This window comes from Polyangium spumosum (assembly GCF_009649845.1).
Lineage (GTDB): Bacteria > Myxococcota_A > Polyangia > Polyangiales > Polyangiaceae > Polyangium > Polyangium spumosum.
Map to the genome: position 1 here is coordinate 157,543 of NZ_WJIE01000011.1, position 115,343 is coordinate 272,885.

The window sequence follows — 115,343 nt, forward strand, 5'->3', positions numbered from 1 at the left end:
TCTGTGCACATTCCGGAGGCGCAGTCCGTGGCGTTTTCGCAATAACCGTCATTCTGTTTGCAACGCTTAGTTCCCATCGCGTCAGCAAGGCACTGGCCGCTCAGACACTCTGCCCCGTTACTGCAAGTGGCGCCGTTTCGCTTGTTGTCTGTGGAGCTTTGACTAACACAGGCCTGCATGTTATTGCACGCTCTGCCGGAGGTGCATGTGCCAACGTCACCAGCTGGTACATTCATGCAGGTCCCCAGATTGTTTTTGTAGTTACATTTTTTGCAGGGACCAATACAATCGACGTCACAGCAAATCATGTCCTTGCATTCATTGCTTTTGCAGTCTTCGTCGTTTCCGTTGGCGCAGGGCTGGCCAGTACAAAGTAAACAAGGCTTGGAGCCAGATGTAGCATAGCTACAATTGAGTCCGTCTTCATCTGGGTCCTGCACCATGTTGGAGCAGGAAGCGCACGTGGGTGTATTTAAGCTCAACAAACAGCGGCGATCGTCTGGCTCGGTCCCCTCCGGACAATCGGTATCCGTGAGGCACTGGACGCACTCCTCCCCCTTACATACCCCACCATTACACGGTTTCCCGTCACCGAGAGTATCCGAGGATACCTGTCCGCCCATGCATACTGAAATACGGCAATCGTCAGGCACTCCATCATCCAGTTGCATGCCTTCATTTTGAGGCACTGGGGTACACGTCCCAGTACCCATGTCGCATGTCGGCTTATTGCAATCGGTTGTTGGGCACGGGAACTCTGAGCCACAACGACAACTCTGCGGATCCGTCATGCAATCGAGCACACACTTGCCCGCGTCGCACTTTCCACTGTTCGGTCCCGCCTGACAGGCCGTGCCGTCGGGAAGCGGCGGAAACATGAGGTTCCCGTTTTCACATAGGATACTCGTACACGGATTGCTGTCGTCCTTTGACTGATCGCAGACTCCGTTCTGCGCATTAATATCATCGATGCTTGTGCCGCAGCCGGCAGCTTGAAAAAAGAGACCCACCACCAGCGACGTCGCCCCTGACAACGTCAACACCCAATACTTACGCTGCGACATGTTCGACCTCCAACCGGGCCCACGCTAAAAGCTACCGAACGCAACCAACCCCGAGAGCGTGGGCACCACCATGACCGTGGGCGCCTTATTTTCGTCTGCCTTCAAGCTCTTCGGCGTCGTCAGCGCAATCGCGATCGCCCCGGCAGCGCCAACACCAGCCAAGGCATAACCCACGATTCCAAAGCGCATCAAGCTATCCCGCTCATCGATGAGTTTGTTGAGCTTCACGCACCGCGGATCATTCTCAACCCCAAGCGGACAAATCGGGTTCGCCGTCGACGTGCGCACCTGCCAGTACAGCACCTCGTCGTCGACCTCCTGATTCTTGCCCTCCGCCGCAACCGTGAACCCAATCCCCACCCCGAGCCCCAACACCCCGAGCCCAATGCTCGTGTACATCAGCGGCTTCCGCCACCCCTGCTCCGTCGGCGGCGGGACGATCGGCGGCCCGATCGGACCAGGACCGCCGGTCTCTCCCGCAGCGGCCAGCTTGAAATCAATCGGCAACTGCGCACCCGCAGCCACAGCCGTGAGCCTCGACGCCGGCACATGCCCCGGCGCTTTGGCTTCAATCGTGTAATTTCCTGGATCCACGTAAATAGGACTTGCGAGCGGGGCCTTGCCCACGCTGCGTCCATCAACGAAAACCTCGGCCCCCGGCACGTCAACGGTCACCCGCAACGTGCCAATCTTCGCCAGGGCCTTCTTCTGCAAATCCTCAATTGCCGCACGCTCTGCGGGCGTGGCTGTCTTGTCTTCTCGAAAGAAGTAGTCGAAGTGCTCCGCGGCCTCGCGTGGCTTGCCTACCTCGAGTTCCGCGTTCCCCAGGTTTGCAGCAATTTGCGGCCGCGCATCAAGCTTGAACGCCTCCTCGAAGAGCGCTCGAGCCTTTTCATATTGACCCTTATCCGCCCAAAAAGCGCCGTCAACATAGAGCTTTTGGACACGCGTAGCGACATCACTCGCAGCCGGCTGCGGAGTTGCTCCGGCCTTCGCTCCCTGCCCGAGCACCGGCGCACTCACGAGCACCCCCGACGCCATAAGCCCCAGCGTGAGCGCGCTTCCCCGCATCCAAGCCCCAAGCTGCCTCGACCCTGCCTTCAACGTTGCCTCCGAGGGTGACCTTACCCGCGATCGGCATCCTGTCTCAAGCGGAGAGCGACGCGAGCATGGTGTTGCGGTTCAGCGTGCCCGCTTTTTCTGGCTGCACGGAATGAGCTTACCCCCGTCCTTGCACAGCGGGATCACCCCGGGCAGCTTGGCCGTGGTGGTAGGTTGCGCCTGCGGCACGGGCACTGACCCTGGCGCGACGACCGGCTTCACGCTCGGTTCAGGTGCTGGCGATGATAGGGGGGTTGGAGCTGACGAAGGCGTTGACAACGGGGTCGGTGTTGGCATCGGGGCCACGGCGCTCGGTGTGGGCAGAGCCGCGCTTGCAGTTGGAGCCGTCGTCGCCTCCGCAGCAGCTCTGCCAGTTCCCCCTTCCTGTTGCGACACGAGCAGCACCACGACCACGACAACCGCAGACAGGACGCCAGCTCCCATCATCGCGAAGAACAGCTTCGAGCTACGCTTGCGCCGTTGATCTGCCCGCAAAGGACCTTGCGCAGGCGCCGACGCCGCTGAGGATGGGCTCGTCGACATCGATGTGATCGCCGACGTCGTCGCCGCACGCTCCGCGCGCATCACGACCTCTGGGTCGAGCGCTTGCGTGCCGCCGTGCACCGCGTCTGACGGCGCCGCCGCTTCGAGGCTCGCCGAGGACTGACGGCTCGTGCGCCACTGCTCCATCTCCTTCTTCCAGGCTGGCGCAGGTGATGCAACAGGCTGATCGGCAGACATGACCTGCGTCCCTGTCGCAGACTGCTCCTGCTTCGCAGACGCACCCTTCTGCGCGCTCATCTCGGCGAGCACTCGCCCTTGCATGGGCAACGTCGCAGCCTCGTCGCCGTCCATCGTCTGCGGCGTCGAAGGCATCGGAGGCCGCGCAGCCGACACCGGAGCGACATCAGGACCCGGCCATGTCGGCGTACGTTGCCGTCCGGGCGATGAAGGCGTCGTGACGCTCACCGGCATGCGCATGCTGCGGCTTGTCTCCGCGACCGACTTCAGCGCGAGCGCGAGCTCCGATGCGTTCGCGTATCGGCTGTCGCGCTCAGGGTTCATGCAGCGCGCGACGATCTCGTCGAGCTCCGGAGGCACACTGCGCACCTTCGTGGAAGGCGGCGGCACCTTGTTCACCTTCGTGAGCACGATCTGCCGGATCACTTCATCGACGTTGCCCACGAACGGGCGCACGCCTGCGAGCATCTCGTAGAGCACGACGCCGAGCGACCAGATGTCCGTGCGACCATCGAGATCCTTGCGCATGGCCACCTGCTCCGGGCTCATGTACGCGGGTGATCCCACCGCCACGTTGGTCACTGTCGCAGGCCCATCTGCTCCACCTTCCAGGTTCTTGCTCACACCGAAGTCCAGCACCTTCACAAGGAACCGGTCCTCCGGCATCCCCTCTTCACGATGGAGGAAGATGTTCGCGGGCTTCAGATCGCGATGGATGATCTTCGCCGCATGCGCCACGGCGAGCGCGCCCGCGATCTCGGCACCGATGCGCGCGGCCATCGCCGGCTCGATGCGTCGCGTGTCCTTGAGCATCTCGTCGAGCGGCTTGCCGCGCAGGAGCTCGAGCACAAGGAACGGGTCGCCCTCCGACGTCGTACCTACATCGTAGATCTGAACGATGTTCCGGTGAGACAACTTACCGCAAGCCTTTGCTTCGCGGATGAGCCGCTGGCGGAGCTCCGGCGTGCGTTGCTCTGGAGCCGACGGGATGATGAGCTTGAGCGCGACCTTGCCGCCAGTGGCTTGGTTCTCCCCTGCCCAAACCTCGCCCATGGCCCCTGCACCGATCCTCTGGACCAGTCGGTACCTGCCCCCAAGGATGTCCCCGGATTTCATGAACTCACATCTTCCCATGCGCGTGCATACCGACACAAGGAAGTTGTTCGTGAACGTCCTCGGCTGACGAACTTTATCCTGCGATACCAGACACGATCCGGATCCTGAATTGTTGTCATTGGGGCCACGGGTGTGCCGGCGGCTCTGGAGGAACGCGATCAAATCGTCTGTTACCCTCTCTCGCGCCCGGCCTTGTTCAGGTCATGGGAAGATCTTCGAAGCCGACCGACTACCCGCCCGAGCTGGTCGCCGAGATCCTTGACCTCCGCCCAGAGGTCACGCGCCTCGCAGGCGATGGTCTGGCGTACACACGGGATACCGTGGACGACAGGGTGCAGCGCGTGTTCGTGAACGTGCTGCGCAACCTCTGGAGGTACACGCCGCACCCTGACGGCGCCAAGCCGTGGCTCACCGTCATCACGCGCAACGTCGTCCGCGAGGCGCACCGCGCCACGCGGCGCTACGACGCGGTGTTCGAGCCGGACGAAGGACACGCCGAGACGGCGGTGGCCCCGGGGGATTCGCCGGAACGGACGGCGGAGTTGCGAGAGGCCATCGAGCTGGTGATGGAAGTCTTGCAAGACATGCCGCGCTCGCAGGTCGAGGTGCTCTACCTTGTAGGCGTTGAGAAGCGGTCGCACGAGGAGGCCGGGGCGGTGCTCGGCATCTCGGAGGACGCCGCGAAGATGACGCTGTCCCGCGCGCGGAAGTACCTGCGTTTGCGGCTGGGCAACGACCCCTTCGTCATCGTTCCGCCTGTGCCGCTCGCGGTGCTCGAACGCCGGGCGCTCCTGCGAAGGTTGTTCGACTACGTGTATCCGCTCGGGCACGTGTGGGCCGCGCTCATGGCCCTCGTGTTCTACCCGTTCATGTCGCGCGAACCGGCACCCACGCCGGCCGAGCTGCACGCCGTCGCCACAGGCTCGGCGCGCGTCGTCGCTGCGGCGGCGGCGGACGTCGTTCGCGTCGCGACCCCGAGCTCGTCGCCTGGGGACAGCGCCCCCGTGGCCGCTCCCGTCGTCACCTCTCCACTGCCGCACGTGATGCCAGCTCCACCCAGCAGCCATGCGCAGCCGATGGCGCCGCGAGGAACCACCGCGACGAACCCCGAGCCCTTCGACCTTCCCCGACGGAAGGGCTTGGATTTCCGCCCGCGGTGGTGAGGTTCGTCCCGTACACCCCTCTCGCGTTCCACCGACCGCCGCGGTATCGTGTGCCGCGCATGCGATCCCTAGGTGTCGCGCTCGTCGTCCTTCTCGGCCTAACGACCACCGCGCTCGCCGACGAACCGCGCGAGGCATCACCCGTGCCGCCGGACGCGCTCGAAGACGCGGCGAAGAAGGCACGCTTCACCTCGTACGTGATCGACGGGGATCGTGCGCGCGCTGCGGGACGAGCGACGGCCGCGGCGCGCGCGTACTCCGCCGCGCTCGACGTCCGCCACGATCCGCTGATCGCCGGCCGCCTCGGTGTGATCCTCGTGCAGCTCGGGAAGCCCGTAGATGCCGCGGATCTGCTGCTTGACGCGATCCAACGCGCGACGAACGCGACGAAGGAGGAACGTCAGGGCTTCTTGAAGGCGTACGACGCGGCGCGCGCGGAGATGACGTGGGTCGATGTCACGATCTCGCACGCGGGGACCAAGCTCACGCTCGACGGGGAGCCGAGGAACCGCGAGGGGTTCTCGGCCTTGTCCATGTTCGTCGCGCCCGGCGAGCACGAGCTGCGGGCGCGTCTCGATGGCTACGAGGACGCCGTGGAGACGTTCACGGCGCGGAAGGGGCAGGAGATGCGCGTCACGTTGACGTTGCGCGCGTTGCCTGAACCGCTCCCGCCTCCGTTGAAGCTGCGGCGCGAGAGACCGCGGAAGCCCGACTTGTCGTCGCTCGACGAGCCGCCGGAGGAGGAACCGCCGCGGGAGCCGATCATCGGGGGCGTGATCGGGGAGCAGAAGAGGTCCGGGGTGCGCGGGTCGGTGAGTGGCGGACCGATCGTCGTGTTCGGTGTCGCTTCATGGTCGCCTGCGGTGGGCGCGATGATCGCCGGAAGTTTGAGGCCAAACGACTACGTGTCCCTCGGGCTCGAGGCCCGCGCTGCGTGGCTCACGTCGGGCGTGGAGGGGCGGCCGATCAACGCGATGACGGCGGGGGGGCTTGCGAGCGTGTGCGGGCACTGGCGCTGGCTGTTCGGTTGTGCCCTCGGCCACCTGGGGGTGATCAACATCGAGGGGTCCGAAGGGAGCTACATGCGCGAGTCCTACGCCAACCTGCTGCCGGGATTAGGCGCGCGGTTCGGGGCGCGATTGGAGCTGACGCGTTCTTTCTCGATGCAGGCGGGGGTAGACATCGTGGGGCTTACGCGCGGGCTAAAAATTGTCGCAGGGCAAACGGTTCTTGTCGAGCAGCCTCCGGTGTTGGCAGGCGCTCATTTGGTCGGCGGGTGGGAGTTTTAAAGTATGCGATTGCTGGTCTGGTCCGCCTTTGTCTTTGCTGGCACTGTCCTCGCAACGGGCGCTTGCACGGCCCCACCATACGTCAACGTGCTCGATTGCGACCCAAACGCGCTGTTCCCTACTCCCGAGTGTGTCGACGCCGGCACGGATGCCGACGCCGGGACTGATGCGGAAGCAGGCCCCATCGAACCCGACGCGGGACAGTCCGCATGCACGGGGCGCTGCGTTCCCGTGCCGAGCGGCAACGCGGGCTACTGGACGGAACTCGCGGTCTCGTTGTTCGTCGCGGCGCCGGGCGCCCTTCCGACCGCGTGCCCCCCGGGCACTTCCAGCGAGAAGTTCCGCCTCTTCGCCGACCTCGACGCGCCAGCCGCGGAGTGCGAGCCGTGCGAATGCGGGGCGTCGGGCGCGTGTACCGGATTGCCCGAGAAGATGGAGATCCGCGCCGGTGCGTGCGGAGAAAGCGGAGTCGCCTCCCTCCCTTTTGAGGAACCGGCCGGTTGGGATGGCTCGTGCACGAGCAACAACGCCCTTCCGGCCGGTGCGCAGTGCGGGGGCGAGCCGTGTGCCCAATCCGTGTGGGTGTCCCCGCTCCCGGGGCCGACGAGCGAGTCATGCACTCCCAAGAGCGAGACGCCCGCGTTCACGAAGAAAACGGAGTGGAAACTCGCCGGCCTCGCATGCATGTCCAACACAAATGACGATGCGTGCTATTCGGACGGGGGGACCGAGTATTGTGTGAGCGATCCCGGACCGGGGTGGCTCCAGTGCGTCGTGCGTGAAGGCGTGGACGTACCCTGTCCAGGGAATTACATTTACGCTCGTTACGAAATGTTCCCGGACGACGCGGTCGTCGATGATCGCGGCTGCGCGACATGTGAATGCGGCCAGCCCTCGGGAGGCGGATGCACGGCCTCCCTGCGTCTCTACGAGGGGCCGGCATGCTCCTCGCAGTCCGAGCAGAGCGGCCTCCAGTTCCCCCACGACCAGTGCGTAAACATACTCCCCGTAGGCCACGCCATCGCCGGCAAGGCGATCACAGACCTCGCCTACGTGCCCGGGAGCTGCGAGGCCAGCGGCGGCGCGCCCACGGGCAGCGCCGTGCGTGACGTGACGAGGGCGGTCACGTTCTGTTGCCTGCATCCCTTCTACCTGATCAAGTAGAGAGACCGAACCGGGCCCGACCCCCCGCCGAAAAAATCGGCACCGCCCTCGTTACCCCGCTTCGAGCCCCAGCATTGTTTGTGTCTGAGGGGCGAACCGTTCGTCCTTCCCAGTGGGTCCGCGTGTAAGCCGGCCGCCCTTCCCCGGGGCTGTCCGGAGCATTGCGGCCCCACTGGGGAGGGCGAAAGGGCTCGCCGCTCCGTTGGTCGCTCGCCGCTCGAAGTCGGGGCGCTGTCATTCAGCGCAAGGCGTATGCATGGCTCCGTTGCTCATTTCCGGTCACCCGGTGTGGCGCGTGGCAGCGTCTCGGCTTCGAGCGGCGAAGACTGACGAACGCCGAACAAGGAAACGACTCGCAGGAGGGGGTGGTGGGGAGTGGTTCTCTGGGCGAGCATTTCTCCTTTATCGCCCCCTCCTGGGGGGCGTTTCCTATCGCTTGGGAGGCCCAATGGATAGCTTGCGGGATATCGACGACGACGCAGCAACCACGGTCATGGACCGCCCAGCGCTTCCGCCGCAGAGTGGAACCCGCGTTAGCGCGGCTCATTCGGAGCCGCCGCGGGACACCATTGCGGACACGCCCTCCCTTTGGAGCCGCGCCCGTGCTATCGCGGGCGTGGTGTGGCGCGACTTGCGCGAGCGAGTCCGTCGAGCGCGTCTTTCGGATCGCCTCCCACCGATTCCGCCGCCGCGGTCCGCGAGGGCAACGCAGGTCTCGGCGGGCGCCGTTGGTCACGACGAGCGCGGGGAGTTGCTGTTGCTTGAAATCCTGCGCGCGGCCCTGGCGTATCAACACGCCGCTGTCTACGTCGCAAACTACGCCGTGGCACTCCGCAAGCAGGGACGCGAAGCGCACGCCGAAGGGGTCGTCCATTACGCGCTGTCGCGCATGCGGCCGGATGCCGACGGATTCGTCTCCTTTGCACGGCTTCGTGACATTCTGTGCGACATCTCGACTTCCGGGACACTTGTGCCAGCGCTGCTTCGCCTGGAGAACGCGGGCGTCGTCAGCATCGAGAGAACCCAGGAAGCACCTTCGCTACCCAATCGTGTCCAGCTCCGGATCCCACTGTGAGGAGGAAAGCCAACATGCCAACCACCCCGCCGACCATGGAGACCGAGCTTGTCATCGCAAGCGACGGCGCGATTTACGTTCGATTCGAGGACGAACCCCCCGCGGGCCGGCGCGTGTTCACCGGCTACGCGCTGACCGCCGAGGAACGCGCGAAGCATGGGACGCACGGCCTGCTCCGCTGGGCCTGTCTCCAACTCCTCGCGCTCGGGAGCGACGGATGCGTGTACATCGAGGAGGGGGTGATCGAGCCCGAAGGGCGGAAGGAGTTCAGGGGTTACGCCCTAACCCCGCAGGAAGCCGAACGCGTGGCCCAAGAGATCCACCGGACGGCGTTCAACGTGACCATAGCGATGCGGCTCAAGTGAACGCCAACCCCGACCCCGAGAAGGACGCGGCGGCAGCGGCGGTGATCAGCATCGTCGGCATGGGTGCAATTCTCGCCGCCGTTCTCCTCGCGCTGTTCACCAAGGGCGGGCCACAACCGTACGTCTGCATCCTGATCGCCCTTCTCTTCACACCATTAGCGCTGCGCCTGATCGATCATGACTCCGAGTGACCTGCGAGCAGCTATGGCTGCCCATTTCGACCGGCATCTGGGAAGAGGCCAGCTCGTGTTAGGGGACATGCGCGGCATGCTCGTCCCGAGGCACGTCTACGGCGCTCCGCCATGCGAGGGACGTCCGCATTGGGTTCTGCATACCTTGGGCGCATGCCTCTTGGTCCTGGCGGGGCGCAGGGGAGAGGAGCGACGCTTCGAATTCGTGATGTCACTGCCTGCGGATTGGATTCCGAGCGAAAGATGGCCGGCCTACATGCTCCGGCGGGCATCGAGCGCGATCCTCGCCGTGGGCTCTGCGCCGGACGAGGGCGGCGTGGTCTTCAACTCGGCAGAGGTCGACCATGGTTCGCCGCATGTGTTCGCGCTTCTCGTCGCGCCTTCGCGCCAGCTCGGAGAGCGTGCGCATGTCCGCACACGGTCGCGCAGCTCGGTCGAGGTCTATGCGATGTATCCGCTCACCTTCGACCAGTGGCAGCTCCATCAGGGAGGGCACCTCGACATCGCCACGGTCCCAGAGATCATCGAGCACTGGCGAGAAATGCTTAGGTAGAGAGGGATGGACCGCGACGCCGCAAAATGGAAGTCTCGGGCGATGTAACTATCGCGGCGCTGCGGTCCAAGTAGGCGCCAAATGTCCATCGACGTGACGTTGGCGGAGTGCGATCCGCCCCGGCTCGTTTTACATCGCTACCGCGATCGATTCATGGTCGAGGTTTACGTCTCCACTCGATTCGGTCCGCTGATCTTCGTATTCTTCGCTCGGTCGACCGGAAAGCGCGTCCGTATCCGCGATCTGTTCGTGGACTGCTATAAGGGCACCCGTTGGTTGGGTAGGGCGCAGGTCATTGATGAGAAAACGCGGGACGAAGTGTGTTGGCAGCATGTTCTTTTCTTGCCTCTCGTGCGCCACGCAGTCGAGTGGGCGACACGGCGAAACCTGAGTCCGCGATGCTGGTGCCCGCTCGGACACCCGGAGAAGTGCTGGGGAATAAATCACGGCCCGCAGCCGGAGCTTCCCGATCTTCCGGAGCTGCGGCGCCGAGTCAAATCAACATGCAGGCGGCGGCATCGCGGTTGGTGTGTCGGCGCCCTTGGGCAACGTTCGCATATTATCAGGACGCGAGGGCCGCTGTTGGAGGGGTCCTGTGAGGGGCCCGCGTGAAGCGGGTGACGGCCTAACGCTCGGGATCCAATTCGGCGACCCCGACGCGCCCCGGAGGAGAAGGCCGAGCCGCGCCCGGTCGACACGGCCAAGCGTGGAAAATCCGTTTGGCCGACCCGACCTCCGGCCTCAACGACGACTTGTCTGGATCGGCCTGACATCGAGCTTGGCGAGGGTTGACCTCTGCGCTCTGGCCAGTCCACCTGCCCACGCCGCCGTGACCTCCGCGGGGGCTCCGCCCGCGCCGCGCGGCATCCGAGAGAAGAAGCCCAACATCTACGCCTACGTGATTGCGGCTGCCTAACTCCCCACTTTCCCGACGATTCAACGTGCGTCAGGGTCGCTCCTGTGCTAGCGGGGACCCATGAGTGCCGTATGACGGACCTGCATCGATAGACGCTCATATCCACCAGCTTGCGAACGAGCTGACACCTGGCGACCATGAATGAGGATGACTTTCCCGAGAGGGTCAAGCTCGAACTCGCCCGCCGAGTAGCATACCTGTGCTCCAATCCAGGTTGTAGCGCGCCCACCTCCGGCCCCCATACCGACCCAACTAAATCCGTGAGGATTGGGGAAGCCGCGCATATATGCGGCAAGGAAAGAGACGCCAAACGATACGATCCTGCCATGGCCAGCGAGGAGCGCAGGGCTATCGACAATGGCATCTGGCTTTGCCGGAATTGCCACAAGCAGATTGATACCGATGAGCAACGATTTACGGTCGAACTGCTGAGGCTTTGGAAATTAAGGGCCGAACTAGCCGCCTCCGACCAGCTCGGCAAACCCAAAGAATCGCAAGAGCGGCGTTCGAGCGAACATCGCGGTCCACTGGTAGCTTCATACAATCAACGCGGCGGGCAGACGGCATTACAAATTGTCAACAACGCACCACCGGCTCGGACGTTGGGCGGTCGCACAATGCCAGCGTCTTACGTAAGTCTCATTCGATTGAAACGGGTCGATCCGCCGCGTGTCGCGGTATGCTCGGATCATCCGGAAACACTCCAGTTCGGCTGGGACATCACCGAAGCGCTTCTACAACTTGGATTGTTGGATCGAAAACGCGGCCTCGATCGACTGATCAACAGCGGCATTAGGCGACTCACTGTAGAGTCGATGGCCTCGGACACGGATGAACCGTTGTGGTACTTTGCTGAATGGCTACGCGGCGAAGATTTCGAGCTTGATTACGTGAACAGGCGCAACAGGAACCAGATAATCATCCCCCAGCAATAGGTGATGGCGGACCTCCTTTCCGAGGCGTGACTACCGGGGTTTGCTACGTTGGGGGCTCGTGCGTCGTGCGTCCTTCGAGTTCCTTCCGAAGCTTCCGGCGCTCGCCCTTCGGCAGCTTCCGGGCAAGGTCGGCGATACGATCCAGCTCATCGTCTGCCGGGAAGGTGATCACACAAAACGGGGACACGCCGAGCGCGGCTGCGATGCGTTCGACGGTCTCGATGGTGATCGCCGCGAGACCTTGCTCGATGCTCGACAGGTGGCCTTTTGACATGGCGCCAGCTTCGGCGAGATCCTGCAAGGACATGCCACGCTCGGTCCGCAGTTCGCGGATACGAGCGCCAACTTTCAGGCAGAGCGGCTTGGGTTCGGTTCGTCTCGGCACGGTTCCTCCGTAAGTCCTCGCTCAGCACCGTCCGGCGGCCATCGCCCTCGTGCCAGGCGCCGCACACGCCCGCCCCTGACGCGACATCCCCGCCTGCGAGCGTTCGCCGCCCCTCGCTCGACGAGTTCGTCAGACCCGCACAATCAGCGGGCACACGTCCGCCTTCTTCGCGCCGATGCTCAGCGCGGACGATCCATCCATGCGCCCGTCAGCTTGCGCCCGACGGCGACGCCGCGACCTCGTGCGGCAGCGGAATCCGCTCCCCACGCAGAGCTGCGACCGTCGCCGTCCGCAGATACGCCTTCGGATCGATCCCGCAGAGCTTCGCGCTCTCGATGAAGGAATAGAAGAGCGCCGCGACCTCGGTTCCTCGCCGCGAGCGCGACCCGTAGTGGTTCTTTCGCCCGACCACGACGCCGCGCTCCGCTCTCTCGGTATGGTTGTTGTCGAGCGTGATCCGCGGATCCGAAAGGAATCGCGTCAGCCCGCTCCAGATACCCACCATGTACTGGATCGCCCCATCCAGCCGGCTCTTGGGCACCACGTTCGTCGTCTCCGCGAAGGCTCGAATGCGCTCCACGAGCACCTTCGATTCCGCCTGCCGCAGCGCGAGACGCTCTTCATCTCCGTCGGGAGCCGGCTTGCACTTCGCTTCCACCGCGTAGAGGCCACGAATCAGATCGAGCACCACCTTCGCCTCCGCGGGAAACGACACCTCGGCCTCGATGAATTCCCTCCGCACATGCGCCCAGCAGTGCGCGAGCGTGAAGCCTTCCGTCTTCGCCAGCGATTTGTACACGGCATAGGCGTCGCACATGACGACGCCCTTGTACCCGCCGAGCATCTTCCTGGCCTCCTCGGTCGAGCGGCCATCGAGGATTCGATAGGCGACCGCGTTCGTCGAAACCATCGACCAAGCATACCATCGCGACGGCTCGCTCTTGCCGAGCAGCGGCCATCGCGTCTCGTCGACCCCGAGGACGCCCTGCGCGAGCTGGTATTGCACCAGCGCCTCGTGTCCAGGGGCGAGCAGCCTCGCCAGGCGCTCGATCTGATCCCAGAGCGTCTGCGACTCCACGACCAGCCCCTCGCGTCGCATCTTCCGCACCTGGCGCTCCAGCGGAGCGTGGTCGTGGTACTTCTCGCTCGCGACCTCGATGGCGAAATCAATCGAGTAGCGCGCCCCCTCGAAGAGCTTCAAGGGCCCCGGCGCCGTCTCGACGCAGCCGCCGCACCGGCAACGATACTTTTGCCGCTTGTGCAGCTTCAGCACGAAGCGGCGCGGCACGACATCGACCTCTTCCGATTGCTCGAATTGCCCCTCCCAGACGTCGAGCATCTCGCCACACGCGCTGCACACCCGATCGGCCTCGTCGAGGACGTGGGGGACCTCCTCGATCGGCAACGACGGCTGCGCTTTGGGACCGTGCCCTTTCTGCGGGGGCTTCGGCGGCGTGGGCGGCGCGGGCGGCGCGCTCTCCTCGTCACTCGCGCGCCGCTCCGATTTCTCGCCAAAGAGCATGCGGTTCTTCGAGGCGATCTGCCGCTCGAGCTCGGCGATGCGCAGCTTGAGCTGCTCGGGGTCGCCGCCCTTCAACGTGAGCAGCTCTCGCGTCAGCTCGATGATCTTCTTCGCGAGCTTCTGGTTCTCGCGTTCGAGCAGCAGCGCCGCCTGGCGGAGGATCTCGGGGTCGTTCTCGGTCTCGAAATTCATCGGGCGTTCCTGCCCGTATAATGTCGTCAGACCCCTCGAATGTACCGACGGTCCGAAAAAAACGTCACTTAGCCCCAGCGCAGCACCCGATTGGTGGGCGCATATGCGGGAGGCGAGAGCGGCATGCGCGCGATCAGATCGCTGCCTTCGAGCAGGAGCGCGAGCTCGCTCGTGGTGAGCACGAGCGGGCCGTCCCCGGCCCGCGTCCACGGCGCGGCGAAGTACCCTTTCGCGAGGCGCTTCGCGAAAAGACAGAGCCCCGTGCCATCCCAGTACAGGACCTTGGCCCGCTGCCGCGTGCGGCTCACGAAGACGAAGAGGTCACCCGACATCACGTCGCGTCGTAGGCCCTGGATGACGAGCGCGGTGAGCGTGTCGAAGGACTTGCGCATGTCGACCGGAGCCCGGTAGGCATAGACCGTGATCTGCCGCGTCGAGCCAATCACGACAGCCTCCGCAGAAGCTCGACGAGCGAATCGAGATCGAGCCCCTCGATTCGAACTCCCGAGCGATGTTCGACGACGAAAGGCCCGGGGGGGCGGATGGCCGGAGCGTCGAGGATCTCGACGGGAGCAAAGTCCGCGGTCGAGAGCTCGTGGCCTTGGTTCCTCGTCGCCCAGGCATACACGGTCCGCCATGGAATGCCGAGCTCGGCGCCGATCTCCGCTATCGTGATACCGGCGTCGCGGCGCGATCGAAAATAGGTAACCGCGAGCCGACGTACGTGCTCCGGGTACGCCCTGCCTCGTCCTCGGTCCTCGAGATGCTCGAGCTCGGCGCGAATGGCCGCCGCTTGCTGATGATGCCGCATCGGGTCCTCCTTCGGGACCCCAAGCGTTGGGGAAGGAGGCCGGCGATGTCACGACGGGGGTGGGCGAGGAGATACGTTCCTCCCTACTCGCGCATGAGGGTGTCCGAGATCCCTACCACAGCTCCCTCGCTAAGACAAACCCCGCGGACAGACGATCCCGCGAGCCCCCCCAGATGCGAGGGGGTCGCGGGAGGATGGATCATCGTCGCTTCATGGCCCGGAGAAGCTTGGCGACGGCCATGTGCGCCGCTCGCGCGGCGGCCATGTCGTCACCGGTGTCCGGCATCATCGCGAGGAGCCTGCCGGCAGCCTCATGCGCGACCATCGTGGCGTCGAGGTCGCCTGCCGCCGCCGCCGTGACCTCCCCTTGCACGAGCACAGCCAGAAGGGCCCGGCGGGGTCGGCTCCGGCCGCCTGCCGCCGCCGCCGCCGTAACCTCCCCTTGCACGAGCACAGCCAGAAGGGCCCGGCGTGGGTCGGCTCCGGCGGGGCCCCAAAGGGCGGCTCCACGCCCCGGCGATGGGCCTCCGGCGGGGGGGGACCGTAGGGACCCCTACGCACGCCAAACGGGCCATGTTGCATGGCCTGTTACTCGCGTTGCTCCCCGAGACCCCTCTGCCCTCTTGATCCAGCGTTCGGCAGAGTGTAGGAGAGTCTTCTCCAACACATGAAGCAGTTCGTTTCGGCATTCAAGCAGGCGGCGAATAAATGTCGGACCTCGGCGCAAGGGATACTCGATGCGCTAGAGGATGGTGATCTAGACCTCGTGGTAGAGGCGGAAGAAGCGGCGCTAAAGGTACATAGGCAGCTAACCAGCTCGGTCCTGCAACAGCTTGACGGTTGGTTGGATGCGCAGCCACCCAATGCGCAAACTCGCGATCGCCGGAATCTTATTGAGGCCGAGCTGAACTTTAGTCAAGAATTGCCGCGTTCGCGGTCACATAAGAAACAGCTCGTCAACCTTGAGAACTACTTAAGGGATATGGCGGAGCGGTTCCTGCGAGTCGCCGGACACTTTCACTACATGTCGGCACACATCCGTGCGACAACATCCGGAAGTGAGACGGCGCAACCTAACGCGCGCGAAATTCATAACTATCATGGTCCGGTTGTGACCAACTCAAGCGTAGGCGGTATGGCAGTCGGTGGCCAGAAGGCCGAAGCGAAAGGGAAGACCACCACCGTTCGTCCACGGAAAAGGTAAAAAGAGATGTCCCGCAACAAGAAGCCTCAAGGCGGCCCGTCAACTACTGTCGCAGCAGTTGTTACCGGGGGGCGCTCGTCGACGGCTAAAGCTAAGGGAACCACAACATCTGCTAGCGGGCGTGCTGCCAAAGTCAGGGAGAGTTTAGACCCGAGTAAGACGTTAATGTCGATCAAACCGCTGCGGGACCTTTCCCAGCGCGCTCGCGTACAGCTGAAGGGGCTACTCCTGCTTTCAGAGCCGCACTGGCCCAGAGCTGCTGGCATCGGATTAAACCAAGAGTTTATCAGCGGGAGACCTGCTCCAATATTCGACGCTGTGAACCCCCTCCTTCAGGAGAGCGTCGGGTTGGACCTTCAGCAAGTAGGGTGCTTCTCGACCGCGGACGCGTGCTTAAAGCTTCCTGCGAATGACTTGGTTGACTTTTTATATGCCGCGCAGGCGTATCTCGTCCGCGAAGCTAACCGGACTTCCGGACGCACTGTCCCTATAGCGCCGGTCGAATTTGGACGCCGCGCACTCGAAATACTTACGTCCACCGATTCCAGCGATACTATAGACGCAGGCAAGGATATGAATCACGTTCTCGCTTTTATCAGTCACTCATCCAGGGACAAGGAACTTGCCAAGGCACTGGTAGATTGCCTTGAAGCCTGCATCCAGTTCATAGGAGCGGAAAGCGCGATTCGCTGCACCTCTGTGGAGGGGCACCAACTCGACCCAGGTGATCACGCAGGGGAAGTTCTTCGCCAAAACCTGGAGCAGTGTAAGGTTGTGCTTGGGCTCCTCACGAAGGAGGGTCTAAAATCAAGCTTTGTCACTATGGAGCTTGGAGCCGCATGGGCCCTTAAAAAAAGAACATGCGCACTGCTGACACGCGACGTGGCCTTTAGTCGCATTCCTGGGCCTTTGAGGGAGCGACACGCCATCAAAGTGGAGTCTGCCGAGCAAATGACGCAGCTGATGGAGTCGATCGCCAAAGAGACAGGCTTGCAAATGAGGTCTGCAACCAAGGTCGCGGCCGAAGTGAACCAGTTCGTGGCCAAGGCAGCTCGGCTAGCCGGCAAGCCGACAGGCTAGAAGGCCGCGCCCGCGGTGTCGGGCTGGGGCCCCTCGCTCCAGAGGGACCCCCGCCAGGACAGGGACGACCTACCGCCGCTTCATGGCACGGAGTAGCTTGCCGACGGCATCGTGCGCGGCTCGCGCGGCGGCCGTGCTCTCATCCGCGTCCGACAGCAGTGCCAGAAGCCTTTCTGCCGCGTCGTGAGCCACCGCCGAGGCTTCAAAATCGCCCCAAGCCGCCGCCGTGACCTCTCCCTGGACGAGGACGGCGAGAAGGGTACTGCGTGGGTCCGCTCCAGGGATGCCCCAAAGGGCGGCCACGGGGTCCGAAGTGGCACCAACGCTCGCCAGCGGCGCCGATCCGTCGTCAGCAGGACGAGGATCCAGCGGGTTACGCCGGGTCAGGGGTGCTAGAACTGTTCTCGGGGAAAACCGCGATCCGGCCGAACCCCAGCCCCGACGACCCCCGGACCTTCGCGGCCTACCTCCACGCGCTGCGCTGGGGGTGCGTGACCTCCACCGATCCCACGCTTTTCCAGGCGCCGCTTCGCGCGGGCATCGTCCCGAAGAGCTACCAGCTCGAGCCGCTGCGCAAGGCCCTCGCGCTCCCGCGGGTGAACCTGTTCATCGCGGATGACGTCGGCCTCGGCAAGACCATCGAGGCGGGCCTCGTGCTTCAGGAGCTCTTGCTCCGCCAGCGTGTCCACCGCGTCGTCATCGCGGCGCCCGCATCGGTCGTCCTGCAGTGGCGTGACGAGCTCGGCCAGCGCTTCGGGCTCGCGTTTGCCGTCCTCGACAAGGCGTACGTGAACGCCCGGCGCCGCGAGCGTGGCTTCGGCGTGAACCCGTGGACCACGCACCGGCATTTCCTGATCAGCCACAATCTCCTGCGTGACGAGGACTATCTCATCGGGCTTCGCGACTGGCTCGGCGACTTCTGCCCGGGCAGCCTCTTCATCCTCGACGAGGCGCACGTCGCGGCGCCCGCGTCCGAGAGCAAGTATGCGATCGACTCGCAGACGACGCGCGCGGTCCGCGACATCGCCCGGCGCTTCGAGCATCGCCTGTTTCTCTCGGCCACGCCGCACAATGGGCACTCGAACTCGTTCTCGGCGCTCCTCGAGATCCTCGACCCGCAGCGCTTCACGCGTGGCGTGCCCCCGAAAAACGCGAATGCGCTCAAGCCCGTGATGGTGCGGCGGCTCAAGGGGGAGTTGCGCAAGCACATCGGCTCGCAGATCCCCGAGCGTGAGGTGCGTCAGATCGATCTCGGTAATCTCCCGCCGGATACGCCCGAGATCCTCCTGTCCGAGAAGCTCGCCGAGTACACCGAGATCCTCGAACGACGTCTCGCCGCGGCGAGCAACCGGGCGAAGGCCGCCGGCAAGCTCGTCACCATTGCCCTCCAGAAGCGGCTCTTGTCGTCCGTCGAGGCGTTCGCCCGGACGCTCTCCGTGCACCGGAAGAGCGCGGCCAAGTCCCTCCTCGCCAGCGCGGCGAAGGCTCCGGCTGCCGTGCAAACGTCCCTCTTCGAGAGCGACGAGGACCTCACGGACGAGGTGATCGCCGAGCTCGAAGACGTCGCCGTGGCCCGGGCGACGCAGGAAGGGGCCGCGGCTTCCGATGATGCGCGCGCTCAGGTCTTGCTCGACGAGATGTCGGAGATCGCCGAGCGCGCGCGGGGGCTCTCGGATGCGAAGATTCGCTGGCTCGTCGGCTGGATTCGCGAGAATCAATGCCCCAAGGTCAAGGGGAAGGCCACCTGGCTCCCGCGTCGCATGCTCATCTTCACCGAGTATGTCGACACGAAGAATTACCTCGTCCGCGAGCTCGAAGCGGCGATCGCCGGGACCGACCTCGCCGAGGAGCGGATCTTGACGCTCCACGGTGGAATGGACGAGGAGGCGCGCGAGCGGGTAAAGCAGGCGTTCAACGATGCCTCGCATCCGGTGCGGATCCTGATCGGCACCGACGCCGCGCGCGAAGGCGTGAACCTCCAGGCGCAATGTGCGGACCTGTTCCATTTCGATTTGCCGTGGAACCCGGGCCGGATGGAGCAGCGCAACGGCCGCATCGACCGCATGCTCCAGCCGGAGAAGGTCGTGCGGTGCCATTACTTCGTTTACCCGCAGCGGCCCGAGGACGCCGTGCTCGCGGCGCTCGTCAAGAAGACGGAGCGCATTCGCAAGCAGCTCGGGTCTCTCGCCGACGTCGTCGAGCGTCGCCTGGAAAACAGCCTGAAGGACGGGATCAGGCGCTCGCGGGCCTTGGAGCTCGCGAAGACGATCACCGAGGTCGTCCCCGAGGAGGGGCGTGATCCCGTCGTCGAGGAGGAGCTCGAGCAGGCCCGCGACAAGGAGATCGTCGCGCAACTCGAAGAGCTACAGAAGCTCGATCAGAAGGCCACGGAGCACCTCGATCTGAAGCCCGAACGGCTGCGGGACGTGGTGAACGTGGGCTTGCGCCTCGCGAGCTTGCCGCCGCTCACCGAGAGGAAGGCGGCCACCGGCAGCTACGACGTGCCGCCGCTCGACAAGCTCGCCGGTACGGATGCGACGTGGCGGGACATCATGGATACCCTTCGGGCGCCGCGCACGCGCAAGCTGCCCGAGTGGGAGTGGCGGGCGAAGAATCCCCCGCGGCCCGTGAGCTTCGAGCCTTCCACGACGCTCGCGTCCGAGACCGTGCAACTCCACCTCCAGCACAAGCTCACGCAGCGCGTCCTCGCCCAGTTCCGGGCGCAGGCGTTCGGGGAGGATCGGCTCTCGCGCGTGACCGTAGCCGTCGATGCGACGCACCGGCGCAATCGCGTGCTCGCGCTCGGGCGGCTCTCGCTGTATGGCGTGGGCGCGTCGCGCCTCCACGAGGAGATCCTGGTCGTCGCGGCGTACTGGTCGGAGGGGGACGATCCTTCCCGGCTCAAGGCATTCGAGACGGCCGAGGCCGAGGAGCGCGCGCTCGAGTCGCTGTTCGGTGTCCTCGGAAAGGAAAATCAGCTTAAGGTCGCGGACCACGTCGTCGAGAAGCTCATGCAATCGGCGCCGAAGGACGAGGATGCCCTCTGGGAGACGCTGAAATCGAAGGCTCTGCGGCGTATCTTCTGGGCCGAGGAGAAGCTGCGCGTGCGGGGGCGCGCCGAGGCCGCGGAGATGGAGCGGATCCTGCTCGCGCAGAAGACCCTGATCGGCAAGGAGCTCGTGGACCGGAAGCAGCTCACGCTGCCGTGGGCGACGGACGAGGAAGAGCAGAAGCACCAGTTCGAGGCGGATACGCGCCACATGGAGAAGCGCGCCGCGGAGCTCGACAAGGAGCTCGAGCGGGAGCCGCAGCGGATTCGGGAGCAGTACGAGGTGAGGCACCACCGGCTGGAGCGGGTGGGGCTCGTGTATCTGTGGCCGGCGACGTCGTGAATCGGGGACTCGAAGCGTGATGGACACCAACGAACGCCTCCACACCGAATGGCTCGGCATGGCGCAGCCCGAGGGGCTCGTCGTCACCACCGCCGCCCTCAAGGCCGCCGAGGCGAACATCACCTGGCCGGTGATCGAGCTCCAGGCCACGCTGCGCGAGCTCGCCGGGGAACGGAAGCACATCGCCGATCTGCGCGGCTTCCTCCGCGACATCCTCGACTGGGGAGGCGAGCAGCTCGTCTCCGGCGCCGAGCTCCCGCACTCCCTCCGCGTGCATCTCGACGGCGGCGAGTGGCTCGTCCCGACGTTCGCGCTCCGCTCGATCGACGAGCCGGAGACGTTCGTCCTCCTCGTCGAGGAGACGCACCGGAAGGAGCTCGACGCCGCCTCGGACGACAAGCGCTGGAGCGCCACGCCCCACCAGCGCTTCGAGCGGCTCCTGCGCGAGACGGGGGTGCCCATGGGGCTCCTCTCGAATGGGCGCGATTTCCGGCTCGTGTACGCGCCCAAGGGAGAGAGCGCCGGGTGGGTGACGTTCCGGCTCGCCGAGATGCTCAGCGTGGACGGGCGTCCGCTGCTCGGCGCGATGCACATGCTCCTCAACGAGCGGCGTATCCTCTCGCTGGAGGACAAGAAGCGCCTCGGCGCGCTGCTCGCCGCGAGCCGCGAGTACCAGAACACCGTCTCGAACAAGCTCCGCGAGCAGATCCTCGCCGCCTTGCGCGAGCTGCTCGGCGGGTTCGAGCGGGCGGATCGGATCGCCGAGGGCGCCATTCTCGGGGACGTGCGGCGCGACCATCGGCAGGAGATTTACACGGGCCTCGTCACCGTGCTCATGCGTATGGTGTTCGTCCTGTACGCCGAGGAGCGGGGCCTACTCCCGATGGAGTCGGACCTCTACGCGAGCGGCTACTCGCTCTCGCGCCTGCATGCGCTGCTCACGGAGGATCGCAATCGGTACGGCGACACGATCGACGATCGTTATGGCGCGTGGGGCCGGGTGATCACGCTGTTCCGGCTCCTGCACGACGGCGTGCGCGCAGCCGATGGCCTCTCCCTTCCGCCGCGGAAGGGCTCGTTCTTCGATCCGGACGCGTTCCCTTTCCTCGAAGGCCGCCCGCGGGGCGCGGTGCGGCAGGCGGGGGAGATCCTCGACTTGCCGCGCGTCAGTGACGGCGTGGTCCATCGCGTGCTCGATCGGCTGCTCGTGCTCGATGGCGAGCGGCTCCAGTACAAGGGGCTCGACGTCGAGCAGATCGGGAGCGTGTACGAAGGGCTGATGGGCTTCGAGATCGAGGTGGCGGAGGGGGATTCGCTTTGCCTGATGCCCGAGCACGTGGTGGTGGATCTCGAATCACTCGTGCGGCTCTCGGGCGCGGAGCGGGTGAAGGAGATCAAGGCGCGGGCGAACCTCGATTTGAAGGACAAGGCCGGGGCCGAGGTGAAAAACGCCAGCAGCGTGGAGGCGCTCGCGGCGGCGCTCGGGAAGAGGGTTTCGCCGAGGCAACCGGGGATCCTGGCGAAGGGGTCTTTGTATTTGCAGCCCGGGGAGGAGCGGCGGCGGACGGGGTCGCATTACACGCCGCGGTCGCTCACGTTGCCGATCGTGGAGACGACGCTGCGGCCGGTGCTGGAGCGGCTCGGGAAGGAGGTGCGGCCGGAGGGGATCCTCGACCTGAAGATCTGCGATCCTGCGATGGGGTCGGGAGCGTTTTTGGTGGAGGCGTGCCGGCAGCTCGCGGACAAGCTGGTGGACGCGTGGCGGCGGACGGGGACGATGCCGGAGCTGCCGCGGGACGAGGATCCGGTGCTGCATGCACGGCGGTTGATCGCGCAGAAGTGCATTTACGGGGTGGACAAGAACCCGCTCGCGGTGGACCTGGCGCGGCTGTCGATGTGGCTCGTGACGTTTGCGAAGGAGCATCCGTTCACGTTTGTGGATCATTCGCTGCGGCATGGGGATTCGCTGGTCGGGCTTTCGAAGGAGCAGATCGCGAGCCTTTCGCTTGATGTCTCGAAGGGGAAGCAGATCGAGACGGTGCGGGCGGTCGTCTCCGAGAAGGTGAAGGAGGCGGAGGCGCTGCGGGCGCGGATTCATGCGATGGGGGATCCGCCGGAGAACGACGAGCTGCGGGAGCTGTGGGAGGCGGCGAACGAGGCGCTCGGGACGGTGCGGATGCTGGGGGATCTGGTCGTCGCGGCGTACTTCGCGGAGGGTTCGGACAAGGCGCGGAAGAAGGCGATCGAGGACGTCGGGGTGAAGGTCGGGGTGTGGCTCGCGACGGGGCAGTTCGACGCGGAGCTACGGGGGATGGTGGCGGGGCTGCGGGAGGGGGAGCGGGCGGTGCCGGCTTTCCATTGGGAGATCGAGTTTCCGGAGGTGTTTGGGCGGGGGAATCCGGGGTTCGATTGTTTCGTGGGGAATCCGCCGTTCGCCGGTAAGAATACGATTGGCGCATCGAGCGGCGCCATGTACATCGAGTGGCTGGTACTCAGCGCCGCCGGGTCGAATGGCAAGAGTGATTTGGTCGGCTACTTTTTCCGACGCGCCTTCGAGCTGACACGTGATCGAGGGACCATGGGTATGATTGCCACGAACACGCTGTCGCAGGGAGATACGCGGGCGAGTTCGCTCACGCCGATCCTGCTGAATGGTGGATCGATCTACGCTGCGAGGCGACGCGTGACATGGCCACACGCTGCCGCGGTGATCGTCAGCATCGTGCACATCATCAAACGGGCCGTCCCTGTCGACTGCAATCTCGACGGCAAGGTCGTCGGGCGAATATCTGCATTCTTGTTCGACGGGCAGAACGACACGGACCCGGCCCGTCTCGTGATCAACGAGAACAAGAGCTTTCAAGGTAGCAACATCAGCGGTAAAGGGTTCACGTTCGACGACCAAACGGACGGCGCCTCACCGGTTGCGCGGATGAGAGAAGTCATCGCGGCGAACCCCGCGAGCCAGGATCGAATCTTCCCGTACATCGGGGGCGAGGAGCTGAACTCGAGCCCGGCCCAAAGCCCTCATCGTTGGGTCATCCGGTTTGGTCGACTCGGCGAGGAAGAGTGTCGAGACAAATGGCCGGGGCTAATGGCGATTGTCGAGGCTCTGGTAAAGCCCGTCCGCGAAGCAGGACCTCGGAATCCGCAGGCAGACTACTTGCGTGCTCGGTGGTGGCATTGGCACACGGAGCGTCCCAGCCTCTACGAGGCGATGGAGTCACGAAAGTTGGTGCTCGCCAACTCCCAGGTCAGTGCACACTTAGCCTTTGCTGCTCAGCCGACAGATCGGGTCTTCGGCCACACCTTAAACATATTCGTACTGCCGATTGAACGTGGCTTTGCGATTCTGCAATCACGGGTCCATGAGTGCTGGGCGCGGTTCTTCGGCTCGTCGATGAAGGACGACCTTCGCTACACCCCCTCCGACTGCTTCGAAACCTTCCCCTTCCCGCCGAACTACGAACAAAATCCCACCCTCGAATCCATCGGCCGCGAATACTACGGCTTCCGCGCCGCCCTCATGATCGAGAACAACGAGGGCCTCACCAAGACCTACAACCGCTTCCACAACCCCGACGAGCGCTCACCCCAAATCAAAAAACTCCGCGACCTCCACGCCCAGATGGACCGCGCCGTCCTCGACGCCTACGGTTGGACCGACATCCAGCCCGTCTACGACTTCCGGCCCCAGCTCGACGAGTCCATCCGGTTCACCTGGGGCGAGGACACGCGCGACGAGGTCCTCGCGCGGCTGCTCGAGCTCAATCGCGTGATCGCCGCGAAGGAGGCCGAGGAGGCGAAACAGGCCGAGGCGAAGAAGCCCACCAAGAAGGGCGGCGGAGGGAAGAAGCGGGGGAAGAAGGACGAGGCGACGCTGGAGTTGCCCATGGGGAAGGGCGGGGAGAAGGCGTAAATCGCTCCAAAGAGAGGTCCGGACGTCCCGAGTCGCCTCCGCACCCGCGCCAAAGAGAGGTCGGGACGCCCGGAGATGTCTTCGCACCTGCGCCAAGGAGAGGTCGGGACGTCCCGAGGTGGCTTCGCACCTGCGCCAAGGAGAGCTCGGGACGTCCGGAGGTGGCTTCGCACCTGCGCCAAGCGATGGTCGAGACGTCGGGAGGTGGCTTCGCACCTGCGCCAAAGCCAGGTCGGGACGTCCGGAGGTGGCTTCGCACCTGCGCCATGCTCGTCTCGGGACGCCCGGAGGTGGCTTCGCACCTGCGCCAAAGCCAGGTCGGGACGTCCGGAGGTGGCTTCGCACCTGCGCCATGCTCGTCTCGGGACGCCCGGAGGTGGCTTCGCACCTGCGCCAAAGCCAGGTCGGGACGTCCGGACCTGGCTTTGGCGCGTTTTCTGTGAGAGGTCGCACCGGTTTGCTCGTCCGAGGGACGTCTACGGGCGTGCCCTCAGGGCCGCGGTGACAGGAGTTCGCCGGTCCAGGTTTTTGGCGTACTAGTTTGGATCATGTACCCTCGGTGGCCGAGGTGACATGATGACGCCTACACGGTTCTTGGGGTCCGTGCTCGCGCTCCTCGTCTGCGCGGCGCCACGGGTGGTCTTCGCACAGGATGTCGCCATGGCCGAAGCGCTCTTCAATCGCGGCGTGGAGCACATGCAGCGGGGGCGGTTCGCCGCGGGATGTCCAGCGATCGCGGAGAGCATGAAGCTCGACCCACTGCCAGGGACACAGCACACCCTCGCCGATTGCCTGGCGAGCGCCGGGAAGCTCGTCGGGGCCGTGGAGGCATACGATGAGTTCCTGAAAATGGTCGAGGCGCTGCCCACGTGGAAGCGCGGGAGGTACCTCGAGCGCGTCGAAAAGGCCACGCAGAAGAAGGAGGAGCTGGCTCCCGTGATCCCACGGCTCACGTTGCGGTTTCCGGGAGGCGGGGCGCGAGGCGTCCGGGTCTTTCTGGATGACACCGAGGTGTTCGAGGGGTCGCGTGGTGTCGCGCGGCTTGTGGATCCGGGTGAACACATCGTGGTGATGGTCGCGCCGGGGCAGCCACGCGTGGAGCGCCAGGTCACGCTGGCCAAGGGGGAGGCGAAGACGGTGGATCTCGATGCGTCGAACGTGCCCGTGGAGACCACGCGTGAGCCGTTTTCCAGGTGGTACACGCGCAAGCCCATCGCGTGGGTCGGCTCGGGCGTCACCGTCGTCGGCCTCGGCCTCGGCCTGGGGTTCACCCTCGGCGCGAGCGCCGCGATCGACAGGGCCAACGCGCGCGCGGACGCGATCCGCGACCAAGCCGCGGCCGATCCCATCACGAACTACGGCAACAACAAACCCTGCGGCTCGCCCGACACGAGCGGCTCCGATCTGCCGGGCTACGAGGCTGCGTGCGACGTGCTCCGCAAGGACATTGCCGACTACAACACGAACGCCACCGCCGCCACCGTCGGTTGGGTGGTCTTCGGCGTCGGCGCGATCGGCACCGGCCTCTTTACGCTCTTCGATTGGTACCTGCCGAAGAAGACCTCGACCACGGCGACGAACGGCCCGAAGGTCCTCGCCATCACGCCAAGCTTCTCCTCGACGTACCAGGGCGTCGGCGTCGTCGGCACGTTCTGATCTCGCGCCTTGATGGGTAACGAGGATTCACGCCGCCGGAAGCAGTTCCATCCTTCGCCGCTCTCGGTGTAACCTCCCGGACGATGGCCACCCCCGCCACCGTCCGCGCCGATCTCGTCTACACCCTCCGCGACGATCTCCTCGGCCCCGACCCCGACGACCCTCGCGACGCCGCGCACGCCACCGAGACCCTCACCTCCTCGCCCGCGCACTGGTACCTGACGGGTTTCCTCGCGCCCACGGGTCAGAAGGCCGAGGAGAAGGAGGACGAGGAGGCCGGGGATGACCTCTCCTCGGCGCTCGACGACGCGTCCGAAGGCGAGGCCGATGCGCCCGCCGCGCGTCGCCCCGTGTTCCCGTCGAGCATGGGCCTCAGCGTCCTCGTGCGCGCGGCGAGCAAGCGCCTCACGGTGCGCGTCACCTTCGGCACCTACGCTCCCGCCTCTCCGCCCCCTTCTCCACGAAGTGGAGAGGGGTTGGGGGTGAGGCCCGACAGTGACATCCCCCCCGCCGAAGACGCCCGCTCCCGCCACCACTGGGTCCGCACGCCCTACGAGCACACCGTCACGATTCCGCTCGACGACAAACCGCGGTTCGACGTGCTGCTCGAAGGATCGGGCGGCGTGGTGTTGCGTGTCGTGCTCCGGCCCGTCCCGGAGACGGAGCTCGCGTTCGTCGAGAAAGGGACGCGGTATGCGACCATCTTCCTCGTCAACCAGCGCGACCCCATCCCGCGCCCGGAGGAGGACCGAGGGTTCATCTTTCAGACCCGATTCACGGTTTCCTGCACCGAGGATTTCGTCCCGCGGCCGAACCTGCGCGGGGCGAGCCCGGACGCCGACATCGACGAGAAGGTCGGCGACCTGCTCTATCGCGATTGTTTCGAGTATGCGGTGGGCCACGGCGTCTCCACGGTCGCCAAGGTGCAGGGGCAGGGCAGGGACCCGTTTTGCAATGAGGTCTCCACGACGTGGCTGCCCACGGCCGAGATCGAGAAGGTCGAGCCGTCGGAGGTCAAAGGTGTCACCCTCGAAATGCGCGAGCTCGCCAAGATCGAGGACGCCGAGACGCTGAAGGACAAGGTCGGGAAGCTCGTGACCGCCTACGGCGAATGGATCGAGGCGCAGGCGGACACGGACCTGGACGGGCACGCGACGCGGATGGATACGGCGGCGGGATTGCTCGACGCCGCACGCCGCGCGAAGGCGCGAATCGAGCGAGGCATTCGTATCCTCGGGGAGAGCCCTGCCGCGCTCGAGGCGTTCCGCGTCGCGAACGACGTGATGGCCGATGCGCAGACCCAGCGGGAGAAACGAAAGGATCCGGCGAGCGTCGCGTCGGGCAAATTCGTCCCGAAGTGGCGTCCGTTCCAGCTCGCGTTTTTGCTGATGAACGTCGCCGCGCAGGTGGAGCCGACGAGCGACGAGCGCGACTGGGTGGACCTCATCTTCTTCCCGACGGGCGGCGGTAAAACCGAGGCGTACCTCGGCCTCGCGGCCTTCACGCTCGTCTTGCGCAGGCTCACGCACCCGGGGATCGGCTCGGCGGGCGTGACGGTGCTCATGCGGTACACGCTCCGCCTGCTCACGCTCGACCAGCTCGAGCGCGCGGCGGCGCTGATCTGCGCACTCGAACTGCGCCGGCGGAAGGATCCGCAGAAGCTCGGGCCGCAGCGGTTCTCCATTGGCCTCTGGGTCGGCAAGAGCGCGACGCCGAACCGCTTCGGGACGGATCAGGATCACGACGAGTCGACAGCGCTGAACCGGGTGAAGAAGTTCCGGGAGGACCCGAAGAAGAACCCTTCGCCCATCCCGCTCGACCGGTGCCCCTGGTGCGGAGAATCGTTCCATCAGGACACGTTCGAGCTGAAGCCCGATTTCAAGGCGCCGGACCGGCTGCGGGTGGTCTGCACGGGGAAATGCGAGTTCCGCTGGCAGAAGGACCACCCCGAGGGGATCCCGATCCTCGCGGTGGACGACGAGATCTATCGCGAGTTGCCCTGTTTCCTGATCGCCACCGTCGACAAGTTCGCCGGGCTGCCGTGGGTTGGCAAGACGGGGCTCCTGCTGGGCAAGAACGTCACCCACCACAACCAGCTCGGCTTTTACGGCCCGGCGGAGATGCCCCCGACCGCGCGCCCCTTGCCCGAGCCGCTCTTGCCGCCGGACCTCATCATCCAGGACGAGCTGCACCTCATCTCGGGCCCGCTCGGGACGATGGTCGGGCTTTACGAGACGGCGATCGACCATTTGACGACGCGGCAGATTGGCGAGAAGCGGGTGCGGCCGAAGATCGTCGCGTCCACGGCGACGGTGCGGCGGGCGCAGGCGCAGATTCGAGCGCTCTTTGGTCGATCGGAGGTCGAGGTCTTCCCGCCGCCAGGTCCGAATCGAAGGACCTCGTTTTTCGCCGAGACGGTGCCGACCACGAAGGCGAATGCGCGCCAGTACGTGGGCCTCTCGGCCCCGGGCCGCAGCCAGAAGGTGCTGCTCATGCGGACGTACATCGCGCTGCTTTCTGCCGCGCAGCGCACGTTCCTCGAGGACCCGAAGGCCGCGGACCCGTACATGACGCTCGTCGGGTACTTCAATAGCTTGCGCGAGCTCGGGGGCTCGCAGCGCATCGTGGAGGAGGAGGTCCGCGCGAGGCTCATGCGCGCGAGCCTGCGTCATCGCGCGGGAGAGACGAGCGCGCATTTCGTCGATCGGAAGATCGCATTCGAGTGCGTAGAATTGACGAGCCGGCGAACGACGGACGAGGTGAAGGAGGCCAAGGAGCGGCTGGAGCAGGTCCACTTCGAGAAATCGAAGAAGCACGCGCCGGTCGACGTTGCGCTCGCGTCGAACATGATCTCCGTCGGCGTCGACATCCAGCGATTGGGTCTCATGGTCGTCTGTGGTCAACCCAAGACGACGGCGGAATACATCCAGGCCACGAGCCGCGTCGGCCGTGACGCGAAGAGGCCCGGGCTCGTGGTGACCCTGCTCAACGCGCACAAGCCACGCGACCGCTCGCATTTCGAGCACTTCGCCGCGTACCATCAATCCTTCTACCGTGGCGTAGAGGCCACGAGCATCACGCCCTTCTCGCCTCGCGCAGTGGACCGCGGCATCGCCGGTCTCGTCGTGGCGCTGGCCCGGCTCGGCGATCCGCGCCTCACGGCACCCGACGCCGCGGAAAAAGTTGGCGACGTCAAGACCGAGCTCGGGTTCATCGGTGACGTGATCGCGAACCGCGCCGAGGCCCACCGGAAGGGGCAAACGGGGGACGACCCGATCGATGACGTGAAGGCCGTGCTGCGGGCGAGGATCGACGCGTTGCTCGATAGCTGGACCCGCGTCGTGAAGGATGATCCCACGAAGGACGGGCTCGCTTATCAGAAATACGAAGAGCAATCCTCGAAGAGGCCGCTGCTCCGGATGCCTCTCGATGAGGACCTCGCGAAGTGCAAAGACCACGAGAAGGTCTTCGTGGCGAACCGCTCCATGCGTGACGTCGAGGGCACGACGGACGTGTACGTCGCAGACCTGCGGGCGAGCCAGAACGCTTTGGCGAGGGCCGAATCATGAGCAAGGATCTCTGGAAGGTCGGGGTGAAGTGGCGAGAGAAGCGGCCCGAGGGCACGATCCGCCATAGCCAGATCATCACGACGTACGGCCCGGGGGCGCTGGTCGATTTCGTCGACGACGCGGCGATCGTCGCGGGGCTCTCGTGGTGGGCGAAGGGCGAGCAGATCACGGAGGATCGGCTGCTCGCGATGCTGTCGAAGGAGCCCGATTTCCGGAACGTGAAGCTCCACGCGCCCCCAGCATCCGGGCGGGAGCTCGAGTCGCCCGATCGAAAGTGGATCAAGGCATTCCGGTTCCCGGAGTGGTTCATTTGCCAGAACGAGCATTGCTGGGAGGACGGCGGGCTCGCGCCACGCAAGGATGGCGCGAAGCCGAGGCGGCTTCTGCGGATCAACCAGCTCGACGGGACGGGGCACAAGTGCAAGGGAGGGAAGGGGAAGGCGAGCAAGGTGCAGCCGGTGCGCTTCACGCGTGCGTGCCCCGCCGGGCACCTCGACGACATCGCGTGGATCGATCTCGCCCATCTCCGCCGCAAGGAGGCCGACCCGTGCCGCCGCCCGATTCTGTGGATCGACGAGGCCGCGGCGAGCGGCGACCTGGACGACGTGCGGCTTTCGTGCACCGGATGCGGCGCGACGATTCGCATGAGTTACGCCACGCGGCGCATGGTGGAGGACCATCCTCCGCTCGGCTATTGCGACGGAAGGCGGCCCTGGCTTGGGACCGACGAGAAGGTCGAATGCAAAGCACCGATGCGCTTCTTGCTGCGCTCGGCGTCCCATGCGTATTTCTCGGTGCCGGCGAGCGTCATTCACATCCCGGACCGCGACGCCGCCATGCGCGAGAAGGTGACGAGCGTCCACGATACCATCAAGGGCGCGGACGACGCCGACGATGTGCGGTTCTTCCGCAAGAAGGTCGAGGCCGTGCGCGTCGCGCTCGAAGGGATGTCCGATGACGCCGTATTCGCGGAGATCCTCCGTCGGCGCGAGGGGCAAACGGTCGCGCGGAAGAAGATCAAGCAAGCGGAGCTCGAGGTCCTGCTCGCCGGGGACGAGTCCCAGAACAACGAGCGTTTCGCCCTGAAGAACGTGCCCCTGCCGAAGCACCGGAAGGGCATCCTGTCGCGGATCGGCAAGGTGGTGCTGCTTCCCCGCCTGACCGAGGTTCGCGCGCTCTGCGGCTTCACGCGGTTCGAGCAACGAACGACGGACATCGACGGCGAGCTCGACATCGGGGCCGAGGTGGCCCGGCTCGACGAGCCGGTGACATGGCTCCCCGCCGTGGAGAACCCGGGCGAAGGTTTTTTCTTTTCGCTGGACGAATCCGCCCTTCTCGCTTGGCTTCGCGACAAACCTGGCGTGGAAGCGCGCGACCGGCTCATCAAGGCCGGTTTCAAAGCATGGCAGGAGCAGCGCGACGACCGGAAGAAGGCGAAGGACGACTTCGCGAACGTGCGTTACGTCCTCCTGCACTCGCTGGCGCACTTGCTGATCACCGCCGTGTCCCTGGAGTGTGGTTACTCGGCGAGCTCGATCCGGGAGCGCATCTATGCGGGTGCCGGGGGCTCGGGCATTCTTCTCTACACGGCGTCGCCCGGGGCCGAGGGCTCGCTCGGTGGACTCGTGGAGGTGGGGCGGCACCTCGAGCGGTATCTCGCACAGGCCCTCGACCTGGGCCGGCTTTGCTCGAACGATCCCGTATGTGCAGCGCATCTACCCGACCACGAGGTCGGTGGCGGAGACCGTTACCTCGAAGGGGCGTCGTGCCACGGATGCTTGCTCATCTCGGAGCCTTCGTGCGAGCGAATGAACCTGTACCTCGACCGCACCTTGGTCGTCGGGACCGTCGAATCCTCGGACGCTGCGTTCTTCGAGGGCGTGTGAAGTTCGACGCGTGGCTCGACGAGGCGACCGCGTCGGACCTCGCGGCGCTTTCGCAATGCCTCGTGGACGGCCGTATCCCGTTCCCGCCGCGCCGGAGCTCGGTCCAGCTCGCGGGCTTCGGCGAGAGCGCGGTGGCCTTCCTGGAAGGGCTCCAGGGCACCGACCCGAAGGTCATCGCCTGGATGCTCGAGCGCCTTGCCGAGGAGCGGAGGCACGCCGATGATCGTTACGCGAGCATGGTGCGGCTCGTGTGGAGCGGCGCGAGCGAGCGGACGCAGGGCTTCCGGGATACCCGCGAGGTGCTCGACGGCCTCTTCGCGAAGGCGGAGCGGCAGGTGCTCATCTCGACGTATGTGATCCACAACGGCCGAAGCGTATTCGCGCCGCTGGCGAGGCGTATCCGGGAGCGTCCGGGGATCGAGGTCGAGCTGTACGTGAACCTGCCGTCGAGAACGGGCCTTCCCGCCGATGAGCGGGCCGATGTCGCGGCATACCGGGAGACATTCGCACGGGAGCACTGGCCCGAGGATTTGCTCTTGCCGGCTATGTATTACGATCCCGAGAGCCGGAAGCTCGACGCTTCACGCGCGAGCCTGCACGCGAAGTGCGTGGTCGTCGACGCGCGCTGGGCGTTCGTGACGTCGGCGAATTTCACGGAGGCGGCGCAGGAGCGAAACATCGAGGCGGGCGTATTGCTGGATCACCCGAGGGTGGCCGAAGCGCTGGCGGGGAGGTTCCGGGCGTTGCGGGAGGCGGGGAGGCTGCGGGTCTTGGGGTGAGGCTACCGCGGCGAGGCCAAATGTGAAGCCATTTGTCCGTTGAGTTCGCGCGGATCGACGACCGTCTCCGCTCCTTTTTTTGCCCTACGGTACGGTAGGCGCATACGGTACCGCCAAGGCCACAGCAGGGCCTTATCATGTCGATTCCGTCACAAACGGACGCGGGGGAGGTTTTCGGAGTGAAGCCTTGGATCCGAAGGCGGGCGAAGCAGCGCAAGGATGGTCGCTTGGTCTACGTGACGACGGTCGTCTTCGATGCACATGCATTCGACGAGCTGTGCGATCACGTGGAGGAAGAAGGCCAGCGGAGCGCGCTGCTGAACGAAGCATTGCGGCACGTGCTGGATACGCCGGGATGGATCCCGTTGACGCTGGCGAGGTTGTTCCCGGAGACGTACGACGCGCATCCACCTCCACGCTCGAACTCGCGGGGAGTTCCGTCGTCGCGCTCTCCGGCGTCGCGACCGGCGCCTTCCTCGCGAGCACCACGGGCTCGAGGGAGGGGCTCTCACGGCGCTTCCTCGACTCGTCACCCGCCATCGTATCCGAGCCGCTCCGAGGCTCCGCGCCAAGCTCGTTCGGAAACGACCCGGCCGCGAGCGTAACGCCCGCAGGTTCGCCCTGCGCATTGACTTGAGCGGGCTTCGCCGAGGGGACCGGAGCAGGCGCGGCCGGTGCCTCGTCTTTTTCGGGAAGGCTCACGGCGTCCAGCACCGCATTTGCGAGCGCCCGCAACACGGCCGATTTGCCGTACTGCCAGCGAACCAAGAGCAGCCATCCTTCGTCGCCGAGCGGATCGTTCCCGTCGAACGGCACACGCACGCGACACGCGCGCATGAACCAATCCGCAAGCTGACGAAGCCGCGGATCCTCGAGCGCCGCCTGCGCCGCGGCATACCACCTCGGATGTGCGAGGCTCCGCTGGATCCGCGCCCCCACGTTGCCCCGCCGGATGGCCCCGGGCAGCTCCCGGATTCCGAACATCACGAGCTTCAACGCAACCGCGAGCTCGATCAACGGCTGTGAAGTCTCGCAGAGCGCGATGAGCGCGATCACGGTGGGCGTGTCTGTCGATGCGTCGTGAAGGGGACTCGTGACCATGCGGTTGCTCCGTGAGGCCACGATACCTGTACGCGCGATGCTGGAGTCAACGAAAAACACGCTTGCCATGCACGGTAATGCGTCCGCATAGAATGCGTAATACGGGACGGGTGTCACAGTCCGTCTGCACTGCACGGTTCTCTTGTCCAAGCCCGAGACAAACCACAAAAAGCCATGCGCGGTATCGAACTTCCGGGAGTACCCCTCTTGTTTCCCCGCGTCGAGATCCGAAAGAGCCAAGCGACGAAGTGGGTTTTTGCTCCGATCGGCTCACGACCCATCCAGCCAGCGATGTTTCACGGTGGCCACCCCAACATTCGAGCCCAGCGCAAGGACCGTGCCCTCCTCAGACAAACCGCGAAATCGACGCGTTTGATCCATGCTGCCGGCCCTCGTCCCCTTGTTTCGCCGTGTCACCGATCCATGTGTTCCATCGAAACGATCCACTTTTCGCTCATCGAGGGCCATGCCTTCCGGCTCAAAAATGTTTCACGGGCGTTCCAGTAACAGGCTTCACGTATGCGCCATGCCCCGGTGCACTCGCCTACGGAATCGACGCTCCCAGAGAAACTCAGCAAAGCCCATCAAAAGCCATGGTTCTCCATGGCCGAGCCATGCCCCGAGCCATGGCTCAGCCATACCCCCGATCATGGCTCTGCCGCAGACCTCCCCGACCGCTCGTCGAGCACGCCAACCCGCGACGCCATATTCCGTATTACGCAACATGCATTCCGTAATGTGTATAGAACTGCCCCGCGCTTTTCGATTTCGCTTGGCCCGGACCTGAAAACAACGACAAGACTGCACTCGTGCCGCGGCGCTCTCTGCGGCAGGAGGGGCAGATTCATGTCCATCGATTCCAGCAACTCGAGCGGCTGCATCAGCGAGCACACGCAGCCCACAGACGACAGCCCAGTCGAGGCCGCCGGTCTTCCTGCCATGCTGACCGTCAACGAGCTCGCCACGCTGCTCCGGCTCGACCGCAAGACCGTCTACGGCGAGATCGCCGCTGGCAGGATCCCCGGCATCCGGCGCTTCGGCGCCCGCCGCCCGGTCTATCGAGCCCACCGCGACACCGTGCTAACTTGGCTCGCAGGTCAGTACCAGCAGGCGCGTCCATCGAGGAGAACACGATGAGCGTGCGAAAACGGAAAGACGGACGATGGCAGGTAAGCTTCTACTACATGCGCGGCGGCGAGCGCGTGCGACACCGCGAGGCCGCCATGGGCGCGAAGAGTCGCTCCGAGGCCCTCGCCTACGAGCGGCGGAGGCGAACAGAGCTCGAGGCGGGAGCGGCGCTCCTGGCTCAGGCGAGCGCGCCTCTCTTCAGTGACTTCGCGCAGGAGTTTCTGGACGTGTACGCCGCAGCGAACAACAAACCCAGCGAGATCGAATCGAAACGGATGATCCTCGACCGGCACCTCAAGCCGTTCTTTGGTCACCTCCGGCTCGATCGCATCGATACACAGCACATCGATGCATTCAAAGCAAAACAGCGCAAGGCCGAGCTCGCGCACAAGACGATCAACAATCAGCTCACGGTGCTGGGCAAGCTGTTCAATGTGGCGAAGGAATGGCGCAAGGTCGCCGCCGTTCCTCGCATTGGCTTTCTCCCCACGGCGGAGCCGGAATTCGATTTCCTCGACTTCGAGGAGGCCACGCGCCTCGTCGAGGGCGCGGAGTCGGATTTCCACCCGATGATTCTGCTCGGCCTCCGGACCGGGCTGCGTCAGGGAGAGCTGCTCGAGCTCCGGTGGACCGACGTGGATCTCGTGAAGGGCCTGCTTCGGGTGAAGCGATCGATCTGGAAAGGAAAGATTTCGACCCCGAAGGGCGGCAAGGGCCGCGACGTGCCGCTCTCCGACGAGGCGCGCACGGCGCTCCGGTCGCTTTCTTCACGTTTCGCTGGAGGGCTCGTCTTTCCCGGGAAGGGTGGGCGCCACCTGACCAAGGGGGAGTGCAAGCACCCCCTCTGGCGGGCGTGCCGGCGCGCAGGGCTCCGGCTGATCGGCTGGCACGTGCTCAGGCACACGTTCGCCAGCCACCTCGTCATGCGGGGCGTGCCGCTCAAGGCCATCCAGGAGCTGCTCGGTCACACGACGATCGACATGACCATGCGTTACGCCCACCTCTCGCCGGAGGTCGGACGGGACGCCGTGCTCCTGCTCGACGGCCCGGTCCGAGATGATCGGTCTGGGCACGATTTGGGCACGATCGGGGTGAAAACAGCGAAGTAACGCGGCAAATTTGAGTGGAGGCGCCGGGAATCGAACCCGGGTCCGCAAGGCCTACAGTTCACCTTCGTTCACGTGCGTAGTCGCCGTATCCCCTGCGACTGGGTCCGCGGATTCGGCCGCGACCTATCCCTCGCTAATCTCGACCACGCTATCGAGGGCGCCCTCGCGTGATCCAGCCCTCGTGGTTGACACCCTTCGGATACCAGGACGATCTCTCCGTTGGGCGGCTATCGTCGGTTTTTAGGCCGCGAGAGCGTATGCGTTGTCGTTCGCACGTATAACGTCCCGCTTGATAGGCGGTGCAGGAGCCGCCAGCACGCAGATGAACCTTCGGTCCCCACGTCGAAGCCGATCGCCCCCTCGTGGTGACCTCGAACCTCGAAAGGTCCGAGCCCCGGAAGCATAAGGCACCGGGGTGCGGCGTCAACCTCCCCCTTCGACGATCGAGGCCACGATGGCGAGCCTACCTCCCGAGCCGTGTCCCCGAAGCCCCGCCTGGCGCGCGGCTCCCGTCGGATGGCGCCTGGGGCCTTCGTCGTTGGTCGTCAATCCTTCCGCGTTGGGGGCGCGCCCCTCGACGACCTTTCGGGCCTCGACTACACGGTGAGGGGGCCCGGAGCGGCGCCGGACGGGCGTCCTCGGCCGGGTGAACCAGTGAGGTCGACATGGCGAGGATGGTGCAGTGCGTGAAGCTCGGGCAGGAGGCGGAGGGGCTGGACAAGCCGCCTTTCAAGGGGCCCCTGGGTCAGCGCGTGTTCGAGAACGTCTCCAAGCAGGCGTGGAGGATGTGGCTCGAGCACTCGAAGATGCTCATCAACGAGTTTCGCCTCGACCTCATGAGCGAGCACGGTCAGCGCATCTGGATGACCGAGTGCGAGAAGTACTTCTTCGGTGAGGGCGCCGCGCTCCCGCCCGACTTCAAGCCCGAAGAGAGCAAGTAGCCGGGCGGGCGAGGGCGCGGTTCACTGGAGCTTCCAGACCGCGCCCGTCGTGACCGTCTCCGTCTCCACGAGGTAGAGCGTCTTCGTCACTCGGTCGAACGTCATCCCGTAGTCCGACGTGTCGCCGAGCGTCGCGATGTTGGCGACCTGCACGGGCGCCGGCCCCGCGGGGTCCACGATCGCGTGGATGTCTCCACCGTACTCGCGCACGTACAGGTGTTGCGGGGCCACGAGGTCGTCGAGCGCCAGGGCGTTGCGGATCGTGCTCGCGTCGAGCGTGGCGATCTTCATCGCCGTGGTCGTGATCGCCGCGCGCGGGATGCGGTAGAGGCCTTCGTTCGACGTGCCCGTCTCTTGCCCGACGACGTAGAAGAACTGCGCGTCGGCCGCGAAGCCCACCACGTAGTCCACGCTCGTGTTCGTGCCGAGGTGCACCGGCACGCCGGGCGCCGTCGGCGCGAACGTGTAGAAGTCGACCTTGCCCGAGACGTTCCGCGTGGCCGTGACGAGGTTCGTCCCGTCGAACGTGATCGTGTACGAGGAAGAGCTCGCGGGGTAGGACGGCGTCAGATCCCAGGCCGTCGGGCCCCACGTCGTGCCGTTCAGGATGCGGAAGATGCGGCTCACGTTCGTCGTCGCGGTGCTGTCGACGCTGAAGAGCTGGTTGCTCGCGAACGTGAGGTCGTAGCCGAGGTGCGTGGTCGTGATGCCGTCGGCTGTGCCTCGCTCGATGGCTTGCGCGCCGCCCGTGATCGGGAACTGGAAGACCTTGCTCCCGTTGCCGAGGAAGATCTCCGTGCCGCTCACGGCCATGCCGTACATCGACGAGGCCGTCGTGGGGAACGTGACGCCGAGGGGCACGAGCGTGCTCACGCCGGTGTAGGCGACGTCGGTGATCGCGAGGGACGTGATCGTCCCGCCGATCGGGACCGCGGCGTAGAGCTTCGTGCCCGGCGCGAACACGCCGCCGAGGCCCGGGGCCGCGCTGGCCGTGCCGCAGAAGAGCGGCTGGTTGCCCTCGTCGAAGAGCGCGAGCGTGCCCGCGGGCGCCGCTTGCACGGCCACGGCGCCGTTCTGCACGGTGTACACGTACCAGTGCACGTTCACCCCGTCGGGGAAGCAGCTCGGCGCGTCGAGCCGCCTCATGGACGTCGGGCTCAGCGGGACCGAGCCTGCCGGGATCGGCTCCGCGGTCCCCCAGCTCTCGCCGGGGCCGGGGTTGATCTCGCGGATCTTCACGCTCGCGCCCTTGAACTCCTGGCTCGTGGCCTCGGTGCTCACCCAGACGTAGAGCGGGCCCTGCGGCGCGGGGAGCGTGAGGTCGTGCGTGTCGGCGTTGGCGCGGCAGTTGTACGAGATTTTCGCCGGCGACTCGGGATCACACGCGTTCAGGACCTCGACGTTGAGCGCGCTCTGCGCGGGGGACGGGTCGAGGTTCTGCACCTCGACCTGGAGGATGCTCGTGGGCGAGGCCTTGTCGTACTCGATGACCGCGTCCACGCCGTGGATGTCGCCGTAGGTCGTGTGGTTGTCGCAGGAGATCGAGCCGGGCTCGCCCCACGTCGCGGCCATGTCGAACGAGTTGATCGAGTCCGGCAGCGTCCACGTGTGACCGTCGTCGGGCTGCACGGGGGGCGTGTAGTTCCAGCTCGACGTCGTGTACGGCGCGAAGCAGCCCTCGCCCTCGGCCATCCCGGGATCGATCTCCTCGATCGTCGCCAGGACGGGCGGGAAGGGCGTGCCGGTCGCGTTCCTCGCGATCCAGACGAAGTACGTGCCGGCCGGGACGTCGACGTTCGCGCCCCACGTCTGCTTGTACCAGAGGCATTTCTCCGACACGGCCAGCGTGGGGTCGCAGGTGCCGCTCATGATCTCCACGTTGAGCAGCGAGCTCGCCGTGGTGTTCGGCGTGCGCGCCTCGACGCGCAGGAGCTTGCCGCCGTTCGCGAGATCCGGAGACGTCTTCTCGTATTTGATGACGACGTCGGGGCCGCTGCCGTTCGGGTCGCAGGCGAACGCGCCGTTGATCGCCGTGACGCTGCCTTCGGCGATGTTCCATCGGTAGCCGTTGCCGGTGACGAGCGCGTTTTGCACCGTGAGCGGCTCGGCGCAGGTGTCGCCGGACGCCGCCTGGCAGTTGGGCAAGCAGCCGTCGTCGGTCGCCGGATTGCCGCCGTCGTCGCACTCCTCGGCGCCCGCGGCGATGCCGTCGCCGCAGGTCGTCATGCACGCGCTCGGCGCGCCGCTGCAGCTCCAGCCGGTCTCGATCGCGCAGGTCACGCCGCAGCCGTCGTTCCCCGTCGTGTTGCCGTCGTCGCAGCTCTCCGTGCCGATCATCTGCCCGTCGCCGCAGAGGCCGTCGCATACGCTCGGCGCCTCGCCGCAGGCCCAGCCGGGCTCGACGGCGCACGCGTTGCAGCCGTCGTTCGGCGTGTCGTTCGCGTCGTCGCAGCCCTCGGTCCCCGCGGGGATGCCGTCGCCGCAGCTCGTCACGCACGCGCTCGGCGCGCCGCTGCAGCTCCAGCCGCTCATGACGGCGCAGGCTTCGCAGCCGTCGTTCGGCGCGTCGTTCGCGTCGTCGCAGGCCTCGGCGCCGGCGAGGATGCCGTCGCCGCACGTCGGCAAGCAGGCGCTCGGCGCGCCGCTGCAGGCCCACCCGATCTCGACGGCGCACGTGCTGTCGCAGCCGTCGTTCGGGGCCATGTTGGTGTCGTCGCAGGCCTCGGCGCCGGCGAGGATGCCGTCGCCGCACATCGTCAGGCAGGCGCTCGGCGCGCCGTCACAGAGCCATCCAGGCTCGACGCCACACGCGTCGCTGCAGCCGTCGTTCGCCGCCGTGTTGCCGTCGTCGCAGGCCTCTGCGCCCACCACGAGTCCGTCGCCGCAGAGCGCGCTGCACGCGCTCGGCGCGCCGTCGCAGCCCCATCCGGCTTCGACGTCGCACTGCTCGTCGCACCCGTCGCCCGCCGCGACGTTGCCGTCGTCGCAGACCTCTGCGCCTTCGATCGCGCCATCTCCGCAGAGCACGCCGGCGCCGCCGCCCGCGCCGCCTGCGCCGCCTGCGCCGCCTGCTCCTCCCGCTCCGCCTGCGCCGCCGGCTCCTCCCGCGCCGCCGGAACCTCCTGCGCCGCCGATGCCACCTGCGCCGCCGGCTCCACCTTCACCACCCGCGCCGCCCGCGCCGCCGATCCCGCCCGAGCCCCCTGCGCCACCCGAGCCACCGATCCCGCCCGCGCCGCCTGCGCCGCCGATGCCGCCTGTGCCTCCGGAGCCACCTTCACCGCCGGCTCCACCGGCCCCGCCGCCGCCGCCGCTGCTGCTGCTGCTGCTCGTGGTCGTGCCCGGGGGCCTGGGATTTTCTTCTTCGCACGCGACGAGAAAGGCCGTCGCCGCGAGCGTCACCATCGACATCCAGCGCGTTCGTTTCATCAGACAAACCCTTGCACCTGTGGCCGGTACGCCCGGCAGCCCACTATCGGACAAACCGCTACACGCGCGAACAAATTCGTGACGCGGGAGGTGACGGGAGGGTGTACCGAGAGCGTGACGGGGATGCGCGTTACTTGGGGAAGCCGAACGCGCGGATCATGTCGGCCCCTGCCGCGTGGCAGTCGGTGCAGATCGACGGCGCCCCCGAGTAGAGCGACTCACCGTCGGGATCCCACTCCGCGTAGAACCATGCGCCGCCGCGCTTCTCCATCGCGGCCACGATGTGCGGGCTCCCGTCGTCGTCGAAGCCGTCCTTCACGACGATCGAGCCCTCCGGCCACGCCGTGATGGCCGGCCCGTCGAGCGCGCCCGCGACCACGTCGTTCACGAAAATCTCCACCTGGTCGCCGTGCGGCGCGCTCGACGCCTTGCGGCTCTCGTAGCCGGGCGCGCGCTCCCACGCGCGGTACTTCGCGTCCTGGATCCGCGTCCAGAGCTCGTCTGCGCCGGCCGGATCGTCGTCCTGACGGCAGCCCGGCGCCGCGGCGGCGAAGAGCGCCATCGCCGCGATCCACAACAGTCTCTCGAGCCTCGTTTGCATGAAGACCTCCTCTTCTCCCCTCACGGAAGCGCCTGCGGAGGTGGCAACGCGCCTCCGCGCCGCACGAACGCGACGATCGCCTTCCCCAGCGCCTTCTGCGCCTTCTCGCACTTCGTGTTCGTCTGGCCCCGCGACACGCCCTTGCACTCCTTCTTTTGCTCGGCGGCGCGCGTCGCGATCTTCTCGTCTTTCAAGAGCGCTTGCTGCACGTCGTCGTCGAGCTTGCGCCACGGGATCGCGGCGTGCAGCGGCTCGGGGGGCACGCGCATCCGGAGCTCCTCGGCCTGCAGCGAGGCGCAGCTCCCGTTCCAGCGCAGCACGTCGTAGCTGCCGGTCGCGCCGCTCACGACCATGCCGCCGGTGTTCGGCGTTCGCTTCACGAGGATGAGCACCTCCTCGTCGAACTCGAGCTTGTTGCTCGACGACGGCCCGCCGGAGGCGTCCCACGCCTCGGTCGCGCGGGCCAGATAGCCGCGCACCCACGGCGTCCCCTTCGCGAACATGGCGAGCGAGAGCTCGGGCTTCCCCGCGGCGCAGAGCTTCTCCACGAACACCTTCGGCGGCACGCAGATGCCCTCGCCTTCGTTCGAGCACGCCGTGGGGAACACGACGGGCTCCTCCTTCGGCTCCTCGAGGCCATCACCGATGTCGACTTTGGGCGGAGGTCTCGTCTCTTGCGCCGCGTCCTTCGGCGGCTCCGCGGAGCCGCCGCAGCCGGAGAGCGCGATCGTGATCGCGGCGGCGACGAGGACGGATCGTCGAGAGGGATCGTGAGAGGCCACGTTCATACGCTCCCGAAGTTATCCGAACGTCCGGCGCGTCGGGGACCGAACTCGGATCGTCCCGGCGGGTGGGAAGCCGTGTTTCCAGGGCCGTGCATTCTTGACGCGACGCGGGCCTCGTTCGACGCTTCACGTGCCTTCTCACGCTTTGGAGGGATGGAAATGCGCTTGCTCGACCGGACGTTCGCCGCGCACGTGTGGCCAGGGTGCTCGCTCGTTTTGATGGGCCTCGCCGCTGCGTGTGGTTCGGCCGGAGAGACCACGTCGAGCGGCTCGCCGGGCGGCGGCGGCGGAAACGGCGGCGTGCTCACGGGCGTCGGCGTCGGCGGCGAGGGAGGCGCGTCGACCGCGTCGTCGTCGACGGCGTCGAGCGGCGAGGGCGGATCCGGCGGCGTCGTGGTGAAGCTCGGCCCGCCTTATCCGATCGTGCTCTCGCACGGGTTCTTCGGGTTCGAAGATTTCGCCGGGGCGGGGTTTCTGACCTACTTCTTCGAGGTCAAAGATCACCTCGCGTCGCAGGGCGAGATGCTCGTGTTCACGCCGGCGGTCGATCCGTTCAACTCGTCGGATTTCCGCGGCGCGCAGCTCGTCGAGCACATCGAGCAGATCCTCGCCATCACCGGGCACGAGAAGGTAAACATCATCGGCCACTCGCAGGGCGGGCTCGACGCGCGCGTCGCGGCGAACCTGCGGCCCGACCTCGTGGCCAGCGTGGTCACGGTGGCGACGCCGCACGGCGGATCACGCATCGCGGACATCGCGCTCGAGCTCGTGAACGAGCCTTCGGCGCAGGACGTGGTGAGCGACCTGCTCGAGCTCATCGGCGCGCCGCTCTACGACGAGTTCGGCGAGCAGACCGACGTGTGGAAGCCCCTCGAGCTCTTCAGCCAGCCCGGGATCGCGGCCTTCAACAAGGCGCATCCGGACGAGCCGGGCGTGTTTTATGCATCGATCGCCGGGCGCACGGACCTGCACATCGGCGGCGATCCCTGCGACGCCGACGTCTCGCTCCCGTTCATCGCCGAGTGGCAAGGCAAGGTCGACACGGTGGATCCGCTGCTCTCGCTTTTCGAGACGGTCCTCGACGGCGGGTTTGGCGATCCGTACCCGAACGACGGCCTCGTGCGCGTCGTCGATTCGAAGCGCGGCGAGTTCTGGGGCTGCTTGCCCGTCGATCACCTCGACGAGGTGGGCCAGCTCTTCGGAGACTCGGCCGGCCTCGGCAACGGCTGGAAGTACAAGGTCTTCTACGCCGACGTCGTGGCCGAGCTACGCAAGCGCGGATTCTGAGCGCGCAACGCGCGGAGCACGATCCGAACAAGGTAGCAGTTTTCCAGCGGCCGGCGCCGTCGATATGCGCCGCGTTCGAAGAACGACGGGGACGAAGCGGCGAAGGGTTGACGCTTCGTGGCCACGAGCCCCCGCGGATTTCCCGCATTCTTCGCTTCTTTGGGGCGAACTTGTGTTCGGGTGCGGTCTCCTACACGAGCGCGCCGCGGCGTGGATGCTTTTCGTGGACCGTTGCCGGCAGCAGTCGTCTTCCGATTGCGGTTCGTGTATATCCTGAGCGTCTGCGCGTGCTTCGTCGGCACCGTCGGAGGCGAGTTTGGAAGAGGGTCATCAAGGTTCGGAGATCGAGCGGCTGAAGGCCGAAATGTCGGCCCTTCGGCAGAAGCTCGAGGAGCGTGAGCGCTCCGAAGCCGCCCTGCGCGCGGAGAACGAGACCTTGCGCGCGATCCTCGATCAGCTCCCGGCGGCGGTCTACGCCACGGATACGACGGGCAAGCTCGTCTATAGCAACGCCGAGGCGAGCCGCATCGGCGGGGCGCCGGGGGAGGCGCCCGTCGAAGACTGGGCCTCGGCGTACGGTTTTTTCCTTCCCGACAAGGTCACGCCTCATCCGGTGGAGGGGCTGCCGCTCGTGCGCGCGCTCCGAGGGGAGGTCGTGCGTACGGCGGAGCTCTTCCTCCGGACCAACAACCGGCCCGACGGCGCGTGGATCGAGGCGCACGCCGCGCCGCTGCGTGACACCTCCGGCGAGCAGAAGGGCGCGGTCTCGGTGTTCATCAACAGCGAGGCGCGCAAGAGCTTCGAGGAAGAGGTCGAGCTGCGGAACAAGGAGCTCGTCGCGAGCGAGTCGGAGAAGTCCGAGCTCATCGCGCGGCTGCGCATGGCCGTGCAGGAGCTCTCGACGCCGATCCTGACGCTCTGGGAGGACGTGCTCGCGTTGCCCGTGATCGGCGTGGTCGACTCGCGGCGGAGCGCGGAGATGATGGAGCGGCTGCTCGACGAGATCGTGCGCAGCCAGTCGCGCTTCGTCATCATCGATCTGACGGGGGTCGAGGTCATCGACACCTCGACCGCCGATCACTTCATGAAGCTGGTCAAGGCCGTCGGGCTGATCGGCGCGCGTTGCGTGCTGACCGGTATCCGGCCCGCGGTCGCGCAAACGCTGGTCGATCTCGACGTCAACTTCGGCCAGCTCGAAACACTGCGAAATTTGAAGCACGGGCTTCGCTACTGTCTGCGTTGGCTCGATGCCGAAGATACCGGGCAAAACACGGTGAGCGAGGGCGAGGCCAGGAGGGCCCGATGGTCATGATGATGGAAACGCAGCGGATCCCGATCGTACGCCTGTCTGGAAAGCTGATCGTATCGATCCAGACCGCGCTTTCGGACACCGTGGTGGATCGGCTGCAGCAGGACGTCGCGGCCGCTTGCGAGCGTGGAGACGCGCGCGGGCTCGTCGTGGACGTCTCCGGTGTCGACGTGCTCGACAGCTACATCACGCGCAGCCTGCGTGACCTCGCGGTCATGGCGCGGCTCATGGGCGTGGAGACCGTGGTCTGCGGGCTCCGGCCGGCCGTGGCGATGACGCTCGTCGAGATGGGCATGGAGCTGCCCGGCGTGCGCACCGCGCTGAACCTCGATCGCGCGCTCGCGCTGCTCGACTCACTCCAGCCCGAGGGGCTGCCGAACGACCTCGCCGGCGAAGGGGACGAGTGGGAGGGCGAGGCGTGACCCACGTCTTCCGGACGACGGGGCGGAGGAGGAGGCGCGATCGATGAACGAGATTGCGGGGGAAATCCTCGCCATCTTGCGGCGGTACCTCTCGGAGCCGACGAGCCGCTCGCTTCTCACCTCCGCCGCGAGACGAGCGAGCGTGAGGCTCGAGGTGCTGTCGCGCTCCGAGATCCCGCAGCTCGTCCAGCAGCTCGGTCCGGGCCTGAACATCTTCTTGCAGGAGCCGGAGAAGCTCCAGAACTGCAAGAGCCTGCTCGCGCTCGTGGCCGTGGAGAACGCTCCGTCCGTCCACCACTATTCGGAGCCGCAGCCGCCGCAGGCCGAGTCGCGCCCCGATGGCATCAGCGTCCCCATCCGCGCCGAGCACGACGTCGTTCGTGCACGCACGCTCGGCAAGGACATGGCCAAGCAGCTCGGCTTCTCCGAGGTCGTCCAGACGAAGGTCGCGACCGCGGTCTCCGAGCTCGCGCGCAACATCTTCCAGTACGCAGGGACGGGCGAGATCCGGATCCGGCGGATCGAAGGCAAGAGGCGCGGCATCGAGGTCGTGGCCCGTGATCAAGGGCCCGGCATCTCCGATCCGGCGCTGATCCTGAGCGGCGCCTACCGCTCGAAGTGGGGCATGGGCGCGGGCCTGCGCGGCACCAAGCGGCTCGTCGACGAGTTCGAACTCGACACGCACCCAGGCCTCGGCACCACCGTCCGCATCCGAAAGTACGCCGAGTAGCCCGTGGACGTAGGCACGGCAGAGCGCCCCGCAGATGGGGAAACCGTCTGCGGCGACGCGCACCTCGTTCTGGAGCGCAAGCCCCGCACGCTCATCGTCGTCGCCGACGGACTCGGCCACGGCCCCCACGCGGCCCTCGCCGCCTCGACGCTCTGCAGGTTCGTCGAGGAGCACGCCGACGAGCCGCTCGAGATGCTCCTTCGCGGCGCCGACAGGGCCGTGGCCAGCACGCGCGGCGCCGCCGTGATGCTCGCCCGCGTCGACGCAGAGGCGGCGACCCTCGACGTCGCCGGCGTGGGCAACGTCGCGCTTCGTTCGTGGAGCAAGGAAAAGATCCAGCCCCTGCCCGCGCGCGGCGTGCTCGGACGCGGCATCCGCCACGTGCGGATCTTCCGCTACGGCCTCGCGCACGGCGACATGTTCGCGCTCTACACGGACGGCATCTCCGGCAGCTTCGACATCGATCAGGTCAAGCACCAGAGCGCCACGGCGATCGCACGCTCGGTCCTCGAGGGCTTCCGGAAATCCTACGACGACGCGACGTGCGTGGTCGTGCGTTACCTGGACCGCTGATGTCGAAGCTGCCCCCGCCCGTGCCCGAGCCGCTCTCGTTCGACATCGGCAACGAGCACGACCGGTTCTGGTGCGCCGCGGAGGGACGACGTTACGCCGCCGTGATCGGCTTCGACGCCAAGGCCCAGGGCGAGGTCGCGATCGTCATCGCCGAGCTCGTCTCGAACGTCGCCAAGTTCGCCGGCCGGGGCACCTTCAAGCTCTCGACCGTGTACGAGCCGCGCCCCGGCATCCGCATCGTCGTCGAGGACGCGGGCCCCGGCATCGAGGACCCGGAGCGCGTGTTCCAGGACGGCTTCTCCGAGGGGAAAAGGCTCGAGCCGGGCACGCAGAGGCGCAGCGGGCAAGGGCTCGGCGTCGGGCTCGGCGCCGTGGCGCGCATGATGAGCCACGTCGAGATGGAGAACGTGCCCGGCCGTGGCTTGCGGGTCGTCTGCATCAAGTGGCTCGATCTGCCGCGCGGAGGATCCGGCGCGTACTCGGCCTCGGGGCCGGGCAGCGTGCGCAACGGCTAACGCGGCGCCTCGCGCCCGGCGCCCCGCGCGAGGAAGGCCTCGTAGCCCTCCATCAACGCGAGGTAGATCCAGCCGCCGAGCACCTCGGCGCCGGCGCTCGAAGGGTGCGCGAGGTCGGCCCCGCCGAGGCCACGCTGCACCCACACGCCCATCGAGCCGAGGCCTCCCATCGCGCTCAGCGTGTCCCAGTACCCGCAGCCGACCTCCGCCGCGACCTTGCGCTGGATCGCCGCGAGCTTCGGCACGACGGGGCGGCTCGTGTAGCCCGAGCCCTTCTTGTCCGCGCGATCCATCGGCCCGACGAGCAGGCACGAGCTCTCGGGCAACGCCGCGCGCACCTGCACGAGCACCGCCTTCATCGTGGACTCGTACTGATCGAGCGGGAAGAGCTCGCCGTCCTCGCTCTCGTTCATGCCGTACTGGAAGACGGTGAGCGCAGGATCACGCATCGCGAGCTGCTCGGCGAAATGCGCGTCGTCGCTCTTGTCGAGGAAGCGGATGCGGCAGCCCTGGATGCCGATCGCGTCGAGCACGGCGCCGGGCACGTCGCGCTCCATGACCACGCCGAACGCGCGCACGCCCGGCCCCTCGGCGCGCACCTCGAGCTCGTGCGGGCCGTCGGGGACCTCGTAGACGCGCTGCCGCGCCGCGGAGACATCCCCGCGTGTGTCGATCGAATCGCGGGGCGCGCCGTCGATGCTGATGGTCATCGGACCGCCGCCTTCATGCTCGAGGTACGTCACGGCGAAGCGCGAGACGGCGCGGCCGAAGGTGCCCGTCTTCGTCGTCGAGAAGCGCGAGAAGGCGCCCTTGCCTTGCGCGCGGAACGAGACGCCGCCGAGCCCGTAGAAGCCGTCCTTCGCGAAGGGGCCGACGACGCGGCTCACCTGCCAGCCCGGGGCCGCGAAGCGCACGACGTCGTTGTGGAAGTAGCCAGGCCAGGCGTTCGCCATGAGCATGAAGCCATGGCCCGCGTCGCCGAAGCGGCGCTGGAGCTTGCGGCGCAAGGTCGCCGTGACGAAGTCGCTCGCCACGATCGAGTCGCCGAAGTAGGTGACACGCGCGATCGACTTGGGCTCCTTGCGTTCGACGGCGGCGAGGCGCGCGTAAAACGCGTCGAGCGCGTGGCCCGTGGGATCCTCGATCGATCGCGGGGGTTTGCCCGTCTCGGTGGTGCTCGCCGCGGGCACGATCTCGGCTGCCGCGGGCGGGAGCGCGACCTCCTCGGGCAGGCGGAGCTCGGCCTGCTCCGTCGTCTCCATGGCGAGCGCCGTCTCGCCGACGGAGGCTGCGGGCTGCGGCGCGGGCGACACCGCGACGAGGCCCTCTCCCTCGGGCAGCGGCGTGAGCAAGCGCAGGCGCGCGAGCGACGGGATGGCGTAAGGCGCCGCGACGAGCGCGACGAGCGTCATCAGCGCGATCGCGGCCTGCGAGTGCAGCCCGTTGATCCTGGGCGTCTCCGCTTCGTCGACAGCGTCCGCGGGCCGTGCCGTCGCCTCTGCGGGCGAAGGCGAGATGCGCGGAGCTTCCGCGGCCTGCGGCGCGGCCTCGGGCGCTTCGTTTTTCGGGGGAGAGAGCTTTGCTCGCGGGCGCGGGGAGGCGGGCGCGCGACGCCGACGACGACCGGACATCGGCGCGCGCTCAGCCGCCCTGCTTTTGCTTGAGCATCGCGATCGCGCGGTCTTTGCAGGCGGTGTCGCGCTGGTGCCGGCAGATCGCGATGAGCATCTTGATGTCCGCTTCGCTCGCCTTGCCGGACCAGACCCTCGGCTCGAGGCCCTTGCGGATCGCGTTCTCGTCGAACTGTCCGGGCGGAGGAGGCGCCGTGGGCGTCGACGTCGGCTCCGCGGTCTTCACCGGCGCGGTGGCGCCGCCGTTCGTGCCGCCCGCGTTCGTGCTCGTGCTGCCGGCGTTCCCGCCGCCCGGGTTTGGCGGGACGTACGAGCCTCCGCCTTGCTGCGGCGGGGGCGTCGTCGGCTCGGGCCCGGCGAGGGCATGGAGCTGGTCGGCGGCCTTCTTGCGCTGGTCTGCGCTCACGCTCGGCGTCGAGGCGATCTGCTGCAGGATGCGCTTCTTCTCGGCGACGTCCTGGAGCTGATCGGCCTTGCTGAACATCCAGTCGGCCCACTTGGACTCGATGTCCTTGAAGGGCTGGCTCTCGCGGACGGGGGAGTTGTCGTTGATCGCCTGGAGCTTCGTGTGCGCGCGATCGAAGTCCTTCGCTTCGACGAGCTCCGTGGCTTCCTTCAGGACCTGCGCCTCGAAGGCGCTCATCTCCGGTTCCTCGACCGTGTTCGTCGTGGCGGTCGTGGTCGTGCGGGTCATCCCGAAGATCACGCCGATCACGACGAGGCCGACGACCGCGCCGATGCCGATGAGCTTTCCGAGGCTCGGGCCGCGCGGCGGGGCCACGGGCGTGCCCACGCTCGTCGCGACGTTGTCGAACGAGCCCATCGGCCGCATGGCCTGGCCGTCGACGCCGAGGCCCATGCCCGCGCGGAAGATCTTGCCCGCGCCGACGAAGCGCAGCCGCACGTCGCCGAGCTCGAGCGCGTCACCGGCCTCGAGGATGCCGCGCTTGAGCTCCACGCCGTTGATGCGGATGCCGTTCGCGCTGCCCTTGTCGATGATCTCGTAGCGGCCGTTGCCGAGCGCGATGAGCTCGGCGTGCAGGCGGCTGACGGAGCTGTGGTTGATCGAGATCGTCGCCTCTTCGGCGCGACCGATCGTGAAGTGCTCGCGATCGAGCGGATACTCGGCGCCTGGGTTCGGCCCGACGACCACCACGAGCCGGTTCGGCCGCTGATGGACCGGCACCTGCGCGAGCGCGCCTTGTTGCGCGTTCGGGTCCTGTGCAGGCACCACCTTCGACTCGTCGACCAGCTCGATCCGGTAGTCACCGAGCTGGATGACGTCGCCGCCGTTGATCGCCTGTTCCCCGACGACACGGACGCCGTTGACGAAGGTGCCGTTGTAGCTCGATGCGTCGGAGATCGACCATCCCTGGCCGCTCCGCTTGAGCTGCGCGTGTTTACGCGAGACGTTGCGGTCGGTCAGGCGAATCGAGTTACCTTCGCCGCGTCCGAGCCCGTACTCGTCGTGGGCGAGAGGGAGTACGGTCTGTTTCCCCTCGTCGTCCTCGATCGTTAGCTTCCACATAGACGGGTTGCCGCGAGGCGTGGCTCGACGGATAGAGGTACTTTACCGATGGATCCCCGCCGAACGCAATGCTCGTTTGTGTACGGGGGCGAGGGGCTCCGATGCGAGGTGCGCGACGAGACCGGTGTGTCTTCGGGCCTCGTCGCGCGCACGGTCAAGATTTCGCTTTGACCGAGCGGAACGGGTGCAGGAACGACGCGAGCGAGCTCGGGTTGCGGGTCTGCAGCCAGAGGCGGCCCTGACCCTGGAAGTTGCACACGAGGCCCTCGCCGCCGAGGAAGAGGCTCTTCAGCCCGCCGACCTTGCTGATGTTGTACTGGAGGCCCTGCGTGAACGCGACCATGTGCGTGTTGTCGCAGATGTAGCCGTGGTACTGCTGGCCGATGTCGAGCGTGTGCGCGCCGCCGTAGCAGTTGAACCAGAGGTAGCCCTGGCCGTACGCGCGGATGAGGAAGAGGCCGCCCGAGAAGAAGCCCTTCGCGCCCTGCCACTTCGTGTCGAGCGTGACGCCGGGCGTGGAGGCGAGGTAAGCGCCGGACTGCAGGAAGAGCTCCATCCCAGGCTGCATCGTGATGCACACGATCGCGCCCTCGGGCGCGGGCGCGAACCACATGCTCTGCCCCGGCGCCGTCGCCGTGAACGTGTTCTGGAAGAGGCTCTCGCCGCCGAGGAGCTTGCGCTTCAAGGCGCCGCCGATGCCGCCCTGCAAGCTCGTCTTCATCTCGATGCCCGTGTCGCGCGCGACCATCGCGCCGCTCTCGGTGATGATCTGCTCGCCGGGTTGGTCGAAGAAGACCTGGACCAGGCCGAAGTCGGGGTTGTGACGGATCTCGTGTCGCACGGTTAGGACCTCTTCACTGCTGGCGCGGTGGCAAGAGAGCGCCGATCGTCGAGCCGTACTCGGCGGCGTTGCGGGACTGCAGGTACACCGTGCCCTGCCCCTCGAAGTGGCAAACGAGGCCCTCGCCCGAGAGGAACGAGGCGATCCAGCCGGATCCGCTCTTGCCGACCTTGTACTGGAGCGTGGACTCCCACGCCGCGAGGTGGCCGGTGTCGATCACCATGCTGCCGTCGACCTGCACCTGCTCGAGCGCGCCGAACGTGCCGATGACGACCTGCCCCATCCCCGACGTCTCGAGCAGGAAGAGCCCCGCGCCGGAGAACATGCCCTTGAAGCCGCCGGTCTTCGTCTTCACGTCGACCGAGGGGCTCGAGGCCACGTAGGCGCTGTTCTGGATGCACCACTGCTTGTGGCCAGCCTCGAGCACCGCCATGTCCCCGCAGAGCGGCGTGGCGAAGAGGACCTCGCCCTGACCACCCTGCGCGGTGAAGGTGTTGCGGAAGAACGACTCGCCGCCGAAGAGCCGCTTCAGGCCCTTCATCAGGCCGCCAGACTGCGTCTGCATCTGGACGTTGGTCGACATGCCGACCATCGCCCCGCTCTCGGCGACCACGGACTCGCCGTTCTGCAACCAGCACTGCGCGAGCGCTTGGGACGGGCGGTAAAGAAGGTTCACTTGCATCGCTGTTCGTCCTTATCTCCGGAAGCCCCCCGCCTCAGGGCGGCAGCATCGGCGTGAGCCAGTCGACGAGAGAGCTCGTGTTGCGCGACTGGATGAGGATCTTGCCCTGGCCCTGGAACTCGCAAACGATGCCCTCGCCCGAGGCCATGAAGCCGAGGAGGCCGCCGCCGCCGCTCCGGATCTTGAAGTCGAGCGACGAGTCGAAGCCCACGATGTGGCCGTTGTCGACGATGTAGCTGCCGTTGCACTGGATCTCGTCGATCGCGCCGTAGCTCGTGACGAAGATCTGCCCGTTGCCGGAGGCCTCGACGAAGAAGGCGCCCTCCTTCGCGAGCAGCGCGCGGAGGCCACCCCAGCGCATCTTGAGGTCGATGTCGCCCGAGCTCGCGAGGAACGCGCCCGCGCTGAAGATCATGGAGTTGCCCGCGAGCTGGATCGGCTTGATGCCGCCCGAGAGCGAAGGCGCGAGCCACACCCAGCCGCCTTGCGGGCTGGAGAAGTGGTTCACGAAGAACGTTTCACCACCAACGATCTTGCGGATGATCGCGATGAAGAACGCCTTCATTTTGCCGAAAAATCCGGCGTTTTTTCCCGCGTTGAGCTTGACCTCCATCGTGAGGCTGCTCGAGCGGGCGACCATGGACCCTGCCTCCGCGATGATGGTCTCGCCTGGCGCGAGGCTCACCTGGAGCATCGAGAACGTCGGCTCGTACTTGACGATGTGTTGCATCCGAATCCTTCCCCTTCGTTCGGGAGGAGGCCTTTCGGCCGGGACGGCGTGCGTATCGACGCGCTCCCCCCACGGGCGGCCGAGAGGCGGGCAGGGTATAACGGAGACATGTCGGGAGCGGAAGCGGGAAGTAAGCAAAGTGCGTCCAGTACGGGATTCGGGCACAGCCCGCGTCGCTTGGCTGCCGAGCTCGGGCTCCTGCTGCTCGCGATCGTCCTGCTGATCTTCGGCGCGCGGAGCTGCGCGGGATGCGCGGCCACGGCCATCGTCGCGGCGATCCCGCCCGACGCCGACGCAGCGATCGGCAAGAGCGCCGGCGAGGCGATGCGCGCGCAGCACGGCCTCTCCGGCGCGCCGACCGAGGAGCAGAAGGCGCGCGTGGATCGCATCTTCGAGGAGCTCCGATCGGGCCTGACAGACGAGGAAAAAGCGATCCTCGTGGCGCCACGCGTGACGGTCGTGAAGGACGATCAGGTCAACGCGTTCGCGCTGCCCGGCGGCGAGGTCTTCGTGCTGACGGGGCTGCTCGATCGCGCGAAGGACGACGACGATCAGGTGCGCGGCGTGCTCGCGCACGAGATCGGGCACGCGGTGAAGAGGCACGGCGTGCGCTCGCTCGTCCGCAACGCGGTCTTCGGGCTGACGATCGCGTTCGTCGTGGGCGACCTGAACGACGTCACGGCGACGGTGATCGCAGGCGCCTCGCAGCTCGACACGCTGAGCTACAGCCGCTCGATGGAGGAGGAGGCCGACGCGTTCGGGGTGGATCTGCTCGGGCGCCGCAAGTACAGCCCCGAAGGGCTCGCGCGTTTCCTGGAGAGCCTCGAGTCCGCGCCCGTGCCGGAGCTGCTCTCGACGCACCCGGACAGCGACGCGCGCGCGAAGGCGATCCGCGAGCGGATGCAGTCCGGGAAGTAGATCGTCAGGTCCTCAGGTTGCGCGACGCCGAGCTCACGGCGGGCACGAGCGTGTCGCCCTCGACGCGGCCGAACACGTCGAGCACGGTGCGGCCCTCTGCGTCGCGGCCAGGGCGCTCGCGGGTGTAACGCGAAGGCGCCGCCGCGAGGACGACGCCGAGCTCGGTGGCGACGTCGATGAGCGGACCGGTGAGCTCGTCGTCGATGGCGCGGCCGCGCGCCTCGTGCGAGCTGCCCGGCGGGACGTGGACCGCGATCGAGCCGACGACGCGCGCCCCCTTCGCGACGATCGCGTGCTCCTTGCCGGTCCGCTCGAAGAGCTCGAGCGCCGCCTCCGCGTCCTTCAGCGCCTCACGCGCGCCCGTGAGCGTGGCCTTGCGGCGACGGAGCTCGGATTTGCGATCGGGCGAGTCGTCTCCGAGCGCTGCGATCTTCTCGGCGAGCTCGTCGTGCTTGGCCTTCGATCGCTCGACCTCGGCTTCTGCGGCCTTCCGGGCGGCCTCGAGCCTCTCTCGAACCTCACTGCTCATGATCCGAACGTTGACGTTCGTCCCGCCCCACCGTCAACGGGGGAAGCGCGGGACCTCTACTTCGTCCGCGCGAACAGGATGCTCCCGAGCAGGAGCACGCCCGCGCCGGCGGCGCCGTAGAGGCAGTAGCGGGCGAGGTGCGCTTGCCCGGCGAGGTGGAGCTGCAAGGCCGCGAAGCCCGAGGCGATGCCGAGCGCCGCGTAGATGAGCTGCCGGATCCCGGTGTAGACGAGCCGGGCCGCGCTCGGCAGGCCCTTCACGCGGAGCTCGAACTCGCCGCGGTTCGCGCGGTTCAGGTACTTGCGCAGGTCCTCGGGGATCGTGATGGCCTTGAGGGCCATGTCCTTCGCGGCCTCGACCGCGATCTGCGCCCAGTCGCGGTTGCCGAGCACGAAGTCCTGCAGGTACGGCCGGATGACCTCCATCGGCGAGAGCTCGGGATCGAGCTGCGTGCAGAGGCCCGTGAGCAGGAGGATCGTGCGCTCGAGCAGGACCCAGTCGCGCGGGATGTGGAAGGCGCCCGAGAGCTCCTTCAGCCCGATGTTCATCTTGCGCAGATCGACGAGGCTCTCGATGCCCTTCTGCGGATCGAGCTTGATGTCCTTCAGGTTGAAGGTCTCGATCTTCACCTCGTCCTGGAAGCGCTGGTGGAAGAACTCGATGACCTTCTCGCTCACGTCGGGCGCGTCCGCGCGCGAGAGGAAGCCCATCTTGCGCATGGCCTTGATGAGCTGATCGGTGTCCCTGCGGATCACGCCCTCCAAGAACTCGGGGATGCCCTCGCGCATCTGCGGCGAGAGCTCCGCGACGGCGCCGAAATCGAGCAGGATGAGCGCGCCGTCGTCGCCGACGAGCATGTTCCCGGGGTGCGGATCGGCGTGGTAGACGCCGTCGATGAAGATCTGCTGGCAGAAGACCCGGACGACCTTGCGGGCGAGCGCCTTGCGATCGACGCCGCGCGCGTCGAGGGCGGCGATGTCGCCGATCTTCACGCCGGGCACGAAGTCCGTCGTCAGCACGCGGCTCGTGCAGTAGCCCTCGACGGGGCGCGGGAAGCGCACCGTGGGATCGCGGAGGAAGTTGTCGGCGATGCGCGTGATGTTCCGCGCCTCGCTCTGGAAATCGAGCTCCTCCAGGATCATCGAGCGGACCTGGTGGTAGTAGGCGTCCAGGCCCTGCACGGGGACGAAGATGCTGACGATCTGCATGATGCGGCGGATCGTCGTGAGATCGAGCCGCACGATCTCGTCGATGTTCTGGTGCTGGACCTTGACCGCGACGTGCGCGCCGTCCTTGAGCCAAGCCTCGTGCACCTGGCCGAGCGACGCGCTCGCGATCGGCTCCTCGCAGATGCGCTCGAAGACGTCGCCGACGGGCTTGCCGAGCTCGCGCTCGATGCGCTCGGCGATCTCCCGATAAGGCCGCGGCGGGACCTGATCCTGCAGCGCCTCGAGGCCCGAGCGGAACTGCGCGGGCAGGAAGTTCGCCATGATGCTGAGGAGCTGCCCGACCTTGATGAAGAGGCCCTGGAGCTCGACGATCGTGGAGAGCACGCGGCGCGCGTTGCGCCCGTGCACGTCGGCCATGCGCGCGTCGAGCCACGCCTGTCCGAAGAAGCGCCCGAGGAAGAAGAACCCGAGGTAGCTGCCGAGGACGACGAAGGTCGTGTAGTAGGCGCGGATGAAGCGGTAGCTCTGCCGGCCCTTGGGGCGGAACCCGCGCGGAGCCGTGCGCTTCGTGCTCGCCTTCGAAGGCGCCTTCGCCGCGGGCGGGACGAGGCTCGCGCGACGTGGATCTTCCGGCAGGGATGGGGCGCCTGACGACACGCGGCGAGCTTATCCCGCGCGCATGGCCTCCACCATGGCGTCGTAGGCGGCCGGCCGGGCGCGCCGGATGGCGAGCGAGGTGCGCGTCGGGTGGACCCGGTTCGTGAGCAGAACGCCGACGAAACCCGCGTCCGGATCCATCCAGACGCTCGTGCCCGTGAAGCCGAGGTGGCCGAAGGTGCGCGGCCCGAGGCGCGCGCCGGAGCTCGGATCGTCGCCGCTGCGCTGATCGAAGCCCGCGAGCAGCGATCCGCCCGGACGAGGACGGACGAGCGGCGCGACGTCCTCGGGGCCGAGGAAATCGTCCCGCTCCCCCGCGAGCGCCTCGAGCACGGCGACGCCGAGCCGCACGACCGAACGCGCATCACCGAAGAGCCCCGCGTGCCCCGCGGACGCGCGTCCCACGAGCGCCCAGGCGTTCTCGTCGTGCACCACGCCGCGCACGAGCCCGTCGCGGAACGGCACGATCTCGGTCGGCGCGACGCGCGTGTCGAAAGACGCATCCATCGCGTGCAGTCGACGCGCCGATCCGATCCCGAGCTCCAGAGGTCCCGTGACCTCCCGCGTCACGAGCGCGTCGAGCTCGACCCCGCTCCGCCGCGCGAGCGCCGCGCCGAGCAGCACGTATCCGAGGTCACTGTAGACGGGTGGAAACCCTTCGGGCGGCGGATCGCCGGCGCAGCCTTCGCGTCGCATGTCGGCGGCCATGGCGAGCGCGGCCTCGACGTCGACGGGCTCGCCGCGCACGAGCGGCGCGTAGAGGGGGCCGTGCGCGTCGAGGCCTGCGCGGTGGGCCGAGAGCAGGTCGAGCGAGACGCGCGCCGAGCGCGTGTTTGCGAGGGCGGGCACGAGATCGGCGAGCGGCTCCGAGCGAGCGAGCGAGCCTCGGCGGGCGAGCCGCGCCATCACGAGCGCGGTGACGGGCTTCGTGAGCGAGGCCAGATCGAAGGGGGTTTCGACGTCCGCGAGTGGCGCGTCTTGCTCGAACGAGAGCGTGCCCGCCGCGCCTCTGCCGTACACCCAGCCCGAGCTCGTCCGCCTCGCGGCGGCCACGACGGCGCAAGGCGCGGCGCGGTGATCTTCCACGACGAGGCGCGCTGCGGCCGTGAGGTCGATGTCGGGGGCGGGGTTCTTCACGGTGTGAAGGATATCTCGTGGTGCGAGCAATCTTGCGGTCTCTTTGACCCCGAGCGCGCTCGCCCCTTATCCTGGTAGGCCGGGAGTCGAGCAAAAACCATGGCCGAGTTTGCGTGGGAGGCACGTGCCCGGACCGGAGAGGTCCGCAAGGGCGTGATGGATGCGGAGAGCGAGGCCGCCGTACAGAACCGCCTCCGCGGTCTGCAGCTCAACCCGACGAAGATCACGCCGAAGAGGAAGGGCCTCGATCTCAAGAACGTCACGCTCGGCTCGGGCGTCAGCTCGCAGGATCTCGTCAAGTTCACGCGTCAGTTCGCGACGATGATCGACGCTGGCCTCCCGCTCGTGCAGTGCCTCGACATCCTCGCGAACCAGGAGCCGAACCCGCGCTTCCAGGTCGCGCTTCGCGACATCAAGAACAGCGTCGAGCAAGGCGCGACGTTCAGCGACTCGCTCCGGAGGCACCCGAAGATCTTCGATGAGCTCTTCGTGAATCTCGTCCAGGCCGGCGAGGTCGGCGGCATCCTCGACACGATCATGAACCGCCTCGCGGGCTACATCGAGAAGCGCGCGAAGCTCGCGCGTCAGGTGCGCGGCGCGATGGCGTACCCGATCGCCGTCATCATCATCATGATCGTCGTCATCGTCGTGCTGATGACCTTCGTGATCCCGGCCTTCGAGGGCATGTTCGCCGAGTTCGGCGCGAAGGACGCGCTGCCCGGGTTGACGAAGGCGGTCATCGCCACCTCGCGCGCCTTCGTCAGCGCGTTGCCCTTCACGATCGTCGGCTCCATCGGCCTCGTGTTCGGGTCGATCCAGCTCTACAAGAACCCGAAGGGCAAACGCATGGTGCACAAGCTCATGCTGAAGCTGCCGATCTTCGGGCCCGTGATGCAGAAGATCGCGGTCGCGCGGTTCACGCGGACGCTCGGCACCTTGCTCGGCTCGGGTGTGCCGATCCTCGACGCGCTCGACATCGTGGCGAGGACGGCGGGCAACGTGATCATCGAGGAGGGGCTCGTCTACGCGCGGGCCAGGATCTCCGAGGGCAAGAACATGGCCGAGCCGCTCGAGGAGATCAAAGTCTTCCCCGGCATGGTCGTGCAGATGGTGGCCGTCGGCGAGCAGACCGGCGCGCTCGACACCATGCTGAACAAGATCGCCGACTTCTACGAGGAGGAGGTCGACGTCGCGGTCTCGGCGTTGACCTCGCTCCTCGAGCCTTTGCTCATGGTGGTCGTCGGCGCGGTCGTCGGGGTGGTGCTCATCTCGATGTACCTCCCGATCTTCAGCCTGGCAGGCAACATCAAGGGCGAGTGATGAGGCTCGGCCTCCGCGACGGCGCCGAGACCTCGTTCGCGGTCCGCTTCGCGTGGCTGACAGGGCTGCGCCTGATCGTCTTGACGATCGTGCTGATCGTGATGATCACGATCTACCTCGGCGGGCTCGGGACACGCGCGGACTCGAGCCGGATCGCGATGCTCACGTTCGCGGTCGCGTTCGCGCTCACGGGCGTCTACGCCGCGGTGCTCCGGCTCGGCAAGGGGCTGCCCTTGCTCGCGTACGGGCAGATGTTCGTCGACCAGATCGCGTGGTCGATGATCGTCTACGTCTCCGGCGGCGCGACGAGCGGCGCGACCTCGCTCTACGGCTTCACGTGCCTCTGCGGGGCGATCCTGCTCGGCCTGCGCGGCGCGCTGCTCGGGCTCATCGCGGGGGCCTCGTCGTACGCGCTTTTGTGCATGCTGCTCGTGCAGGACTACCTGCAGCCGCCGGCGGATCAGCCGCTCGAAGCGTACGCGACCGAGTGGTCGGAGGTGGCGTTCCCGCTCGTGCTCAACCTCCTGGCGATGAGCGTGGTCGCGCTGCTCGGCAGTTATCTGGCCGAGCGGCTCCGCGTCACGGACGGCAGGCTCGTCGTCGCGACGGCGCGCGCCGAGCAAGCCGAGCGCCTCGCTGCGCTGGGCCGGCTCGCGGCCGGGCTCGCGCACGAGATCCGAAACCCGCTCGGCTCGATCGTGGCCTCCATCGAGCTCTTGCGCACGGGTAGCTCCCTGGGCCCCGAGGACGACGCGCTCTGCGCGATCATCGAGCGGGAGACGACGCGCCTCAACGAGCTCGTGACCGACATGCTCGACGTCTCGCGGCCGCGCGCGCCTTCGAAGGCGCCGATGGACCTCGCCAGGACCGCGCGCGACGTGGTGATGCTGGCCGGGACGTCGGGCCGCGGCCGCGACGTGCCGCTGCGCTTCGTGGGCCCCGACGCGCTCGTAATCGTGGCCGACACGGCGCAGATGCGGCAGGTCGTGTGGAACCTCCTGCGCAACGCGATCCAGGCGAGCTCCGCCGGGGCGGAGGTGATCGTGCGGGTGACGGCGGAGGCGAGCGGCGCGGTCTCGCTCGCGGTGGAGGATCACGGCGCGGGGATCCCGCCGGAGGCGCGTGATCGGCTCTTCGACGTGTTCTTCACCACGCGATCTCAAGGCATGGGCATCGGCCTCGCGGTGGTGAAGCGGATCCTCGACGATCACGGCTTCACGATCGAGGTGGAGAGCGAGCCGGGCAGAGGCACGACGTTCCGCGTGCGGATCCCGGCTTCGACCGAGCTCGCGCTCGCGCCGGGCTGAGCGATCAGGGCTCCTCGAAGGGCGCGGCCGGGGGATCGATCTGGAGCGAGGCGTCCGGGAGCAGGACGATCGACGCGGCGTCGATGAGCAGGATCGGGTCGTGCGGCCCGGCGTCGTGTGGCTCGGAGGTCCCTGGGGCGCGGGGCTCGGGGGGCGAAAATCCGCGCGACGCGAGCCATCCGAGGGCGAAGAAGCCGAGCGCGCCGGCGAGCCCCGCAGCGAGGAGGATCGGGCGCCGCTTCATGGCCCGATGGTGCTCCGCGAGCGACGGAGGCGCCATGCGTGTCGTGGTCGCCCGTTCACAGGGGTTCTCGTCGGGTCCTGGAAATGCGCTAGATCGGGGGCGTGGCACGGAAGGTGAATAAACGCGGAGCAAGGACGTCTGCCTGCAGTTCCGCGGCGCCCAGGCGGCGAAGAGCGGTGAAGGCAGGAGGAGCTGGATCGTGAAACGAACGAACTTTGTCGGAGCGCTGGTCTTGTCGTTCGCCGTGTCGATTGCGAGCCTCGCGCACGCCGGACCGGCGACGGACGTGGTGAAGGCCAAGCAGACGGCCTTGTTCGATCTCCTGAAGAAGCCCGGGAACGACGCGAAGGTCAGCGCGATGTTCGACGAGCTTCTCGACTACCAGGCGCTCGCGGAGGCCTCGCTCGGGTCGGAGTGGGCGGCCCGGACTGACGCCGAGAAGGCCGAGTTCAGCGCTCTCTTGAAGCAGCTCGTCCGCAAGTCGTACGAGCGAAACCTCAAGAAGACGATCGATTTCAACATCGAGTACATGGCCGAGGCGAAGAAGGGCGACGCGATCGTGGTGAAGACGCGCGCCGTCTCGAAGAAGGACGCGCGCAGCGAGCCGGTCGAGATCGCGTACGTGATGGCCGAGAAGAACGGCGCCTGGCGGGTGAAGGACATCATCACGGACGACGTGAGCCTGGTGTCGAGCTACCGCTCCCAGTTCACCAAGATCGTCAAGAAAGACGGCTTCCCGACGCTCATCAAGAAGATGAAGGACAAGATCGCGAAGGGCGACGTCTGAAGCCGCTCTTCGAGGGAGCGCGCGGCCCTCGGGCAGACCTGCCCGGGGGCCGTTTGCCTTTCGAGGGCCCTTTCCCTCGGAAATTCGTGGTGCGGCGCGCCTCTTTGGTAGGCTAGGGCGCGTGGCTTTTGGTGTCGGGCCGGGTGGGCGGGTGCGCCCCTTCGGACGCGCTGAGCCGCTCCGCGTGCCGACCACGACGAGGAGCAGCAGCGCGGAGGCGAAGCCTCGCCCGACGGACCGGCCGATCCTCTTGCTCTCGGTGCAGCGCGGGACGCTCTCGATCGAGCTCGACGCGCCGTTCGCGGTAGGGCCGATCGTCGTCGACGAGCTCGCGATCGCCCTGCCGAGCGTGCGTTTTCCGGTGGACCTCACGGGCGGCGTGACGCGTTTCCGGCACCGGCGCGGCGTGCTCGGGCGGCTCGTGGTGTCGGCGAGGACCGAAGATCTCGCCGCCTTCGTCGCGCCGCGCCTGCGAGGCGTGCTCGGGGAAGGGGCGCCCGAGATCGGGATCGTGACGACGGACGTGGGGCTACGCGTGGGCATGCGGCTCGGGCGCGCGGCGCTCGCGTTCGACGTGGTGATCGCGCCGAACGAGCGGGACGTGCGGCTCGTACCCGAGCGCGCGCGCGGCGTGGGCCTCGGCGCGCCGCCGCACGTGCTCGCGCTGCGCGCGCTCGCCGAGGTTTGTCGGCCCTTCGGGCGCCTCGCCGGCAGCGCGGTGATCCTGCCCGACGCGGCAACTTCGCTCGTGCGGCACGTGATGCCGGCGGCCGGGGCGCGCGCGCCTTCGGTGCACGGAGTTCGCTGGGAAGCGCCGGCCGTGCAGGAGGGGAGTTTGTCCCTGCACGCCGATGCGACCGCGGCGCCGCCGGCGCTCGCGCCCGCGGCGATCCGCGCGATCGAGCAGGCCGACCTCGCGGCCGACGCGGACACGATCGCGGCCTCCGGTGACCTCGAAGAGGCGCGCAGGTGTTATCTGCTCGCGCTGGAGCGCGCGCCGCGGCACCCCGAGATCTCGTCGCGGATCGCGTGGATCGACGTCGCCGAGGGAGAGCGCGCCGAGGCCGCGCTCTCGACGCTGGTGGACGCGATCCCGGCGATCGACGCTGGGTTGCTCGGCGGCGCGCTGCTCGCCGCGATCGGCGACGACGGCGGGGCGATCGCGGCCTACTCGCGCGCGGCACACGCGGAGGCGTTCGGGCCGCTCGCGGCGCTCGTCTGGCTCGAGGTCGCGCGGATCACGTCCGAGCACGGACAGCGGCTCGACGCGCTGGATCAAGCCGTCGCGCGCTCCCCGATGCTGGAAGATGCGCGCTGGGCGCGGCTCGAAGCGCGGCTCGACGTGGGCGACGCGCAGGGCGCGACGGCCGACGCCGAGCACCTCGAGGCCGCCGCGCGCGGGCCCGAGGCGCGCCATCACGTCTGGAGCCGCGCGGCCGAAGCGTTCCTGTCGCGCAACTACGTCGCCGAGGCGCGCGTGCTCTTCGAGCGGGCGCTCCGGTACGCGCCCGACAGCCCCGAGGCGGCGCTTGGTCTCGCGCTGTCGCTGCGCGCCGCAGGGGAGGGCCGACGTGCCCTCGATCTGCTCGCGCGCGCCGCGTCGCTGGCCTCGCGCGCCGGGCGCACCTTGCCCTCGGTCGAGATCGAGCTCGCGCGCGCGCTCGTCGAGCATGCCTCGGATCGTCCGGCCGCGATCGCGCGGGTCCGCGCGATCCCGCCGGGGCTCGCGCAGACCGCGGAGGCGCGCGCGCTCGAAGGCCGCTGGCGCGCCGAGCTCGGGGACCTCGCGGGCGCCTCGCTCGCCCTCGCGCGCCTGCGCGACGCGGCCGAGGTGGTCTCTCCGGACGATCCCGATCGCGCCGCGGCCGTGGCGGCGATGCTCGTCGAGGCCGCCGACATCGAAGAGAACGCCCGCGGGGATCTACGCGCCGCCCAGCGTCACCTCGGCGTCGCGCTCCGGCTGCGCCCGCGGGATCGCCAGATCGGAGCCACCTTCCGCCGCATCTCGACCGAGCTCGGCCGTGTGGCGCCTGCGCCGCCGCCCGCGCCCGTACCCATCGAGCACGCCGCGCCGTCCGAGCGTGCGCCCTCGGCGACGCCTCCTGCGCCCTCGGTCGAGCCTGCTCGGTCGATCGAGGAAGCGCACACCAGCGAGGACGAGGGCGAGAGCGACGAGCTCCTCGTCGAGCGCCTCACCGACAAGCTCCGCGCGAACCCTCACGATCACGAGGTCGCGCTCCGCCTCGCCGACGCGCTCGCTCGGCTGGGCCGGGATCTCGAGCTCTTCGCGCTCCTCTCGGCGCGCATCGAGGAGGGCGGCGACGAGGTCCGGCGTGAGCTCTGGCCGCGGCGACGCGTGGTGCTCGAGCGCCTCGCGGAGACGGCGCGGGCCGAGGGCAGGCCCTCGGAGGCAGAGCTCTACGAGATGATGGCGGCGAGCGAAGAGGAGTAGCCTCGCCGCGTGTTTGCCCCTCTCCGTCGGCTCGTGCTAGCCGTCGGCACGAGCGCGCTCGCGCGCTCCTTCCTCCTCGAGGTACCTCGTGCAAGGCAGTGAGTCTCCCGGAAGGCGGCGCCCGATCATCGTCCAGAAGTACGGCGGCTCCTCGGTGGCCGACGTCGAGAAGCTCGGGCGCGTGGCCGATCGTGTCGTCGCCGCGAAGCGCGCGGGCAACGACGTCGTCGTCGTCGTGAGCGCGATGGGCAAGACGACCGACGGGCTGCTCTCGCTCGCGCGTCAGGTCGCGGGCCAGGCCGGGGGCGCCGCCGATCCGCCGCGGCGTGAGCTCGACATGCTCCTCTCGACCGGCGAGCGCGTCTCGATGGCCCTGCTCTCGATCGCGATCCAGGCGCGCGGCGAGGCGGCGATCTCCTTCACCGGCTCGCAGTCCGGCATCCTCACGAACGACCGGCACTTCGACGCGCGGATCATCGAGGTCCGGCCGCACCGCATCGAGGACGAGCTCGCGCGCGGGCAGATCGTGATCATCGCGGGCTACCAGGGCATGAGCTACCGGCGCGAGATCACGACCCTCGGCCGCGGCGGCTCCGACACCACCGCGGTCGCGCTCGCCGCCGCGCTCGAGGCCGAGCGGTGTGAGATCTACAGCGACGTCGACGGCGTGTACTCGGCCGATCCGCGCGTCGTGCCCGACGCCAAGCACCTGCCCGAGCTCGACCACGCCGTGCTGCAGGAGATGGCCGAGTGCGGCGCGAAGGTCGTCTGCGCGCAGGCCGTCGAGTGGGCGCGGCGCGCGAACATCGCGATCTACGCGCGCTCGACGTTCGACGCGGACGACGAAGGCGCGAAGCAGACCGTGGTGCGCAAGTTCGGCCCGCGCGAGGATCTCCGCGCGCGCGCCGTCGTCGGCGAGGGCAACGTCGCGCTCGGGAGCCTGCCCGACGTGGCGAGGCTCGACGAGCTCTTGCGTGTCGCCGGCGAGGCGAAGGTGCCCCTCAAGGATCTCTCGGTGAACGAGCGCGGCGCGAGCTTCGTGATCTCGCTGCTCAACGTCCCCGATTGGCGCGGCGCCAAGCAGAGGCTCGAGAGCGCGCTGCCGTCGCTCGAGCTCGCCCCGGACGTCGCCGTCGTCAGCGTCGTCGGCGATGGTCTGGCCGCGACGACCGAGCCCCTCGCGCGTCTCCTCGCCACGCTCCGCGGCGTCTCCGCGAGCCCGCGCGCGCTCACCGCCACGCCGCTGCGCCTCGGCGCCGTCCTGCCCGCGAGCGCTCTCGCCGAGGCCCAGCGCGCGCTGCACCGGGCCTTCGTCGAGGGTTGAGCTTCTGCGTCAGTGCCGCCGCGCAGGGCCGAGCGCGACGAGGCCGAGTCGGCTCGCGATCCAGACGAGCTCGCGCGCGCCGTCCCACGCGATCGACGCCTCCCCGAGGCCCGTGCCGTCCTGCCCGCGTAGCTCCGCGACGCGCGAGAGATCGCCGTCCTCGCCCACGCGCACGACGTACGACGCCGCGTCTCCCGGCGGCGCCACCAGCGCGTAGAGCGGGTCCTGCTCCTCGTCGCCCGCGAAACACGCGTCGATCACGCCGTGCAAATCGATCGACTCGAACGATCGCGCGCCGTCGTTCGACAGGAGCAGGCCGCGCGGCGACACGATCACCACGCGCCGCCCCGCCGCGGCGACGGCCAGGCCGGGCCTCGGATCCGCCGTGGCGAGCTCGGCGGCCGCGCCTTCGAGCGGCGCTCTCTGCCAGGCTTCGTCGTCGCCGCGCAGACGCTCGATCGCGGCTCCCTCCGGCCGCGTCGCGAGCACCACGAGCGTCCCGCCGGCCGCCTTGATCGCCCGCACGCCGCCCTCCCGCGCGAGCACCGGCGTGCCTTCGTGGCCCGTCATCGACCAGAGCGAGCCCTCGTGCAGGATCCAGATCCGCCCCGGCGTCGCCGCGAGCTCCACGGGGCTCTTGCCCGATCGGAACCCTGCGACCGGCGTCGCCGACGCGCATCCGTCGCGGCTCACGAGCAGCCCGCCTCGCGCCGACGCTGCGACCGTCATCTCGTCCGTCGCGACCACCGCCGTGCTCGGTGAATCCAGCCCCGTCTGCCGCGCCGCGTGCGCGCCCTCGTCCACCACGAGCACCACGTCGCCCGCGGCGAGCACGCGGCCTCCGCACACCGTCACCCCGGTGCACGGCACGGGCGCGCCTGCGCCTTCGAGCACGACGAACCGGCTCGCTGCCCACGGCGGCAATTTTCCGCGCGTGGCCTCGTCGAGCAGCTCGTCGGCGAGCGCGTCGTCCGCGTCCTCCGTGTCGTTCTCGCTCTCGTCGAGCTCTGGCAGCGCGGACTCGTCGATGTCGTTCTCTACGTTCTCGCCCGTCCCTTCGGCGCCGCCGTCGTCCTGGGTCGCGTCGAGCTCCAGATCCGCGTCGTCGTCGCCGTGCGTGTCCTGCTCCCGGTCGTCGTCGAGCGCGCTCTCCTCGTCGTCGAGCGTCACCAGGTCCTCGTCGAGTGACCCGATGTCCACCCCTTCCTCGAGGCCCTCGTCTCCCGCGCCGCCCTCGTCCTCGCCCTCGACGTCGAGCCCCACGTCGAGATCCTGGGCGTTCGTGTCGTCGAGCGGATCTCCGCCGTCGTCACGCAGATCCGGCAGCTCGTCGTCGAACGTGTCGTTGCCGTTCTCGTCGTCGCCCGCGTCCGTGTCGAGCGGCGGCAGGTCCATGTCGTCGTCCTCTTCCTCGGTTTTCCGAGGTGCGCGCGCCGGCGCGCCGGAGGCGTGGACGAGAGTGCGTTCGTCCCTCTTCCTGGGCTCCCCCTCCTCGGACTGCGGATCGCAAGCAACTTCGGCAACCCGATCGTCTTTCCCGTACGACATGGCGGCACGAATCTAGCGCCTTTGCCCCGACGAGCACGGCGGGAGCGACGCTTCCTCGGCTGGAGAGGCCGCCTCCGCGCCTCGTGCGGGGAGGGTGGTGCCTGCGCTGGATCCCGGCGACGCGCGGTGCTTACCTGTTCCGTCCCATGCCCTCGCCCGACACGGCGCATCCCACCGATCGCGCCTGCACGCCCAGCGCCTCCCCCGCGCCCGAAGCGCGAAGCCCTGGCCACGGCGGTCCTGCGCGGAGGCGACGCGCGCTCCCGATCCCCGAGGTCTCGGCGGGCATGCTCGTGCGTCGCGTCGACGTTCGTCCCGCGGATGTCGTTTTTCTCAAGGGCATCCTCGAAGCGAGCGAGGGGCTCGGCACCATCTTCGCCGAGCGAGGCGGCGAGCTCGTCGTCGCCGCGCCGCCCGATCGCCAGAAGGATCTCGACGAGCTGCTCCGCGATCTCACGCTGGAGATCCACGTCCGCGTCCATGACGACGCCGCCTCGGGGAGCGATCGATGAACGAGCCGCGAGAGCCCGGTAGCCAGCGCGCTCGCCTCGATCTCGGCGATCGCACGCCCGCGCCGCCCGGCGCGGCTCCCTGCGGCGAGGCGTGCACGACCGCCTCGGCCGATGCGGTGCCCGAGCCTCGGATCCTCGCGGCCTGGCGTGAGTGGCTCGGCGCGCTCGCCAACGACGCCGACGCGGCCCTCGCCGCCGCCGACGTCTACGCCGGCCTCGCGCCCGAGGCTCGTGACGCCTGGCTCGACGCCCTCGCCGAGGACGCGCCGGGTTTGTCCGTTCCCCTCGTCGCGCTCTACGCTCCGCTGCTCGCCGTCGAGGCCGATCCTGAGCGTCGCGCTCGTATGGAAGCGGAGATCGCCCTCGGCGACGCCTCGGCGTGGCGAGGCAGGCCCATCCGCGCGCTCTCCGGCATCGCGCCCGGCGGCGTGCGTGTCGTCGCGCTCGTCCAGCCCGTCTACCTCCGCTTCGTGCGTGTCCTCTGGTGCCGCTACCTGCCCGACGAAGGCTTCTCCTGGGCCCGGCACGACAGCCTCCTCAGCGAAGGCGACGCGCCCCGCAGCGGCGCTGTCGTCGAAGGCGTCTCGCTCGAGACCACGCCGCTCACGCCCGTCGTCGAGGAGCTCGCGCATGCGATCCTCGCGCATCGCCGTCGCGGCGGCGAGCTGCCCTCTTCGCTGCGCGAGTTCGCCGACCTCTTCGACGCCGACTTCGAGGCGATCGATGACACGCGTTAGCCGCGCCCTGCCCCTGCTCCTGCTCCTCGCGGCCCCGAGCGCGTGCTCGTCCGCGCCTGCGCCCGACGCGCCCACGCGATCCGTCACGCGAGGCCCGCGTATCGCCTTCTCGTACGAGACGATCGACGGCGAGGCCCTCTCCACCAACACCGTCGCGGGCCGCTTCACCGTGATCGCGTTCGTCGCCACGTACGACGACTCCTCCCACGCGCAGGCTCGTTTCCTCTCCACGCTCGTGAAGCGGCACGTCCCGCGTATCAACGCCGGCCTCGTCGTCCTCGAGCCGCCGCACCACAAGCTCCTCGTCGAGTCCTTCGCGCACGTCGTCGATCCGCCGTATCCGGTCGCCATGGCCGACGAGGCCACGATCGCGGGCGCTGGGCCTTTTCAGGGCCTCCACCACGTCCCGAGCGTGGTCGTCCTCGATCCCGAGGGACGCGAGGCCTTCCGCCACCTCGGCCTCGCGTCGGCGGACGCCCTCGGCGCGGCCCTGCGGGCGCTCCAGCAAGGCAAGATGCCCGAGGCCCAGAAGCCTGCGTCGAGCGAGGATTAAGCCTCGGCGGCGATCAGCTTCGCCAGCGGATCCAGGTGCTCGCTCAGCGCCACGACGAACCCCTCCGCGCCGAAGAGAGCGCGTGCCGCGCGACCGAGCGCGCTCTCCCCCGAGCCCACGAGCGCGCGCTGCACCTTGCGCATCACGGCCACCGGCACGCGTACGCTCGCGGCCATCACGTCCGCCGGGATCGGCCCTGCGCTCGTGATCACGTGTACCGCCGCGTCGCCCCAGCCTGCCCGCACCACGCGCTCGCCGCGTGGATGGCTCGGATCCGGCTCCACGTGCACGAACGTCGCGCCGACGTCCGCGTCGCCCTGCATCACGGCGCGCGCCACCGCCCCGTGCGAGCCGAAGAAGAGGTTGTCGCGGAAGGCTCGATCGAGATCCACGCCGATCGAGCGCAGGTGCGCCCGCAGCACGATGTACCCGGCCGCGCTCTGCCGATCGACCCACGCTGCGCGTAACCCCTGCAGATCGGCGAGCTCGCGGATCGGCGACGTGCTCGGCGCGTAGAGCGCCGTCATGTACGAAGACGCGCCGTTCCGCACGGGCAGCGCGATCGGCAAGACCCGCGCGCGGCTCGTCGCGCGCATCGCCACGAGCGGCGGCAGCCAGCCGAGATCGACCTCGCCTGTCTCCAAGGCTTCGAGCAGCGTGTTGTAGTTCCAGCCTCCGAGGCCTTGCACCTCGAGGCCCGTCGCGGCCGACAGCTCCTCGCAGAACGCGGCGAGCGACGCGCGTGACCCCTCTGGATCCGACGTGAGCACGACGCCCACGCGGAGCGTCGTCTTCTCTTCTTCCGGAGCCATGCCCCCACGGTCGCAGGGGGTCACGCGGTGGTCAAGATGGGATCATTCTGCGGCGATCGGCTCGTACGTCGTCGTCCGAATCTCGGGGTTGTTCTCGAACACGGCCTTGCCCATGAGCTGCTCGAGCAGCGGGCGGAACCGCTCCATCGCCTTGCCGCGCACGATGTCCTTGAGGACGAGCGCGTCCTCGCGGACCTTCGTGATCGTCTCGGGATCCGTCGCCTTCCGGTAGACCTCGGCGATCGCCCCGGGCGCGGCCACGGCCGCGTCCTTGAGCGCCTCGGCCGCGTGTTTGGCCTTGTCGATCGCCCGCTCTGCCGCCGACTTCTTGATGAGCGGCGCCACGACGTAGACGAGGTTCGCCGCCGTCCCTGCGACGCGGTGGGGCGGGTAGTAGAGCGCGCTCTTGTACTTCGGGTTCGCGTCGAGGAACGCGCGCACCTCTTCGATCGTCACGCCCTGCTCCGCGAGCACGCGCTCGAGCTCCTGCTCGGCCGCGATCCTCGCCTTGAACATGTACATCTGGATTCGCGAATAGAAGTTCGTGGCTCCGTCGCCGCTCGTCTCGACCGCGCAGAAGATCGTACCGGGGTACTTGCCGGTGATCAGCGACTGCACGCCGTCGGAGACGCCGGACGAGGGCATGCAGCCGAACGGCTTCACGCTCACCGTGATGTGCGCCTTCGCGCGCACCGTGTTCACGATCAGCTTGCCGACCTCCATGTGACCTTCGCCGCCGCGCAGATCGTTCGAGTAGTAGTCCTCGGCCACCTTCGCGACGAGGTCCATGTCCGGCAGGTGATAGTCGTGCAGGCCGATCGGCTGCGCGAACGCCTGGAATCCGACCTTCAGCGCCGTCTCCGCGAGCCGCATCGTGGCGATCCGCTTCGCCACGTCGAACTCACCTTGATGCTCCTTCAGCGCGTACGTCCCGTCGTCCACGCCGCGCAGCTCCATTCGATCCTGCGTGTCGTGACGGACCTCCCACACGTTGTAGAGCAACCACGCCGTCGTGAGCTGAATGTCGTTCTCGGCGCCCTCGCTCTCGAGGAACTTCTGGAGCTGGTAGTTGCCGTCGCCCTCCGTCGTCATCGCCCAGAACTCGCCGATGATCGACGCCTTCGCGCGCACCCGGAGCCTGTCGACCTCGATCGCCTCGAAGAGCTTCCTGCACTTGTAGAGCGCGACGAACACGTTCGTCTGGTCGTGCAGCGCCGTGTAGATGATGCGCTTCGCCTCCTCGAGCGCCTTGTTCGTCGCGCCGGGCACGACCTCGTAGGGCCGGATGCGGTAGCCGAGCGCGTTCAGCACGTCGCCGCACACGATGCCCTTCACGATCCCCACGAAAAACGCGGGGTTCATGTCGATGCCCACGTCGTCGCCCGTCGCCTGCGACAAACCGCCCGTCTGCTGGAAGAGCATCACCCGGAAGCCGTCGAAGCCCGCGTCGCGCAGCGCCTTGCGGTACTCCGTCACGTACATGCCGAAGCGACACGGCCCGCACGCGCCGGCCGTCAGGAACACGTAGTTCTTGACGACCTCCTCGCTCGTCAGACCCTGCTCGTCGCGCAGCTTGATCAGGTAGTTCACCAGGTTGCCCACGGTGAAGTACGTCGGGTTGCACTGGCCTCGGTTGCCGAACTCCTTGCCGACCTGCAGGCCTTCCTGATCGGGGCAGCCGATGTTCTTGATCTTGTAGCCGAGTCCGCCGAGCGCGCCTTCCACGAGGAAGTCCTGCGCCGCCGTGAGGCCCGAGATCAGGAGCGTCACGTTCTCGCGCTCGCTCCGCTTCACCTCGGGGTTGAGCATGTTGTCGACCCACTGCTTGCGCTCGGCCTTGATGCCCAGCCGCTCGCGCTCCGCCTCCTCGAAGGCGCGCAGCTCGGCTTCGAGCGCTTCGTCGATCTTCGGCTGCTTCTCGCTGCCCATGATCGGCAGCCGCGTCTTCTGGACCGCAGTTTCCATCACTTCCTCCCTGACTCCTTCGACGTCAAACCGACACGACGCTGCCGTCGGCGCGCTTCTTCTTGAGCTGAACGAGGCCCTTCGGCGGCTCGGGCGGCGCAGGCGGCGGCGCCTCGTAGGCCCGCACCTTCGCCGAGAGCTCCATGATCTGCCGCTCGAGCTCCGGGTCCGCGCCCTTGCGCTCGGCGACCTGCTTTTGTTTGAGCTGCAAGAGCTCGAGCCGCTTCCTGTCGATGTTGTGCGACAGCTCTGCCTTCTTCTTCGCGAGGTCCTCCAGGGACTCCTGGTAGAGCTTCAGGCTGTGCGCGTACGTCTTCACGCGGATCTTGATCGAGCCGCCCGGCTTGTTCGCGTCGATGTCGTGCAGCGCCGCGTAGGGCGTCGCGCTCGCCGACACGATGCCGTCCACGATGCCGTACGTCGGCGCGTCGTGGCCGCACTTGAAGCTCGATAGATCGAGCAACACGACGTTCGGGTGCCGCGCGGCGAACTTCACGGCCCACACCTTCTGGGCGCTGTTCGCCGAGTAGTTCTCCGGCCACACGTCGTTGATGTCGAGCGGGTGCTGCCCGCGCGCGTACTCCTCCTTGAAGTAGCGGCGCAGGTACTCGTCGTCGCGCGGGATCGAGCGCACGCTGAGGATCGGATAACCGAGCACCTGGAACTCCTCCGGGATGCCGTGGTTCAGCCCCGGATCCGAGTGGTACGGCCTCCCGACCATCAGGATCGCCACGCGGTTCTCCGCCTCGACCGTCTCCAGGATCGCGCGCCCCTTCTCCTGCAGCTCCCGCTCGAACGTCGCGAGCGCCGCCATCGCCTCGCGATGCGCGTGATCACTCTCGTCCTCCGTGATCCCGAGCCGCGGGCCCCAGCACTCGTACATGCGCCGCGCCGTGAGCAGCGGCTCGGCGAACGTGAGCGGCGGATCCAGGTACTCGATCCCGCGCGTCGCGAAGAAGTCGACCTCCTTCGTGAACGCCGCCTTCATCACGTCGGGCACGCCCGCGACGATGGGGCAGCTCGCGTTGTCCATCACGTTCTTCCCGAAGCTCGGCACGTGCGTGAGGATCGGGAAGAAGATGTACTTCAGCGGTTTGTCCGCGGAGTGGTGGTGAAAGAGCAGGTTGTGGACGTGCGCCTGCGCCACCTTCGACGGGAAACACGGATCGACCGACCCGTACTTGCCGCCCTCGACCCACATCTCCTCGGTCGTCTCGTCGCTGAAGATCACGTTCTGCTTCGGGATCCCGAGCGCCTCGAAGTAGGCCCGGAAATACGGGCCCGTCGAGTAGAGGTTCAAGACGCGCGGGATGCCGATGCGCGTCCTGCGCAGCCGCTCCTGCACCTCGTGCCCGCTCCGCCGGAAGGGCCGCGTCGTCTCCACGCGACGCACGCTGAACAGGCCCTTCTTCACGACCGTGTCCTTGATCGGCGTGCCCTCGGCCGGCATCGGGTTGCCCTTGTGGAAGCTGCGGAACGCGAGCTTCGACTCGTAGTCGACGCAGTTCGGGAACTGCCTCGCGATCTTCTTCCGGTCGGCCACGAGCGCGAGCATCGCGTCCTCGCTCTCCACGGTGCCCTTCTCGCAGGAGAAGCCCGAGATGTATCGCGCCGTCGAGCCGTCCGGCCTCTCTGCGTCGATGAACGTCCGCTTGCACTCGTTCGGGCAGAAGTGGCAGACGGTCTCCTCGTCGTTTTTCGTGTGGTACTTGAGCTCGATCGCGGCCTCGAGACCGATGAACGTGCTCGTCCCGCGCCGCTTGATCACCCGCAGCGTCTCGAACGCCGCGCCGATCGCGCCCGCCTCGCCCGTGTGCGGGTGGACGAAGACCTCCGCGTCCGGCACGCGCTCCTTGATGTAGTCGACCTGCGCCTTGACCGCGGCGAGGTTGTACTGCGTGCCGCCCTGCAGGACGAACCTGCGCCCGAGCGACGCGAGCCGCGGGATCTGCACGACGTACTGCCAGACGTTTTTCGGCAGCACCTGCGCGAGCCCCGCGAGCAGCTCCTCCTTCGAGAACCCTTCCTTCTGGAAGTTCACCCGATCCGTGTCGAGGAAGACCGCGCAGCCGTAGCTGAACTTCGGCGCGAGCTCGGCCTGGAACGCCGTGTCCGCGTACTCCGTCACTTTGAGCCCAAACTGATCGGCCATCGCCTGGAGCAACATCCCGTTGCCGGCCGAACACGAGTTCGAGAGGCGGAAGTTCGCGATGTCGCCGTTCTTCATGAACAGGACCTTGATGTCCTGCCCGCCGATGTCGCAGATGACGTCGACGTCGCCGAAGTACCGCACCGCGCTCATCATGTGCGCCACGGTCTCGACGATGTTCACGTCCGCGCGCATCGTCTCCTGCAGGACGTCCGCCGCGTAGCCCGTGGCCCCGAAGCCGAGCACCTCGAGCGTCGCGCCTCGTCCGTGCACGTAGTCGCGTAGCTGCGCGAGCAGCTCCTTCGTGTCCTGGATCGGGTTGCCCTTCGAGAGCTGATACGCCTTGCAGACGATCTCGCCGTCCTCGTCGACGAGCACCGCCTTCGACGACGTCGACCCGCCGTCCACGCCGATCACGCCGCGTACGACCTGCCCGGCTTCGAGCTGCATCGGCTTGAACTTCGGGATCGCGTAGAGGCTGCGGAACTCGTCGATCTCGTCGTTCGTCCGGACGAGCGGCGGCCCCGCGCTCTCGCCGAGCCGCGCCTTGCGCCCGTTCTTCATGTAGTCGACGAGCCCGTCCGTCCCCGCGTACAGGCCCACCTCGGGCGCCTCGCGCAGCCCGTACACGCACGAGCCGTACGCCGCGTAGTACTGCGCGTTCTCGGGGACGAAGATCGTCTCCTCGATCGGCCGATCCTTCGGCCACGCGTAGCCGCGCTCGTCCCAGGTCTCGGGGATCCTCTTGCGCCAGCACTCCTGCAGGAACGGCAGGTACGTGTTCGGCCCGCCGAGCAGGATCACCCGGTGTTTCAAGGTTGACCCGCGCGTCAGTACGGACAGGTTCTGCAGGACGATCGCGTCCGCCAAGGAGCACAGGATCTCCGTCGACGGGATCCCGCTCTTCACCAGGTTCACGATGTCCGTCTCGGCGAACACCCCGCATTTCGCCGCGACGTGGTGCAGCTTCGAGTCGTCGAAGTGGATCTCGCGCACGACCTCCGGGGGCAGGCCCACCTTGATCATGCACTTGTCGATCGTCGCGCCCGTGCCCGAGGCGCACTTGTCGTTCATCGACGGCGCCGCGGTCTTGTCGCCGGTCTTCTCGTCCTTCTTGAAGATGATGATCTTCGCGTCCTGCCCGCCGAGCTCGATCACGCTCCCCACGTCCGGGTGGAGCTTCTCGACGGCGAGCGTGACGGCGTTGACCTCCTGGACGAACTTCGCGCCGAGCGAGGGGCAGAGCGGCGCTGCGCCCGAGCCCGTCATGAAGACGCGCCACGCCTCGCGGGGCGAGTGCGGGAACGCCTCCTCGATCTGCTGGAGCATCTCCAGCACCTTCTCGGGCTGCTTGGTCTGGTGGCGCTGGTAGTCGCTCCACAGGATCTCGAGCGTCTCCGGCTCGAGCACGACGGCCTTCACCGTCGTCGAGCCCACGTCGATCCCGACCACCACCGGATCACGTCTCTCCATGCGGTCCCTCTCCCGTTTGCCCCCGACTGACTGTCCAGTCAGTCAGAAGTGGGTACCATGGTGCCTGGAGAGGGGCAAGGCTCGGCCCGCTCGCTTCCCATGCGAAGCGCTGTGCGCGGCGCGCGGGCGAGGTGGTACAAGGCCCTTCATGGACAAGGCCGAGCGCCGAATGGACAAGGCCGAGCGCCGCCTCGAGCTCCTCCGCGCGGCGCGCGACGTCTTCGCGACGAAGGGTTATCACGCGGCGAAGGTCGACGACATCGTGGCCCGCGCGAGCGTCGCCAAGGGCACGTTTTATCTCTACTTCCCCGACAAGCGCTCCGTCTTCGTCGAGCTCGTCGACGGGCTCTTCTCGCGCCTCGGCTCCGCGATCCTCAAGGTTGACGTGCGCGCCGACATCGAGGCGCAGATCAAGCACAACATCCGCGGCATCGTGGCCGTTCTGCTCGACGATCCCGCGCTCACGCAGCTCCTGCTCTCCTTCGCGCCGGGCCTCGATCCGGCCTTCGCCGCGAAGATCCGCTCCTTCTACGACGGCGTGAAGACGCTCCTGCGCTTGAGCCTCGACGAGGGCCAGCGCCTCGGGATCGTGGCCGAAGGCGACACCTCGATCTTCGCGACCTTCACCATCGGCGCCCTGAAGGAGATCTTCACCGAGAGCACCGATCGCGGCCAGGCCTGGCCCCGCGAGCAGCTCGTCGACCAGCTCTTCGGCCTCCTGCAGCGTGGTTATTTGCGGATCGACCACGCCCTCGAAGCGCCCGCCGAGGCCCCCCCGAAGCCCGCCAAGAGGCCCCGCAAGCGCCGCCCCGCGAGCGCCTAGAGCGCCTCTCCGGCACCGCAGACCGGCCGGTCATGCGCCTCGTCGCGCCGTTCGTCCGGGCATGACTCGCGAGTCAGTTTTTTGCACCCCTGACGTAACGTCAGCGGGCGGCGCGCGGGAGGATGTGGCGGATGAAGTTCAGGAGCGTGCGCCGCCCGAGCTCGGCCTCCTCGATCGTGGCGTGCAGCGCCTCGACCACGAACCCCTCGCTCGCGAGGGTCTCCCAGCGGTGCTCGATGTAGCCGCGCATCACGTCGGCATCGAGCTCGGGGTGGAACTGCACGCCGTAGCAGGTCTCGGTGAAGCGGATGGCGTGGTGGTCCTCGAGGTCGTTCTTCGCGAGCGCGACGGCCCCGCGCGGCAGCCGCACGACCGTGTCCACGTGCGTGACGTTCGCCGAAAAGACGTCGGGGATGCCGTCGAAGATCGGGTCGTCTTCGAGCCTGTGAATGGCCCGCGTGCCGATCTCGCGGCCGCGCGGGTTTCGTTGCACCTCGCCCCCGAGCGCCTGGGCGAGTATTTGGTGTCCAAAACAAATGCCGAATGTCGGCACGCCGAGGCCCACGACGTCGCGCAGGAAGCTCTCCGCGGCGAGCATCCACGGCTCGCGGTCGGGCACGTTCGCCGCCGAGCCCGTGATGACGATCGCCGCGGCCTCCCGCAGGTCCGGCGGCGCGTCCTCGCGGGCGTCGAAGGTCGCATATCCTCCGCTCCAGGCGTCGCCGATGGCGGAGGTGATGAGGTCGGCGAACTCGCCGCGGCGCTCGCGCACCTTGGGGACGGGTTCGCCCGTCTTCATGATGAAGATCTTCCGCGTCGATGGGTCCGAGCTCTCGTCAGGCATCGCTCGGATCATAATCATGAACGCCAAAAAGGTCCCGCCCCGCCGCCGAGCGAGTTATAGGGCCTCCGTATGTCGGCACCCCCCGTGGAGCGTCCCGTCTGGCGCAGATTCCGACCGCGCTGGCTCGCGCGCGCCGCGGCCTGGGTGCGCGCGGGCGGGCACGCGGCGATCGTGAACGAGCGGGACACGGTGGAGGTCCTGCTCGGCCTGGATGAACGGGGAAAGCTCTCCGAGCTCGGGCTCTGGGCCCTGCTCTCCATCGAGCAGCGGCGCTTCCGCCGCGTGAAGACGGGCCCGGCCGAGGGGCTCGCGCTCGTGCGGATCCGGCCGAAGTTCCGGCGCGCCGTGCTCGACTGGTGCGTGCGCGATGCGATGCACGAGGAGCCGCGGCGCCGGGTCCCGTTTGATTGCACGACGTGCGCGGCCTGCTGCCACGACGCCGACGTGCGACTCGACGAGAACGACCTCGCGCGTTTCCGCGCCGCCGGCCGCATCGACCTCACCCGCCGGGCCTACGTCAAGCGGACCCGCGACGGGCGCGTGAGCTTGCGCTTCGCGGAGGACGGCCGATGCCAGTTGCTCGGCTCCGACAAGCTCTGCACGATATACGAGATTCGCCCCGAGAACTGCCGCGCGTTCGTGGCGGGCAGCGAGGCGTGTTTGTCGGCGCGGGAGGAGACGTTGGGGCTCCGGGACGGAGCCCCGTGGGACGAGGACGTCGAGCTGATTCGTTAGGCTCTCGAGCCTGGAATCAACGCTCGGGCAGGTCCTTGTTGAGCATCGCGTTCGCGGTCGTGTCGTCCACGCACGCGAGCGTGTTGTCGTCGTTCAGCGTGCAGCGCTTGAGCTTCGAGTTCGAGTCCGAGCAGCCCCGGCCGAAGCCGGCGAAGCCGCTCGAGCACGTGCCCTCGAGGTAGGTCTGGTAGAGGACGGGCTTGCCGTCCGCCGTCGACATCCAGTGGCCCGCCGTGCGGTAACGGACCTGGTTCGAACATCCCACGCCCGTCAGCAAGCAGAGCGCTGCGCAGGCCCAAAGAAGTTTCTTCATGGTAACCGCGCCTCCTCAGTAAATGCTCTCGGGAAGGACGTTGTCGAGCACCTTGGTCTCCTTGCAATTCGCGGAGCCGGTCTCGGTCACGTCACAAACGGTGACGGAGAAGTTGAAGAGCTGCTTCTTCGTCGCAGGATCGATCTGACCCGTGTTCTGGATGCGCTCCTGGTAGACCTTCTCGGGCCCGAGGAACGTCTGCGACGTCAGGATCTTCGGGGGCGGACCACACGCGACGCCGGCGAGGGCGAGCAGCGCGACGAGCGCGATACGAATCGATTTCATCGTGCTTCTCCTTTCTCAGCGGACGTTCGTCGTCGCGCCACCATAACCGCCCGAAGCCTGCGGGCAGACGACGTCGTTGGTGCCGTCGCAGGACAGCTTGCAGATCAGTTTGTCCCCGGTGTCCTGGCACAGGTAGAACTGGTGCGTCTTCTTCGCGAAGAAGAGGTAGTTCTCGAACTTGTTGACCTCGAGCGCGGTCACGGGGCTCTTCTGGTTGTCCTCGAAGCGCGTGATCGTGCGCGTCACGCAGCCCGTCGCGAGGGCCACGAGGCCGAGGGAGAGGATCGCCATCGGAAAACGAGACATGGTGGCTCCTCTCAATCCTCGTCCTGCAGGACGAGCTGCATGGGTTTGCATCCGGAAAGCGCGCCGTCCGCAGCGACCTGGCACTTGACCACCTGCTGCGAGTTCCCCTGGACGACCAGGAATTTCATCTGGTCACGAGCGCTCGTGATCTGTGTGACGACCTTCGGCGGCGTACATCCGAAGGCGCCCGACAGCACCACCAAGGCGCTCGCGCTGAGTAGCCATTTGCTCATCTTGCTCCACGCTCCTGTGATCCGCGGGAGCCTCCGTGAGGCCCCCCGCCGCGCAGAGAAACTCGCCAACTTTTACGTCCATGTCAACGTTTTCCCAGCGCGCGTGATGCGGCGGGGTGCGTCAGGGCGCGGGCGTGGGCGCAGGCTCGGGCTCGGGCGGCGCGTCGAGCGCGCAACGGAACCCGATCGTGACGTGCGCCGTGTTCGGGACGATGCCGATGCGGTGGCTCGCCCGGATGTGGTTCGCCGCGTCGAGGAAGCTGCCGCCCCGCACGACCCGCATGGGCACGCTGGTCGGGCCGAACGGATCGGCGCCCGCGGGCGGCGGCGACGCGTAACCGTCGGCGACCCACTCGGCCACGTTGCCGCCCATGTCGAAGAGGCCGTCGGGCGTGCGATCGCGGGGCCTTCCGCCCGCGGGGCACGTCGCCACGCCCTCGCTGCCCTCGATGCACTTGCCGTTGCGATCGAAGCAGGCGCGGTTGCACGTCGGCGCACCTTCACCCCAGGGGAAGATCCGAGCCGCCGTGCCACGCGCGGCGAGCTCCCACTCGGCCTCCGTGGGCAAACGGCGCTCGCGGAACGAGCAGTAGGCTACGGCCGCCGCGTGCGTGACGCAGTTGATCGGGTGCTCGGCCGCGTCGCGCGTGTCGTTGCATTTGGGCGTCCACGCCTGCGCGAACTCCTCGGGCTTGACCTTCGCGGCGGGATCTTCCTCCGCGTCGGCCGCCGCCATGAGCTGCGCCGCGCTCTCCGGCGGCAACACGACCTGCTTCGCCGACGGGCATTTGCCGGCCGTGACGCACGCGCGGTACTGCCCCGTCGTCACCTCCATCACGTCGAGGTAAAACCCCTTCGTGAGCGTCACCTCGCGCTGATCCGGGCCCTCGCCGAGCTTGGCCGTGCCGGGCGCGACGAGGACCATGTCCCGCGGCGGCACGAAGGGCGCGGCGGCCGAGGCCGAGGGCATCGCCGATGCGCTCGCGCTCGCGCTGGCGAGGGCCGTCGGCTGCGTCGGGCTCGGCACGGCCGAGGGTCTCCCTTTCACGCTCGCGGTCGCGCTCGCGACGGGTTTGTCCGTGGGCTTGCCCTTCGGCGAGCCCATCGTGAGCAGCGTGTAGCCGAGCGCCCCGCCGCCCACGAGAAGCGCGCCGACGAGCCAGGGCCAGACCGGCTTGTTTTTCCCCTGCGGCATCCCCGTCGCGTCGAGCCCGGTCCGCTCCGTGTTGTCTCGTGTCGGCAGCGGCGTCGCGCTCGGCTGCTTCGGACCCGTCTGCGAGGGCTGCGGCAAGCGCTCGCCGAGCGGCGTCTCCGCCATCGGATCCCGATCCCGCGTGGCGTCGGCGCCGGCCGGCCTCGCGCCCGGCTTCGCGATCGTCGGCGCGGCCTCGGTGGGCCCGAACGGGTCGCTGCTGCGCAGGCCCCCCGCCCCGCTCCTTTGCTCCGTGACCACGCCGAGCTGCTTCTTCTCGGCGAACTCGGCCGTCGAGAGCAGGCTGTCGGCGTGTGCCTCCTGGATCGTCGGCGGCAGCGCCGCGAGTTTGTCCGGGGACGAAACCCGGCTCGCGCCCGCGCCTTCGCCCGTCGCGGCCGCGACGAGCGCGTCCCAGAACGCGCCTGCGTCGGGGTAGCGGTGCTTCGGCTCCACGCTGAGCGCCCGCTCGATCACGCGCTCCACGGCCTCGCTCACCTGCGCGCCGCGCGCGCGAGGCGTCGGCCGCATGCTCGGATCCGCCGCGATGATGTAGAGCTCCGTCGGATCGTCGCCCTCGAGCGCCTTGCGCGCGCTCACGAGCTCCACGAAGATCAACGCGAGCGCGAAGACGTCGGTCCACGGCCCGGTTGCGCCGCGTTGCTTGTTGAACTGCTCGGGCGCGCCGTACCGCGGCGTGAACGCGGTTGGCCCTTGCCTCGTCGCGGCGAGCGCCTCGGTGAAGCTCGCGTGCTCCGTGAGCACCTTGGCGATGCCGAAGTCGAGCACCTTCACGGTGCGCTTGCCGCCGACGTCCGTGACGAAGAGGTTCGCGGGCTTCACGTCGCGGTGCGCGATCTTCTGCGCGTGGGCGACGGCGAGCGCGCGCGCCGCCGGCTCGAGCAGGCCGATCGCCTCGGCCGTGTTCATGCCCCCGCGCGAGCTCTGGCTCTTGATGAGCTCGCCGAGCGTCTCGCCTTCGAGCCACTCGAGCACGAGGTAGGGGACCCACGTGCCGTTCTGCGTGACGAACGCGCCGACGTCGAGCGCCTGCACGATGCCCGACGTGACGCGTGAGAGCCGGTGCAAGAGCCGCCCCTCCTCGCGGAGCTGCTCGAGGAACTGGGCGCGTTGCTTCTCGCCGAGCTCCGCGGGCAGCTTCAAGCACTTGATCGCGATGCTCTCGCCGAAACCGATGTGCTCGCCGCGGTAGACGACGCCGAAGCCGCCGTCGCCGATCACCTGGGTGACGCGGTACTTGCCCTCGATGGTGGTGCCGCAGAGCTGGAAGGGATCGCGGTTCTTTTCGGGCTCCGACATGGGCGGGGCTACTCCCTACCTCGCTCTGCGCCGCGCGTCATTTTTTCCCGCCGACGATGTCGACGATCGCCTGGTAGTCCCCGTCTTCGACGGCCCCCTGGATCAGGCAGGCGAGCTGACCGCTGGGGGCGAAAAGCGCGTGGACGGGCAGGTTGCCCGCGTCCTTGACCCCGAGCGCCGCGGTCCAGCTATCCCGCCCGCCGCCCTCGGGCAGCCAGTAGGAGGCGCGCACGCCCGCCTGGCCTTGCGCCTCCAGGAACCGGGCGAGCTGTCGCTCGTCGTCGTCGAGCGAGACGAACGCGAGGTCGATCATCACCCCGGCGTTGCGCAGCCGGCTCTGGAAGTTCTGGAGCCGGGGCATTTCCTCTTTGCACGGCCCACACCAGGCCGCCCAGAGGTTCACCCAGACCCACTTGCCCACGCCGAACGAAATGTTCGCCGGCAGCGCCGCGGCCCCCGGGGCGGCCGCCGTCTTCAACGCGCCCTTCGGCGCCGGGCGCGCCGTCGTGTCGGCGCAGAGCTTGCGAGGCGCGGCGGGCGTCGCCGGCTTCGTGGACGGCGCGGCCGAGGCGGGGCTCGTCGCGCCCCCGCCATTCGGCGCGGTGACCGCATTGCTACGACCGGTCACGGGCGGCGCGGGTTTCTCCGCCCCTCCATTTTCGCATGCTGCGAGCAGCAGGAGCGGGAGAATCAGAGCTGACAGTCGACCCATGACACGAACGCGCTCCGGTTGATGGCCTCCGCGGCGCAGGGCTTGCCTTTCCGCGAGACGTTCCATTCGCAATAATCCTTGCCGAGCTGGGCGAACTCGTTGCCGAGCCAGAGCAGGCCCACCTGCTTGTCGAGGTCGGGCTCCTTGAACCTGTCGCCGACGTGGAAAAACGCGCTGTTCGCCCGCTTGTGCGAGAGCGACCGGTTGAAGTCCGGCGTGCCCGTCTTCGAGGCGCGGGCGACGATGAAGAAATACCGGGCGCCCTTCCGCTCGACCCAGAGGTCCTCCAGCATCTTCTTGCCGTCCTCGTCGAGCTTCTCCGAGCCGTCGTCGAACATCACGACGCCCCCGCGCTCCTTCAGCGGCGTGAACAGCGCGTTGAAATCGTCGTCGCTGATCGACGCGAGCGTCTTCACGTCCGCCGGCTGGCAGCCCCGCCGCGCCGCCCCGCCCTCGAGCCCACACGCGTGGATCACCCGGGCGAGCACCTCCTTGAACTTGGGCGTGCAATACGAGGCCTCGGCGTCGTTCGCGATCGCCACCGCCGGCTTCACCGACTCCGCGATCCCCGTCTTCAGCCGCTCCGCCGAGGACCGGACCTCCGCGTGCACCCCGGCCGCCGACCCCACGAGCAGCGCGCAGCCCGCCACGATTCCGATGATTCCAGCGTATTTCATCGCATCCCCAGGTTCGGCGCGAGCTTGCGGATGCTGTAGGCGAGGCCGATGTCGCTGTCCTCGTCACAGAGCCGCGTGTCGCCGAGGAAAAGCTGAGGCGTCGAGACCTGCAGCTTGTTGTCCACGATGTAACGGAGCATCTTGTCGAGCCGGAGCTTCGTCTCCTTGGAATCGATACACGCGTCGAGGTGGGACCATTTCTCCCGGATGGCCGAGCGCACGGTGGCGAGGCCCGCCGGTGATTTCGCGCCCTCGAGCAGCCGCTCCTGGTTGTCGTAGGCCCACGCGAGCACGTCCACCGCGCGGTTCTCCCCGCAAAGCACGGCCTTCGAGACCAGGCAGGCCCCCGGGTGCAGCGGGCGGTCGAGCATCCAGTTGCACTCGTTGTCGAGCGGGAAGAGCACGATCGTCGTGTCGAGGCGCTCGAAGATCGCGTCGGCCTCGAGGCGCTGGTGGAACGCCTTGCAGGTCGGGCAAAGTGGATCGACGAAGAGCGTCGCCTGCTGCCTCGCCCCGGCCGGCGTGTGCCGCAGGAGCGCGCTATTGTCCTCGGCGGGCTTCGCGAGCTTGCCGCAGCCGCTGATGTACGAGGCGTAACTCGGCAGCGCGCTCAGGTAGAGCAACGCGGGCGTGATCGTGAAGACCCCGAGCGCCACGAGCCAGGCCGGCACGAGCCAGAGCGAGCCCGTGGGCCGCCCCGCAGCAGGAGCGCCCTCCGCGCCCCCCTCGGCCGCGGGCGCCGCCCCCTTCGCCCGCGCGTCGAGCAGGATCCCGACCCCGGCCACGGCGAGCAGGACGGAGGCGACGTAGATGCCCACGCACGTCTTGCAATATTGCCCGAGCTTCAGCGCCGAGATCGCGAACATCAGGCCCGAGACGACGAGCGGCGTCAGGCTCACGGCGCCGTAGAACTGCGCGGCGCGGCGCGGGGCCGTGGGGCCCGCGAGCAGGAGGTAAAGCGCGTAGGCCGCGAGGAACGCGAAGGCGCCGACCGCGAACAGCGAGATCGGCACGCCGCCCCAGTACCTGTCGCGGAACAGCGCGGAGTACGGGCTGTACATCGCCGCGCGGCAAGCGCTCTCCCCCGCCCCGCCCGCGGCGAGCCCGGGGATGAACGAGCAGTGAATGTCGTGGACCTGGCGGTCGAGGTGCCTCGAATAATCGAGCGTCGACAACCCCCCAAAGACGAGCCCGATCAGCGAGGCGACGAGCGCCAGAGCCGAGGGCCAGCGACGAGCTGCGCTGGTCATGGAAAGGGCTTACGCCGGCAGCCGGGGGCCGTCAAACGGTCTCTGGGGTGGAGCAAAGTAGGCTACGCGACCGAGCGTCTCCGGTTTGCGCAGACGGCCGCGCCGAGCGCCGAGCGGGCGTCCGAAATCCGTCCCGGTTCCGGACGGCACCACCGTTGCGAGGCGGGAGCGTGGAGGCCCACCGGGACCTCGGGGGGGGAACCGGGCTCGTCATGGCCCGGCTTCTCGAGGGTCGAATGGGTCGGAGGAGACGACAACCATGAAGAAGCTCTTTGGTCTGATGGCCGCGGCCGCGCTCACGGCGACGGCCGGATTCGCGATGGCCGAGGGCGGCGCGCAGCAGCAACAAGGCGCCGGCCAGCAGCAGGGCATGCAGCAGTACAAGCAGGGGCAGCCGGCCCAGCAGCAGGCGGGCGTGAGCCGCCAGCAGATGACCGGGAAGATCACGAACATCGACCGGGAGGAAGGCAAGCTGAAGGTCGAGACCCAGCAGCACGGGGAGCTCGAGTTCCGCTTCCCGCCCGCGTCCCTCCAGAACTACAACGAGGGTGATCAGGTGCGGCTCGAGGTCCAGATCCGCAAGGCGCCTGCGCCTGCGCCTGCGCCGCAGCAGCAGCGGTAGCTCCGGATCTCACGCATGTAATGCGGGGGGGCGACGCGCTCGGCGTTGGCTCCCCCTTTTGCCCGTTCAGGGAGGCGGAGCCATGGCATCACGGAGGTTGGCGCAGGGGCTCGTCGTGCTGGCGACGATCGCGGCGGCGAGCGTGGCGGGGGCGCAGGGGCAAGGGCCGGAGGAGCCCACCCTGCTCGATCACGCATTCTTCGGGCTCGACACGGACGGCAATGGGAGGATCGATCGGTCGGAGGCGAGCACGCAGCTCAACATGCTCGTGGGCGCGATCTTCTTCGAGGCCGACAGGGACGCGGACGGCGTGGTCTCGGCCGAGGAGGCGCAAGCGACGACGGCGTCGATGCCGGGGCTGTCCCAGGCGCTCGGCGCGGTGACGGGGCGGATGACGGGCGAGGAGCTCGACGCGCTGGAGGGGCGCATCGGGCTGCAATGGGGCGAGCCGATCACGGCCGGGGAGGCGCGCGAGGCGGCCGACCGCGCCGTCGACGAGCTGTTCGTCCTGATGGATCGTGACGAGGACGGGATGATCTCGCGCAGGGAGCTTCACGAGGGTGTGCGGGCGTTGCTCCCGGACAGGGGGCGACAGACGCGTTGACGCGCGGGGAGGGGCCTTGCTACCACGCGGCGTATGCCCCTTCAGCCGTTCGACGAGGCGTTCCTGGCCGACCTACCGTACGACCCGGAGGTCCTGCTCTTCGACGCGATCGTGGAGCTCGACCCTGCCGAAAAACGTATCGTCTGCCGGATGCCGACGGACAAGCCGCTGCCGTTCACGACCTCGCAACGCGCGCACCCGTTGCGCCACCCGCGGCACGTGGCGGGCGGGACGCTTGTGCACGCGTCGGGGATGCTCGGCTTCATCCATTCGTATTACCTCCACGAAATGCGCCACGCGGCGGGCTGGATCGGCTACGGGACGCACCTCTACCAGGTGGTCTTCCGCAAGCTGGTGCCGCCGGGCGAGCCGATCCTCGCGACGTGTCGCGAGGTGCGCGGGCGGCGAGGGGCGACGAAGCAGTTCGTGCGGTATGCGTTCGAGTTCCGGCACGAAGGGGATGTCTGTTACGAGGGGGAGCAGAGCGCGGTTTGGATGAAGGTGGGGGAGGGGAGTCCGGTCGTGATGGGGGAGGAGGCGGGGGGCTGAGCGGACACGTGTCACCCCGGTCATCTCCACGCCCCGTCGCCGAGCCTCCGACCTCCCCCGAGCCACCCCGAAGCCCTGTCGCCAGGCCTTCGCCGCTCCCCCGAGCCACCCCGAAGCCCTGTCGCCAGGCCTTCCTTGCTCCCCCGAGCCACCCCGAAGCCCTGTCGCCAGGCCTTCGCTGCTCCCCCGAGCCACCTCGAAGCCCTGCCGCTCAGCTTCCGACCTCCCCCGAGCCACCTCGAAGCCCTGTCGCCAGGCCTTCGCCGCTCCCCCGAGCCACCTCGAAGCCCTGCCGGCATGCCTTCCCGCTTGCTGATGACCTCGCTCGCCTGTACCGTGCGCCACGTATGCGACGTTTCAACTTTCTCAACCTCGCCGACCTCAAGCTCGGCCTCGACGACCTGCTCGGCCAGCGCCTCCCGGCGCTCACCCAGTCGTCGCTCGGCAAGAGTTACGTACCCGCGCTCTCCATCAAGAAAAACCTCGTCGACGACCTCCCGCCGGCGCTCACTGGAGGGCGTCCGCTCGCCGAGGAGCTCGAGGAGACCGACGGGGAGTACGATGGCCTCGGCGGGGCCATCTATTTCACGACCGAGGCCTATCTCCGCTTCCCCGGCGCGGATCCGATACTCGTCGCCGCGGCCAAGCGGATTCGCGCCGCCTTCATCCCCGAGCTCGACGAGCTGCGCGACAGCTACGCCGACGAGGCCGCCGCGGCGACGACGCGCGAGGGCAAATTGACCGAGCTCGAGGCCGATCTGAAGCTCTTCCCCACCGCCTACGGCGGCACGCTCCACGATTGGGCCACCGCCTATGTCACCACGGGCAAGAAGCTCTCGACGCTGCTCAGCCAGCGCGCCGACGCCGGGACCGACGGCCGCAAGAGCGCCGGCAAGCTCCGCTCCGAATGTGTCGCCCTGCTCAACCGCGTGCGCGGCGCCGTCGCGGACGACGTGGCCATCTCGCCCGACCTGCCGCGGGACCTCGACGCGCAGGTCTTCGGCTATCTCGACGAGCTCGAGCAGCGGCGCGAGGACGCGAACCGCGCGGCGAAGGCGGCGAAGGCAAAGAAATAGGGCGGCCGCTCGGCCCTATCGCATGAACCGGACCCGGATCGGCGGCGTCACCGCCGCTTTGGGTCTTCCCTCGTCGTCACGCCCGGGCGCGTATCTCCTCAGCATCGCGCATTGCGCCGCGGCCATCCCGAACCCGTGGCCCGGGTCGCTCTTGATTTGCACCCACTCCGCCGCTCCCTCGGCGCTCACGGCGACCGTGAGCACGACGGTGGCCTCGTCGATCTCTGCGGCGTCGGCCGCTTTCGGGAAGGGGCAATCCCACGCATTCGGGGCCGCGGGGGGTGGGCTGCCCAGGGCCAGGGCGCCTGTGCTCGGCTTGACGACGCCGAAGGCGAACCTCTGAATGCCGGATTGCTTCAGGAGAGTCATCACGTGCACGACGTATCGCCACGGGACCCGCGCGTCGGCGTGGATGAGGATCCGGAGATCCGGGGTCTGCTCACGCGCGCGCGTCGCCGCCCTCCGGAACGCGTCGTCCGACGAGATCGGCTTCCCATCGAGCGTCATCGCGCCATTCGCGTCGAGCCCGACATTCGAGACCATGACGACGTCCGCCCACTCCGCGGCCCGCGGCAGGTCGTAGGGGACGGCCGGTACCACCTTCAGCGTCGGCACGGGGAGCGGCTGCACGGGCGGCGTCGGCGCGCTGGCCTGGCACGCGGCGAGGCACGGGAGCAAGAGGAGCAGCGACGTGATTCGCATGGAGACCGTTTGGTTCACGGCGAGAGCTTGATCAAAAACACATCGTCATTGCCGGTGCTCTCGAGAACCTGGGCGCCGATATCGATCTTCCCCTGGAAAGATCCCGCGAAGATCGTGTTCCCCTCCCGGTCGACGGCCACCGCTTCGGACTTCTGCTCCGCGCTGTCCCCGAATGCCTTGGCCCATCGGTAGGTGCCGCCGGCGTCGAGCTTGAGCGCGAAGAGATCGGATTCGCTCGCGCCGAGCTTGCTGTTCAGGAGCGCTTCGCTCCCGGGGACCTGCAGGACGTTGGCAAAACTGCCCGTCACGATCACGTTGTCCGCCGCGTCCACGGCGATTGCCTTTCCTTCCTGCGATCCCACGCTGCCTGCGCGGAAACTCCAGACGTGCGCCCCGTCGGGGACGAACTTCGCGACGAAGAGGTCCGCGTCCGTATTCGCGGAGGTCGAGAGGGGCTCGCCGCCGAAGCTGACGGTGCCGGCCATGTCGCCCGTGAGGAGGATGTTGTTTTTCGAGTCGACGGCGAGTGCGCGGGCGTGTTGCTCGGCGTCCGCCGCGCCGAAGACCTCTTGCCATTGCGGCGCGCCGTCGGGGGCGAACCGGGCGAGCAGAATGGCGCTGCCGCCGACGCTGCCCACCGGGGCGAGTGGTCCGCCGAGGTTCATCGTGCCCGCAAACGAAGTCGTGACGACGATGTTGTCCTCGTGATCCACCACGACACGAGGCAGCGGGGGCGAGCCGTCGCCCGCGTCGCCATCCCCCAGGCGCTTGGCCCAGAGGACATTGCCGTCCACGTCGAGCTTCGCGAGGAAGAGGTCACGGCCGCCGTCCATCGTATTGATGAACTGGCCTTCCGCGAACTGGAGCGTTCCGCTGAAATACCCGGCGAGGACCACGTGCCCCTTCGTATCGACCGCGAGGCCCGTCGCGACCTTCGCCTGCGTGGAGCCGTCCCCGAACCCCTTCGCCCATGACGTCGCTCCTTCGTGATCGAATTTCGCGACGAACACGTCCGCGTAGCCGCTCGTGCTCGGGAGCGTGACGCCGTTCGGGAGCACGAGCTCCCCCTCGAAGCCGCCGGCGAGGAAGACGTGGCGATCGGCGCTCACGGCGGCCGCCTGGACGTGCTGCGCGAGAATGTCACCGGCCCGAAAGGCCCATTGCAATTCACCCACGGGGGTGAATTTGCCGAGGAAGATGTCGGTGAACCCCGCGTGCGTCAGGTCGTCCATGCCGAGCGAAAACGACGATTCGTGTGTCCCCGCGAGGTAGATGGCGTCGTCCGTCGGATCCACGGCGACGGCCGCGCCGCGGTGGTTGTAGACCAGGTCCTTGCCGAATCCCTTCCCCCAGAGGACATCCCCCGTCGCCGCGCCGCCCGATCCGCCCGATCCGCCCGCGCCGCCGCCGCCCGCGCTCGACGAGCTGCTCTGCGTGCTGCCCCCGCCCATGCCCGCGTCCGGGCGCTCAGGGGAGGGGACGGCGTCCGGCGTGAGGCACGCCGAAACGAGGAGGAGGACCGATGCGACCGGAACAAGGAAACGTTTCATCAAAATCGACCCCCGATGGCAGCTCCCGCGACATTCGGACCAAGCAGCGGGACGACGACGGGCCCCTTCGCCGTCCCCCGCGCGGGCGTCTTCGCGCCGATGACGAACCCGGTCACGGCCGCGCCGAGCGCGAGCACGCTCCCGGCGCCGAAGCCCACGAAGAGCCCGAAATTGCGCCGCTTGTGGGCATTGTCGTCCGTCGGATCGTATTCGGAGCGCGGCGGGCACCCGCGCGCGAGGTCGCCTTTGCAGAGGGCCTCCTGCCGCCCCTCGATGTAGGCCTGGTCAATGCGGAACGCCGCCGCCGTCACGCCGAGCGCGACGCTGCCACCCGCCGCGACCCAGGCCCACGCCGGGATACGCCCGCCCCCCAGCGCGTCCGCGTCGCCCTCCGGCACGAGCGTGATGACGACGTCCTCGGTCTTGCCCTCGGTCGCGGTGAAGGACTTGCGGAACGCGCGATGCCCCGGCGCCTGCACGGCGATCGTCTGCGGCCCCGGATCGACGGGAATGACGCTGCCGAGCATGGCCCGCGGGACCTCCTGGCCATTGCGCGTGATGTAAAGGCCGACGGGCGCGTCCGTGACGGTGAGCTTCACGCGCGGCAGCTTCGGCTCGATCTGGGTGATGCCCTCTTTGGCGATCGTCTCGAGCGCGGTTTTTCGCTCGGCGCCGGGCGTCTCCTGATTGAGGACGAGCGCCCGCTTGTACGCGCTCCAGGCCTTGGCGAGTTTGCCTTCGTGCTCGTAACACCTCGCGAGGTTGAGCATCGTGCTCGGCGCGGCATACACCATCAAGCTCGCCTCGAACTTGGCGCAGCCGGCAGCCCAATCGCCCTTCTCCACGAGCTCGCGGGCGCTCTCGAAGAGCGCGAGCGCCGCGGGATCCGGCACCGCAGGCTCGGCCGCGGCCGCCGGGCGAGGCGACACGAATGCCGCGCAGAGGACGGAGAGCAGGCCGAGCCAGGGGGTTGTCCTGGAATGGCTAAAGCGTCTTGAGCTGGTCATACAAGGATGGCTTGGTGGCGGGCTTCGAGGGGGCCTTGCCGGAGGGAGGCTTCGCGCGGGACGAGCCAGAAGGCAGAGCCGAGGGGAGCGCCGACGCCGCCGTCTCGGGCGTGGTCGTGGGCGGCGCGGGAGGCGGCGGCGGCGGCTCGGGCGGCGCCGCATGGGTGCTCGCGGCAGGGGCGATATGCGTGGAGGAGGCGGGCTCGTCCGCGGGCCGCCGGGCGAAGACGATGACGAGCGCCACGCCGAGGAGCAGCGCCGCAATGGCGACGGCGACGAGCAGCCCGAGCTTTTTGTTCGCGTTCGAAGGGGGCTTCGCGGGGACGGGCGCGGCCGGCTTGCCGTCCGGGAGATCCACGCCGAGCGCCGCCGCGAGCGCGGCGATCTGATCGGAAGCACGCTCGAATCGCGCCGCAGGGTCCACCGCGGTCGCCTGGCCGAACCACGCGTCGAACGGCTCGGGCAAGCTCAGGCCGTATCGCTTCGCGCGCCGCGTGGGCAGCTCCTTCGCGCCCTGCATCATCGTCATCAGGAACGCATACACCGTCTCGCTCGTCTTCGACTCCTCCATCCAGTAAGGCTGCCCGACGAGTAATGCATAAGCGATATGCCCGAGCGCATACAGGTCGGAGCGAGGCCCGATCGTGCCGTCCCCCGTGATCTGCTCGGGGGACATGTAGGGCGGCGTGCCGAGGTTGCGCGTGTGCCGGTCCGCGGCCTCGGCCTGCGCGACCATTTTCGCGATGCCAAAATCGAGCACCTTCACGCGCGGCGAGCCGTCGTCGCGGTACGTGACGAACAGGTTCTCGGGCTTGAGATCACGGTGCACGATGCCCGCCGCGTGGGTCTTGTCGAGGGCACGCGCGATCTGCCAGAGGAGCGTGACGAGCTCCGCCGCGGCGTACCTGCCGCGCTCGTGCAAGAGGTTCGCGAGGTCGTCGCCCTGGAGCAGCTCCATCGTGAGGAACGGCGCGCCCGTCTCCGGGTCGACGCCGGCGTCGAAGGTCTCGACGAGGTGATCGCTCACGATCTCCGCGGTGATCGTGGCCTCGAGCTTGAAGCGCTCGCGCATCTCCTCGTTCTGGATGATGCTCGGCAGCATCACCTTGAGCGCGCGCCGCCGCCGCGTCTTCTGGTCGAGGACCTCGTAGACGACGCCCATCGCCCCAGCGTTGATCGTACGCACGATCTGGTAGTGACCGTGGAAAATCGAGCCAGGAAATAGCTCCGTTTTCGGGGAGGCGTTCACGTGGGGCCCATCGTACCCCGTCCGCGCGCCGCGGTTCAAGCAGGAGAGCGCCGGGGGCATGCTCGCGGCGTCATTCAGCGCATTGAATGGTTTCTGCTCCAATCATCACATTTCGGATCCAATGGCGCGAGCCCGGCGCGCCGCCCGCGTCCGCCCGCCGGTCTTCGTGCCTTGCCCCACCCCCTCGGCGGGACCATGGAAACCCTGCCATGAGCGACCACGACCTCTCCACGCTCCGCCGCGCCCTCCACGAAGGCGCGCTCCTCCTCCGCGCCCCCGAGCTCGGGACGCTCTCGATCCGCGGCAAGGATCGACAAACCTGGCTGAACGGCATGATCACCTGCGACCTCGCGCCGCTCAAAGCAGGGCAAGGCGCGTACGGGTTCGCCGTCCAGAAGACGGGAAAGATCCTCGCCGAGCTGCGTGTCCTGATCGACGACGATCACATCCTCGTGAGCGCGCCGCGCGATCGGATCGGGGCGCTGACCGAGCACTTCGATCACTACGTGATCATGGAGGATGTCGAGCTCGAGGACACGAGCGCGGAGGTCGCGTGGATCGTCGCGCATGGGCCCGCGGCGAAGGAGCTGCCAGCGCTCGCGCGCGCGCACGGCGCCCTCGCCGCCGCGTCCATGGACATGTCGGGCAAGGGCGGGGCGGTCTTCGCGTTCGAGCCCGCGAAGGTGGACGCCGCGCTCGAACGGTTGGCGCAGAAAGAGTTGGGGCAGCAAGGATCCGCGCCGGTGCTCGTCGCCGACGAGGCGTCGTGGGAGGCGCTGCGCGTGGAGATCGGCCTCGGGCGCTGGGGCAAGGATTATACGGACGAGAACTATCCGCAGGAGGCGTCGCTCGAGCCCTACGCGGTCTCGTTCCAGAAGGGCTGTTACCTCGGGCAGGAGGTCGTCTTCATGCTGCAAGCGCGCGGGCACGCGAAGAAGAAGCTCGTGCCGATCTCGATCGAGGGCGACGCGGAGCTCGCGCCTTCCGCGGAGATCACCGACGCCGCCGGGAAGGTGATCGGCAACGTGACGAGCGTGGCGAAGGGGCCCGATGCGGGGCGCGTCGTGGCGCTCGCGTACGTGAAGTACAAGCACGCGACGAAGGGGACGGCGCTGTTGGTGGCGGGGCGAGCGGCCGTGGTCGCCTGAAAAAAAAGCGGCGCGCGGGTCCGAAGACACGCGCGCCGCAAAGACGGCCCCTACCCCGGGAGGATCAGGGGAAGATGTCGCGCTCGCCGTAGGCCGAGGCGATACGCTGGAGCGCGACGGCGTAGGCGGCGACGCGCATCGAGCACTTCTTCTGCCGCGCGAGCTCGACGACCTCGCGGTAGGCGCGCTGCATGGCCTTCTCGAGGCGCTCGTCGACCTCCTCGAGCGTCCAGTGCTCGGAGCGCTTGTTCTGCACCCACTCGTAGTAGCTGACGGTCACGCCGCCGGCGTTCGCGAGCACGTCGGGCAGGATGTCGATGCCGCGCTCGATGAGGATCTTCTCGCCCTCGGGCGAGCAAGGGCCGTTCGCGCCCTCGGCCACGAGCTTGACCTGCAGGTTCTTCGCCTCCTCGATGCCGATCTGGTTCTCCAGCGCGGCGGGGATGAGGATGTCGGCCTTGATCTTGAAGAACTCCTCGCGGCTGATCGACTTGCCCGCCGGGTAGCCCGCGATCGAGCGGTTCTTCTTGACCCAGTCCTGCAGCTTGTGCGGGTTGAAGCCCTCGGGGTTGTAGAGGTAGCCCGTGTGATCACCCACCGCGATCGTCGAGGCGCCGAGCCGCGACAGGATGAGCGAGGTGAACGAACCGACGTTGCCGAAGCCCTGCACGATCAAGGTCGCGCCGCCGAGCTGGAAGTCGCGCTCCTCGGCCCACTCCTGGATGCAGTAGACGAGGCCCTGGCCCGTGGCCTTCTCGCGGCCGAGCGTGCCGCCGACGGCGACCGGCTTGCCCGTCACGACGCCCTTGACCGACTGCCGGAACAGGCTGCCGACGGTGTTCATGTACGTGTCCATGGCCCACGCCATGGCCTTCGCGTCCGTGCCGACGTCCGGCGCCGGGATGTCCGTGTCCGGGCCGATGTTCGAGCCGAGCGCATGGAAGAACCGGCGCGTGATCCGCTGCAGCTCCTCGCGCGAGACCTTGTTCGGATCGAACTTGACGCCGCCCTTGCCGCCGCCGAGCGGCAGGTTCATGAGCGCGCACTTCCAGGTCATCATCGCCGCGAGCGCCTTGACGTCGTCGAGCGAGACGCTCTCGTGATAACGAATGCCGCCCTTGTACGGGCCGAGCAGGTTATTGTGCTGGACGCGGTAGCCCTTGAAGAGCCGGATCGTCCCATCATCCATCTTCACCGGGAAGTTGATGATGATCTCGTTCTTCGGCTGGCTCAGGATCGTCTGGATGTACTCGGGCAACCCGATGACGCCGGCGGCCTCGTCGAGATAACCCTGTACGACCTTGAAGAACTCGTACTTGTGGTGCTTCTCGGCAGAGGCTGGCGGCACGCTCACGGACCCGGCAGTGTTCACCGTCGGCTGGTTATCCATGGGGGGCCGTTCTAGTCCGTGCCAAAGCCCAAATCCATTATTTGTTTCGCGCTCCGACACGCCTGAGGCGCGTCAATCGCCGATGCCACGCGTCATCGGCGTTTTCGCGAAAAAATTGCCATTGTGCGACGCAGCAATCCGTATCCACGCGGAGCGCGGGCGATCACGGGCGCGGCCAGAAGAAGAGGACGTAGATGTACGTGAACGTCCCCGTCACCATGAGCGCGTCGACACGATCGAGGATGCCGCCGTGGCCCGGGACGATGCCGCCGGAGTCCTTGACGCCGGCCGAGCGCTTGATCATCGACTCGGCGAGGTCCCCCGCCTGGCCGAGCCCACCCGCCACGAGGCCGAGCACGATGGCGTGCGTGAGCGGCAAGCTCTTCAGGTAGACGTAGTGCCCCGCGACGGCCCCGAGCACGGCCGCGGCGAGCCCGCCCAGCGCGCCTTCGACCGTCTTCTTGGGGCTGACCGCCTCGTAGAGCTTGTGTTTGCCCAGGAACCGGCCCGCGAAGTACGCGCCCGTGTCGCTGAACCACGAGAGCACGAGCGCGAGCAGCACGAAGCCAGGGCCCGAGTCGAGCCCGTCACGCCGCAAGAGCGCGAGCGAGCCGAGCCCGCCGCCGAGGTAGAGCGGGCCAAACCCCATCGCCATCGCCCGGAGCGCCGCCGTCTCGATCGAGCCGAGCCGCGCGAGCGTGATGAAGAGCGCGGCCGTCGGCAGGAGGAAGGCCAGGGCGACGAGCGCAGCCGCGTTCGTCGTGAAGAACCAGAGCGTCGCCATCACGCCGAGCGACAGGAGGACGCCGAGGATCCGCGAGGCGCGATCCAGCGGGTGCGTCATGCCGAACAGCTCGATGGCGCCCACGGCGAGCGCGAGCGCGAGGAAGAGCGCCCAGCCCCACGCAGGGCCGAGGTAGAGCAGCGCGAGGAGGAGGGGGATGGCGATGAGCGCCGAGAGCAGGCGCATCGCGAGGTTGCTACGGGCCACGGTCAAACCCTCATCGCATCGCCGAGGGGCGAAGCCGGCGGAGAGGTAACATGCGAGAGCACGCGTCCGAAGCGCCTCTCGCGCTTCTGGTAACTCGCGAGCGCTTCGAAGAGGTCTTCTTCGGTGAAGTCGGGCCAGAGCACGTCGGTGAAGGCGAGCTCGGCGTAGGCCGCGCCGAAGAGCAGGAAGTTCGAGATGCGATGCTCGCCGCCCGTGCGGATGATGAGGTCGGGCTCGCCCACGCCGAGGCTCGGTAAGCGCGCGGCGATCGCCCGCGTGTCGATCGCCTGCGGATCGAGCCTGCCCTCGCGCGCCTCGATCGCGAGGTCCCGCGCCGCCCGCGCGATCTCCTCCTGGCCCCCGTACGAGAGCGCCAGCGCGAGCGTCATCTTGCGGTTGTCGCCCGAGGCGTCGCGCAGCGGATCGAGCGCCTCCCGCACGAACGGGGGCAGGCGCTCGAGGTCGCCGATCGCCACGAGGCGGATCTCGTTGTCGAGGATCTCGCTCCGCTCCGTGACCAGAAATTCCCGCAAGAGCCCCATCAGCGCGTCCACCTCGCCGGTCGGCCGCGCCCAGTTCTGCTCGCTGAACGCGTACAGCGTCAGCGCCGTCAGCCCCAGCCGCCGCGCCAGGCGGACCACCCGACGCACCGCCGCGCTGCCCGCCTTGTGGCCAGCCTCACGAGGTTCGCCGCGCAATTCGGCCCAGCGGCCGTTGCCGTCCATGATGATCCCGACGTGGTGTGGCAGGTTGCTCGCGTCTACGTACGTCATCAGTGTCTTGAACGCCCCAACAACGGCGCGCAGTTTCCCCTGTTGACTACCGACTGTCGACTGTTGAGTCTCCCGCCATGAGCATCGGCCTAGGTTTGACCGTCACGCTTCGTGTCCGTATCGGAGCCCACGACGCCCACTACGCGGGCGAGCTCGTCGATGGCGCTCGTATCCTCGGCCTCTTCGGCGATGTCGCCACGGAGCTGCTCATCCGCCTCGACGGCGACGAGGGCCTCTTCCGCGCCTACGAGGCCGTCGAGTTCCTCGCGCCCGTCCGTGCCGGCGACTACGTCGAGGCGACCGGCGTCATCACGAAGGTCGGCAACACGTCGCGCACGATGGCCTTCGAAGCACGCAAGGTCATCGCCAACGTGCGCGATCCCGCGCTGCCGGCCTCGGCGGCCGACGCGTTCGCCGAGCCGGTCGTGGTCTGCCGCGCGCTCGGCACGTGCGTGGTGCCGAAGGATCTGCAGCGCCGCCCGCGCCTCGTGCTCCCCGCGCTCTCCTCGCCCGGCCCGGAGCTCGTCGCCAAGCTGCCCGAGCCGCGCCCGCTCATCACACCTCCGCCACACGTGATCGTCACGCCGCCCGAGTCGCCGCTCGTGCTGACGGCCGCGATCGTGGGCGCCGAGGTGACGCGCGCGCAGACGCCCCACCTGCCGATCACCGCGCAGGAGCTCGCCGACGAGGCCGCTCGGTGCCGCGACGCGGGCGCCTCCGTGATCCACCTGCACGTGCGCAACGCCGACGGCTCGCCCTCGCAGTCGAGCGAGCTCTTCGGCGAGGCGATCGCGCGTATCCGCGAGAAGACCGACGTCATCATCCAGACCTCGACCGGCGGCGCCGTGGGCATGAGCGTCGACGAGCGGCTCGGCCCGCTCGTGTGCAAGCCCGAGATGGCCACGCTGAACTGCGGCACGATCAACTTCGGCGACGACATCTTCGTCAACACGCGCCCCGACATCCGCGCGATCGCGCGGCGCATCCGCGAGGCCGGCAGCGTCGCGGAGCTCGAGTGTTACGAGGTCGGCCACATCCACGAGGCGCTCGCGCTGCTCAAGGAGGGCCTCATCGGCGAGCCGCTGCACTTCCAGTTCGTCCTCGGCGTGCCCGGCGCCATCATGCCGAGCGAGGAGGTCGTCCGCTTCATGCGCTCGCAGATCCCCGCCGGCGCGAGCTGGGCCGTCGCCGCCGTCGGCCGGCACCAGCGCCCCATGACCGAGCTCGCGATCAAGCTCGGCGGCCACGCGCGCGTCGGCCTCGAGGACAACATCTACCTGGAGAAGGGCGTCCTCGCCGAGGGCAGCGCGCCGCTCGTCGCGCGCGCCGCCGCCTACGCGAAGAGCCTCGGCCGCGAGGTCGTCGATCCCGACCGCGCGCGCCGGCTCCTCGGCATCACCACGGCTGCCACGTGATCGTCCGATCTCGAAGGAATTTCCCCCGGAAGTCATGACGTCGTCGCGAGGAACTTTTCTCGACAACCTCGCGGCGCACGCGCGCTCGCGAGGGCTCTTCGTCCTGGGCATCACGCTCGTCGCCCTCGTGATCCGCGTCGCGACGAGCCCCGCGCCCCCCGCGCGGAGCGTCGAGGCCATCGCGGCCATGCTCGGCGCCTCCGTGAACGGCTCCGTGGGCCCGGAGGATTTCATCTGGGAAGAGCGCGGCGGCCTGATCCACGACGCTTTGATCGGCCGCCGCGTGCTCTTCCTGGCGGCGCGGCCAAGCGGGACCGATCTCGCGCCGACGAATGACCTCTACCGCGCCGAGGTGCGGATCTCCCGTGGGGGTCGGCCGGTCGCCGTGCGCCGGGTCGTCAACCTGACGAACACGCCGCTCGGGCACGAGCACGACCTCGTGGCGCACGGCCGCTGGGCGGCCTACGCGACGAGCGCGGATGGCCTCGTCCAGGGGCTCACGATCCTCGATCTCGCGGGCGACGCGGCCTTGCAGCAGGCGCGCACCCGCAGCGAGCGCCTGCGCGCCGCCGTCGAGAACTGGCTCTCCGAGAGCGCGCTCCGGGGCATCGGCGAGACCGCGGTCCTCTTCGGCGCGCCGCCCAAACAAGCGCGCTTCGAGCTCACGCAGGACATGCTCGTGATGGCCCTCGGCGAGGACGCGCTGCCCGCCGCGGTGACGCTCGCCGATGCCTCGGTGAACCCGGGCCCGCGCGACGCGTACGCCCTCGCGGCGCAGCGCCTCCCGCACGACGTGACCCCCTGGTCGCGCTTCCTCGAAGCGACCACGCGCGAGCTCGTCGGCGAGGGCGCAGCGGGCCGCGTGAAGCGGCTCGTCACGAGCCTCCGCACCAGGGCCCTTCGCTTCCGCGAGGCGACGTCGTCCCCGCCGCCGGAGCTGCCGGCCCCACCGGCGAGCGAAACCGCCTCGGAGGAGGGCTTCCCGCCGCCGCGCGTGGCCACGAAGCGCGAGCGCACCATGCCCGGCGAGGGCCTCTGGATCCCGGCGCCCGGCGTCCATCCCTTGCCGGCGAGCAAGCCCGAGGCACCGCCCGCGCTCTTCACGACGTTCGTCCGCCCCGATCCCGATCGCCCGCACGCGGTCGTGCACCTCGTCGCGCTCGATGGCCGCCGCCTCGAGCTCCGCCCCGTGCCCGGCACCCTCGCGCCGCGTATCCCCACGGGCCTGCGCGGCGAGGGCCGTATCCCGGCCGCCGACGTGCCCTCCGCCGTCGCCGCGTTCGCCGCAGGCCCGCCGGCAAACACGCCTCCGCTCGGCCTCGTCGTCGAGCGCCGCACCTTCCTCCCGCCGCGCGCGGACGTGCACACGCTCGCCGTGGATCGTTTTGGTCGCCCCTCGATCGGCGCCTGGCCCTTCGGCGAGGACGTGCCGCAGGAGATCCGCGCGCTCCGGCAGACCGGCGCGCCGCTCGTCACGGCCGGCCGCGTCGGGACGTTCTCCGAGGCCGACGCGGTCCTCCTCGACCGCTCGGCGCTCGGCGTGACCGAGGCGGGCCACCTGATCTACGGCTGGGGCGAGGCCCTCTCCGCGGAGCTGCTCGCGCGCGCGCTCGTGCTCGCCGGCTGCCGCGAGGCCCTCCCGCTCGCCACGAGCCCCGATCCCACGGGCCTCGGCTTCTTCCAGCGAAAGGGCGACGAGCTCGACGCGCGCGCGCACGTGCCCGGCATGTCGTTTCTGCCCGAGCGCGCGCTCACTGGCTCGCCCACCGAGCTCGTCTACGTCGTCGAGCGCAAGGCGAACCCGGACGCGCCGCTGCCCGAGGGCGCCACGTGGGAGCCCGATCCGGCCACGCAACCTGCGCCCCTCTGGCAGCCGGGCATCTTCGCCGCGACCGTCTCCAAGCTCGGCGCGCAGGTGCGCCTCGCCTGGTTCGCGCCCGAGCGCTTCACTTTCCACATCCGCGCCGGCGAGAAGGAGCTCTCGCACCGCTTCGGCGGCACCTTCCCCGGCACGCTCGGCGACGCCGAGCGCCCCCACGTCCTCGCCGCAGTCGGCCTCGGCACGGGCCGCCGCAAGGGCCCGCGTGGCCTCGCGATCGACGGCTCCATCGGCCTCAAGATCGGCGCCGGCGCCGGCGTGCTCGTCGTCGGCGACGGCCCCGTGCGCATCGACAAGAGCGAGAGCTTCACGCCCACGCCCGATGCCGACGCGACCGAGCTCCCTCTCACCGCGGATGAAGGTCGCCCGCTGCCCGAGTCGCGTGTCGTCGGCTCGATGCGCCCGCGCGCGGCCCTCTGCGCGCTCCCGGATGGCGCGGTCCTCGTCGCGTCGACCACCTTCGACACCGACGAGGCCACCACCGAGGCGCTCGTGGACGCCGGCTGCGCGCGTGTCGTCGCGCTCGATCGAGGCACGCACCTGAACGCCTTCGTCCACCGCGCCGGGGGCGCCACCTTGCCCGAGGCGCGTTACGAGCAGACCACGCTCTACGTGCTCGAGAGCCCCCTGCGGGGCCGGGCCTCGACGCTGGTTGGTCCTACGAAACCGAACTAAGCCGCTGCTCGCTGGATCAAGATCTTCAGCCGCCCGAGGGCGCGCGCGTGGAGCTGCGACACCCGCGGCTCGCTCACGCCGAGGTGCGCGCCGATCTCCTTCAGCTTCTTGCCGTCGAAGTAGTGCATCCCGACCACCTGCCGCTCGCGCTCGGGGAGCTGCTCCATCGCTCGGAAGAGCGCGCGGTACGACTCGCGCGCCTCGTAGGCCGCCGCCGGGTCCTCGTCCTCGGCGACGAGGTGCACCTGCTCCTCGATCGGCGTGAGGTCGTGCAGGCTCACGAGGCACGTCGTGGGGCGCGTGGGGTTCGTCGCGCCGTCACGCGCGGCCGTCACGGCGGCGCGCCTTCGCCGGCTCAGCCAGTCCTGGGCGCGGAGCTCGTCCACCACCGCGCCGCGGATGCGCATGCGCGCGTACCACTCGAACGTCTCGCCCTCGTTGCCGCCGTTCCTCCGGAGCGAGTCGAGCAGCCCGAACACGCCTGCGGCGAGCAGGTCGTCCCGGAGCACGTTCGCCGGCAGCCGCCGCGCGATCTGCGTGACGACCTGGTTCACGAGCGGCAGGTAGCTCTTGAGCGTCTGGGCGCACACCGGCGGAAGGTTTCCCTCCTGGGCTGCCCTGCGCCGTGGCCGCGTGTCGGACGTCGGGGCGTCGAGGAGCGAGCGGCCCACCGTGCCTTCCGGTCGTTGCTGAGCGCAGGGCGACACCATGGCCGTGCACCCGCTCAGATCCGCCTGGGCGATGACGGTGGCGTCTCGTTCCTGAACATCCTGTCGGTGGAAGTAGGACTGCTGCATCTGTTCAGGGACCTCGTGATGTAAGCCACGTTCGTGGCACATCCCTGTGAGGTGGCAAGGAACGGCTCGTCCCAAACGTACACTGGTCCCGTCCTCCAGAGAAGGACCGCAAACGAATCTAAACCACGCATTCTGCACCAGGAAATTTCCCTCGGACAGTCAGGAAAATCCCTACGGGTCCTGGGTCAGTCTTGACCCGCCTTCGGCGCGTTTCGAGGCGTCGGATCCTGGGAGTTCGAGTTTCCCGTTGAGGGATCAACGACTTGCGAAGGGGGGGGATGGGTATCCCCCGACCCACCTGCCGGCGTGTGGGGCGTGGTGGGTTTTTCTTTTCCCGACCCCGAGGGGGCGGGGGTAGCGCCCGAAGGCGCTTGATCCACGTCCGCTGTCGATTCGTCCGCGGAGGCTCGAGCCACTGGGGAATCGTAGCGGGGGGCCTCACCGGGCCTGGAGTAGTCGATCCAGAAGGCCTTCGTCGTCCGAACGTCGAGGTGAACGAATGAGCTGTTCGGGTAGTAACCTACCCCAGCATTGCGGAAGGTCCGACAGAAATCGCGCAGCTTCGTGTTCGGAACACCCTCGATGCTGAAATCGATCGCCCGACCCAGGTTGTGCTTGGAGTCCTTGGTGTACTGTGTGGGAGAATAGGGGCGGAAGCCACTCGTGATGTGGATCGTGCGTCCGCCGAAGTGATCGCTGACCATGCCGATCAGCGTGGCGAGGCGCGGATCGATCGCGATCTTCGCCCCCGACTGCGCGTGCCGCATCATCTTGCCGAGCTTCGGCAACGCCGACGGCACGAGCCGCCCGTGCTTCGTGAGGAGCTGCGTCTCCAGACGCTCGCTGCCCCGCACCATCTTCACGAAGCCCGGCCGCTTCGGCTTCATGACGAGCGGCATCGGCTTCGCGGGCCTGGCCTCGCCCTTCTTTTTCCCCTTGCCCGCGGCGGCGCTCTCCTTCGCGGATGCGCCCTTCTTGCCGCCGCTTTCCTTGGATGCTCGCCGCGCCGCCGCCTTCTTCGCGGCCTCCGCCTCTTTCCCCTTCTCGGGGATCACGAGCTCCTGGCCCGGCTTGAGGAACTGACCGGGCCTGAGCCCGTTCGCCGCCCGGATCGCCTCCACCGTCGTGCGGTACCGCTTCGCGATGTGGACGAGGACCTGGCCCCTGGACACGACATGAACGACGTCGCCCGCCTCGGCGTATACTGAGAGGAGCGCCGCCGCTGCGCCGGCCAGCAAGGCCACGCAGCGGAGCCGGAACGATCGTCGGCGCGGTGTCGGGGCGAAAGCGTCCATGTGTGATGCGTTCAACGTTATCGGGGTGCTCGATACGATTGGGCACCCCAGGCTGTCTTACCTTCGGTACGCGGAACCGTTCGATGCGTAAAGCACTATTTTGCCCGGGGATTGGCCGGGGTGCGATGCTGGCTCGGACCCTCTCCCGGGGTCTGCCCGGCGGCGCGCCTCTGCGCCGCAGTCAAGAGGCCGAGGACTGATTCGATGGCGGACGGAAACAACCTGGTAGGCGTCGACATCGGCTCGAGCGCCATCAAGGTGTGCCAGCTCAAGGAAGGGCGCAAAGGGCTGTCGTTGGTCCGGGCCGGTTACTGCCCGCTGCCGCCGCAGAGCATCGTCGACGGCCACGTGATGAACGCCTCGGCGATCGTCGCGGCCGTGGGGCGAGCGCTCGCCGACGCCAAGATCAAGCAGCGCGAGGTCGCGCTGAGCATCAGCGGCCAGGCCGTGATCATCCGCAAGATCACCGTCCCCCTGATGACGCAGAACGAGCTCGACGAGCAGATCCAGTGGGAGGCGGAGCAGCACATCCCCTTCGACATCAAGGACGTGCACGTCGACTACGAGGTCCTGCGTCGCCGCCCCGAGGCCGGGCAGATGGACCTCTTGCTCGTCGCCGCCAAGCGCGAAGAGGTGAACGACTACCTCGAGGTCGCGAAGGCCGCGAAGCTCAAGCCTCTCATCCTCGACATCGACGCCTTCACCGTCCAGAACCTCTTCGAGTACGGCCGCGGCATCCCCGCCGATCAGACGTTCGGGATCATCAACGTCGGCGCCTCGCTCACCTCGATCAACATCGTCTCGCGCGGCGCGAGCTCGTTCACGCGCGACATCCCGAACGCGGGCAACTACGTCACCGAGCAGATCCAGAAGCAGCTCGGCGTCACCTTCGAGCAGGCCGAAGAGCTCAAGTGCCAGAGCGTCGCGCAGCCCTTCGGCCCCGCGGCGCAGGTGCCGCCGATCGTCGACGCCGTCTGCGACACGATCGCCGGTGAGATCCAGCGCTCGCTCGACTTCTTCCTCGCCACGAGCGGCGAGCCCGAGATGCACCGCATCTACCTGACCGGCGGCACCTCGAACCTGCCCGCGCTCTCCGCCGCGATCTCGCGCCGCTCCCGCGTGCAGGTCGAGATGCTCCAGCCCCTCGAGCGCGTCACCGTCGAGGGCAAGGACGTCAGCGCCGACATGCTCCGCGCCCGCGGCTCGCAGCTCTGCGTGGCCCTCGGCCTCGCCATGCGCAAAGACAAGGAGAAGCGCGCTTGATCCGGATCAACCTCCTGCCGCACAAGCGCGGCGCGGGCGGAACGCAGCCGAGCCAGCGGTGGTTGCTCGTCGTGCTCGCCGTGCTCCTGATCGAGATCGTCGGGCTCTTCCTCTTCTACCAGGCGAAGCGCGAGGAGCTCGACGCGCAGAACCGCACGAACGCCCAGATCAAGAGCCAGATCGACGACATCAAGCGGCTCGTCGCCGACCACGACGAGATCAAGAAGGCCCTCGCCGTGCTGCGTGCGCGGGAAGAAGCGATCGCGCGGCTGCAGGCCGGCCGCACCGGCCCCACCGCCGTCCTCCTCGAGCTCGCGCAGATCATGACCACCGGCAAGGGCCCCTCCGCCGACCCGGACGAACTCGCCAAGTTACGCAAGGACAACCCCCTCGCCGTCTTCAACCCGGCCTGGGACGCGCGCAGGCTCTGGCTCACGGCGTACCTCGAAGGACAACGCACCGTGCGCATCGAGGGCCTCGCGCGTGACGGCAACGACGTCTACGAGCTCGCGCAGCGCCTCAAGCTCTCGCCGTACTTCCACGAGGTCACGCTCCTGCCCGGGAAGAAGGACGAGGATCGTACCGCCAAGATCGACCTCGTGAGCTTCGCGCTCCAGCTCAAGGTGAGGTACTGATGGCCCCGAAAGCCCCCTCGGCGGGGAGCTCGACGCTCGATCGCCTGCCCCTCGCGGGCAAGATCGGCTTCGGCCTGCTCTTCATGACCCTCGTCGGCGCGCTCTTCTTCGTCTTCGTCTACGAGGACCTCTCGAACGAGCTCGCCGCCGCCAAGCAACGCGAGGGCACGCTCCGCGGCGAGCTACGCGCGGCCGAGGCCATCAAGGAGGCGTACCAGAAGGATCGCGAGGAGAAGATCCGCAGCGAGGCGCGCGCCGAGCAGACGAAGAAGATCCTGCCCGACGACCCCGAGACGCCCGCGTTCCTCGCCTCGCTCCAGCAGACGGCCACCATCGCCGGCGTGAACCTCACGAGCTGGACGCCCGTCGACGAGGTCCCGCAAGAGTTCTTCGCCAAGGTGCCGATGAAGCTCACGCTCACCGGCCGCTACCACCAGATCGCCAAGTTCTTCCACGGCGTGGGGCAGATCGACCGCATCATCAACATGGAAGACATCCAGATGAAGCTGTCGACGAAGAGCGGCACGGCGAAGCCCGATCAGCCCGTCGAGCCCGAGGTCACGGTCGAGTGCCTCGGCACCGCCTTCCGCGCGCTCAAGCTCGACGGCAAGGACGGCGCCAAGCGCAGGGGGACCGGCAAGTGACGCGGCCGCGCGTGTCCTCGTGGCTCCTCCTCGTCGCGCTCGTGTTCGTGGTGCTCGCCGCCGGCTGCGAGGAGGACGAGCTCTGGGTGCCGCCTCCGAGCGCGAAACCTCCGCCCGGCGCAGGGCTCGATGCCGGCGTGGGCGCGGACGGCGGGGCGCGGGCGCCGAAGGCCGCTGCGTCCGCGGAGCTTCCGCAGCGCGAGTTCGGCGAGGTCGACTTCACCGAGACCGAGAAGAACCGTGATCCGTTCCGCGGCTTCGCCAGCGTCTTCGCGCAGCAGGCCAAGGGCCGCACCGTCGTGCAGCGGCAGGTGGTGATCGAGAGGTACGCGCTCGACGAGCTCGAGCTCAAGGGCATCGTCACGCGCTCGCAGCCGCGGGCGCTCTTCACCGACCCTGCCAACGTCGGCTGGGTCGTCAAGGTCGGCGACTACGTGGGCAAGCCCGAGATCGTGCGTACGGGTGGTCCGGCCGGGATCGACGTCGCGATCAACTGGCGCGTGGACCGCATCCGGGACGGGGACGTCGTCTTCGTCCGCGAGGACCCGGCACACCCGGAAATCGCCCCCGTCACGCGAGTGATCGCGCTCTTCCCCACGGAAAACGCGAACAACGAGGGCCGGCGATAGCTACGAACTAGGCCCCGTTCGCGGGCTTTGGGTAGCATCGGGGGCATGCTGACGAAACCGCGCTCCGCGATGCTCCTGGCGGCGCTCCTCTCCTTCGTCTCTGCAAGCGCGTACGCCGACGGGAACACGCGGCTCGAGGTCCGTGACGTGAAGCTCGTGAAGACCGGCGAGGGCGAGGCTCGCGTCACGGTCGAGACGAGCGACGAGCCGCGCTTCTTCGCGCGCGTCGACGGAGGCGGAAAGCGCCTCGTGATCGACGTCTCCGGCGCCGAGATCAAGGGCGCGCCTGCGGCCCTCACGCGAGGCAACGCTCTCGTCGGCGGCGTCCTCACGCAGACCTTCGATCAGGACGGCAAGAAGATCACGCGGGTCCTCGTGCAGCTCGCGCGCGCGGCCGAGTACCGCATCACCGCGACGCCGAAGGGCCTCGTCGTCGACCTCGTGGCCGCCGACGTCACCGCGCCGATGCGCGCGTCTGCGCCTGCGCCTGCGCTCGGCTCGTCCGCCGCGGCGCCGAAGATCGAGGCGCGCAAGGCCGAGCCTGCGAGCGTCGCGGCCGTGACGAACGTCCGCTTCGAGCACCAGCCGGGCAAGGATCGCGTCACGATCGAGCTCAACGAGAGCGTGAAGTTCACGCACGTCACCTCCTCGACGGGCCGCTCGATCCTCGAGCTCGACGGCGTGCGCTTGCCCGACGCGCTCGAGCGCAAGCTCGACGTGAGCGCCTTCGGCGGCACCGTCACGGCCATCTCCACCTACCGCCGCAAGAGCGACGCCTCGCGTGTCGTCGTCGAGGTCGAGCCCAAAGGAAACGCGCTCGGCGTCGTCTCGCGTGAAGGCAACACGCTCGTCCTCACGTTCGCGGACAGCGCCGCGCACCCGATGCTCTCCGGCGTCGGCGCCGACGGCGGGGCCGCGCGGCGCGTGCGCACGGTCGCGCGGGAAGAGGACGTCCTTTCGCCGAGCGCCTCGAAGGTGACGACCGTCGACGGTGAAGAGGCCGCGGGCTTCTTGCCGACGGCGATCGCGCAGCAGCGCCGCTTCACGGGGCGTCGTATCGACCTCGACCTCAAGGACGCCGACGTGCACAACGTCCTGCGCCTCGTCTCCGACGTCGGCCGCGTCAACATCGTCACGAGCGACGACGTGAAGGGCAACGTCACGATCCGCATGCGCAACGTCCCGTGGGACCAGGCGCTCGAGACCGTGCTTCAGGCCAAGGGCCTCGGCATGGTCCGCCAGGGCAACATGATCCGCGTCGCGCCGCAGGCCGAGCTCAACAAGGAGCGCGAGCTCGACCTCGCGCGCAGGAAGAGCGAGCTCGCCCTCGCGCCGCTCGAGACGCGCCTCATCCCGGTCAACTACGCGGCTGCGAAGGAGCTCCAGGCGCGCGGCAAGGACCTGCTCTCGCCGCGTGGCTCGCTCGCCGTCGACGAGCGGACCAACGTCCTCGTCGCGCGTGACGTCGCGGGCAACCTCGACCAGATGGAGGAGCTCGTGCGCGCGCTCGACACGCAGACGCCGCAGGTCCTCATCGAGGCGCGGATCGTCGAGGCGACGAGCCGCTACCTGCGCGACGTCGGCATCCAGTGGGGCGGCGACACGACCTTCAGCTCGGCGACGGGCAACCCCACGGGCCTCGTCTTCCCCTCGCGTATCGGCCTCGTCGGCGGCGCGAGTGATCAGGCCACGCCCACGGGTGGCCTCTCGCCCTTCGAGAACCGGGTCCAGAACCCGAACTTCGCGGTCAACCTGCCGGCGATCACGGGCACGGGCCTCGGCGGCGCGCTCGGCCTGAGCCTCGGCTCGATCGACAACACGGTGAACCTCGCCGTTCGCCTCTCGGCGGCCGAGGCGAGTGGCCTTCTGCGGATCGTGTCGAGCCCGCGTATCCTCACGCTCGACAACCGCGAGGCGCGCATCAGCCAGGGCACGTTGATCCCGTTCTCGCAGATCAGCGCGCAGGGCGTGCAGACGACGTTCCAGGAGGCGAAGCTCCAGCTCCTCGTCAAGCCTCACGTCACGAGCGACGGCAGCGTCGCGATGCACGTCAAGATCAACCGCGACGAGCCCGACTTCAACCAGACCTCGGCCCGCGGCGATCCCACCATCCTCAAGCGCGAGGCCGAGACCGACCTTCTCATCATGGACGGCCACACCGCCGTCATCGGCGGCATCTTCACGCGCAACACCGGCCGCAACCTCGACCAGGTCCCGGTGCTCGGCGACATCCCGATCCTCGGCGTGCTCTTCCAGCGCCGGAGGTCGAGCGACACCCGGAGCGAGCTCGTGATTTTCATCACCCCGCGGATCGTGAACCGGGCGGAAGCGCTCGGGAAGTAGCCCACCTCTCCTCCTGTCGGCCGGCGATCGTCCGTCGGCCAGCATTTGGACGATCCTGCGCGGCGGGGATCGTCCGTAGGCCAGCCTTTGGACGATCCTGCGCGGCGGCGGGCGGCCGTACGCCAGCGTGTGGACGATCCTGCGCGGCGGCGAGCGGCCGTACGCCAGCCTGTGGACGATCCTGCGCGGCGGCGGGCGGCCGTACACCAGCGGGTGGGCAATCCTGTCGTCGTCCCTTTTCTGGCCCTCTCCTCTTCGGGCCGCTAGGTTCCTCCGTGATGAGCCCGCATTCGAACTGGTTTCGTATGGCCACCGCGGCCCTGCTCGGCCTCGCCTCGGCGGGGGCTTGTGGCGCTGCGATGCCGGACGCCGGTCCCGTCGGGAAGAGTCATGCCTCGACCGATATGGAGGCGGACACGCTCGGCCGAAAAACGGAAGACGATCCGTCGAAATGCCCCCACGGCGCCCTCGAAGACCCGCACCGTGGATTCGTCCGTTGCTTGCGCCCCGACGAGCGTGACGCCGGCTGGCTCCCGCCCGCCCCGCAACCCGAGCCCCCCGCGCCCGACGCCGGCCCGGATGCGGCCCCGCCGCCGCCGCCGCCTCCGCCTCCGCCGCCACCTCCGCCGCCGCCGGAGAAACCCGCGGAGAAACCGAAGCCTGGCCCTCCGCCCCTCATCACGGTCTCCGCGCCGAAATTCGAGGGCGGCGAGGTCCCGCGCGCCGAGAAATTCGTCAACAACAACCTCGAGGGCATAACGAAGTGCATCGCCGACAATGGTGGCCTCGAGGCGGCGAAGGGCTCGATCAAATTGAGCTTCCTCGTCCGCGTGCGCGGCCGCGCCGAGGGTGTCGAGATCGAGAGCAAGAAGGGCGTCACCGAGGAGGCCGCCTCCTGCATCCGCCTGCTCCTCAAGAACAAGGCCGTCGGCGCGCCGAGCAGTGATCCCGTCGGCGTCACGGTCACGTTCTCCCTCGAACGACCTCGCTGACGATCGTATCTTCCCGGCATGGCACGTCCGGGCTCCCTCTCCGTCTCCTTTGGCCTAGGCACCCTCCTCCTCGCCTTTTTTGGCGTGGGCGCCCGCCTCCCCGACCTCGTGCCCCACGCGGCCCGGATCGTCTCCCCTGCAATCACGCTCGACGCCCCGGACTATGGTCCTTCCAGGGGCAAACAGAAGAACCCCGCCGTCGCCTTCGACGGATCCAAATGGCTCGTCGTGTGGGAGGCGCCCTCGGCGGACGGCCTCGCCGTTGGCCTGCGTGGCGCCTTCGTGGGCCCCTCGGGCGCGCCGATCGACCCCCAGGGCTTCGAGATCGAGCCGGCCGTCGGGCAAAACCTCGCCCCCGCCGCCGCCTGGGACGGGGCGGGTTTCGTCGTCGCCTGGGAGAATGGCGTGCCCGGCGACGATACGAGCTGGGACATCCGCGCGCGCCGCTTCGCCCCCGACGGCGCCCCGCTCGGCCCCTCATTCGTCCTCGCGGGCGCCGCGAATGCGCAACGCGCCCCGGCCATGGCCGGAGGGTCGAGCCGCGTCTTCGTCGTCTGGGAGGACTTTCGCAATGGCACCTCGAACGACATCTACGGCGCGCGCCTGCTCTCGAATGGCGTCCTGCTCGATCCCCTCGGCCTGCAGGTCGGCGGCGCCACGAACGAGCAGACCTTCCCCGCGGTCGCGTGGGACGGCACGAATTTCGTCGTCGCCTGGCAGGATTATCGCAGCGGCACGAGCCAGGACGTTTATGCCGCCCGCGTGACGCCGATGGGCGCCCTGCTCGATCCCGCGGGGATCGCCGTGTCCGCGATCGCGGCGAGCCAGATGTATCCGGCCATCACGAGCAGCGGCGCGGGCTCTCTCGTCGTCTGGCGTGATTACCGCAGCGGCAGCTCCTACGACATCTATGGCGCGCGCCTCGGGGTGGACGGCGTGGTCCTCGACGCCGCGGGGGTGCTCGTCTCGGCGGCGGCGGGCGCGCAGCGATATCCCGCGGTCGCGTGGGACGGCTCGAATTACGTCGCGGTCTGGGAGGACCTTCGGAATGGCGGCGGGCTCTACGACCTTTATGGAGCCCGCGTCGATCCCCAGGGCACGGTCCTCGACCCGGCGGGCTTCGCCGTGCTTAAAGGGGGCGCCGACGAGGTGTCCGTCGCGCTCGCGCCCGGCGGCGGCCATAGCCTCGCCGTCTGGGAGGGCGACGGCGACGATCGGGACATCTTCGGCGCGCGGATCGGCCAGGGGACGACGACCGTCGACGCGCCTCGGCTCCTCTCCACGGAGCCCAATACGGAGATCGTCGGCGACGCGGCGTTCGACGGCACGAACTGGCTCGTCGTCTGGGCGGATTCTCGGCAATCGGGCAGCGTCATCGCGGGCGCCCGCGTGAGCCCCGCGGGGGACGTCCTCGACGCCGCGGCGATCCTCGTCACTGCCGGCCAGGGTCCCGTCGCGAGCCCGCGTGTCGCGTTTGATGGCACGAATCACCTCGTCGTCTGGACCGACCGGCGCACCACGCAGAACCAATCCGACGTGTATGCGGCGCGCGTGAGCCCTGCCGGCGTCGTCCTCGACCCCGGCGGTTTCCCTGTGGCCACGGGCATCTCGTCCCAGGAGTCGCCCTCGGTCGCCTCCACGGGTGGCGCCTGGCTCGTCGCCTGGCTCGACGATCGTCATGCGGCGACGGCGTGGGACATCTATGGCGCCCGCGTCTCTCCCTTCGGCGCGGTGCAGGATCCCCAGGGGTTTCCGATCACGACCGCGCCGGGCTCGCAGTTCGTATCGGACATCGCCTCGAATGGTTCACTTTTCCTCGCCGTGGCCTCCGATCATCGCGTCGATCCGAGCGGCGACATTTCTGCTTACCGGATCGACCCGATCAGCGGCGCCGTCCTCGACCCCGCGGGTATTGCGGTCGCGGTCGCGCCGAATGCGCAGACGCGCCCCTCGGTCACGTACGATGGCGCGGACTTCCTCGTCGCCTGGACCGACGACCGAGCGCCCACGGCGCCCGACGTTTTTGCTTCGCGCGTGACGACGGCGGGGGTCGTCCTCGATCCTGCGGGCGTGCCGCTCGTCGCGACCCCGGCGGCCGAACGCGCGCCCTCGGTGGCCTTCGACGGCGCGGGTCATGTCCTCACGTATTCGACGGGCGACGCGGGCGCGAGTGACCTCGCGGGGCTCCGGCTCTCGGCCGAGGGGACGCCGGTGAATGGAGTGCCCTTCGTGATCAGCGCGGAGCCGGGCGAAGAGAGCGCGTCGATCGTGCATGCGGGGCCAGCCGGGAGGGTGCTCGTCGTGTATGGGGCGTTTGATGACGTGACGGATCGAATACGCGCCCGGGCGAGGATCGTGTCGGAGGAGGAAGGCGGGGCCGGCGGAAGCGGCGGCGGCGGCGGAAGCGGCGGCGTAGGCGGAAGCGGCGGAAACGGCGGCGTAGGTGGAAGCGGCGGCGTAGGCGGAAGCGGTGGCGGCGGCGGAAGCGGCGGCGCTGGCGGGAATGGCGGCGGCGGCGGCAATGGCGGCGCTGGCGGCAATGGCGGCGCGGGTGGCGCTGGCGGCAATGGTGGCGCTGGCGGCAATGGCGGCAATGGCGGCGCGGGGGGTGCTGGTGGCCTTGGTGGAATGGGCGGCGCGGCTTCCTCGGGCGGCGGCCTTTCCGGGCCGCTGCTCGTGGACGACGGTTGTGGGTGCCGGGTGACGGGCGAAGCGCCGGCGACCTCGCCGGGCCTGCTCTCCCTCGCCGCGCTTTTTCTCCTGCGGCGGCGCCGGAACACGCGTAAGCTCCGCGCCGGGTGACGAAAGCAGGGAACGTGTCGGTGGGTACGGAGCTACGAATCGGCGCGCACCGGCTCGTGTTCGAGGAGGCCGATACGGTCCACATCGAGCTTTGTGGCGAGCTCGGCGAGGAGCTCCGGGACCTCGTCGAAGCGCTCGAGGCGTTTGGTGGAGACCGTCCCTACTTGCTCGTCCTCGCCTCGGTCTCGCGCGTGACGACCTGGACCGCGGGTGCGCGGAAGGTCGCGCTCTCGTCACATCGTATTCGCCTCCCGCGCCGCGCCGTCGCCCTTCATGGGGGCGGCTTCGCGCTGCGCATGTCCATCGGGATGCTCATGCGCGCCACGGCCGCGCTCGGCGCGCGGGAGCGGTTCGTCTTCCACGGCGACGACGAGGCCGCGGCGCGCGCGTGGCTCGCGCAGATGCGGCCGAGGTTGGCGGGGGGGTGAGGGGGTGACGGCGGCGAGGCTCACGCCTCGCTCTTCGGCGCCTTCGGCGTGAGCCAGCGGACGAGCTCTTCGGTCGTCCTTTCGAGCACCACGTCGCCCACCCGCGCCGCGCCGAGCTTCGCCAGGCGGCTCTCGAGCCTCTGTCGCTCGGGCATGGTCAGCGGGCGCCCGAGCCGCCGTTCGAATTGGTGCCCGAGGGCCTCGAGCTGCCCCTGCCTGCGTCCGTCCTTCCGGCCGTCCTTTCGCCCTTCTCGGTAGAACCAGTTTTGCATGACCACACCCTTCGACACCTCGGAGAGTACCACATCCCTGAGCCCCTTCACACGACGGTTTGTCTCCGCGAGGACGGCCATGGCCGCGCGGAGCTCTTCGAACTCCCAGGGTGCGCTCTGCGCGCGCAAGAGCTCCACGACGTGCGCCAGTTTGTCCCCGTCCACGTCTCTCGCCAGAGGCGCGAAGATCAACCAGAGCGGACTTCGTTGCTCGGTCGCCCGCCGCACGAGCTCGGCCACGGTCCGCTGATACACGGGCTCCACGCGGAAGGTCACGCCGGAGAACGGCCGGTCGTCCGGCGAGGTCCGGTACGCACCCTCCGCGGGCCAGGGTTCGTCCCGGCCCGAGAGCAGCACGAGCACGCTCTCGACGCGCGGCGGCCCCTCCCAGGGCTTCGCCCCGCGCCGCGCGCGCGCCTCGTCGCCCAGGGCCAGCGCCGTCAGGGTGTTGTATTCGAAGATGCGCCACGACACGTCGCGCGTCATCGTCCGCGCCCATTCCACGTGGAGCAGCCGTTTTTCCTGGCCCGCCTTCACGAGCAGCGCTCGATCGAGCCGCCGCTGTCGCGACGTCACCTGCGTGTCGACCCATTCCAGAGGCTCGACGAGCTCATCGCAATCGACGAGCGCCCGCGCCACGGCGCGTGGCAGCTTGCGCGAGACGTGACGGAGGATCAGGTCGATGTCGTCGGCCCCCTCCATGGCTCGCCCCGCGCCGCGCTCGGTCGTTTCCACGCGCCGCCCGAGAGCGAGCCTCGTGCCAGGCCGAGACGCCCTGGAATCCGCGGCAAACCACGGGCGCATGGGGGTGGCGCCGCCGCTCATCGGGTGGCGGCCGCCAGCGCCCCGTGGAGCGGCCCGTCCGTCTCGGCCACGTGCCCCTCGCGCCCTCGTCGCGGGGTGCTAAGGTGCGCGCGCCGCCGTGTCCGACCCTCATCTCCTCCAGCGCGAGATCTCTCGCCGCAAGACCTTCGCCATCATCTCCCACCCTGACGCGGGCAAGACCACGCTCACCGAGAAGCTCCTGCTGTACGGCGGGGCCATCCAGCTCGCGGGCGCGGTCAAGGCCAAGCGCGCACGGGCGCACGCCGTCAGCGACTACCTGGAGATGGAGCGCGAGCGTGGCATCTCCATCCAGTCGAGCGTCCTGCAGTTCCCGTACAAGGGCCGCTTGCTCTCGCTCGTCGATACCCCGGGCCACGCCGACTTCAGCGAGGACACCTATCGCGCGCTCATGGCCACCGACGCGGCCATCATGCTGCTCGACTCGGCCAAGGGCGTCGAGGCGCAGACGAAGAAGCTGTTCCGCGTCTGCAAGCTGCGCTCGATGCCCATCTTCAGCTTCGTCAACAAGATGGACCGGCCCGGCCGCGATCCGTTCGAGCTCATCGGCGAGGTCGAGGAGGTCCTCGGCATCGGCGTCTATCCGATCACCTGGCCGATCACCGTCCGCGGGCAATTCAAGGGCGTGTATCACCGCGTCCTGCGGCAGGTGTTCCTCTTCCAGCAGGTCGCGCACGGCGCCGAGATGGCGCCGATGCAGGCGCACGACCTCTATTCGCCCGAGCTCGGCGAGGCCGTCGAGGAGGAGGGCGTGAAGCAGCTCCGCGAGGACGTCGAGCTGCTCGACGCGGCCGGCGACGCCCTCGACACGGGCAAGCTCGCGCGCGGCGAGGTCACGCCCATGTTCTTCGGCAGCGCATTGACCAATTTTGGCCTCCCGCAGCTCCTCGACTCCTTCGTGGAGATGATGCCGCAGCCGGCCCCTCGCGCGAGTGACAGGGGCGCGATCGCGCCGGACGACGGGCGATTCACCGCGTTCGTCTTCAAGATCCAGGCGAACATGGATCGCGCCCACCGCGACCGCATCGCCTTCGTCCGCGTCTGCTCCGGGAGGTACGAGCGTGGCATGAAGGTCCGCCACGTCCGCCTCGATCGCGACATTCGCCTCACGAACCCCGTGCAATTCCTGGCGCAGGAGCGCACCGTCGTCGACGACGGCTTCGCGGGCGACATCATCGGCGTCTTCGATCCGGGCATCTTCCTCATCGGCGACACCCTCACCGACGGCGCGAACATCAAATATGCGCCGCTCCCGCAGTTCCCGCCCGAGCATTTTGGCCGCGTCATGATGGTCGATCCGATGAAGCGCAAGCAGCTCAAGAAGGGCCTCGAGCAGCTCGCGCAGGAGGGCAGCGTGCAGCTCTTCCGGCCGCCGGAGGGCCGCGAGGGCGAGAGCATCCTCGGCGCCGTCGGCGAGCTCCAGTTCGACGTCGTCAAGCACCGCCTCCTCAATGAATACGGCGCGGATGTGCGGATCGAGCGCCTCTCCTGGAACCTCGCCCGCTGGGTCGAGGGCGAGCCCGTCCCCCTCGCGGAGCTCGAATCGCAGCTCTACGGTTATGGCGCGCTCGACGTGCACGGCCAGCCCGTCGTCCTCTTCAAGGGCGAATGGCAGCTCGAGACCTGCGCGAAGGCCTTCCCCAAGACCCGCTTCGTCGAGCTCGGCGCGGGCGCGCTCAAGCTGCCCACGGCGGATTGATACCCTTCAATCGGGATCGCGCCGCGTCCTCCGCGCCCGGATCGCCGTCTGGGGCGGCAGGACCGGCGTGACCCCCGTCCACGCCTCCAGCGACGCGAGCGCCGCGGCGCGCTCCGGCTCCGTCAGGTCCACGATCGACGCGGAATGGTTGAGCCCCGGCGCGAAGTACACGTAGCTGTCCTCCGCGTCTCCGATCTCGAACGCCGCCGCCGAATACGGGTCGTTCTCGCCGTAAATGAAGAGCAGCCTCTCGCCCTCGGCCGAGAGCCACGTGGACACGTCCTGCATCGCCGAGGCGTCGAACACCGGCGTCTTGCCCGGCCCCGGCACGAGGAACGTCGCCGCCGCGTCGAGCCCCGGGAACTTCAAGAGGTCCGCGAGGTGCGCCTCCTCGACCGCCGGGTAACCGAGCTCCGTGGCGGCTTGCCAGTAGTAGGGTTCGTACGCGAGGAAGTCCGCGTCGGAATAGAAGTTCGGGCCGAGGATCTCGTTCAAGAACGCCCAGACCTCGTCGTCGGTCGCCGCGGGCCCGGGGATGTCCCCGCAAAAACTCGCGTCGTAATATTGCCAGAAGGCGAAGACGAGCTCGACCACCGTGACCTCGAGCGCTTGCTCCCGGCCGAGCAGTTCGTAGCTGTATCCATCCGTCGTGGCCTGCGCGTCCATCCGCGCGAGCATCCCCTCGCGCCGCAGGAGCACCTCGCGCTGAAAACCGCGGAGCGCGTCCCGGCACGTGGGCTCCCCGAGCGACGCCACGAAATCCAGGTATCGCGTATCGTCCGTGCCGAGGCTATGCGGCGCGACGTAGGCGATCGTGCCGTCGACGTCGCCCGGGAAAAACCGCCGGTGGTAGACGGAGGTCATCCCGCCCTTGCTCGCACCCGCCGAGATCCATTTGCCCGTGTAGATCGGCCTGAGCGCCTCGGTGATGCGGTGATGGTCCGTCGCCGCCTGCTCGATCGTGAGCCGGGACCAGTCCGTAGGCTCCGGCCGTGAGGGCGAAAAGAACCGTTGCTCGACGAAGAGCTGATTCGCCTGGAGCAACGCGGCCGGCTCACGGAGCCTCTGCCGCGTGGGGCTCACGAAATACCCCGACGTCCCCAGCACGAACGGCGCCGCCTCGTCCCTGTGGTGCAAGAGCAAGCGCTGCGCGAACGTGGGCCCGCCCGGCGCGCCGTGATCGGCCGGTTGCTCGTACTCCATCACGAAGTACCGATACCCTTCGATCCCCGAGACCTGCTCGGTCACGGTCATCCCGGCGATGGCCGCGAGCCGGCCTGCGATATCGAGCTCGGGCGGCGGGACGGGCTCGGCGTCGTCCGAGCAAGCGGGCAGGAGCAAGAGGGCGAGCGGGGCCACGAGCGCGAGCGCGGCCCGCGCGGGTCGAGACGTCATCTCATTGCCTCAGAGCGGCGCGACCTTCAGCCAGAATCGCGGCTCGTACGTGAAGAGCGTGTTCACGCTGCCCGACCCCATGACCGCGAAGCCGAGGGGCGTGAAGCCGATGGCGAAATGCGAGGTGAGCGGGAAGCCGAACGCGACCTGGAACCGGGAGCCGAAGCCGTTCGCCGGCTCGAAGTAGGGCGCGTCGAAGACCACGCGCGTGTAAAACGGCAGCGCCGTGGCCTCGAGCTCCGCGTACCGGCCGAGGCCCGTGACGAACCGGATCGGCACGCCGATCCCCCATTGTGTCGCGTCGCCCGTCCCCACGAAGCGCCCTTCGAGGCCCACCTCCATGCGCTGCCGCGGCCCCGTGGCCACGCGGAACGTGGCTTCGAGGTCGACGAGCGCGCCGTCCTTCACCGCGAACCTGCCCGGCGCGAAATACCCGCCGGCCGCGAGCCCGATGCCGAAGCGTCGCTTGTTGTAATCCTTCTGCGGATCCGCGGGCCTCTCCTCGGGCGGCAGCTCCTCGGCCGGCACCGATCTCACGGGCGTCGAGCCCGCGGCGCCCGGAGGCGGCGGATACGGGTAGGGGTAAGGGTAGGGATAGGGCGCCGCGCCCTGCGCAGGCGGCGGATACGGGTAGGGGGGAGGGTACGGATAAGGCGCCGCGCCTTGCGGAGGCGGATATGGGTACGGATAGGGCTTCGCGCCCTGCGGCGGCGGCGGCGGCGGGACGCTGGATGGCGTCGCGGCCGGAGGAGGGGTTTTTCCGGCGGGAGGCGGCGGGGGTTGTCCGGTCGAAGCAGCGGGTTTCGCCGGTTGCGCCGGTTGCGCCGGCTGCGCCGAGGCCTCCGCGGGCAGGAGCAGCGCCGCCGCCAGCATGGCCGAGGCCAGGGACAACCGCGGGCCACGCCGGGCGAGCAGCACGGCCGCGCCCACCCCGAAGAGCAGCACGATCGACACCACCTGCGCCGAGCTCAAGGGCCCGTACGTCCCGCGCGACGCGTCGCCGCGCAGCAGCTCGACCAGGAACCGCCCCACGGCGTAAAGGCCGATCCACGTGGCGAACGCCCGCCCGTCGCGCCGCGGCCCGCGTAGCCACAACGACGCGAGCGCCGCCGCCACGAGCCCCACCGCCGCCTCGTAGAGCTGCGTCGGGTGCACGGGCAGGCTCGGCGCGCCGCGCGGGATCCAGCCGAGCGCCGCGTGATCGAGCGCCGCCGGGCTGTCCACCGGGAATCGCACCCCGAAGAGCCCCGCCGTGGGCTTGCCGTAATCACAACCCGCGAGGAAACAGCCCGTCCGCACGAGCCCGTACGAGATGCCGCAGAGCGGGACGGCCCGATCCAGGAAAGGCAGCGCCTTCGCGCCCCCGCGGCGCAGCACCACCGCCGCCGCGAGCGCCGCCACGAGCAGCCCCCCGTACGCCGCGCGCCCCACGCGGAAGAATGGCTGGATCGATCCTGCCGCGAGGGCCTCCGGCAACATCCGCAGCCATTCGAGGACGTATCCGCCGAGGAGCGCCCCCGCGTACGCCGCGACGAGCGCTCGACCTTCGAGCCCCACGTCGGCGCCGTCGCGCCGCGAGAGCCTCTGCGTGATGGCCGCGCCGATCAGCGCCGCGAGCCCCACCATCACCATGTAATCGGGCGCGAGCCACCCGGGCAGCCCGTGGCGCTCGAGCCAGGCGACGACGAGGCTCCTCATGGCCGCCTCCGTCGCGAGAGGAGGTACAGATACGCGATGGGGAGCGACAACCAGAACGCCGTACCTACCGGCGAGGGCACGGGCGATTGCCCGGGCCGCCGGGCGACGGCGCAATTGCTGCCCTTGCAGTTCTGGTTGCAGTCCTTGCAGTTCTGGTTGCAGTCCGAGCAGTTCTCATTGCACTTCGAGCAATTGTCGTTGCACTTCGAGCAATCCTCGTTGCAGCCGTCGCACGAGCTGCCCGAGCAACCCCCGCAGCTCGACGACGACCCGCTGCTCCCGCCC

General features: G+C 68.3%; 98 protein-coding genes and 1 other RNA gene (1 of these 99 running past the window's edge). 53 read left to right on the forward strand and 46 right to left on the reverse strand.

What is annotated here, in order from left to right; genetic code table 11:
• On the forward strand, positions 1-377 hold a 377-nt coding region (locus GF068_RS44505), incomplete at its 5' end, for a hypothetical protein (RefSeq protein WP_206079588.1).
• 711 nt (positions 378-1,088) lie between these two features.
• Here the strand turns inward: GF068_RS44505 and GF068_RS31380 are convergent.
• Both GF068_RS31380 and GF068_RS31385 read right to left on the reverse strand, forming a co-directional pair.
• A complete protein-coding gene (locus GF068_RS31380; RefSeq protein ID WP_153823193.1) occupies positions 1,089-2,135 on the reverse strand; it encodes a PEGA domain-containing protein in 1,047 nt (348 codons plus the stop codon).
• A 111-nt stretch (positions 2,136-2,246) separates the two neighbouring features.
• Positions 2,247-4,040, reverse strand: coding sequence for a serine/threonine-protein kinase (locus GF068_RS31385; protein ID WP_338046656.1), 1,794 nt, complete (start codon positions 4,038-4,040; stop codon positions 2,247-2,249).
• 185 nt (positions 4,041-4,225) lie between these two features.
• Here GF068_RS31385 and GF068_RS31390 point away from each other — a divergent pair, with 185 nt between their 5' ends.
• The 8 genes from GF068_RS31390 (at position 4,226) to GF068_RS31425 (ending at position 11,673) form a co-directional block, all read left to right on the forward strand.
• Positions 4,226-5,185 carry an RNA polymerase sigma factor gene (locus tag GF068_RS31390; protein WP_153823195.1) on the forward strand — a complete coding sequence of 320 codons (960 nt, stop codon included), beginning with the start codon at positions 4,226-4,228 and terminating at the stop codon, positions 5,183-5,185.
• Positions 5,186-5,244: 59 nt separating this feature from the next.
• A complete protein-coding gene (locus GF068_RS31395; RefSeq protein WP_153823196.1) occupies positions 5,245-6,474 on the forward strand; it encodes a PEGA domain-containing protein in 1,230 nt (409 codons plus the stop codon).
• An 831-nt stretch (positions 6,475-7,305) separates the two neighbouring features.
• Positions 7,306-7,638: a hypothetical protein gene (locus GF068_RS31400; RefSeq protein WP_153823197.1), complete on the forward strand. Its 333-nt coding sequence runs from the start codon at positions 7,306-7,308 to the stop codon at positions 7,636-7,638.
• 751 nt (positions 7,639-8,389) lie between these two features.
• Complete coding sequence (locus GF068_RS31405; protein ID WP_153823198.1) at positions 8,390-8,713, forward strand: hypothetical protein; 324 nt, start codon at positions 8,390-8,392, stop codon at positions 8,711-8,713.
• A gap of 35 nt (positions 8,714-8,748) precedes the next feature.
• A complete protein-coding gene (locus GF068_RS31410; RefSeq protein ID WP_153823199.1) occupies positions 8,749-9,078 on the forward strand; it encodes a hypothetical protein in 330 nt (109 codons plus the stop codon).
• A complete protein-coding gene (locus GF068_RS31415; protein WP_153823200.1) occupies positions 9,075-9,269 on the forward strand; it encodes a hypothetical protein in 195 nt (64 codons plus the stop codon). Before GF068_RS31410 ends, GF068_RS31415 begins: the two co-directional genes overlap by 4 nt.
• Before the next feature lie 76 nt (positions 9,270-9,345).
• A complete protein-coding gene (locus GF068_RS31420; protein ID WP_240807698.1) occupies positions 9,346-9,822 on the forward strand; it encodes a suppressor of fused domain protein in 477 nt (158 codons plus the stop codon).
• A 1,053-nt stretch (positions 9,823-10,875) separates the two neighbouring features.
• The gene (locus tag GF068_RS31425) at positions 10,876-11,673 is read left to right on the forward strand and encodes an HNH endonuclease (protein WP_153823202.1); all 798 of its coding nucleotides are present in this window, start codon (positions 10,876-10,878) and stop codon (positions 11,671-11,673) included.
• A 43-nt stretch (positions 11,674-11,716) separates the two neighbouring features.
• Here the strand turns inward: GF068_RS31425 and GF068_RS31430 are convergent, their stop codons facing one another.
• The 5 genes from GF068_RS31430 to GF068_RS31450 form a co-directional block, all read right to left on the reverse strand.
• Positions 11,717-12,058 (reverse strand): helix-turn-helix domain-containing protein, encoded by a 342-nt coding sequence (locus GF068_RS31430; protein WP_153823203.1) that lies wholly within the window; start codon positions 12,056-12,058, stop codon positions 11,717-11,719.
• A gap of 208 nt (positions 12,059-12,266) precedes the next feature.
• A complete protein-coding gene (gene tnpC / locus GF068_RS31435) occupies positions 12,267-13,772 on the reverse strand; it encodes an IS66 family transposase (RefSeq protein WP_153823204.1) in 1,506 nt (501 codons plus the stop codon).
• Between the two features lie 68 nt (positions 13,773-13,840).
• Complete coding sequence (gene tnpB, locus GF068_RS31440; RefSeq protein ID WP_206079589.1) at positions 13,841-14,218, reverse strand: IS66 family insertion sequence element accessory protein TnpB; 378 nt, start codon at positions 14,216-14,218, stop codon at positions 13,841-13,843.
• Positions 14,215-14,583 carry a helix-turn-helix domain-containing protein gene (locus tag GF068_RS44510; RefSeq protein ID WP_153823206.1) on the reverse strand — a complete coding sequence of 123 codons (369 nt, stop codon included), beginning with the start codon at positions 14,581-14,583 and terminating at the stop codon, positions 14,215-14,217. Before GF068_RS44510 ends, tnpB begins: the two co-directional genes overlap by 4 nt.
• Positions 14,584-14,782: 199 nt before the next feature.
• A complete protein-coding gene (locus GF068_RS31450) occupies positions 14,783-14,956 on the reverse strand; it encodes a hypothetical protein (RefSeq protein ID WP_153823207.1) in 174 nt (57 codons plus the stop codon).
• A 294-nt stretch (positions 14,957-15,250) separates the two neighbouring features.
• Between GF068_RS31450 and GF068_RS31455 the strand changes: the two genes are divergently transcribed.
• From GF068_RS31455 to GF068_RS31500, 10 genes are all read left to right on the forward strand, one after another.
• The gene (locus GF068_RS31455) at positions 15,251-15,787 is read left to right on the forward strand and encodes a hypothetical protein (RefSeq protein WP_153823208.1); all 537 of its coding nucleotides are present in this window, start codon (positions 15,251-15,253) and stop codon (positions 15,785-15,787) included.
• A 165-nt stretch (positions 15,788-15,952) separates the two neighbouring features.
• Positions 15,953-16,867 (forward strand): toll/interleukin-1 receptor domain-containing protein, encoded by a 915-nt coding sequence (locus GF068_RS31460; RefSeq protein WP_170319784.1) that lies wholly within the window; start codon positions 15,953-15,955, stop codon positions 16,865-16,867.
• A gap of 389 nt (positions 16,868-17,256) precedes the next feature.
• Positions 17,257-20,259: a DISARM system SNF2-like helicase DrmD gene (gene drmD / locus GF068_RS31465; protein ID WP_153823210.1), complete on the forward strand. Its 3,003-nt coding sequence runs from the start codon at positions 17,257-17,259 to the stop codon at positions 20,257-20,259.
• 19 nt (positions 20,260-20,278) lie between these two features.
• Positions 20,279-24,178 (forward strand): Eco57I restriction-modification methylase domain-containing protein, encoded by a 3,900-nt coding sequence (locus GF068_RS31470; protein ID WP_153823211.1) that lies wholly within the window; start codon positions 20,279-20,281, stop codon positions 24,176-24,178.
• 573 nt (positions 24,179-24,751) lie between these two features.
• Positions 24,752-25,834, forward strand: coding sequence for a hypothetical protein (locus GF068_RS31475; protein WP_170319785.1), 1,083 nt, complete (start codon positions 24,752-24,754; stop codon positions 25,832-25,834).
• A gap of 83 nt (positions 25,835-25,917) precedes the next feature.
• On the forward strand, positions 25,918-29,403 hold the full coding sequence (drmA, locus tag GF068_RS31480) for a DISARM system helicase DrmA (RefSeq protein ID WP_153823213.1): 3,486 nt from the start codon (positions 25,918-25,920) through the stop codon (positions 29,401-29,403).
• On the forward strand, positions 29,400-31,289 hold the full coding sequence (gene drmB / locus GF068_RS31485; protein WP_153823214.1) for a DUF1998 domain-containing protein: 1,890 nt from the start codon (positions 29,400-29,402) through the stop codon (positions 31,287-31,289). Before drmA ends, drmB begins: the two co-directional genes overlap by 4 nt.
• Positions 31,286-32,068: a DISARM system phospholipase D-like protein DrmC gene (gene drmC / locus GF068_RS31490; RefSeq protein WP_170319786.1), complete on the forward strand. Its 783-nt coding sequence runs from the start codon at positions 31,286-31,288 to the stop codon at positions 32,066-32,068. The genes drmB and drmC overlap by 4 nt, the downstream gene beginning before the upstream one ends.
• Positions 32,069-34,015: 1,947 nt before the next feature.
• Positions 34,016-34,306 carry a helix-turn-helix transcriptional regulator gene (locus GF068_RS31495; RefSeq protein ID WP_170319787.1) on the forward strand — a complete coding sequence of 97 codons (291 nt, stop codon included), beginning with the start codon at positions 34,016-34,018 and terminating at the stop codon, positions 34,304-34,306.
• Entirely contained in the window at positions 34,303-35,406 is a 1,104-nt protein-coding gene (locus GF068_RS31500) for a tyrosine-type recombinase/integrase (RefSeq protein ID WP_153823216.1), read from the forward strand. Before GF068_RS31495 ends, GF068_RS31500 begins: the two co-directional genes overlap by 4 nt.
• A gap of 12 nt (positions 35,407-35,418) precedes the next feature.
• Here the strand turns inward: GF068_RS31500 and ssrA are convergent.
• Positions 35,419-35,766, reverse strand: a transfer-messenger RNA (tmRNA) gene (gene ssrA, locus GF068_RS31505).
• A 305-nt stretch (positions 35,767-36,071) separates the two neighbouring features.
• Between ssrA and GF068_RS31510 the strand changes: the two genes are divergently transcribed.
• On the forward strand, positions 36,072-36,347 hold the full coding sequence (locus GF068_RS31510; protein ID WP_153823217.1) for an oxidative damage protection protein: 276 nt from the start codon (positions 36,072-36,074) through the stop codon (positions 36,345-36,347).
• Positions 36,348-36,368: 21 nt separating this feature from the next.
• On the opposite strand, the gene GF068_RS31515 is transcribed toward GF068_RS31510, so the two are convergent.
• The 3 genes from GF068_RS31515 to GF068_RS31525 all read right to left on the reverse strand — a co-directional run bounded on the left by GF068_RS31515 (position 36,369) and on the right by GF068_RS31525 (position 41,165).
• Positions 36,369-39,776, reverse strand: a complete 3,408-nt coding sequence (locus tag GF068_RS31515) for a DUF4215 domain-containing protein (RefSeq protein ID WP_170319788.1) — start codon at positions 39,774-39,776, stop codon at positions 36,369-36,371.
• Positions 39,777-39,906: 130 nt separating this feature from the next.
• Complete coding sequence (locus tag GF068_RS31520; RefSeq protein WP_153823218.1) at positions 39,907-40,377, reverse strand: hypothetical protein; 471 nt, start codon at positions 40,375-40,377, stop codon at positions 39,907-39,909.
• Between the two features lie 20 nt (positions 40,378-40,397).
• Positions 40,398-41,165 (reverse strand): hypothetical protein, encoded by a 768-nt coding sequence (locus GF068_RS31525; protein ID WP_153823219.1) that lies wholly within the window; start codon positions 41,163-41,165, stop codon positions 40,398-40,400.
• 156 nt (positions 41,166-41,321) lie between these two features.
• On the opposite strand from GF068_RS31525, the gene GF068_RS31530 reads away from it, so the two are divergent.
• From GF068_RS31530 to GF068_RS31555, 6 genes are all read left to right on the forward strand, one after another.
• Positions 41,322-42,449, forward strand: a complete 1,128-nt coding sequence (locus GF068_RS31530) for an esterase/lipase family protein (RefSeq protein WP_240807668.1) — start codon at positions 41,322-41,324, stop codon at positions 42,447-42,449.
• Positions 42,450-42,813: 364 nt separating this feature from the next.
• Positions 42,814-43,761, forward strand: coding sequence for an STAS domain-containing protein (locus tag GF068_RS31535; protein ID WP_153823220.1), 948 nt, complete (start codon positions 42,814-42,816; stop codon positions 43,759-43,761).
• A complete protein-coding gene (locus tag GF068_RS31540) occupies positions 43,758-44,180 on the forward strand; it encodes an STAS domain-containing protein (protein WP_170319789.1) in 423 nt (140 codons plus the stop codon). Before GF068_RS31535 ends, GF068_RS31540 begins: the two co-directional genes overlap by 4 nt.
• Before the next feature lie 43 nt (positions 44,181-44,223).
• Positions 44,224-44,910: an anti-sigma regulatory factor gene (locus GF068_RS31545; protein ID WP_153823222.1), complete on the forward strand. Its 687-nt coding sequence runs from the start codon at positions 44,224-44,226 to the stop codon at positions 44,908-44,910.
• Positions 44,911-44,913: 3 nt separating this feature from the next.
• The gene (locus GF068_RS31550; RefSeq protein ID WP_153823223.1) at positions 44,914-45,483 is read left to right on the forward strand and encodes a SpoIIE family protein phosphatase; all 570 of its coding nucleotides are present in this window, start codon (positions 44,914-44,916) and stop codon (positions 45,481-45,483) included.
• Positions 45,483-45,998: an ATP-binding protein gene (locus GF068_RS31555; protein ID WP_153823224.1), complete on the forward strand. Its 516-nt coding sequence runs from the start codon at positions 45,483-45,485 to the stop codon at positions 45,996-45,998. The genes GF068_RS31550 and GF068_RS31555 overlap by 1 nt, the downstream gene beginning before the upstream one ends.
• Here GF068_RS31555 and GF068_RS31560 read toward each other — a convergent pair.
• The 5 genes from GF068_RS31560 to GF068_RS31580 all read right to left on the reverse strand — a co-directional run bounded on the left by GF068_RS31560 (position 45,995) and on the right by GF068_RS31580 (position 51,410).
• Positions 45,995-47,629: an SGNH/GDSL hydrolase family protein gene (locus GF068_RS31560; RefSeq protein WP_153823225.1), complete on the reverse strand. Its 1,635-nt coding sequence runs from the start codon at positions 47,627-47,629 to the stop codon at positions 45,995-45,997. The genes GF068_RS31555 and GF068_RS31560 overlap by 4 nt on opposite strands.
• Positions 47,630-47,639: 10 nt before the next feature.
• Complete coding sequence (locus tag GF068_RS31565; protein ID WP_153823226.1) at positions 47,640-49,157, reverse strand: FHA domain-containing protein; 1,518 nt, start codon at positions 49,155-49,157, stop codon at positions 47,640-47,642.
• Positions 49,158-49,311: 154 nt separating this feature from the next.
• Positions 49,312-49,998: a TIGR00266 family protein gene (locus tag GF068_RS31570; RefSeq protein ID WP_338046645.1), complete on the reverse strand. Its 687-nt coding sequence runs from the start codon at positions 49,996-49,998 to the stop codon at positions 49,312-49,314.
• A 13-nt stretch (positions 49,999-50,011) separates the two neighbouring features.
• A complete protein-coding gene (locus GF068_RS31575) occupies positions 50,012-50,680 on the reverse strand; it encodes a TIGR00266 family protein (RefSeq protein WP_153823227.1) in 669 nt (222 codons plus the stop codon).
• 34 nt (positions 50,681-50,714) lie between these two features.
• Complete coding sequence (locus tag GF068_RS31580) at positions 50,715-51,410, reverse strand: TIGR00266 family protein (protein ID WP_153823228.1); 696 nt, start codon at positions 51,408-51,410, stop codon at positions 50,715-50,717.
• Between the two features lie 177 nt (positions 51,411-51,587).
• Between GF068_RS31580 and GF068_RS31585 the strand changes: the two genes are divergently transcribed.
• Entirely contained in the window at positions 51,588-52,328 is a 741-nt protein-coding gene (locus GF068_RS31585) for a M48 family metallopeptidase (protein ID WP_170319790.1), read from the forward strand.
• A gap of 4 nt (positions 52,329-52,332) precedes the next feature.
• Here the strand turns inward: GF068_RS31585 and GF068_RS31590 are convergent, their stop codons facing one another.
• Genes GF068_RS31590 through GF068_RS31600 form a run of 3 tightly spaced genes read right to left on the reverse strand, consistent with a single transcriptional unit; the run spans position 52,333 to position 55,820 of the window.
• Positions 52,333-52,857 (reverse strand): hypothetical protein, encoded by a 525-nt coding sequence (locus tag GF068_RS31590; RefSeq protein WP_153823230.1) that lies wholly within the window; start codon positions 52,855-52,857, stop codon positions 52,333-52,335.
• 56 nt (positions 52,858-52,913) lie between these two features.
• Entirely contained in the window at positions 52,914-54,683 is a 1,770-nt protein-coding gene (locus tag GF068_RS31595; RefSeq protein ID WP_338046646.1) for an ABC1 kinase family protein, read from the reverse strand.
• A gap of 9 nt (positions 54,684-54,692) precedes the next feature.
• Positions 54,693-55,820: a serine hydrolase domain-containing protein gene (locus GF068_RS31600; RefSeq protein ID WP_338046647.1), complete on the reverse strand. Its 1,128-nt coding sequence runs from the start codon at positions 55,818-55,820 to the stop codon at positions 54,693-54,695.
• Positions 55,821-55,919: 99 nt separating this feature from the next.
• Between GF068_RS31600 and GF068_RS31605 the strand changes: the two genes are divergently transcribed.
• Positions 55,920-57,140 carry a type II secretion system F family protein gene (locus GF068_RS31605; protein ID WP_153823232.1) on the forward strand — a complete coding sequence of 407 codons (1,221 nt, stop codon included), beginning with the start codon at positions 55,920-55,922 and terminating at the stop codon, positions 57,138-57,140.
• The gene (locus GF068_RS31610; protein ID WP_153823233.1) at positions 57,140-58,447 is read left to right on the forward strand and encodes a sensor histidine kinase; all 1,308 of its coding nucleotides are present in this window, start codon (positions 57,140-57,142) and stop codon (positions 58,445-58,447) included. Before GF068_RS31605 ends, GF068_RS31610 begins: the two co-directional genes overlap by 1 nt.
• A 4-nt stretch (positions 58,448-58,451) precedes the next feature.
• Here GF068_RS31610 and GF068_RS31615 read toward each other — a convergent pair whose 3' ends face one another.
• Positions 58,452-58,691, reverse strand: a complete 240-nt coding sequence (locus GF068_RS31615; protein WP_153823234.1) for a hypothetical protein — start codon at positions 58,689-58,691, stop codon at positions 58,452-58,454.
• A gap of 199 nt (positions 58,692-58,890) precedes the next feature.
• Between GF068_RS31615 and GF068_RS31620 the strand changes: the two genes are divergently transcribed.
• The 3 genes from GF068_RS31620 (at position 58,891) to GF068_RS31630 (ending at position 63,254) form a co-directional block, all read left to right on the forward strand.
• On the forward strand, positions 58,891-59,478 hold the full coding sequence (locus GF068_RS31620; RefSeq protein ID WP_338046648.1) for an MlaC/ttg2D family ABC transporter substrate-binding protein: 588 nt from the start codon (positions 58,891-58,893) through the stop codon (positions 59,476-59,478).
• A 184-nt stretch (positions 59,479-59,662) separates the two neighbouring features.
• Complete coding sequence (locus GF068_RS31625) at positions 59,663-61,930, forward strand: tetratricopeptide repeat protein (protein ID WP_153823235.1); 2,268 nt, start codon at positions 59,663-59,665, stop codon at positions 61,928-61,930.
• Between the two features lie 88 nt (positions 61,931-62,018).
• A complete protein-coding gene (locus GF068_RS31630) occupies positions 62,019-63,254 on the forward strand; it encodes an aspartate kinase (RefSeq protein ID WP_338046649.1) in 1,236 nt (411 codons plus the stop codon).
• A gap of 9 nt (positions 63,255-63,263) precedes the next feature.
• Here GF068_RS31630 and GF068_RS31635 read toward each other — a convergent pair whose 3' ends face one another.
• Complete coding sequence (locus GF068_RS31635; RefSeq protein WP_153823236.1) at positions 63,264-64,649, reverse strand: hypothetical protein; 1,386 nt, start codon at positions 64,647-64,649, stop codon at positions 63,264-63,266.
• Between the two features lie 299 nt (positions 64,650-64,948).
• On the opposite strand from GF068_RS31635, the gene GF068_RS31640 reads away from it, so the two are divergent.
• From GF068_RS31640 to GF068_RS31650, 3 genes are read left to right on the forward strand one after another with little or no spacing between them, the layout of a single operon-like run.
• Positions 64,949-65,314, forward strand: coding sequence for a DUF4911 domain-containing protein (locus GF068_RS31640; protein WP_153823237.1), 366 nt, complete (start codon positions 64,949-64,951; stop codon positions 65,312-65,314).
• Positions 65,311-66,051 carry a hypothetical protein gene (locus GF068_RS31645; protein ID WP_153823238.1) on the forward strand — a complete coding sequence of 247 codons (741 nt, stop codon included), beginning with the start codon at positions 65,311-65,313 and terminating at the stop codon, positions 66,049-66,051. The genes GF068_RS31640 and GF068_RS31645 overlap by 4 nt, the downstream gene beginning before the upstream one ends.
• A complete protein-coding gene (locus GF068_RS31650) occupies positions 66,038-66,604 on the forward strand; it encodes a TlpA family protein disulfide reductase (RefSeq protein ID WP_153823239.1) in 567 nt (188 codons plus the stop codon). The genes GF068_RS31645 and GF068_RS31650 overlap by 14 nt, the downstream gene beginning before the upstream one ends.
• On the opposite strand, the gene GF068_RS31655 is transcribed toward GF068_RS31650, so the two are convergent.
• From GF068_RS31655 to GF068_RS31665, 3 genes are read right to left on the reverse strand one after another with little or no spacing between them, the layout of a single operon-like run.
• The gene (locus GF068_RS31655; protein WP_153823240.1) at positions 66,601-67,416 is read right to left on the reverse strand and encodes a phosphate/phosphite/phosphonate ABC transporter substrate-binding protein; all 816 of its coding nucleotides are present in this window, start codon (positions 67,414-67,416) and stop codon (positions 66,601-66,603) included. The genes GF068_RS31650 and GF068_RS31655 overlap by 4 nt on opposite strands.
• 42 nt (positions 67,417-67,458) lie before the next feature.
• Positions 67,459-69,381 (reverse strand): 2-hydroxyglutaryl-CoA dehydratase, encoded by a 1,923-nt coding sequence (locus tag GF068_RS31660; RefSeq protein WP_153823241.1) that lies wholly within the window; start codon positions 69,379-69,381, stop codon positions 67,459-67,461.
• Positions 69,382-69,406: 25 nt separating this feature from the next.
• Positions 69,407-73,003 (reverse strand): BadF/BadG/BcrA/BcrD ATPase family protein, encoded by a 3,597-nt coding sequence (locus tag GF068_RS31665; protein WP_153823242.1) that lies wholly within the window; start codon positions 73,001-73,003, stop codon positions 69,407-69,409.
• A gap of 148 nt (positions 73,004-73,151) precedes the next feature.
• Between GF068_RS31665 and GF068_RS31670 the strand changes: the two genes are divergently transcribed.
• Positions 73,152-73,826, forward strand: a complete 675-nt coding sequence (locus tag GF068_RS31670; RefSeq protein WP_240807670.1) for a TetR/AcrR family transcriptional regulator — start codon at positions 73,152-73,154, stop codon at positions 73,824-73,826.
• Positions 73,827-73,926: 100 nt separating this feature from the next.
• Here the strand turns inward: GF068_RS31670 and GF068_RS31675 are convergent, their stop codons facing one another.
• Entirely contained in the window at positions 73,927-74,670 is a 744-nt protein-coding gene (locus GF068_RS31675; RefSeq protein ID WP_153823243.1) for a glutamine amidotransferase, read from the reverse strand.
• A gap of 69 nt (positions 74,671-74,739) precedes the next feature.
• Here GF068_RS31675 and GF068_RS31680 point away from each other — a divergent pair, with 69 nt between their 5' ends.
• Positions 74,740-75,405, forward strand: coding sequence for a YkgJ family cysteine cluster protein (locus tag GF068_RS31680; RefSeq protein WP_153823244.1), 666 nt, complete (start codon positions 74,740-74,742; stop codon positions 75,403-75,405).
• 16 nt (positions 75,406-75,421) lie between these two features.
• Here GF068_RS31680 and GF068_RS31685 read toward each other — a convergent pair whose 3' ends face one another.
• The 8 genes from GF068_RS31685 to GF068_RS31720 all read right to left on the reverse strand — a co-directional run bounded on the left by GF068_RS31685 (position 75,422) and on the right by GF068_RS31720 (position 81,693).
• Positions 75,422-75,718, reverse strand: coding sequence for a hypothetical protein (locus GF068_RS31685; RefSeq protein WP_153823245.1), 297 nt, complete (start codon positions 75,716-75,718; stop codon positions 75,422-75,424).
• A 15-nt stretch (positions 75,719-75,733) separates the two neighbouring features.
• Positions 75,734-76,003 carry a hypothetical protein gene (locus tag GF068_RS31690; RefSeq protein WP_153823246.1) on the reverse strand — a complete coding sequence of 90 codons (270 nt, stop codon included), beginning with the start codon at positions 76,001-76,003 and terminating at the stop codon, positions 75,734-75,736.
• A 15-nt stretch (positions 76,004-76,018) separates the two neighbouring features.
• On the reverse strand, positions 76,019-76,309 hold the full coding sequence (locus GF068_RS31695; RefSeq protein ID WP_153823247.1) for a hypothetical protein: 291 nt from the start codon (positions 76,307-76,309) through the stop codon (positions 76,019-76,021).
• Between the two features lie 11 nt (positions 76,310-76,320).
• Positions 76,321-76,542: a hypothetical protein gene (locus tag GF068_RS31700; RefSeq protein WP_153823248.1), complete on the reverse strand. Its 222-nt coding sequence runs from the start codon at positions 76,540-76,542 to the stop codon at positions 76,321-76,323.
• 121 nt (positions 76,543-76,663) lie between these two features.
• Entirely contained in the window at positions 76,664-79,054 is a 2,391-nt protein-coding gene (locus GF068_RS31705; protein ID WP_153823249.1) for a bifunctional serine/threonine-protein kinase/formylglycine-generating enzyme family protein, read from the reverse strand.
• 37 nt (positions 79,055-79,091) lie between these two features.
• The gene (locus GF068_RS31710; protein WP_338046650.1) at positions 79,092-79,682 is read right to left on the reverse strand and encodes a TlpA family protein disulfide reductase; all 591 of its coding nucleotides are present in this window, start codon (positions 79,680-79,682) and stop codon (positions 79,092-79,094) included.
• 62 nt (positions 79,683-79,744) lie between these two features.
• Positions 79,745-80,443 carry an OmpA family protein gene (locus GF068_RS31715; protein WP_153823251.1) on the reverse strand — a complete coding sequence of 233 codons (699 nt, stop codon included), beginning with the start codon at positions 80,441-80,443 and terminating at the stop codon, positions 79,745-79,747.
• The gene (locus tag GF068_RS31720; RefSeq protein WP_153823252.1) at positions 80,440-81,693 is read right to left on the reverse strand and encodes a vitamin K epoxide reductase/DsbA family protein; all 1,254 of its coding nucleotides are present in this window, start codon (positions 81,691-81,693) and stop codon (positions 80,440-80,442) included. The genes GF068_RS31715 and GF068_RS31720 overlap by 4 nt, the downstream gene beginning before the upstream one ends.
• Positions 81,694-81,952: 259 nt before the next feature.
• Here GF068_RS31720 and GF068_RS31725 point away from each other — a divergent pair, with 259 nt between their 5' ends.
• The 4 genes from GF068_RS31725 to GF068_RS31740 all read left to right on the forward strand — a co-directional run bounded on the left by GF068_RS31725 (position 81,953) and on the right by GF068_RS31740 (position 84,544).
• Complete coding sequence (locus GF068_RS31725) at positions 81,953-82,315, forward strand: hypothetical protein (RefSeq protein ID WP_153823253.1); 363 nt, start codon at positions 81,953-81,955, stop codon at positions 82,313-82,315.
• Between the two features lie 82 nt (positions 82,316-82,397).
• The gene (locus tag GF068_RS31730; RefSeq protein ID WP_153823254.1) at positions 82,398-82,919 is read left to right on the forward strand and encodes an EF-hand domain-containing protein; all 522 of its coding nucleotides are present in this window, start codon (positions 82,398-82,400) and stop codon (positions 82,917-82,919) included.
• 33 nt (positions 82,920-82,952) lie between these two features.
• Complete coding sequence (locus tag GF068_RS31735) at positions 82,953-83,468, forward strand: hypothetical protein (RefSeq protein WP_153823255.1); 516 nt, start codon at positions 82,953-82,955, stop codon at positions 83,466-83,468.
• 347 nt (positions 83,469-83,815) lie between these two features.
• The gene (locus tag GF068_RS31740) at positions 83,816-84,544 is read left to right on the forward strand and encodes a hypothetical protein (protein ID WP_153823256.1); all 729 of its coding nucleotides are present in this window, start codon (positions 83,816-83,818) and stop codon (positions 84,542-84,544) included.
• Positions 84,545-84,559: 15 nt separating this feature from the next.
• Here the strand turns inward: GF068_RS31740 and GF068_RS31745 are convergent, their stop codons facing one another.
• The 4 genes from GF068_RS31745 to GF068_RS31760 are packed head-to-tail and all read right to left on the reverse strand — an operon-like array spanning position 84,560 to position 89,052.
• Positions 84,560-85,264 carry a biopolymer transporter ExbD gene (locus GF068_RS31745; RefSeq protein WP_153823257.1) on the reverse strand — a complete coding sequence of 235 codons (705 nt, stop codon included), beginning with the start codon at positions 85,262-85,264 and terminating at the stop codon, positions 84,560-84,562.
• Positions 85,261-86,796, reverse strand: a complete 1,536-nt coding sequence (locus GF068_RS31750; RefSeq protein ID WP_153823258.1) for an NHL repeat-containing protein — start codon at positions 86,794-86,796, stop codon at positions 85,261-85,263. The genes GF068_RS31745 and GF068_RS31750 overlap by 4 nt, the downstream gene beginning before the upstream one ends.
• Positions 86,796-87,803: a hypothetical protein gene (locus tag GF068_RS31755; protein WP_153823259.1), complete on the reverse strand. Its 1,008-nt coding sequence runs from the start codon at positions 87,801-87,803 to the stop codon at positions 86,796-86,798. The genes GF068_RS31750 and GF068_RS31755 overlap by 1 nt, the downstream gene beginning before the upstream one ends.
• Positions 87,781-89,052 (reverse strand): protein kinase domain-containing protein, encoded by a 1,272-nt coding sequence (locus GF068_RS31760; protein ID WP_170319791.1) that lies wholly within the window; start codon positions 89,050-89,052, stop codon positions 87,781-87,783. Before GF068_RS31760 ends, GF068_RS31755 begins: the two co-directional genes overlap by 23 nt.
• Before the next feature lie 209 nt (positions 89,053-89,261).
• Between GF068_RS31760 and ygfZ the strand changes: the two genes are divergently transcribed.
• Positions 89,262-90,200, forward strand: coding sequence for a CAF17-like 4Fe-4S cluster assembly/insertion protein YgfZ (gene ygfZ / locus GF068_RS31765; protein WP_153823261.1), 939 nt, complete (start codon positions 89,262-89,264; stop codon positions 90,198-90,200).
• Between the two features lie 64 nt (positions 90,201-90,264).
• Here ygfZ and GF068_RS31770 read toward each other — a convergent pair whose 3' ends face one another.
• The 3 genes from GF068_RS31770 to uppS all read right to left on the reverse strand — a co-directional run bounded on the left by GF068_RS31770 (position 90,265) and on the right by uppS (position 93,354).
• On the reverse strand, positions 90,265-91,590 hold the full coding sequence (locus GF068_RS31770; protein ID WP_153823262.1) for a Glu/Leu/Phe/Val family dehydrogenase: 1,326 nt from the start codon (positions 91,588-91,590) through the stop codon (positions 90,265-90,267).
• 163 nt (positions 91,591-91,753) lie between these two features.
• A complete protein-coding gene (locus GF068_RS31775; protein ID WP_338046651.1) occupies positions 91,754-92,581 on the reverse strand; it encodes a phosphatidate cytidylyltransferase in 828 nt (275 codons plus the stop codon).
• 2 nt (positions 92,582-92,583) lie between these two features.
• Positions 92,584-93,354, reverse strand: coding sequence for a polyprenyl diphosphate synthase (gene uppS, locus GF068_RS31780; RefSeq protein WP_153823263.1), 771 nt, complete (start codon positions 93,352-93,354; stop codon positions 92,584-92,586).
• 77 nt (positions 93,355-93,431) lie between these two features.
• Here uppS and kal/cle point away from each other — a divergent pair, with 77 nt between their 5' ends.
• Positions 93,432-94,769, forward strand: a complete 1,338-nt coding sequence (kal/cle, locus tag GF068_RS46550; RefSeq protein ID WP_153823264.1) for a bifunctional 3-aminobutyryl-CoA ammonia lyase/3-keto-5-aminohexanoate cleavage enzyme — start codon at positions 93,432-93,434, stop codon at positions 94,767-94,769.
• Positions 94,770-94,803: 34 nt separating this feature from the next.
• Positions 94,804-97,323, forward strand: a complete 2,520-nt coding sequence (locus GF068_RS31790) for a hypothetical protein (protein WP_153823265.1) — start codon at positions 94,804-94,806, stop codon at positions 97,321-97,323.
• Here GF068_RS31790 and GF068_RS31795 read toward each other — a convergent pair.
• On the reverse strand, positions 97,320-97,994 hold the full coding sequence (locus GF068_RS31795; protein ID WP_338046652.1) for a sigma-70 family RNA polymerase sigma factor: 675 nt from the start codon (positions 97,992-97,994) through the stop codon (positions 97,320-97,322). The two genes, GF068_RS31790 and GF068_RS31795, sit on opposite strands and share 4 nt — an antisense overlap.
• Before the next feature lie 311 nt (positions 97,995-98,305).
• Positions 98,306-99,364 carry a peptidoglycan L,D-endopeptidase MepK gene (locus GF068_RS31800; RefSeq protein WP_338046653.1) on the reverse strand — a complete coding sequence of 353 codons (1,059 nt, stop codon included), beginning with the start codon at positions 99,362-99,364 and terminating at the stop codon, positions 98,306-98,308.
• Positions 99,365-99,619: 255 nt separating this feature from the next.
• Here GF068_RS31800 and pilM point away from each other — a divergent pair, with 255 nt between their 5' ends.
• From pilM to GF068_RS31845, 8 genes are all read left to right on the forward strand, one after another.
• Positions 99,620-100,678 carry a type IV pilus assembly protein PilM gene (gene pilM, locus GF068_RS31805; protein WP_153823268.1) on the forward strand — a complete coding sequence of 353 codons (1,059 nt, stop codon included), beginning with the start codon at positions 99,620-99,622 and terminating at the stop codon, positions 100,676-100,678.
• Entirely contained in the window at positions 100,675-101,313 is a 639-nt protein-coding gene (locus GF068_RS31810) for a PilN domain-containing protein (protein WP_153823269.1), read from the forward strand. The genes pilM and GF068_RS31810 overlap by 4 nt, the downstream gene beginning before the upstream one ends.
• Positions 101,313-101,957 (forward strand): type IV pilus inner membrane component PilO, encoded by a 645-nt coding sequence (locus tag GF068_RS31815; RefSeq protein WP_153823270.1) that lies wholly within the window; start codon positions 101,313-101,315, stop codon positions 101,955-101,957. The genes GF068_RS31810 and GF068_RS31815 overlap by 1 nt, the downstream gene beginning before the upstream one ends.
• Before the next feature lie 11 nt (positions 101,958-101,968).
• Positions 101,969-102,586 carry a pilus assembly protein PilP gene (locus GF068_RS31820; protein WP_170319792.1) on the forward strand — a complete coding sequence of 206 codons (618 nt, stop codon included), beginning with the start codon at positions 101,969-101,971 and terminating at the stop codon, positions 102,584-102,586.
• Between the two features lie 45 nt (positions 102,587-102,631).
• Positions 102,632-104,929, forward strand: coding sequence for a type IV pilus secretin PilQ (locus GF068_RS31825; protein WP_240807674.1), 2,298 nt, complete (start codon positions 102,632-102,634; stop codon positions 104,927-104,929).
• Between the two features lie 278 nt (positions 104,930-105,207).
• A complete protein-coding gene (locus tag GF068_RS44515; protein WP_206079590.1) occupies positions 105,208-105,921 on the forward strand; it encodes a hypothetical protein in 714 nt (237 codons plus the stop codon).
• An 18-nt stretch (positions 105,922-105,939) separates the two neighbouring features.
• Positions 105,940-108,723: an MYXO-CTERM sorting domain-containing protein gene (locus GF068_RS43835; protein WP_206079591.1), complete on the forward strand. Its 2,784-nt coding sequence runs from the start codon at positions 105,940-105,942 to the stop codon at positions 108,721-108,723.
• Positions 108,720-109,151 (forward strand): STAS/SEC14 domain-containing protein, encoded by a 432-nt coding sequence (locus tag GF068_RS31845; protein ID WP_153823272.1) that lies wholly within the window; start codon positions 108,720-108,722, stop codon positions 109,149-109,151. Before GF068_RS43835 ends, GF068_RS31845 begins: the two co-directional genes overlap by 4 nt.
• Positions 109,152-109,171: 20 nt before the next feature.
• Here the strand turns inward: GF068_RS31845 and GF068_RS31850 are convergent, their stop codons facing one another.
• Entirely contained in the window at positions 109,172-110,158 is a 987-nt protein-coding gene (locus GF068_RS31850; protein ID WP_153823273.1) for a hypothetical protein, read from the reverse strand.
• Between the two features lie 187 nt (positions 110,159-110,345).
• Here GF068_RS31850 and GF068_RS31855 point away from each other — a divergent pair, with 187 nt between their 5' ends.
• Positions 110,346-111,965: a peptide chain release factor 3 gene (locus GF068_RS31855; RefSeq protein ID WP_338046654.1), complete on the forward strand. Its 1,620-nt coding sequence runs from the start codon at positions 110,346-110,348 to the stop codon at positions 111,963-111,965.
• A gap of 6 nt (positions 111,966-111,971) precedes the next feature.
• On the opposite strand, the gene GF068_RS31860 is transcribed toward GF068_RS31855, so the two are convergent.
• The 3 genes in view from GF068_RS31860 to GF068_RS31870 are tightly spaced (at most 9 nt apart) and all read right to left on the reverse strand, a layout consistent with a single transcriptional unit that may run on beyond the window.
• A complete protein-coding gene (locus GF068_RS31860; RefSeq protein WP_153823274.1) occupies positions 111,972-113,360 on the reverse strand; it encodes a S28 family serine protease in 1,389 nt (462 codons plus the stop codon).
• Positions 113,361-113,369: 9 nt separating this feature from the next.
• Positions 113,370-115,058, reverse strand: a complete 1,689-nt coding sequence (locus tag GF068_RS46555) for a prolipoprotein diacylglyceryl transferase (protein WP_153823275.1) — start codon at positions 115,056-115,058, stop codon at positions 113,370-113,372.
• Positions 115,055-115,343 carry the 3' portion of a DUF4215 domain-containing protein gene (locus tag GF068_RS31870; RefSeq protein ID WP_153823276.1) on the reverse strand. It continues 1,046 nt past the right edge of the window, so the window shows 289 of its 1,335 coding nt (coding positions 1,047-1,335); the start codon falls outside the window, past its right edge; the stop codon is at positions 115,055-115,057. The genes GF068_RS46555 and GF068_RS31870 overlap by 4 nt, the downstream gene beginning before the upstream one ends.

Bases quoted from the DNA above. Each gene is read 5' to 3' on its own strand.
- GF068_RS31390 (WP_153823195.1), top strand. From the start codon at position 4,226: ATGGGAAGATCTTCGAAGCCGACCGACTACCCGCCCGAGCTGGTCGCC.
- GF068_RS31650 (WP_153823239.1), top strand. From the start codon at position 66,038: ATGACACGCGTTAGCCGCGCCCTGCCCCTGCTCCTGCTCCTCGCGGCC.
- GF068_RS31475 (WP_170319785.1), top strand. From the start codon at position 24,752: ATGATGACGCCTACACGGTTCTTGGGGTCCGTGCTCGCGCTCCTCGTC.
- GF068_RS31725 (WP_153823253.1), top strand. From the start codon at position 81,953: ATGAAGAAGCTCTTTGGTCTGATGGCCGCGGCCGCGCTCACGGCGACG.
- drmB (WP_153823214.1), top strand. From the start codon at position 29,400: ATGAGCAAGGATCTCTGGAAGGTCGGGGTGAAGTGGCGAGAGAAGCGG.
- GF068_RS31790 (WP_153823265.1), top strand. From the start codon at position 94,804: ATGACGTCGTCGCGAGGAACTTTTCTCGACAACCTCGCGGCGCACGCG.
- GF068_RS31705 (WP_153823249.1), bottom strand. From the start codon at position 79,054: ATGTCGGAGCCCGAAAAGAACCGCGATCCCTTCCAGCTCTGCGGCACC.
- GF068_RS31515 (WP_170319788.1), bottom strand. From the start codon at position 39,776: ATGAAACGAACGCGCTGGATGTCGATGGTGACGCTCGCGGCGACGGCC.
- drmA (WP_153823213.1), top strand. From the start codon at position 25,918: ATGGCCACCCCCGCCACCGTCCGCGCCGATCTCGTCTACACCCTCCGC.
- GF068_RS31695 (WP_153823247.1), bottom strand. From the start codon at position 76,309: ATGTCTCGTTTTCCGATGGCGATCCTCTCCCTCGGCCTCGTGGCCCTC.
- GF068_RS31750 (WP_153823258.1), bottom strand. From the start codon at position 86,796: ATGAAACGTTTCCTTGTTCCGGTCGCATCGGTCCTCCTCCTCGTTTCG.
- GF068_RS31380 (WP_153823193.1), bottom strand. From the start codon at position 2,135: ATGCGGGGAAGCGCGCTCACGCTGGGGCTTATGGCGTCGGGGGTGCTC.
- GF068_RS31510 (WP_153823217.1), top strand. From the start codon at position 36,072: ATGGCGAGGATGGTGCAGTGCGTGAAGCTCGGGCAGGAGGCGGAGGGG.
- GF068_RS44510 (WP_153823206.1), bottom strand. From the start codon at position 14,583: ATGCGGCATCATCAGCAAGCGGCGGCCATTCGCGCCGAGCTCGAGCAT.
- GF068_RS31420 (WP_240807698.1), top strand. From the start codon at position 9,346: ATGCTCGTCCCGAGGCACGTCTACGGCGCTCCGCCATGCGAGGGACGT.
- GF068_RS31470 (WP_153823211.1), top strand. From the start codon at position 20,279: ATGGACACCAACGAACGCCTCCACACCGAATGGCTCGGCATGGCGCAG.
- ygfZ (WP_153823261.1), top strand. From the start codon at position 89,262: ATGAGCGACCACGACCTCTCCACGCTCCGCCGCGCCCTCCACGAAGGC.
- GF068_RS31525 (WP_153823219.1), bottom strand. From the start codon at position 41,165: ATGAACGTGGCCTCTCACGATCCCTCTCGACGATCCGTCCTCGTCGCC.
- GF068_RS31655 (WP_153823240.1), bottom strand. From the start codon at position 67,416: ATGGCTCCGGAAGAAGAGAAGACGACGCTCCGCGTGGGCGTCGTGCTC.
- GF068_RS31645 (WP_153823238.1), top strand. From the start codon at position 65,311: ATGAACGAGCCGCGAGAGCCCGGTAGCCAGCGCGCTCGCCTCGATCTC.
- GF068_RS31565 (WP_153823226.1), bottom strand. From the start codon at position 49,157: ATGTGGAAGCTAACGATCGAGGACGACGAGGGGAAACAGACCGTACTC.
- GF068_RS31540 (WP_170319789.1), top strand. From the start codon at position 43,758: ATGATGATGGAAACGCAGCGGATCCCGATCGTACGCCTGTCTGGAAAG.
- GF068_RS31755 (WP_153823259.1), bottom strand. From the start codon at position 87,803: ATGACCAGCTCAAGACGCTTTAGCCATTCCAGGACAACCCCCTGGCTC.
- GF068_RS31715 (WP_153823251.1), bottom strand. From the start codon at position 80,443: ATGAAATACGCTGGAATCATCGGAATCGTGGCGGGCTGCGCGCTGCTC.
- GF068_RS44515 (WP_206079590.1), top strand. From the start codon at position 105,208: ATGAGCCCGCATTCGAACTGGTTTCGTATGGCCACCGCGGCCCTGCTC.
- GF068_RS31535 (WP_153823220.1), top strand. From the start codon at position 42,814: ATGTCGGCCCTTCGGCAGAAGCTCGAGGAGCGTGAGCGCTCCGAAGCC.
- GF068_RS31860 (WP_153823274.1), bottom strand. From the start codon at position 113,360: ATGACGTCTCGACCCGCGCGGGCCGCGCTCGCGCTCGTGGCCCCGCTC.
- GF068_RS43835 (WP_206079591.1), top strand. From the start codon at position 105,940: ATGGCACGTCCGGGCTCCCTCTCCGTCTCCTTTGGCCTAGGCACCCTC.
- GF068_RS31640 (WP_153823237.1), top strand. From the start codon at position 64,949: ATGCCCTCGCCCGACACGGCGCATCCCACCGATCGCGCCTGCACGCCC.
- pilM (WP_153823268.1), top strand. From the start codon at position 99,620: ATGGCGGACGGAAACAACCTGGTAGGCGTCGACATCGGCTCGAGCGCC.
- GF068_RS31740 (WP_153823256.1), top strand. From the start codon at position 83,816: ATGCGACGTTTCAACTTTCTCAACCTCGCCGACCTCAAGCTCGGCCTC.
- GF068_RS31410 (WP_153823199.1), top strand. From the start codon at position 8,749: ATGGAGACCGAGCTTGTCATCGCAAGCGACGGCGCGATTTACGTTCGA.
- GF068_RS31815 (WP_153823270.1), top strand. From the start codon at position 101,313: ATGGCCCCGAAAGCCCCCTCGGCGGGGAGCTCGACGCTCGATCGCCTG.
- GF068_RS31545 (WP_153823222.1), top strand. From the start codon at position 44,224: ATGAACGAGATTGCGGGGGAAATCCTCGCCATCTTGCGGCGGTACCTC.
- kal/cle (WP_153823264.1), top strand. From the start codon at position 93,432: ATGAGCATCGGCCTAGGTTTGACCGTCACGCTTCGTGTCCGTATCGGA.
- GF068_RS46555 (WP_153823275.1), bottom strand. From the start codon at position 115,058: ATGAGGAGCCTCGTCGTCGCCTGGCTCGAGCGCCACGGGCTGCCCGGG.
- GF068_RS31735 (WP_153823255.1), top strand. From the start codon at position 82,953: ATGCCCCTTCAGCCGTTCGACGAGGCGTTCCTGGCCGACCTACCGTAC.
- GF068_RS31520 (WP_153823218.1), bottom strand. From the start codon at position 40,377: ATGCAAACGAGGCTCGAGAGACTGTTGTGGATCGCGGCGATGGCGCTC.
- GF068_RS31665 (WP_153823242.1), bottom strand. From the start codon at position 73,003: ATGGAGAGACGTGATCCGGTGGTGGTCGGGATCGACGTGGGCTCGACG.
- GF068_RS31675 (WP_153823243.1), bottom strand. From the start codon at position 74,670: ATGCCTGACGAGAGCTCGGACCCATCGACGCGGAAGATCTTCATCATG.
- GF068_RS31685 (WP_153823245.1), bottom strand. From the start codon at position 75,718: ATGAAGAAACTTCTTTGGGCCTGCGCAGCGCTCTGCTTGCTGACGGGC.
- GF068_RS31670 (WP_240807670.1), top strand. From the start codon at position 73,152: ATGGACAAGGCCGAGCGCCGAATGGACAAGGCCGAGCGCCGCCTCGAG.
- GF068_RS31730 (WP_153823254.1), top strand. From the start codon at position 82,398: ATGGCATCACGGAGGTTGGCGCAGGGGCTCGTCGTGCTGGCGACGATC.
- GF068_RS31615 (WP_153823234.1), bottom strand. From the start codon at position 58,691: ATGAAGCGGCGCCCGATCCTCCTCGCTGCGGGGCTCGCCGGCGCGCTC.
- GF068_RS31580 (WP_153823228.1), bottom strand. From the start codon at position 51,410: ATGCAACACATCGTCAAGTACGAGCCGACGTTCTCGATGCTCCAGGTG.
- tnpC (WP_153823204.1), bottom strand. From the start codon at position 13,772: ATGAATTTCGAGACCGAGAACGACCCCGAGATCCTCCGCCAGGCGGCG.
- GF068_RS31395 (WP_153823196.1), top strand. From the start codon at position 5,245: ATGCGATCCCTAGGTGTCGCGCTCGTCGTCCTTCTCGGCCTAACGACC.
- GF068_RS31700 (WP_153823248.1), bottom strand. From the start codon at position 76,542: ATGAGCAAATGGCTACTCAGCGCGAGCGCCTTGGTGGTGCTGTCGGGC.
- GF068_RS31605 (WP_153823232.1), top strand. From the start codon at position 55,920: ATGGCCGAGTTTGCGTGGGAGGCACGTGCCCGGACCGGAGAGGTCCGC.
- GF068_RS31660 (WP_153823241.1), bottom strand. From the start codon at position 69,381: ATGGAAACTGCGGTCCAGAAGACGCGGCTGCCGATCATGGGCAGCGAG.
- GF068_RS31495 (WP_170319787.1), top strand. From the start codon at position 34,016: ATGTCCATCGATTCCAGCAACTCGAGCGGCTGCATCAGCGAGCACACG.
- GF068_RS31425 (WP_153823202.1), top strand. From the start codon at position 10,876: ATGAATGAGGATGACTTTCCCGAGAGGGTCAAGCTCGAACTCGCCCGC.
- GF068_RS31560 (WP_153823225.1), bottom strand. From the start codon at position 47,629: ATGTCCGGTCGTCGTCGGCGTCGCGCGCCCGCCTCCCCGCGCCCGCGA.
- GF068_RS31720 (WP_153823252.1), bottom strand. From the start codon at position 81,693: ATGACCAGCGCAGCTCGTCGCTGGCCCTCGGCTCTGGCGCTCGTCGCC.
- GF068_RS31770 (WP_153823262.1), bottom strand. From the start codon at position 91,590: ATGGATAACCAGCCGACGGTGAACACTGCCGGGTCCGTGAGCGTGCCG.
- GF068_RS31610 (WP_153823233.1), top strand. From the start codon at position 57,140: ATGAGGCTCGGCCTCCGCGACGGCGCCGAGACCTCGTTCGCGGTCCGC.
- GF068_RS31400 (WP_153823197.1), top strand. From the start codon at position 7,306: ATGTTCCCGGACGACGCGGTCGTCGATGATCGCGGCTGCGCGACATGT.
- GF068_RS31680 (WP_153823244.1), top strand. From the start codon at position 74,740: ATGTCGGCACCCCCCGTGGAGCGTCCCGTCTGGCGCAGATTCCGACCG.
- GF068_RS31500 (WP_153823216.1), top strand. From the start codon at position 34,303: ATGAGCGTGCGAAAACGGAAAGACGGACGATGGCAGGTAAGCTTCTAC.
- uppS (WP_153823263.1), bottom strand. From the start codon at position 93,354: ATGACGTACGTAGACGCGAGCAACCTGCCACACCACGTCGGGATCATC.
- GF068_RS31455 (WP_153823208.1), top strand. From the start codon at position 15,251: ATGAAGCAGTTCGTTTCGGCATTCAAGCAGGCGGCGAATAAATGTCGG.
- GF068_RS31690 (WP_153823246.1), bottom strand. From the start codon at position 76,003: ATGAAATCGATTCGTATCGCGCTCGTCGCGCTGCTCGCCCTCGCCGGC.
- GF068_RS31530 (WP_240807668.1), top strand. From the start codon at position 41,322: ATGCGCTTGCTCGACCGGACGTTCGCCGCGCACGTGTGGCCAGGGTGC.
- GF068_RS31555 (WP_153823224.1), top strand. From the start codon at position 45,483: ATGTCGAAGCTGCCCCCGCCCGTGCCCGAGCCGCTCTCGTTCGACATC.
- GF068_RS31385 (WP_338046656.1), bottom strand. From the start codon at position 4,040: ATGGGAAGATGTGAGTTCATGAAATCCGGGGACATCCTTGGGGGCAGG.
- GF068_RS31590 (WP_153823230.1), bottom strand. From the start codon at position 52,857: ATGAGCAGTGAGGTTCGAGAGAGGCTCGAGGCCGCCCGGAAGGCCGCA.
- GF068_RS31575 (WP_153823227.1), bottom strand. From the start codon at position 50,680: ATGCAAGTGAACCTTCTTTACCGCCCGTCCCAAGCGCTCGCGCAGTGC.
- GF068_RS31635 (WP_153823236.1), bottom strand. From the start codon at position 64,649: ATGGACCTGCCGCCGCTCGACACGGACGCGGGCGACGACGAGAACGGC.
- GF068_RS31460 (WP_170319784.1), top strand. From the start codon at position 15,953: ATGTCGATCAAACCGCTGCGGGACCTTTCCCAGCGCGCTCGCGTACAG.
- GF068_RS31825 (WP_240807674.1), top strand. From the start codon at position 102,632: ATGCTGACGAAACCGCGCTCCGCGATGCTCCTGGCGGCGCTCCTCTCC.